General features: G+C 45.2%; 100 protein-coding genes and 1 other RNA gene (2 of these 101 only partly in view). 59 read left to right on the top strand and 42 right to left on the bottom strand.

Annotated elements, in window-relative coordinates; all coding sequences use genetic code 11:
- Nucleotides 1–47 carry the end of a VIT family protein gene (locus GWR56_RS12955; RefSeq protein ID WP_162431656.1) on the top strand. The gene continues 655 nt to the left of window position 1, outside the view, so the window shows 47 of its 702 coding nt (coding positions 656–702); the start codon falls outside the window, past its left edge; it ends in the stop codon at nt 45–47.
- Between the two features lie 10 nt (nt 48–57).
- Nucleotides 58–519 carry a heme-binding domain-containing protein gene (locus GWR56_RS12950; RefSeq protein WP_162431655.1) on the top strand — a complete coding sequence of 154 codons (462 nt, stop codon included), beginning with the start codon at nt 58–60 and terminating at the stop codon, nt 517–519.
- A gap of 12 nt (nt 520–531) precedes the next feature.
- Here the strand turns inward: GWR56_RS12950 and GWR56_RS12945 are convergent, their stop codons facing one another.
- From GWR56_RS12945 to GWR56_RS12865, 17 genes are all read right to left on the bottom strand, one after another.
- A complete protein-coding gene (locus GWR56_RS12945) occupies nt 532–1,176 on the bottom strand; it encodes a Crp/Fnr family transcriptional regulator (protein ID WP_162431654.1) in 645 nt (214 codons plus the stop codon).
- A 501-nt stretch (nt 1,177–1,677) separates the two neighbouring features.
- A complete protein-coding gene (locus tag GWR56_RS12940) occupies nt 1,678–2,205 on the bottom strand; it encodes a lipid-binding protein (protein ID WP_162431653.1) in 528 nt (175 codons plus the stop codon).
- 10 nt (nt 2,206–2,215) lie between these two features.
- Entirely contained in the window at nt 2,216–2,878 is a 663-nt protein-coding gene (locus GWR56_RS12935; RefSeq protein WP_162431652.1) for a DUF5011 domain-containing protein, read from the bottom strand.
- A 21-nt stretch (nt 2,879–2,899) separates the two neighbouring features.
- On the bottom strand, nt 2,900–4,390 hold the full coding sequence (locus tag GWR56_RS12930; RefSeq protein ID WP_162431651.1) for a SusD/RagB family nutrient-binding outer membrane lipoprotein: 1,491 nt from the start codon (nt 4,388–4,390) through the stop codon (nt 2,900–2,902).
- Nucleotides 4,391–4,401: 11 nt separating this feature from the next.
- Nucleotides 4,402–7,587, bottom strand: a complete 3,186-nt coding sequence (locus tag GWR56_RS12925) for a SusC/RagA family TonB-linked outer membrane protein (RefSeq protein ID WP_162431650.1) — start codon at nt 7,585–7,587, stop codon at nt 4,402–4,404.
- A 167-nt stretch (nt 7,588–7,754) separates the two neighbouring features.
- Entirely contained in the window at nt 7,755–8,615 is an 861-nt protein-coding gene (locus GWR56_RS12920) for a helix-turn-helix transcriptional regulator (RefSeq protein ID WP_162431649.1), read from the bottom strand.
- Between the two features lies 1 nt (nt 8,616).
- Nucleotides 8,617–8,985, bottom strand: coding sequence for a VOC family protein (locus GWR56_RS12915; RefSeq protein ID WP_162431648.1), 369 nt, complete (start codon nt 8,983–8,985; stop codon nt 8,617–8,619).
- A gap of 170 nt (nt 8,986–9,155) precedes the next feature.
- Nucleotides 9,156–9,782: a response regulator transcription factor gene (locus GWR56_RS12910; protein ID WP_162431647.1), complete on the bottom strand. Its 627-nt coding sequence runs from the start codon at nt 9,780–9,782 to the stop codon at nt 9,156–9,158.
- Between the two features lie 2 nt (nt 9,783–9,784).
- Nucleotides 9,785–12,730 (bottom strand): two-component regulator propeller domain-containing protein, encoded by a 2,946-nt coding sequence (locus tag GWR56_RS12905; protein ID WP_162431646.1) that lies wholly within the window; start codon nt 12,728–12,730, stop codon nt 9,785–9,787.
- A gap of 117 nt (nt 12,731–12,847) precedes the next feature.
- Nucleotides 12,848–13,312, bottom strand: coding sequence for a hypothetical protein (locus tag GWR56_RS12900; protein WP_162431645.1), 465 nt, complete (start codon nt 13,310–13,312; stop codon nt 12,848–12,850).
- A gap of 168 nt (nt 13,313–13,480) precedes the next feature.
- Complete coding sequence (locus GWR56_RS12895) at nt 13,481–14,608, bottom strand: glycoside hydrolase family 76 protein (RefSeq protein ID WP_162431644.1); 1,128 nt, start codon at nt 14,606–14,608, stop codon at nt 13,481–13,483.
- Between the two features lie 13 nt (nt 14,609–14,621).
- On the bottom strand, nt 14,622–16,898 hold the full coding sequence (locus GWR56_RS12890; protein WP_162431643.1) for a GH92 family glycosyl hydrolase: 2,277 nt from the start codon (nt 16,896–16,898) through the stop codon (nt 14,622–14,624).
- A 108-nt stretch (nt 16,899–17,006) separates the two neighbouring features.
- Nucleotides 17,007–19,187: a hypothetical protein gene (locus GWR56_RS12885; protein WP_162431642.1), complete on the bottom strand. Its 2,181-nt coding sequence runs from the start codon at nt 19,185–19,187 to the stop codon at nt 17,007–17,009.
- 57 nt (nt 19,188–19,244) lie between these two features.
- Complete coding sequence (locus GWR56_RS12880) at nt 19,245–20,003, bottom strand: DUF3823 domain-containing protein (RefSeq protein WP_162431641.1); 759 nt, start codon at nt 20,001–20,003, stop codon at nt 19,245–19,247.
- An 11-nt stretch (nt 20,004–20,014) separates the two neighbouring features.
- Complete coding sequence (locus tag GWR56_RS12875; protein ID WP_162431640.1) at nt 20,015–21,928, bottom strand: RagB/SusD family nutrient uptake outer membrane protein; 1,914 nt, start codon at nt 21,926–21,928, stop codon at nt 20,015–20,017.
- Between the two features lie 11 nt (nt 21,929–21,939).
- Complete coding sequence (locus GWR56_RS12870; RefSeq protein WP_162431639.1) at nt 21,940–25,086, bottom strand: TonB-dependent receptor; 3,147 nt, start codon at nt 25,084–25,086, stop codon at nt 21,940–21,942.
- Nucleotides 25,087–25,304: 218 nt separating this feature from the next.
- Entirely contained in the window at nt 25,305–27,860 is a 2,556-nt protein-coding gene (locus GWR56_RS12865) for a hypothetical protein (protein WP_162431638.1), read from the bottom strand.
- Between the two features lie 131 nt (nt 27,861–27,991).
- Here GWR56_RS12865 and GWR56_RS12860 point away from each other — a divergent pair, with 131 nt between their 5' ends.
- Nucleotides 27,992–28,624, top strand: coding sequence for an HAD family phosphatase (locus tag GWR56_RS12860; RefSeq protein ID WP_162431637.1), 633 nt, complete (start codon nt 27,992–27,994; stop codon nt 28,622–28,624).
- Nucleotides 28,625–28,643: 19 nt separating this feature from the next.
- Nucleotides 28,644–29,120, top strand: a complete 477-nt coding sequence (locus GWR56_RS12855) for a DinB family protein (RefSeq protein ID WP_162431636.1) — start codon at nt 28,644–28,646, stop codon at nt 29,118–29,120.
- Here GWR56_RS12855 and GWR56_RS12850 read toward each other — a convergent pair whose 3' ends face one another.
- Nucleotides 29,121–30,299 carry a proline dehydrogenase family protein gene (locus tag GWR56_RS12850; RefSeq protein ID WP_162431635.1) on the bottom strand — a complete coding sequence of 393 codons (1,179 nt, stop codon included), beginning with the start codon at nt 30,297–30,299 and terminating at the stop codon, nt 29,121–29,123.
- Between the two features lie 146 nt (nt 30,300–30,445).
- On the opposite strand from GWR56_RS12850, the gene GWR56_RS12845 reads away from it, so the two are divergent.
- The 8 genes from GWR56_RS12845 to GWR56_RS12810 all read left to right on the top strand — a co-directional run bounded on the left by GWR56_RS12845 (nt 30,446) and on the right by GWR56_RS12810 (nt 38,327).
- Nucleotides 30,446–30,652, top strand: a complete 207-nt coding sequence (locus GWR56_RS12845; RefSeq protein ID WP_162433197.1) for an RNA-binding S4 domain-containing protein — start codon at nt 30,446–30,448, stop codon at nt 30,650–30,652.
- 1 nt (nt 30,653) lies between these two features.
- Nucleotides 30,654–31,712, top strand: coding sequence for a 3-dehydroquinate synthase (gene aroB, locus GWR56_RS12840; RefSeq protein ID WP_162431634.1), 1,059 nt, complete (start codon nt 30,654–30,656; stop codon nt 31,710–31,712).
- Nucleotides 31,713–31,803: 91 nt separating this feature from the next.
- Entirely contained in the window at nt 31,804–32,469 is a 666-nt protein-coding gene (locus tag GWR56_RS12835; RefSeq protein ID WP_162431633.1) for a DUF6624 domain-containing protein, read from the top strand.
- A 254-nt stretch (nt 32,470–32,723) separates the two neighbouring features.
- Nucleotides 32,724–33,653, top strand: coding sequence for a prephenate dehydratase (locus tag GWR56_RS12830; RefSeq protein WP_162431632.1), 930 nt, complete (start codon nt 32,724–32,726; stop codon nt 33,651–33,653).
- Nucleotides 33,654–33,761: 108 nt separating this feature from the next.
- Nucleotides 33,762–34,892 (top strand): chorismate mutase, encoded by a 1,131-nt coding sequence (locus GWR56_RS12825; protein WP_162431631.1) that lies wholly within the window; start codon nt 33,762–33,764, stop codon nt 34,890–34,892.
- Between the two features lie 137 nt (nt 34,893–35,029).
- Nucleotides 35,030–36,313 carry a 3-phosphoshikimate 1-carboxyvinyltransferase gene (gene aroA, locus GWR56_RS12820; RefSeq protein ID WP_162431630.1) on the top strand — a complete coding sequence of 428 codons (1,284 nt, stop codon included), beginning with the start codon at nt 35,030–35,032 and terminating at the stop codon, nt 36,311–36,313.
- A 162-nt stretch (nt 36,314–36,475) separates the two neighbouring features.
- Nucleotides 36,476–37,567: a chorismate synthase gene (gene aroC, locus GWR56_RS12815; RefSeq protein WP_162431629.1), complete on the top strand. Its 1,092-nt coding sequence runs from the start codon at nt 36,476–36,478 to the stop codon at nt 37,565–37,567.
- Nucleotides 37,568–37,697: 130 nt separating this feature from the next.
- Entirely contained in the window at nt 37,698–38,327 is a 630-nt protein-coding gene (locus GWR56_RS12810; RefSeq protein ID WP_162431628.1) for an HAD family hydrolase, read from the top strand.
- A gap of 41 nt (nt 38,328–38,368) precedes the next feature.
- On the opposite strand, the gene GWR56_RS12805 is transcribed toward GWR56_RS12810, so the two are convergent.
- A complete protein-coding gene (locus GWR56_RS12805) occupies nt 38,369–38,884 on the bottom strand; it encodes a DinB family protein (protein WP_162431627.1) in 516 nt (171 codons plus the stop codon).
- A gap of 120 nt (nt 38,885–39,004) precedes the next feature.
- Here GWR56_RS12805 and GWR56_RS12800 point away from each other — a divergent pair, with 120 nt between their 5' ends.
- A complete protein-coding gene (locus tag GWR56_RS12800) occupies nt 39,005–40,564 on the top strand; it encodes a L,D-transpeptidase family protein (protein ID WP_162431626.1) in 1,560 nt (519 codons plus the stop codon).
- A gap of 85 nt (nt 40,565–40,649) precedes the next feature.
- Here GWR56_RS12800 and GWR56_RS12795 read toward each other — a convergent pair whose 3' ends face one another.
- From GWR56_RS12795 to GWR56_RS12785, 3 genes are all read right to left on the bottom strand, one after another.
- On the bottom strand, nt 40,650–41,435 hold the full coding sequence (locus GWR56_RS12795; RefSeq protein WP_162431625.1) for a murein L,D-transpeptidase catalytic domain family protein: 786 nt from the start codon (nt 41,433–41,435) through the stop codon (nt 40,650–40,652).
- Between the two features lie 182 nt (nt 41,436–41,617).
- On the bottom strand, nt 41,618–42,907 hold the full coding sequence (locus GWR56_RS12790) for a retropepsin-like aspartic protease (RefSeq protein ID WP_162431624.1): 1,290 nt from the start codon (nt 42,905–42,907) through the stop codon (nt 41,618–41,620).
- Between the two features lie 142 nt (nt 42,908–43,049).
- The gene (locus GWR56_RS12785) at nt 43,050–43,628 is read right to left on the bottom strand and encodes a nitroreductase (protein WP_162431623.1); all 579 of its coding nucleotides are present in this window, start codon (nt 43,626–43,628) and stop codon (nt 43,050–43,052) included.
- 125 nt (nt 43,629–43,753) lie between these two features.
- On the opposite strand from GWR56_RS12785, the gene GWR56_RS12780 reads away from it, so the two are divergent.
- A complete protein-coding gene (locus GWR56_RS12780; protein ID WP_162431622.1) occupies nt 43,754–44,959 on the top strand; it encodes a dicarboxylate/amino acid:cation symporter in 1,206 nt (401 codons plus the stop codon).
- An 82-nt stretch (nt 44,960–45,041) separates the two neighbouring features.
- Here the strand turns inward: GWR56_RS12780 and GWR56_RS12775 are convergent, their stop codons facing one another.
- The gene (locus GWR56_RS12775; protein ID WP_162431621.1) at nt 45,042–45,581 is read right to left on the bottom strand and encodes a hypothetical protein; all 540 of its coding nucleotides are present in this window, start codon (nt 45,579–45,581) and stop codon (nt 45,042–45,044) included.
- 15 nt (nt 45,582–45,596) lie between these two features.
- Entirely contained in the window at nt 45,597–48,029 is a 2,433-nt protein-coding gene (locus tag GWR56_RS12770) for a thiamine pyrophosphate-dependent enzyme (protein WP_162431620.1), read from the bottom strand.
- Nucleotides 48,030–48,166: 137 nt separating this feature from the next.
- Here GWR56_RS12770 and GWR56_RS12765 point away from each other — a divergent pair, with 137 nt between their 5' ends.
- The 6 genes from GWR56_RS12765 (at nt 48,167) to GWR56_RS12740 (ending at nt 53,871) form a co-directional block, all read left to right on the top strand.
- The gene (locus GWR56_RS12765) at nt 48,167–48,568 is read left to right on the top strand and encodes a DUF1573 domain-containing protein (protein ID WP_162431619.1); all 402 of its coding nucleotides are present in this window, start codon (nt 48,167–48,169) and stop codon (nt 48,566–48,568) included.
- A 181-nt stretch (nt 48,569–48,749) separates the two neighbouring features.
- Nucleotides 48,750–49,955: a pyridoxal phosphate-dependent aminotransferase gene (locus GWR56_RS12760; protein WP_162431618.1), complete on the top strand. Its 1,206-nt coding sequence runs from the start codon at nt 48,750–48,752 to the stop codon at nt 49,953–49,955.
- Between the two features lie 118 nt (nt 49,956–50,073).
- Nucleotides 50,074–50,443, top strand: a transfer-messenger RNA (tmRNA) gene (ssrA, locus tag GWR56_RS12755).
- Between the two features lie 259 nt (nt 50,444–50,702).
- Nucleotides 50,703–51,383, top strand: coding sequence for a hypothetical protein (locus GWR56_RS12750; RefSeq protein WP_162431617.1), 681 nt, complete (start codon nt 50,703–50,705; stop codon nt 51,381–51,383).
- A 248-nt stretch (nt 51,384–51,631) separates the two neighbouring features.
- Nucleotides 51,632–53,017 (top strand): DUF3696 domain-containing protein, encoded by a 1,386-nt coding sequence (locus GWR56_RS12745; RefSeq protein ID WP_162431616.1) that lies wholly within the window; start codon nt 51,632–51,634, stop codon nt 53,015–53,017.
- Nucleotides 53,017–53,871 carry a hypothetical protein gene (locus tag GWR56_RS12740; RefSeq protein ID WP_162431615.1) on the top strand — a complete coding sequence of 285 codons (855 nt, stop codon included), beginning with the start codon at nt 53,017–53,019 and terminating at the stop codon, nt 53,869–53,871. Before GWR56_RS12745 ends, GWR56_RS12740 begins: the two co-directional genes overlap by 1 nt.
- 93 nt (nt 53,872–53,964) lie before the next feature.
- Here GWR56_RS12740 and GWR56_RS12735 read toward each other — a convergent pair whose 3' ends face one another.
- The 3 genes from GWR56_RS12735 to GWR56_RS12725 are packed head-to-tail and all read right to left on the bottom strand — an operon-like array spanning nt 53,965 to nt 55,432.
- Nucleotides 53,965–54,324, bottom strand: coding sequence for a diacylglycerol kinase (locus tag GWR56_RS12735; RefSeq protein WP_162431614.1), 360 nt, complete (start codon nt 54,322–54,324; stop codon nt 53,965–53,967).
- Between the two features lie 17 nt (nt 54,325–54,341).
- The gene (locus tag GWR56_RS12730; RefSeq protein ID WP_238395231.1) at nt 54,342–54,845 is read right to left on the bottom strand and encodes a hypothetical protein; all 504 of its coding nucleotides are present in this window, start codon (nt 54,843–54,845) and stop codon (nt 54,342–54,344) included.
- On the bottom strand, nt 54,842–55,432 hold the full coding sequence (locus tag GWR56_RS12725) for a class I SAM-dependent methyltransferase (RefSeq protein WP_238395230.1): 591 nt from the start codon (nt 55,430–55,432) through the stop codon (nt 54,842–54,844). The genes GWR56_RS12730 and GWR56_RS12725 overlap by 4 nt, the downstream gene beginning before the upstream one ends.
- Nucleotides 55,433–55,955: 523 nt before the next feature.
- Between GWR56_RS12725 and GWR56_RS12720 the strand changes: the two genes are divergently transcribed.
- The 32 genes from GWR56_RS12720 to xrtY all read left to right on the top strand — a co-directional run bounded on the left by GWR56_RS12720 (nt 55,956) and on the right by xrtY (nt 89,767).
- Nucleotides 55,956–58,376 carry a tyrosine-protein kinase family protein gene (locus GWR56_RS12720; RefSeq protein WP_162431612.1) on the top strand — a complete coding sequence of 807 codons (2,421 nt, stop codon included), beginning with the start codon at nt 55,956–55,958 and terminating at the stop codon, nt 58,374–58,376.
- 17 nt (nt 58,377–58,393) lie between these two features.
- Complete coding sequence (locus GWR56_RS12715; RefSeq protein WP_162431611.1) at nt 58,394–58,909, top strand: UpxY family transcription antiterminator; 516 nt, start codon at nt 58,394–58,396, stop codon at nt 58,907–58,909.
- A gap of 117 nt (nt 58,910–59,026) precedes the next feature.
- Entirely contained in the window at nt 59,027–60,808 is a 1,782-nt protein-coding gene (asnB, locus tag GWR56_RS12710; protein WP_162431610.1) for an asparagine synthase (glutamine-hydrolyzing), read from the top strand.
- Nucleotides 60,801–61,922, top strand: coding sequence for a glycosyltransferase family 4 protein (locus GWR56_RS12705; RefSeq protein WP_162431609.1), 1,122 nt, complete (start codon nt 60,801–60,803; stop codon nt 61,920–61,922). Before asnB ends, GWR56_RS12705 begins: the two co-directional genes overlap by 8 nt.
- Nucleotides 61,915–62,775 carry an ABC transporter permease gene (locus GWR56_RS12700; RefSeq protein ID WP_162431608.1) on the top strand — a complete coding sequence of 287 codons (861 nt, stop codon included), beginning with the start codon at nt 61,915–61,917 and terminating at the stop codon, nt 62,773–62,775. Before GWR56_RS12705 ends, GWR56_RS12700 begins: the two co-directional genes overlap by 8 nt.
- A complete protein-coding gene (locus GWR56_RS12695) occupies nt 62,775–64,049 on the top strand; it encodes an ABC transporter ATP-binding protein (RefSeq protein WP_162431607.1) in 1,275 nt (424 codons plus the stop codon). Before GWR56_RS12700 ends, GWR56_RS12695 begins: the two co-directional genes overlap by 1 nt.
- The gene (locus GWR56_RS12690) at nt 64,046–65,389 is read left to right on the top strand and encodes a hypothetical protein (protein ID WP_162431606.1); all 1,344 of its coding nucleotides are present in this window, start codon (nt 64,046–64,048) and stop codon (nt 65,387–65,389) included. Before GWR56_RS12695 ends, GWR56_RS12690 begins: the two co-directional genes overlap by 4 nt.
- 1 nt (nt 65,390) lies before the next feature.
- Nucleotides 65,391–66,224 carry a TIGR04325 family methyltransferase gene (locus tag GWR56_RS12685; RefSeq protein ID WP_162431605.1) on the top strand — a complete coding sequence of 278 codons (834 nt, stop codon included), beginning with the start codon at nt 65,391–65,393 and terminating at the stop codon, nt 66,222–66,224.
- A complete protein-coding gene (locus tag GWR56_RS12680; RefSeq protein ID WP_162431604.1) occupies nt 66,225–67,265 on the top strand; it encodes a glycosyl transferase in 1,041 nt (346 codons plus the stop codon). It begins immediately after the preceding gene.
- A complete protein-coding gene (locus tag GWR56_RS12675; protein ID WP_162431603.1) occupies nt 67,249–67,614 on the top strand; it encodes an FdtA/QdtA family cupin domain-containing protein in 366 nt (121 codons plus the stop codon). Before GWR56_RS12680 ends, GWR56_RS12675 begins: the two co-directional genes overlap by 17 nt.
- On the top strand, nt 67,607–68,704 hold the full coding sequence (locus GWR56_RS12670; protein WP_162431602.1) for a DegT/DnrJ/EryC1/StrS aminotransferase family protein: 1,098 nt from the start codon (nt 67,607–67,609) through the stop codon (nt 68,702–68,704). Before GWR56_RS12675 ends, GWR56_RS12670 begins: the two co-directional genes overlap by 8 nt.
- A complete protein-coding gene (locus GWR56_RS12665; protein ID WP_162431601.1) occupies nt 68,697–69,458 on the top strand; it encodes a glycosyltransferase family 2 protein in 762 nt (253 codons plus the stop codon). The genes GWR56_RS12670 and GWR56_RS12665 overlap by 8 nt, the downstream gene beginning before the upstream one ends.
- Nucleotides 69,430–70,599: a glycosyltransferase family 4 protein gene (locus GWR56_RS12660; RefSeq protein ID WP_162431600.1), complete on the top strand. Its 1,170-nt coding sequence runs from the start codon at nt 69,430–69,432 to the stop codon at nt 70,597–70,599. Before GWR56_RS12665 ends, GWR56_RS12660 begins: the two co-directional genes overlap by 29 nt.
- Nucleotides 70,596–71,540, top strand: a complete 945-nt coding sequence (locus GWR56_RS12655) for a glycosyltransferase family A protein (RefSeq protein WP_162431599.1) — start codon at nt 70,596–70,598, stop codon at nt 71,538–71,540. The genes GWR56_RS12660 and GWR56_RS12655 overlap by 4 nt, the downstream gene beginning before the upstream one ends.
- Complete coding sequence (locus GWR56_RS12650; protein WP_162431598.1) at nt 71,525–72,589, top strand: glycosyltransferase family 4 protein; 1,065 nt, start codon at nt 71,525–71,527, stop codon at nt 72,587–72,589. The genes GWR56_RS12655 and GWR56_RS12650 overlap by 16 nt, the downstream gene beginning before the upstream one ends.
- Nucleotides 72,586–73,455: a hypothetical protein gene (locus GWR56_RS12645; RefSeq protein WP_162431597.1), complete on the top strand. Its 870-nt coding sequence runs from the start codon at nt 72,586–72,588 to the stop codon at nt 73,453–73,455. Before GWR56_RS12650 ends, GWR56_RS12645 begins: the two co-directional genes overlap by 4 nt.
- 1 nt (nt 73,456) lies before the next feature.
- Entirely contained in the window at nt 73,457–74,596 is a 1,140-nt protein-coding gene (locus GWR56_RS12640; protein WP_162431596.1) for a DUF563 domain-containing protein, read from the top strand.
- Nucleotides 74,586–75,560: a glycosyltransferase family 2 protein gene (locus GWR56_RS12635; protein WP_162431595.1), complete on the top strand. Its 975-nt coding sequence runs from the start codon at nt 74,586–74,588 to the stop codon at nt 75,558–75,560. The genes GWR56_RS12640 and GWR56_RS12635 overlap by 11 nt, the downstream gene beginning before the upstream one ends.
- Nucleotides 75,536–76,561 (top strand): glycosyltransferase family A protein, encoded by a 1,026-nt coding sequence (locus GWR56_RS12630; protein WP_162431594.1) that lies wholly within the window; start codon nt 75,536–75,538, stop codon nt 76,559–76,561. The genes GWR56_RS12635 and GWR56_RS12630 overlap by 25 nt, the downstream gene beginning before the upstream one ends.
- A 3-nt stretch (nt 76,562–76,564) precedes the next feature.
- Nucleotides 76,565–77,368, top strand: coding sequence for a hypothetical protein (locus GWR56_RS12625; RefSeq protein ID WP_162431593.1), 804 nt, complete (start codon nt 76,565–76,567; stop codon nt 77,366–77,368).
- Nucleotides 77,369–78,337 carry a hypothetical protein gene (locus tag GWR56_RS12620; protein ID WP_162431592.1) on the top strand — a complete coding sequence of 323 codons (969 nt, stop codon included), beginning with the start codon at nt 77,369–77,371 and terminating at the stop codon, nt 78,335–78,337.
- Complete coding sequence (locus tag GWR56_RS12615; protein WP_162431591.1) at nt 78,337–79,281, top strand: glycosyltransferase family 2 protein; 945 nt, start codon at nt 78,337–78,339, stop codon at nt 79,279–79,281. Before GWR56_RS12620 ends, GWR56_RS12615 begins: the two co-directional genes overlap by 1 nt.
- A complete protein-coding gene (locus tag GWR56_RS12610; protein WP_162431590.1) occupies nt 79,263–80,243 on the top strand; it encodes a glycosyltransferase in 981 nt (326 codons plus the stop codon). The genes GWR56_RS12615 and GWR56_RS12610 overlap by 19 nt, the downstream gene beginning before the upstream one ends.
- 14 nt (nt 80,244–80,257) lie before the next feature.
- A complete protein-coding gene (locus tag GWR56_RS12605; RefSeq protein WP_162431589.1) occupies nt 80,258–81,274 on the top strand; it encodes a glycosyltransferase in 1,017 nt (338 codons plus the stop codon).
- Nucleotides 81,264–82,472, top strand: a complete 1,209-nt coding sequence (locus tag GWR56_RS12600) for a glycosyltransferase family 4 protein (protein ID WP_162431588.1) — start codon at nt 81,264–81,266, stop codon at nt 82,470–82,472. Before GWR56_RS12605 ends, GWR56_RS12600 begins: the two co-directional genes overlap by 11 nt.
- A gap of 5 nt (nt 82,473–82,477) precedes the next feature.
- A complete protein-coding gene (locus GWR56_RS12595; RefSeq protein WP_238395361.1) occupies nt 82,478–83,752 on the top strand; it encodes a glycosyltransferase in 1,275 nt (424 codons plus the stop codon).
- On the top strand, nt 83,749–84,900 hold the full coding sequence (locus GWR56_RS12590) for a glycosyltransferase family 4 protein (protein WP_162431587.1): 1,152 nt from the start codon (nt 83,749–83,751) through the stop codon (nt 84,898–84,900). Before GWR56_RS12595 ends, GWR56_RS12590 begins: the two co-directional genes overlap by 4 nt.
- Nucleotides 84,897–85,751, top strand: a complete 855-nt coding sequence (locus GWR56_RS12585; protein WP_162431586.1) for an FkbM family methyltransferase — start codon at nt 84,897–84,899, stop codon at nt 85,749–85,751. Before GWR56_RS12590 ends, GWR56_RS12585 begins: the two co-directional genes overlap by 4 nt.
- Nucleotides 85,744–87,138, top strand: a complete 1,395-nt coding sequence (locus tag GWR56_RS12580) for an exosortase Y-associated Wzy-like protein (RefSeq protein ID WP_238395229.1) — start codon at nt 85,744–85,746, stop codon at nt 87,136–87,138. The genes GWR56_RS12585 and GWR56_RS12580 overlap by 8 nt, the downstream gene beginning before the upstream one ends.
- Nucleotides 87,135–88,286 (top strand): XrtY-associated glycosyltransferase XYAG1, encoded by a 1,152-nt coding sequence (locus tag GWR56_RS12575; RefSeq protein ID WP_162431585.1) that lies wholly within the window; start codon nt 87,135–87,137, stop codon nt 88,284–88,286. Before GWR56_RS12580 ends, GWR56_RS12575 begins: the two co-directional genes overlap by 4 nt.
- 61 nt (nt 88,287–88,347) lie before the next feature.
- On the top strand, nt 88,348–89,214 hold the full coding sequence (locus GWR56_RS12570; protein ID WP_162431584.1) for a glycosyltransferase family 2 protein: 867 nt from the start codon (nt 88,348–88,350) through the stop codon (nt 89,212–89,214).
- Nucleotides 89,201–89,767 (top strand): exosortase Y, encoded by a 567-nt coding sequence (xrtY, locus tag GWR56_RS12565; protein WP_162431583.1) that lies wholly within the window; start codon nt 89,201–89,203, stop codon nt 89,765–89,767. Before GWR56_RS12570 ends, xrtY begins: the two co-directional genes overlap by 14 nt.
- A gap of 68 nt (nt 89,768–89,835) precedes the next feature.
- Here the strand turns inward: xrtY and GWR56_RS12560 are convergent, their stop codons facing one another.
- From GWR56_RS12560 to msrA, 6 genes are all read right to left on the bottom strand, one after another.
- On the bottom strand, nt 89,836–91,755 hold the full coding sequence (locus GWR56_RS12560) for a SusD/RagB family nutrient-binding outer membrane lipoprotein (protein ID WP_162431582.1): 1,920 nt from the start codon (nt 91,753–91,755) through the stop codon (nt 89,836–89,838).
- A gap of 26 nt (nt 91,756–91,781) precedes the next feature.
- Nucleotides 91,782–94,898, bottom strand: coding sequence for a SusC/RagA family TonB-linked outer membrane protein (locus tag GWR56_RS12555; RefSeq protein ID WP_162431581.1), 3,117 nt, complete (start codon nt 94,896–94,898; stop codon nt 91,782–91,784).
- A 66-nt stretch (nt 94,899–94,964) separates the two neighbouring features.
- Entirely contained in the window at nt 94,965–96,152 is a 1,188-nt protein-coding gene (locus GWR56_RS12550) for an ROK family protein (RefSeq protein WP_162431580.1), read from the bottom strand.
- 198 nt (nt 96,153–96,350) lie between these two features.
- Nucleotides 96,351–96,926, bottom strand: coding sequence for a fasciclin domain-containing protein (locus GWR56_RS12545; protein ID WP_162431579.1), 576 nt, complete (start codon nt 96,924–96,926; stop codon nt 96,351–96,353).
- Between the two features lie 508 nt (nt 96,927–97,434).
- Complete coding sequence (gene msrB / locus GWR56_RS12540; RefSeq protein ID WP_162431578.1) at nt 97,435–97,947, bottom strand: peptide-methionine (R)-S-oxide reductase MsrB; 513 nt, start codon at nt 97,945–97,947, stop codon at nt 97,435–97,437.
- A gap of 1 nt (nt 97,948) precedes the next feature.
- A complete protein-coding gene (msrA, locus tag GWR56_RS12535; protein ID WP_162431577.1) occupies nt 97,949–98,578 on the bottom strand; it encodes a peptide-methionine (S)-S-oxide reductase MsrA in 630 nt (209 codons plus the stop codon).
- A 265-nt stretch (nt 98,579–98,843) separates the two neighbouring features.
- Between msrA and GWR56_RS12530 the strand changes: the two genes are divergently transcribed.
- From GWR56_RS12530 to GWR56_RS12515, 4 genes are all read left to right on the top strand, one after another.
- Entirely contained in the window at nt 98,844–99,035 is a 192-nt protein-coding gene (locus tag GWR56_RS12530; protein WP_162431576.1) for a cold-shock protein, read from the top strand.
- Nucleotides 99,036–99,180: 145 nt separating this feature from the next.
- On the top strand, nt 99,181–100,038 hold the full coding sequence (locus tag GWR56_RS12525) for an RNA polymerase sigma factor RpoD/SigA (protein WP_162431575.1): 858 nt from the start codon (nt 99,181–99,183) through the stop codon (nt 100,036–100,038).
- Nucleotides 100,039–100,294: 256 nt separating this feature from the next.
- Nucleotides 100,295–101,599, top strand: coding sequence for an NAD(P)/FAD-dependent oxidoreductase (locus GWR56_RS12520; protein WP_238395228.1), 1,305 nt, complete (start codon nt 100,295–100,297; stop codon nt 101,597–101,599).
- A gap of 109 nt (nt 101,600–101,708) precedes the next feature.
- On the top strand, nt 101,709–102,917 hold the full coding sequence (locus GWR56_RS12515) for an MFS transporter (protein ID WP_162431574.1): 1,209 nt from the start codon (nt 101,709–101,711) through the stop codon (nt 102,915–102,917).
- Nucleotides 102,918–102,969: 52 nt separating this feature from the next.
- Here GWR56_RS12515 and GWR56_RS12510 read toward each other — a convergent pair whose 3' ends face one another.
- The 6 genes from GWR56_RS12510 to GWR56_RS12485 all read right to left on the bottom strand — a co-directional run bounded on the left by GWR56_RS12510 (nt 102,970) and on the right by GWR56_RS12485 (nt 109,900).
- On the bottom strand, nt 102,970–104,505 hold the full coding sequence (locus GWR56_RS12510) for an FAD-dependent oxidoreductase (protein WP_162431573.1): 1,536 nt from the start codon (nt 104,503–104,505) through the stop codon (nt 102,970–102,972).
- A 6-nt stretch (nt 104,506–104,511) separates the two neighbouring features.
- On the bottom strand, nt 104,512–104,898 hold the full coding sequence (locus tag GWR56_RS12505) for a hypothetical protein (RefSeq protein WP_162431572.1): 387 nt from the start codon (nt 104,896–104,898) through the stop codon (nt 104,512–104,514).
- Between the two features lies 1 nt (nt 104,899).
- Complete coding sequence (locus GWR56_RS12500; RefSeq protein ID WP_162431571.1) at nt 104,900–105,823, bottom strand: ChbG/HpnK family deacetylase; 924 nt, start codon at nt 105,821–105,823, stop codon at nt 104,900–104,902.
- A gap of 6 nt (nt 105,824–105,829) precedes the next feature.
- Nucleotides 105,830–106,987 carry an acyltransferase family protein gene (locus GWR56_RS12495; RefSeq protein ID WP_162431570.1) on the bottom strand — a complete coding sequence of 386 codons (1,158 nt, stop codon included), beginning with the start codon at nt 106,985–106,987 and terminating at the stop codon, nt 105,830–105,832.
- 367 nt (nt 106,988–107,354) lie between these two features.
- Nucleotides 107,355–108,761, bottom strand: coding sequence for a glucuronate isomerase (gene uxaC, locus GWR56_RS12490; protein WP_162431569.1), 1,407 nt, complete (start codon nt 108,759–108,761; stop codon nt 107,355–107,357).
- An 89-nt stretch (nt 108,762–108,850) separates the two neighbouring features.
- Nucleotides 108,851–109,900 carry a glycoside hydrolase family 130 protein gene (locus tag GWR56_RS12485; protein ID WP_162431568.1) on the bottom strand — a complete coding sequence of 350 codons (1,050 nt, stop codon included), beginning with the start codon at nt 109,898–109,900 and terminating at the stop codon, nt 108,851–108,853.
- 214 nt (nt 109,901–110,114) lie between these two features.
- Between GWR56_RS12485 and GWR56_RS12480 the strand changes: the two genes are divergently transcribed.
- A complete protein-coding gene (locus GWR56_RS12480) occupies nt 110,115–112,097 on the top strand; it encodes a PAS domain S-box protein (RefSeq protein WP_162431567.1) in 1,983 nt (660 codons plus the stop codon).
- A 43-nt stretch (nt 112,098–112,140) separates the two neighbouring features.
- Here GWR56_RS12480 and GWR56_RS12475 read toward each other — a convergent pair whose 3' ends face one another.
- Nucleotides 112,141–113,076, bottom strand: a complete 936-nt coding sequence (locus GWR56_RS12475; RefSeq protein WP_162431566.1) for a DUF6624 domain-containing protein — start codon at nt 113,074–113,076, stop codon at nt 112,141–112,143.
- Nucleotides 113,077–113,218: 142 nt separating this feature from the next.
- On the opposite strand from GWR56_RS12475, the gene GWR56_RS12470 reads away from it, so the two are divergent.
- The gene (locus GWR56_RS12470) at nt 113,219–113,551 is read left to right on the top strand and encodes a helix-turn-helix transcriptional regulator (RefSeq protein WP_162431565.1); all 333 of its coding nucleotides are present in this window, start codon (nt 113,219–113,221) and stop codon (nt 113,549–113,551) included.
- A gap of 3 nt (nt 113,552–113,554) precedes the next feature.
- Nucleotides 113,555–113,992: an SRPBCC domain-containing protein gene (locus tag GWR56_RS12465; protein ID WP_162431564.1), complete on the top strand. Its 438-nt coding sequence runs from the start codon at nt 113,555–113,557 to the stop codon at nt 113,990–113,992.
- Between the two features lie 69 nt (nt 113,993–114,061).
- Here GWR56_RS12465 and GWR56_RS12460 read toward each other — a convergent pair whose 3' ends face one another.
- Nucleotides 114,062–114,622, bottom strand: coding sequence for a hypothetical protein (locus GWR56_RS12460; protein ID WP_162431563.1), 561 nt, complete (start codon nt 114,620–114,622; stop codon nt 114,062–114,064).
- Nucleotides 114,623–114,746: 124 nt separating this feature from the next.
- Nucleotides 114,747–115,343: the 3' portion of an ACR3 family arsenite efflux transporter gene (gene arsB, locus GWR56_RS12455; protein ID WP_162431562.1), read on the bottom strand. The gene runs 474 nt beyond the window's last position; 597 of the gene's 1,071 nt are visible here — the last part of the coding sequence; its start codon lies off the right edge, out of view — the gene reads right to left on this strand; the stop codon is at nt 114,747–114,749.

Genomic DNA, 115,343 nt, shown 5'->3' with positions numbered 1-115,343 from the left:
TGGGCTTATCCGCGCTGGTTGGTTATTTATTTGGAGTAAAAATTTAAACTGCTATCGATGACAATTTTAAAGAAAATACTTTTGGGCGTGTTGGTGCTGTTTATAGCTATACAACTGATAAGGCCTTCAAAAAACATATCGTCCGGGCCATCCGTAAACGGAATTGAAAAATTTTACAACGTTCCGGCAGATGTGCGTACCGTGCTTAAACGCAGCTGCTATGACTGCCATTCCAACAATACGTACTATCCGTGGTATAATACCATACAACCCGTGGCGTGGTTGCTGGCACACGATGTAAACGAGGGTAAGGAGCACCTCAACTTTGATGAATTTAATACATACAGCACCAACAGGAAACAGCACAAATTGAGCGACCTGGTAGACGAGATTAAGGAAGACGAAATGCCAATGGGCATCTATACGATGATCCATCGCGATGCAGTGCTTTCAGCAGCAGAAAAGCAAAGGTTGATTGGCTGGGCGGATAGCCTTAGCCGTTCCTTCGGCGTACGTTAACGGGGGCGCCGGCTATTTAAGCCATTCTATAGCGCTGCGATGCAGCCGCAGGTCGCCGCGTTGTTCCATTTTCTTGAGTAAACGGGAGATCACCTCGCGCGAGGAGTTCAGGTCGGCCGCTATTTCTTGATGGGTTATGCGCAATTCGCGCGTAGCCAGCTTTTTATACTGATCAGACAGGTAGAAATACAGGCGTTCATCCATGCTTTTAAACGCGATATGGTCAATAACCACCAACAACTCTTCGTAACGCGCGCGATAAGTTTCCAAAACAAAATAATACCAGGTTTTAAACTGCTTCATCATTTCGTCCATTAACATTATCGGTATGCTAAGCAACAGTGTATCTTCAACGGCTTTGGCCGTTACCTGGCTGGTTTGCTGTTTGGTTGCGCAGATCATCGAGAGCGCGCAGGCATCGCCCGGTTCCAGATAGTACATAAAAAACTCGCCGCCCTCATCCCCCTCCCGGTAAAGCTTTACGCGACCCTCGAGTACCATAACCGTTGCGCGGATGTATTGTCCCGTACGCATGATCTGCTCTCCGGCAGCAACCCTTACCAAATGCGCATTTTCCTGAAGAAATGTTTTCAATGCAGGCTCAAATTGCGGGAACAGGCTGTCAAGCGCCACGGTTGGTTGTGAGTAGTAGGCCATATGGATATTACTGTTAAAGCGGTTAACAAATATACCTAAACTTATTGCAACTGCAGTTGACTGCAACCGTTTGATATAGTCTATCCCCTTCCCTTGGTCTTTTACCGAGATGACAAATTCATCACCCTGCGCCCGGGTGTAAATAATGATCCTTGATTTTCCGGGCTGTAACGCAAAGCGTCAGAAAGAAAGTTCACCACTACCCCGCAGTTTTTTTCCATATCCACATAAACTTGTGATAATGCGCCTCTGTAACCACTCCCAATTCAATATTTTTTTTGCCGCGGGCGAAACGAACAGCGTTCAGCGCCGTGTATAATAAAAAAGTCACCCACCTCGCGTGACTGACTTTTCAATAACTATTAACCGACCATATTATTAACATCACGGTCAGTATTTCAAACTTAGGTAATGTTTAAAATTGCCAATAGGTGAAAATCACTATTCTAAAAAAAGCCGGGGTTTTTAAGCCCCGGCTACCCGTTATGGTCGATTAGTTAATTAATAATGATCGTCAGCATCAAAGCGGGTGCGGGCATAGCCGCTCACTTTGTGAACCGTGCCCGGAATAGGATCGTCGTCAAATTGCACCTCGAAGTATATCGAATCTGTTTTTAGTTTGGTGCCAGGCGCTGTGGCTGCCCCCCTTAATATTTTACCGTTGCTTATGGTAAACTTGCTCTCGTATATCTGGTTGGCTGCATCTTTGCCCGAAAACGCAAGGTTTTTAACATCGGCGCCAATTTTGCCCTTAATGGCCCAAAAGGGCTTTCCTGCGGGGCTGTCGTAGTCATCGTCTATCCACAGGCTGTCTGCCTTGTTTGATGCGGTGTTGTAGGTTGATAATGTATAATAGCTATCGTCAAAAGTACCCGTCGGGTCAGCGCCATTGTCAAGCTTCACCCAAAACTCGCCTGACAGGTTTTGTACGGCAGTACCGCCAATAACTTCATCCTTTTGGCACGAGGTAAATGTAGCCGCAACCAGCGCGGTTAGCAATAAATTTTTTATATTGATTATTTTTTTCATGGTTGCTTAATTATATTTTATTGAATATCCTTACCGCCGGCCCGTAAGTTGGGTTTACAATTGCCCATTTAAAACCCGCGAGTTTTCCGCCGGGTGCGCTTACCGATGACTCTTGCGACGAGCTGGTGGGCGACCCATCGCTGGCATTTTGCTGCGGGATGTAAAAATCATTGCCGGTATCATTAAACGCTATTACGGTAAGGTTGGTCCCGGGCGCGCCGCCGGGGTTAAAAACCGAGTAAACGCCCGGCGCGAGCTTTGTTACTTCGGCTACAGAGCCGTTTGTACTACGCGCATAATTACCCGAAAAATCGTTCGAGGCGGCACTTGCATCGGTATCGTAAACTACCACGTGGCGTGTAGCCGTCGCCGAAAAACCATCTGCGTTGGTTGCGGTATATGTTTGGGTATACACCCCGGCAGCATTTGTGGTTACAGCGGTGCTGGTTATTTCAACATCCTCGGTACCGGCTTTGGCTGTAGCGCCCGGGTCGTTATAGGTATCGCCTTTTTTAACCAGCACATAATCATCCCCTTTAACGGTGATAACGGGGTATATGGTTATTTTAGAGCGGCCCACATAACCTGGCTTGTAATTAAAATTATCCTTGTGGCACGAAACAAGTATTACCCCTGTTAACATTAGGGCGATGTAACTTATATATCTTTTCATAATATCTTTTTTTGCTGTTAATTAATTTGGCAATCCCCACCATACAGGGGTAGTAATAGGCACTTCGGGCGGTGTATTGCTGTTACGGCTTCTTTCAACATCGGGATATACCAGCCTTTTGGGGAACTTACCGCCGGTAACTCCGTTTTTAGAGTATACCCATTCGCCCGGCTTATAAGCAGGATCCAGCGAGTATACGGGGCTGATCTCGGGGTAGCCGGTACGTTCCTGGTCAAAAAATCCTTCAAGCGCATGCGAATTTGGGTACGACGCCCATTTTTGATAAATGATAGCCCGCAAATTGGTTTGGAAATTACCACTGTTGGGGTAAGCGTACACCCCGGTTGTAGGTGCCGGCAGGTCGTACTGCGCAAAAGCCGCGTTTACGCCATCGGTATAAAGCGACGAAGCGTTGCCTACATTATAGCGCGCCGCAGCCTCCGCCTGTAAAAAATAGGATTCGGCCTCGGTTAAAAAATAAACGGGGTCGCTTGGGCCAAAAGCAGGCGCTGTTGCAATGTAATACCCCGGCTGTGCCGTTTGCGGCGCATTAAAGTTACCCTGATCAATAGGGGTTGGCGCAGCGGTGCCAAAGTATTCTTTAATGCGCGCATCATCGTTAGCAACCAGCCAGCTGGTAAATGTTTTACTTGCGCGCAGATCGTTAGCACCCAGGTTCTTCACCGTATACTCATATATGGGGTTACGCTGATCTGTTTCGTCTTTAAACACATCTACTACCGCGCTTCTGTCTAAAAACTCGGCATTTGCAGCGTAAAGGGCGCGTACACCCGCTTCCGCTTCGGCCGCATGGGTATTTACCATGCGCAGGTACATTTTCAGTTTAAGCGTGTTGGCAAATTTACGCCAGTTAGCCATTTGATCGGCAGGGGTTGCAGTGCCGTCGCCGCCAAACAACAGGTCCACCTTTGAATCGGCTGCCGAAAGATCTACATCATAATCAGTAGCCAGGGCAGCGTCTATCTCTGCAATCAATGCCTTGTAAACATCGTAACCATCATCAAACTTTGGCTGCAGGTTTTTGGCACCCTGAAAAGCATCGGTGTAAGGTACTTTATCGTATAAGTCTACAAGTACCTCATAGGTGTAAGCTTTCATTACCGTACACATCAGTAAAAACTGGTTTTGGTTATTCGCTTTCGCCTTATCAATAGCCAGTTGGTAGTCGGCCAGCGCGCCCGAGAATAGTTCGTTGTAGCCCCGGTTGAAGTCCTGCCTCTGCAGGTTGTACGAGTCGATGGTTTTGAACTGGTTGGCCGCCGGCGACTGTGTCCAGTACTGCGACCAGATGCCACCAATAATATTTAGCTCGCCGCCCGTCATAGCAGCGGTAGATATTACCCCCGACGGGAACAGTACCTGCGGGGTGGCCTTATCTATCGAGGGGTTATTGGGGCTTACGTTAATTTCATTGATCTTACTGCAGCCCAGCGTTAAGCATGCAACGGCGGCAGTAAAAAGAATTTTTATATGGTTGTTTCTACTTTTCATGAATCAGAATATTAAAATGTAACTTTTAGTGCGGCGCCGAAATAACGCAAAGGCGGGGCCGTACGGAATTCGCCGTATTCGCTGGCCAGGTCTGTTCCGTAGTTTGATACTTCGGGGTCAACCACCTTATTACCGGCCGGAAGCCAGGTATATAAGTTACGGCCATACACCCCTATCGATGCCTTGGATACGCCCAACTTATTGGTTAAGCTTTTGGGCAGATTGTAATTAACAATAACCTCGCGCAGCTTAACAAAGCTCCTGTCAAGGATATCTCTTGACCATGCCAGCGCTTTGTTAGATGTGGTGTAATAATAATCGTCGTTATCGCTTTCGCTTATCGGGGTAGTGTTTTCAATATAGCCTGTAACATTGCCGTTTGCGTCTTTAACCTGCTGTACCGAGTTAGGCACAATAAATGGGTTACGGTCGTTATAGGTGGTGCGGGGATCGGCACCAACAAAGTTAAACAGGTCGGCCGTGCCCGAGTAGAACTTACCGCCTTTATCCCACTCGGCAGTAAAGCCCAGTGTAAAGTTCTGTACCCTTATATTGCTGTTAAAGCCCATTACAAAATCGTGCTGGAAGTTACCATAGCTGCCGTTTGCCGATGCGGCGATGGGGAAACCCTGGCTATCTACAACAATGTGGCCCTGCGGGTCGTAAGCAGGCACAGGTGCTTGTAAAATACCAAGGGGCTGATCTTTTATGGCTACAAACTCGCCGCCGTAACCGTCTTGCTGTAGTATTACTTTATCTAAGCCGTCGGGCAGCGCGGTAACAACACTCCTGCTCTTCGAGAAAGTGTAGTTGATATCCCAGTTAACCAGCGATGTTTTTACCGGAGTTGCGCTAAACGCCAGTTCGATACCACGGTTACGTACCGCGCCAAAGTTCACCAGCTCGAACGAGTAACCACCGCTTGGGGCGATCGGTACAGCTAATATCTGGTCCTGGCGGGTGCGTTGGTAGTAGGTAAGATCTATCCCTAAACGATCGTTCAAAAACCTGAACTCGCCGCCAAATTCATATTCTTTTACGCGCTCGGGCCTTAAGTTAGTATTAAGCAGCGTATTGTTGATGGTAAAACCCGGCACTCCCTGTAACGGGAACCTGATGCTGCCAAACCCAAGCCCCACACTGGTAGACGACAGCACATTGTTGATATTGTAAGGGTCGGTATCGCTACCGGTTTCGCCGTAGCTGCCTCTCAATTTTATATAACTAACCACCGAACTTTTCAGATCAAGCGCTTGCGATAGTATGTACGACGCGTTTGCGGCAGGGTAAAAATAGCTGTTGTTACCCGTTGCCAGCGTTGAGGTTATATCGTTACGGCCGGTAACGGTTAGGTATAAATAGTTTTTATAACCCACGGTAGCCTGGCCGTAAAAACCTACCAGGCGGCGATGGCTTTCAGATTCGGCGCTTGACGGTTTGTTTACGCTGTTAGACAGGTTGAAGAACCCCGGTATAGCTAAGCCCTGGATGGATGTTGCCACGCTGCGGCTGCCCCTGTCGTTATAGTTTACACCGGCTACTGCGTTTATATCAAAATCAGCTCCTATCTTGTTAACAAACAAGGCCTGCAATTTGGTATCATACTCGTAGTTCTGGTAATTATCTTCTTCAACACCGCCATCATCCGGCGCCCTTGACTGGCCTTCAGTATTGCCGCCGCCAACCCAGCTGCCCGGTGTAGGCGAATTGCTGTTGTACCAAATTTTTGTACCTGCGTTGCTTACATCGGCACCTTGCTGTAATTGCAGGGTAACCCATGGTGCCAGTTTGTAGTTCAGGTTAATGTTACCGTAAAGCCTATCGGTTTTAGTTCGGCTGCCGTTTTCGTATAAGGTATAATACGGGTTTTCGGCAAACGGAGTATAGTAGTTATCCGTATTGAAATAAAGGTTTTTGTAATCCCTCAGGTCTTTAATGGGGATATCGCCAGGTATTTGCAAAACACTTTCGTAAAACGTGTTGGCTACCCCCGTTGGGCCCTGGCCGGTGGCCACAAAGCTTCCGTTCTTGGCGACATAGTTCAGCGTAGCGTCGGCCGAAAAGTTTTTGTAATTGGTACCACCCTTTAAGGTAAAGTTGTTTCTCGAAAAGCCATCAACATTGCCGGGTAAAACCCCATCGCTGTGAATATTATTGTAAGATAACAAGTAGTTAGAGGCATCGGTACCACCGCTTATGGTAATGTTGTTGTTAAAATCAAGGCCGTTATCGTAGGTATCTCTTATGTTATTTTTAATGAACGAGAACGGCTTGATAAGTTGTGTATTGTTTACCACCGCGCCCCATGGCCTTAGCTGACCATCGTATTTAGGGCCCCAGTTACCGTTTTCGCCGGGTACAAAATGTCCGTCCCAGCCCTGGCCAAAAATTTCCTGCGGTTTGTAAACGTAGGCAACATTGGTAAGCGTTGCCGCCGACGAAAAGTCGACAGTGGGCTTACCGGTCTTACCCTTTTTGGTGGTAATAACAATTACCCCGTTTGATCCGCGCGAGCCATATATAGCGCTTGCCGCCGAACCTTTCAGGAAGCTGATGTTATCAATCAGGTTAGGGTCGATATCGTTTGCGTTGTTACCAAAGTCGAAATTATCATCAGACCCACTTCTGGAATTGTTCAATGGCACACCATCTACCACATATAAGGGCTGATTGGTACCCCCTATGGAAGTATAACCCCTTAATATTACCTTGGTAGAACCACCCGCTGCACCGGATACGTTAGAGATATTTACGCCGGATATTTTACCCTGCAGGCCACCCAGGAGGTTGATAGGCGCCGACTTGTTTATCTCCTCGTTTTTTACCGAGGTTTGTGCGTAACCCAGTGTTTTTTTGGCTTTGTTTATACCAAGGCCCGTTACAACCACCTCGCCAAGCTGGCGGCTGTTAACCGTAAGCACAATATTAATAATGTCCTTGTTTACCGTTACCTGCTGCTCGTTGTAGCCTAAAAACGAAAACGTTAAAACCGCCCCGTTTGCTGCTTTTATGGCGTATTTACCATCGGTGCCGGTTTGCATACCAATTGTTGTCCCCTTAATTTTCACGGTTACCCCGGGAATGGGCTGCCCATCTTCTTTTGCAGTAACCGTACCGCTAACGGTGCGCTCCTGCGCAAACAGTTGTGTTTTGAAGAGCAGTAAAAAACACATGCAGATCAGTAAAATTTTTTTCATTTAGTTGTTTTTAGAATAAGAAATCAGTTAAAACACCCCTGTGCACAGGTATGCATTTATGTGAGCAATAATAGCCGATGCGGAACAGTAAGGATGTGCGAGAATCACCATTCGTAACGGGATACACCTGTTTTGAGGCAGGTGTAACACGTCAGGAACAATGTGGACTACGCCGACTGACGGTAGATAAGCGGTGTTGTTTCGAACCGCTGTTTGAAAAGACGTATGAACGAGCTGGGGCACTCAAAACCGATAAGGGTTACCACCTCGTTAACCGAATAGTTGCTTTTGCGCAATAGCTGCTGCGCCCTTTTTAAGCGGATATCAGTCAAAAACTGATGTGGCGAACGGCCAAAGGCCTGTTTAAATGTGCGCAGCAAATGATTTACCGACAGGCAAGCGTAAGCGGCGAGTTCGTTCAGGTTAATATTTTTATCGTAATTACTGTATAGGTATTCTTTGGCAAGGTTTAGCCTGCGCAATATCTCCAGGCGCGTACCTGCATTCTGGATAGGCAACAGGCGTGCCTTTTCAAATATCTCTTTATTATAAACCGAATTGTAAGTTATCAGGCAGTGGTGCAGGTATTCGTTTATAAGTAATTCGTCGTTCAGGCCGCTGTCTAAATTGGCCTTAAGGTGCGACAAATTGAATTTTATGTCGCCGTTAAAGGGGTATAAAGTTTCGTTAAGCTTGTTTTCGGCGGTGTCTGTTATGCCGTTTAGTAACTTATAGTTCGATAACGTATAGCTGCTATAAAAATCGTTTACAAAATCTTTATCAAAGGTAACAGCGAAAGATTGCACGGGTGTTTCGGAACTGATACAGGTATTGTATTGTGTGCCCTTATTCAGCATAATAAACGAATCGGCATATATCAAAAGCTCCCGGCGGCCAATGCTGCACCGCTCGTTACCCGAAAAAACACAGCGCAGGGTAAGGTCGGCAGCAGTTTGAACATCCTCTTTACAGTAGGTTGTTTTACTGATTATCTTGTTATTATTCTTTAATACCTTCAGGTAGTCCATATTAGTCTTCGTTATACTCCCGTTCTTCTAAAAGCAGCCAGCGGTTTGCGGCAGGGTCGGTAAAAGCGGCGGCCAGGCCACCGGCAGTGTACTCGGGCGCGGACTGAAACTGAATGCCTTTTTGCTTCAATTCGTAATGATCTTTCAGGAAATCCTTTGAGTTAAGGATAACAGTACTGCTGTGCTTCGCCCCATCATTGCTCTTGATTACCACCAGGTTTATATTAAATTGCTGGCCGTTTAAAATGGTGCATGGCTGCCCGTCAAAAAAGCTGGTTTCCTTTTTTATTTTGCACCCCAGTTTATCCTGGCAAAATGCCGTCTGCTCGTTTATATCAGCTGCAAACAGTGTGATATATTTTATCTCCATAGCCGTAGTTGTTAATATTAAAACAGAAGCTTAATTATTTGTAACACAGTGGTTACCAATTACAAAAACTACTTTTTTAATTGTTAATCAAATTTAAGCTGTGCTTTTGCGCGGCGTATCCCCCAGTCGGGGTGATTTTTAGAATTTTCCTGAGCTTTTTGCCGGTAAATTCAAATAAATTTGTTCTTTTTCGCGGCTGTTATGGCCTCTGAGCGTGAGTTTACATCAAGCTTGATGTAAATTTTTTTGATATGGCTCCTGACGGTTTCCAGGTCAATGAAAAGTTCTTTGGCAACCATGCTCCGGCTTTTGCCGCTGGCTATCATTTCCAGTATCTGGGTTTCGCGTTTTGACAGTGGCGAGTCCTGGTTACGCCTGAAGGACGAGATAACCATGCGGGCAATATTAACGCTCATTGGTCCACCGCCCTCGCACACTTCGCGTATAGCCTCGATGATCTTTACCGAGGGGGTGCTTTTGGTAAGGTATCCCGACGCGCCGTTCATCAGCGCGTCGAATATTACCTGCTCTGATTCGTAAACTGTAATGATAAGTATCAAAACGTTGGGCAGCATCTTTTTTAGTTTTGGCAGCGCGGCAATACCGCCGGTGCCCGGCAGCTGTATATCAAGCAGAATAACATCGGGCCGGTCGGTACCAATGGTGTGCTGTGCAATATCAAATGAAGGATAGGTGTTTACAACCTTATAGCCGTTATTTGCGTTTATCAGAAATTCGTAACCGTTCCTGATGGTATCATCATCCTCTATGATAACTATTTTTGTTGGTGCGCCCATGGTTATACCTGTTTCAGGTTTATGATAAGTTTGGTTATGGTTCCGGCGCCCTTGCTGCTTTCAACACTCAGGTGGGCGTTAATGCGTTTTGCGCGGGCCTTTATATTGTTCATGCCGTAGCCGGTGGTAAGCATATCAGCCTCAAAGCCTACCCCATCGTCCCTGATGGCTAATAACAGCTTTTCGTTATCCTGCCGGCTGGCAATTATGCGTACACTTGTTGCATGGGCATGTTTAAGTACATTATTGATCAGCTCTTTAAATATCATCAGCAAATTGCGGCTGTGTTCCATATTTAGCCGGTATTGCTTCAGGTCGGTGTGTAAGCCGGTCATCTCAAAACTTATCGCCGTGTCAGCAAACTGCTCAATGCCAATTTCTTTGATATGCCTAAGTATCTCGTATAAATTATCGTTCCTGGGGTTCAGCGCCCAAAGGATATCTTTGGTACCGTTATAAAGCGACAGCGTGTTTGATTTTATCTGCTCCACCAGCTTTCTTTCTTCCTCTTTACCCTCGCCCATGCGCGACTGCAATATTTCTGACAGGATAGATATGCGTGTTAATTTGTTGCCCAGGTCATCGTGGAAATCTTCGGCGGTTTGCTGGCGTATCTTCACCACCTCTTCTTTTTTTATCGATTCTAAAAGCATTTTGCGCCGCTTTTTCTTTTGATGCCATAAGGTTTGTATAATAATGCCGCATATTAAAAAAGCAAGCAGCACAATTATTTTGAATATGGTACCCTGGTAAAACGCCGGAACAATCTCGAACCGGGCCAGTACCGAGTTGCCCGACTGCCTGCCATTTCCGTCGATAGATATTATTTCGAAACAATATTTGCCGGGAGGCAGCGAAAAATACTCAACGAAAGGGTTCTTAACGGGCTGGCTAAACTTATCATTCAAGCCGGTTAAACGGTACTGGTAAGTAACACTCTCGGGGTCTTTTAAATGAATACCCAAAAACGATATGGCTATATGGTTCTGATCGTGACTGAGCTTTAACGGAGCGGCAGCCGAATCGTCCATCAGCGAGCGGTATTTACCATTCTTACCATATATCCTCACTTCGTTCAACACGGTTTGCGGTGGGGTTGCGCGGGGGTTTACCTGTGCAGTTTTATATATTTTTAAGCCTTTGGTGGTCCCTAACAGCATTTCATCGCCGCTAAGCAACAACGACCCCTGGTTGGCTTCGGCTATCTCGCTTTTTGGATAGCTGTTGTTTAAAACCTTAAACATCAGCCGGCCCGACGATTTTTTTAAGCGATTAACACCCTTGCCGGTACCAACCCATATCTGCCCGTTGTTATCCGCAGCCATACAATATATGCTGCTTGACTTAAGGCCTTCGGCTACATCAATATTTACATATTTATTGGTGTTTACCTGCCATACAAATACGCCTTTATCATCGGTACCAAATAAAATGGCGTTACCAACACGCAGCATACTGTAAACTGATGAACGATCTAAGAACGACAATGCGGGTTCGAGCACTATTTTATTACCTATAGCCAACTGTACCCCGTTATGCGTACCTATAAGCACCGAATCGGCCCCGAGGGGTAACAACGTGGAAACAAAAGTGGGCGCGCGCGTAATGGCTTGTACACCATTTTTGGCTATACGGTAACATCCTAACGATGTACCAAACCAAATTGCGCCGTCGGCAGCCTGGCTGATGACATTAATGATGCTGCTGGTGGTCCAGGGGAACATCTTAAACCCGGCACCATCAGATCGCCACAATCCGCCGAAATTGGTACCTATCCATATATTTTGCTGCCTGTCGGTAAATAGGCAGCTTACCAGCGATGTATTCAGGTTATTGGTTGGCAATAAATAAGGCGACAAAACGCCCTGCTCGTATTTCATGATGCCGGTACCGCTCACATTGGCCAGCACCTCGCCGTTTTTTGTTTTGGCAAGGCCGATAATGATCTGACTGTTATTGGTTTGTACTTTAGGGTTTGCCGTTAAATAACCATCGCCTTCGTACTTATACGCGCCGCTGCCCGATGTGCCCAGCCACAAATTATTGTCAACATCGTTATAAATATCAATCACCGGGTTATCGGTAAAGCCGTTTTGCGAGTTAAACCCAATTATCCTGTTTGATTTGATGCAATATGCCCCTTTAACGCTGCCTATCCATAAATTGCCATCGGCATCCTGTTCAATGCAGCTAAAGGGCTTCGCAGCGCCGGCCAGCAAATTATCGGCATAAGGTTTTAGCTCACCGCCCGCAAGCTGAAATACGTTGTTAGTGGAACAAAGTAAAATATTCCCTTTTTTAAATTTATCGAAAAGGATTTTTCCGATAACCGCCGTTTGGCCGTTAAAAGCTGACGATGCCTGCAATGTCCATTTGTTATGGTCAAAACTGTACACCCCTTTATTATACACGGCGGCATAGATCACCCCGGCATCGCTGATGTTAAAACAGGTAAGCAACTCCTCGCTACCGGTTATTTGCATGGCCACCAGGCTTTTATCGCGTACCCGGTAAAGCTTATTGTTTACCAGGCAATATATGGTACCATCCTTACCGGCGGCAATGGCCGTAGTAGTGTTGTTTTTATGGCCCGGGGACACCGCAAAGCGCAGGTTTTTACCATTGGCGGTGCAAAGCAAGCCATCATCGGTACCTATCCATAACCTGTCGTGCTTATCAACAAAAACGGTGTAAACAAAATTGCTGCTTAACCCCTTTGATTTGGATATCTTAAGATAGTCCTTACCATCAAACCGGCATGCACCACCAAAGGTGGCGATCCATAAACGGTGTTTACTATCCTGGGCAAAATGTGTTACCTGCGACTGGATAAGGCCATCTTCGATATCGAGATGTGAAAAAGTGAATTTTTGACCAAAAGAAAATAACGGGGAAAATAATATAGCAATTAAAATTCTTTTAAAAATTTTACCCGTTTCCCAATTCATCAATTTAAGCTTATATACTATAAGATGCAAAACATCAAACTTTGTTAACAGCAAAATGCAATATCCCCCTAAAAGGGTGATATTGCATTTTGAGGTGGTTTATAATTTGGGTTACGGTTATTTACTTACCAGCGCCGGCGTGGGGGTTACATTCCCGTTAACGGGGAACATTTTATATACATTGGCTATTTTCCATTGCTTTTGTGCATCACGTTCAAGCATCAGGTAATTCTCCTGTACACCATCGGGATAAAAGAAACTCACTTTGGCAATAACAATGGCATCGCTTTCGGCCAAAATATTATAGGCATAATCGCAATTTTGGGTTACGGCCTTTTGCTGCTTCATCTGGTCGACTAACGCACCCTTATTTTGAACCAGCACTTGTTCGCCCCGCGAAAGCTTAAAAACGGCGTCGTCGGCCAAAATCGAATTAAGCTTCTGGTAAGCCGATGTCATGTGGCTTTCAATAAAGGTTTGTATCACCTTATCATATAACCGGGCCTCTCTTGGTGGGGTAGCATACGCTGCCGCGGCCCCTAATACCCATACTAAACAGGCTATTAATATCTTCCTTTTCATGACTTCTGTTTTTTTAATAAAAGTCGGGCAAAGAAAAACCACCGGATATGCTAAATACACCAAACGATATGCTAAACACACCAAACGCCAAAGCCATAACCTATTGATATAAAACAAACAAACCCCGCTTTTAGGCGGGGCTTAGTTTAATTGCTGATATAATCTGGACTATTTGGCTGTAAGGTACAGCTGCATAAAGGTTACTATGCTGCTGCTCTCGTATGATTGCATTACCCCCCTCGGGGCAGGCAAGGCGTAATTTCGCCAGGTAAGGTCGCGCGCCTTATCGCGGTTTTTCCAACCGGTGTTTATGTTGGTTTTAACCCAATCAAGGTATTGGGTTTGTTTACCGTCGGTTATCAGCTGGGTAATGTACTGGGCAAATATGGCCTTTAATACGCCCTGCTCGTTAAAATCGCCTTCGGCGGGTAAAATACCATTCGCACCCATTTTGGTTTTGGTGTAATCGGCGGCCAGTTTGGCATCTTCCAGGTAGGCGTTATCTTTTGTTTCATCATAAAGCGCTACGGCGGCCCCTATCGCTGTCCCCTGATTGTAGGTATAATCCTCATAACCCGGCGGGTTATCGCCTATTTTATGATCGGCCACGCGGCCGCTGTTAACATCAAACAGGTTGGCCTTTGCCCATCCGTATATCGATTTTGCCTTATCCAGGTAACTTGCATCGCCGGTGATCTTATACAGGCGCATGGCTGCAATTACGGTAGGATAATTAATGCAGGCATTTTTGCCGCTGTGCTGAAAATCCCAGAACATACCGCCCTTTACGCTATCGTACGATCCGTTCCAAACGCGGTTAAACCCGGCTATGGCCTTTTGCAGGTACTCCGGCTTACCGGTTAATTGGTTGGCGCGGGCAAGCGCCATAACCCACCACATCATATCATCGTAAATAAACCAGGTGGTGGTATTATCCCAGTTGTAACCGTCGTATTGGTTAAAGCCACCCTGGTACATATCGTTAACCATGGCAAGCTGCGCAGGGCTTTTGGTGCGCTCGTAAACGTTCATGGCCATATCCCAGTAAATAGCCTGGGTCCATATGGCGGCGAGGCCGTCCTGACTAGTGGTGCTGTAATAAAGCTTTTTTGATGGATTGTAATAGTATTTGTTAAATGCCGTGTATGCGGCGGCGGCATCTGCCGCGGTAAATTCAGGGTCGGCCGGCTGGCCGTCATCAGGCTTTACAACGGGTGGCTTGTTCTCGGTGCCTTTGCTGCAGCTTATTGCCGTAATAAACAAGCTTGCCAGCAGTACATAAATTAGCTTTTTCATAGGTAGATGGTAATTATTTTTCGGTAGATAATGAATAGGGTGCATCCGCAGTACGGATACCCTTCTGCTTATTAGGCCGCGGCGACATGCTAAAGTTTAATACAGCGCCTTTCAGCAATGCGGAGTGACTAAGCCAGTTATGGGTATATGGTTTACCGTTAATGGTTAAACTGTTCACATAACGGTTTGCCGGCCCGTTGTTTGCGGCATTAATAGTAATGGTTTTTCCATTCTGTAGCTTCACTGTTATTTTTTTGAACAGCGGGGCGCCTAAGGCGTATTGGTCGCTGGCAGGGGTTACCGGGTAAAAGCCCATTGCCGAAAACACATACCAGGCCGATGTTTGGCCGTTATCCTCGTCGCCGCAGTAGCCATCCGGGGTAGGCTTATACATCTTGTTCATCACATCGCGTACATGCAGCTGGGTTTTCCAGGGCTGGCCCGCGTAATTGTACAGGTAGGTCATGTGCTGTATGGGCTGGTTACCATGCGCGTACTGGCCCATACCGGCTATCTGCATTTCCCTTATCTCGTGGATAACGCTGTGGTAATAGCTGTCGTCAAAAACCGGCGGAAGGATAAACACTGAATCGAGCTTGTTGACAAACTTCCGGTTGCCGCCCATCAGGTTTATTAATCCCTGTACATCATGAAAAACGCTCCAGGTGTAGTGCCAGCTGTTGCCTTCGGTAAAGGCATCGCCCCATTTAAATGGGTTAAACGGACTTTGAAACTTACCATCCTTGTTCTTGCCGCGCATCAAACCGGTTTGCGGGTCAAAAAGGTTTTTGTAGTTCAGGCTGCGCTTGCGGTAGATCTCCGTTTCGGATGCCGGGCGGCCAAGGGCCTTGCCAAGCTTGTAAATGGCAAAATCGTCATAGGCATATTCTAAGGTGCGGGCAGCATTCTCGTTTATCTTCACATCGTAAGGCACATAACCCAGGCTGTTATAATAATCAACACCGTCCCGGCCGGTTGCTGCCGGCCCGTCGTTATTAGCGCCGTGTAACAAGGCCTGGTACAAAGTGCCGATATCATAGCCACGTCCGCCTTTTAAGTAAGCTTCGGATACCACCGACGCCGAGTTGTTGCCTACCATTACATTGGCATAACCGGGGCTGCTCCACTCGGGCAGCCAGCCACCCTCCTTATAATCGTTTATCAGGCCCTGCTGCATCTCTTTGTTGATGGAAGGGTAAACCAGGTTCAGGAAAGGATACAACGCCCTGAAGGTATCCCAAAAGCCTGTACCGGCAAACATATAGCCCGGCAGCACCTTGCCGGTATATGGACTGTAATGCACGATATTTTTATTGGCATCCAGCTCATACAACTTGTTTGGGAAGAACAGCATGCGGTACAGGCACGAGTAAAAGGTACGTGTTTGATCGACCGAGCCGCCCTCAGCAACCAGTTTGCTTAAGGTAGTATTCCAGGTGGTTTTTGCCCTTTGTTTGATGACTTCGAAATCATCTTTACCCACTTCCCTTTGCAGGTTAAGTTCGGCCTGCTCAATGCTGATGAATGACGATGCTACACGCAGGTTCACTACCTCGCCTTTTGTTGTGTTAAAGCTGATTACCGCGCCGGCATGGTCGCCGGTGTATTCCAGCTTACCATCGTCAATATCTTTACCATGCCAGACAGATGCGTTTTTAAATGGCTTATCTATATAAATAACAAAGTAGTTTTTAAAATTGGCAGGTACCGCACCGCTGTTGCGCGTACTATAGCCAATTATCTTGTTTTGACCGGGCATGATCTTCACGTACGACCCTTTGTCGAAAGCATCTATCACAATGTGCGCGCTGTCGCTCCTGGGGAAGGTAAATTTAAAACTTGCCGCGCGTTCGGTTGGCGCTATTTCGGTTGTCACGTCGTAATCTGCCAGGTAAACGCTGTAATAATAGGGTTTGGCTATCTCAGCTTTATGCGAAAACCAGCTGGCGCGCTCTGCTTCGTCAACCCTTATCTTACCTGTTTCGGGGAAGATAGAGAACTGGCCGTAATCGTTCATCCAGGGCGATGGCTGGTGCGTTTGCTTAAAGCCAACCAATTTATCTGAATTGTAGGTGTATTGCCAGCCGCTGCCCATTTTACCGGTTTGCGGTGTCCAGAAGTTCATGCCCCATGGCACCGCTATAGCGGGATAGGTGTTACCGTTTGAGAGCGACGGCTTAGAGTCGGTGCCCATCAGCGGGTTTACAAGGTCGGCAAGGTTTGCGTTATCAACCTGCGCCAAAGCCATCAGCGGTAAAAAGGAAAGGGCAACTAAGAATAATTTTTTCATTTTAATATTTTGATATGATAAACCGGACGCGGCAATCCAGCCACACTACGCATACACGGTACAAGCCCATGTATGGTAGTAGTAACTGTTCTTAAACCAACCCCATGTTTACCAACTTAAATCCACTTTTATCCCGGCAGGGTCGTTCGCGAAACCCAGGTACACGGTGTTTGACGACGCATCCCAGGAGGTTTTTACATCTGTAATTTGCTGCCCTTTGCTATCGGTAACTTTAGTTACCCTGGGTTTTGCCGGCAGTAATACCCGCATGCTGTTTTGCGTTTTTATAGGGCTTTTAACAACAAATGAATAACTTTTGCCTGCAACCTTTTCCTGGTAGGCGCGCGCGGCGGCGGCTAAAACCTGCGGCCTGTTTTTATTGACCGCCCTGTTTAAATTGTACAGCAAAGCCTGCTCGCCGGGGTTAACTACCTTTTGGGCCAATACCGGCAGTTGCGGGTTGAACAGGTCGATAACCGGGCCCTTGATGGTATAGGGCTTGGTATCGGGGTTTTCGTCCATAACCGATATCACATCATAAGGGCCGCGCTGCAGGTACAGGCTGTTTTTGAACACAAGCTTGCCTGCCTTCGCATCGGTTTCAAAGCCCTGCTTAACCAGGCTTATAAATTTGGTATCGGCATCAGCTTCTAAAACAAACTCTTTAGGATTTTGCCTGATGATATAAACTGCGCCTTTGCCTACGGTGTATTTCTCTTTTCCGGCAGAGGGGGTAATGCCCAGCAGCTTAAACAAGTGTTGTGATGGCGCTTTAAAGTTCATGCCTTTTGTATCCCACCAATCCATTACGGTTTGGTACGGGTCGTCGTCGCGGCCGGCGTATATCAATACCCCGCCCTGTTTAACCCAGGCAGCTAATGCCGTGTGTATTTGGGCCGATACAGGTTTCATATTTGAGTAGCTGACCACCAAAACCTTAATATTTTTTAAGGTGGCGCCGTAGCTAAGGTTTTCCATATGCACGGTTTGCACCGGCACACCGCGCTTTAACAAAGGCAGTGTTTGGCCGTAAAAGTTCGAGAATTGCGGATCTTCAAACCCGTTATGCGTTGGGAAGCGCTGAAACATCAGCGAGTTGCTCATTAACACGCCTATGCCGTTCACGCCTGTTACCTTATTGGCAGACCGGGGCATGCTGTTCAGCGCGTTTACCATCACCTGCATCTGGGTTGAATAGTATTGCGGTATCAGCACCTTCTCGTTGCTGTTGGCTACCTTATACGGGCGTGTGTAGATACGCTCGGGCCAAGGCATTACCTCGTAATCGGCTACCATGGGGTATAAAAGCTTGGCCGTAAAAGTTGCCTGGTAATTCTTTTTATAGTCGGCCCAGTCGCGCGGCCAATCCTCTATAGGGTCTGTAAGGAAGAACATTTTGCGGCCGGTTGGCGCCGTCATCGATACCATTGAGCCATACTCTAAAAACGCGTTCTCGAACACCCTTTCTTTTTTCTGCCCGTCAAAATAAGTAGGCTCGCGAGAAGTGCCTGTCCATACCTGCGCAATGTAGCCATCTATCCCCGGCAAGGACGCCAGGCTGGCCTCGGGGCTAACAATTTGCCACGATGAATAGTTAACCAGCGAGTGCGTAGCGATAAACACTTTTATGCTCTTACCCTTACTTTTACCGTAAGCTTTGGCATAGCTCGATACCTCTTTTATGGCTTCGTAATACAGGTGATATTTCAGCTTGTTCGACAGGTAAGTATTCTCTGCCGATTCGTGCTGAGGTTTCCAGGGGAAACCATAATACTTTTGCCACTCGTCCTTAAACGGCGCGCTGTAACCTGCCCTTGCCCAAAACTCGGGCTCTTCCATGAAAATATTGGTTATGCCCACGTCTATCACCCTTTTGATAACCGCCGTTTTCATGTATTCGATAAAAGATTTTACCGGTACCACGTAAGGCATATCCTTACCATGAAAAATGGTATCTCCCTTTGCGGTGACCTGGCCTACACCAAGGTGATTTATGCCATCCCACTTGCCTAAAAAGTAATCTTTATAGTCGCCCCAGGCTATGCCAGTCATAAAGTTGGTTTGGTAGCCATGGTCGCGCCATGATTGTACGCGCTGCTCAAAGGTCATGCCCTTGCGGTCGTTAACGCCGTAAACAATGGCGATGTCAGACCGTACATCGATCTCGGGCATCCAGGGGCTGCTGGTTTGAAAGGCGGTTTTTTCTTTTAACGGAGACGGTTTGGTTGCCTGCGCGTTTACGCTGGCAGACAGCGCAGACAGGCAGCAAAAAAATAGAAGTTTTTTCATAGATTTTGTATAAACCTGCTTAAGAATTTAACATTCTTAAGCAGGGTAGAATAGCAATTATGGAACACTTACAGTTTTAACATCTGTATAGTTGTAATACTTTAAGCCGTAATTAGTGCGGGCACCAATCCTTAAAAAGTAATCTCTGCCGGTAGGCAGCGGGCCGCCCTTGGTAGTGATGGTTATCGACTGCCCTAACTGCGCGTTAGCGTCTGACCCATTGTAGTTTATCTGCGTAGAATAGCGGTCGTCGAAATTGTTGTTGCCTGTAAACTTGTTGGAGTTAACAAATAACCTCACATCGGTTATGTCTTGCTGAAAGTTGGGATCATTGGTACCGCGGGTGATCTTAAACGTTACAGAGATAGTACCGTCGGCGTTTAACACCGGTTCGCCCTGCCACTCTATCCTTAAAAACGGATCGACGGAAAAGTTTACGGTTGTTGTACCCTTGATATCGACCGTCTGGCTTTTATCTACCGTAGTTGCCCCGGTGGCATCTGTTTGCACCAGCGGAACGAAGGCCCCTTCGGCGCTTATTTTATTTTTACCGGGGAACAGTTTGGTGTAATTAAAGGTACCGTCCTGCATAGAACTGATGTAGAAAGGTGTCGGGTTATCGCCCCAGCTTATTTCAAGCAGCTTTATACGCGTACCGCCGCCGCCAATTTCTGTCTGCAGGGTTTTACCCGTGCCGGCGTCTGTCACGCTGCCGTTTAAGGTTTCAGCCGGTGCGTCGTAATCGTCTAATTTGCTGCACGAACTGCCTGCTAAGGCTATCGCGCATACAGCTATCATATATAATATCTTTTTCATTTCTGTAATAATTAATAACCTGGGTTTTGTATTAATTTCTGGCTCTTTTGAATCTCGCCGTTTGGTATCTGCTCGTAATACCAGCGCACATCAAAGGTGTAGCGTATATTGCGCTCGTCGGTACGGGCATCAAAGAAGTACTTTTTATCATTAGCCGAATAAAAAGGCATCAATACGCGGTAGATAGTTGAGTTTTGCTCTTTATCAGCAGTTCTCCATCTCCTCATATCCCACCATATCTTATTTTCGAAGCCGAGTTCCTTCCTGCGCTCGTTGCGGATGATATCTATATCGTTCAGGTTAGCGGCGCTGGCCAAAAAATCGGCCCCGGCGCGCTCACGTATCTGATTGATGATCGTAAAGGCATCCTGCAGGTAGTTCTTGTCGTTTTGCCCAAGCGTGTTAAGCTCATAAGCGGCCTCGGCACGGTTCAGTAAAACTTCGGCGTAACGCATCTCTATCCAGGTTTGGTCAGACCGGTTTTCCAGCACTTCTGAGGTAGGTTTATCGGGCACCAGCCACTTACGAACCGAAAAGCCTGATATAGCGCAGGTACCATCACCGGTGAAAATACCGCTTAAACCCGCAGGGTTCATGGTGCTGCCATCAGGCAGGGTATACGGTGTTTGCGAGGCGTTTGATGATTGTACAATATTAGTGGTAGGATAATTTGCAGTTGAGCCTGCAGGCAGCAGCGGACTAATGCCCCCAGCCGAACTGCCGGTGTATATACCGCGGCGAATTTCGATACTTTGCCCTTTAAACTCATCGCCGGGAAGTATAACAGTTGCCCTTAGTCTGGGTTCGGCGTTGGCAAAAAGATCCATGGTGGTATTGTACAGATCATATTTTCCGGCTGTCATGGTTTTAATTGTACCATCTGCGTTCTTGGGCAGGCCGTCAAACAGTTCCACATAGTCGAGCGTAGGGTTAACCTCGGCCGAGTAACCGTTTGCACCCATTAACTGGCGAGGCACATTGTAGGCATCATAACCGTGAACAGATTCGGGGTAATGGTACTGCCGCACAAATACATTTTCGGGGCTGGTAGCGTCGAAAAACATATTCACAAAGTTTTGATACTGCGCTGTCTTATCGCCGGCAGCCCATGCTTTTTTGTAAAGGCTGTATTTGTTTTCTAACAATACGGCGGCATCATAAGACGCCTTGAAATAAGTAACTGCCTTTGCCGATGGTATTCCACAAACCCGGTTACCCGCAGCATCAACCAAAGTAATGTTATTGTACTTAGCTATTGAACCTGCATATAACATTGCCCGCGATTTAAAACCCGCTGCAACATATTTGTTGGCCCGGCCCACCTGGTTATTTTCGCTGATGTTTTGGTAAGCGTAATCAAGGTCTGTGGCGATGAAATCATAGATAGCCTCCTCTGACGAACGGGGGATGTTTAAACTTTCCAGATCAGGTGTGGGATATTCCAAAACCTTGTCTATCAAAGGCACGCCGCCGTAACGTTTTACCAAAGCAAAATAAGTTGCCGCCCTTACAAACCGGGCCTCGCCCAGCCAGGAGTTTACCTGTGCCTCGGTAAAACTGCTTGAATATTTCGGCAGATTCTCTATAAAATAGTTGGCATCCCTTATCAGCGAGTAACACTCGGCCCAGGGCGATTCGTCTACGTTTTCCTGCATAGCGCCGCGCTGGTCGCGGCTTAATGCCTCGCCGGTAACGGCCGGGAACGGACTGATGATCCAAAAGAAATTAAGACCGCGCTGCGGCGAGTACCTAAAATCTTCGATGGGTAACTGCGAGTATAAACGGGCCATGTAGGCCTGTACGCCACCAGCGTTGCTTAATGCGTCCTTATCCTGGATAATATTTATAGGTGGTATATCCATCTTTCTGCAGGCCGATGTCCAGCACACAAAAAAGCATATCAATATATATATCGTTTTTTTCATGATCTTAATGTTTAAAGCTTAACATTTACGCCTAATGAGAATGTTTTATTAAGCGGGTACAGATAACCGTACGTGGCCGAAGGGTGCTCAGGGTCGAGATATTTTACGCCGGTAAAAGTTAATATGTTATAACCGGTAACAAATATCCGTGCCCCCTTTATACCTATCTTTTTAGCCGCGTTGGGCGAAAGGCTGTACCCTAACTCTGCCGATTTCAGCCTTACATAAGAGGCATCCTGGATGTTGAACATAGAGTTTACATCGGCAGTAGTACCTGTTAAAGCATACTTACCAGGAATCCAAACGGTGTTGGGGTTGTACGGATCGGCGTTGGGGTCGGCCGGGTGGTACCTGTCCATAAACATCTCCAGCGCGCTGCCACCACCCCAAAGCGGTATGTTCAGCTGCTCGATGTATGATACGGTAACATTTGTGGCGCCCTGCCATAACATGTTAAAATCAAAGCCTTTGTATGAGCCGCCCAGTGTTAAACCAAAGTTGGTTAACGGCGCGCTGTTGTATGCAATGGGGTGCACATCGTCGCCGGTTATCTGGCCATCGCCGTTCCAGTCCTGGTACTGATAATCGCCTACCACGGCATTCCGCGATACAAACTGCTGGCTGTTCAGTATATCCTGGTAACTGGTAAACTGCCCGTCGGCGCCATATCCCCAGTAAATGTTGTTCCAGCGGTCGTTTTGATTATTGTGCCAGTTTAATTGCGAGTTGCCATAGGGCGAGTGCTCTACATACCTGTTTTTGGTGCGTGCAAAGGCTACATTACCCTTTATGTTATAATTGAACGCGCCGATGTGGCTGCGGTGCGTTAGCTCCACCTCGAAACCCTGGGTCCGGTCGCTGTTTAAGTTTTCCTGTGGTTGTCTCGCTCCCAAAACACTTGGCAAGCTTTGCGCCCTGGTCGCCAGCAGGCCGCTGCCATCGCGCCTGAACACGTTAAAGGTGGCTCCAAGCAAACCGTTCCATGCTTCTGCATCAAACCCAAGGTTATAGGTTTCGGCATTATACCAGGTAAGGTTGGCATTAGCAATACCGCGGCTGGCAATGGCGTTTACAAATGTACCGTCGAATACTGAACCACCCGGCAGCTGGTTGTTTGACCCGCCGGCGGGGTAATCGTAACCGGTAAGGAATTGGTAGAAAAGCGAATTGTCGGCTCCAACCCTGCCGTACGATGCCCTCAATTTAAAATCGTTGATGAACGACAGGGCATGAGAATCTTTCCAGAAACCCTCCTGTGATACGCGCCATCCTAACGACCCTGCGGGGAAGAAGCCCCATTTTTTTGAGTTAGGGAACCTTGACGAACCATCTTCCCTGAAACTAAACTCTGCGAGGTATTTGGATTTATAGTTGTAATTGATACGCCCTACAACTGATTTGTTCACATAGTCGTAAATGTCGCCCACGTTGGCCGATCCGATCTGATTTTGCGCGTTACCGGCAAATATCTGGTCTACCGGTAAAGAAAGTTCGCGCTGCGCGTAAAAGTTATCCTGCTGGCGGTGGTTTTCTTCATACAATAACAGGCCTGTGAAACTATGGTCGCCAAAATTGTGGTCGTAGTTTAACGAAAGCTGCATTAAGCTGCCCGGCCGCTCAAACGATTCGTTGCGAATGGTAGCAGGCGATTGATAAGCTGTTGGCCTGTAAGTATCGCTGTTTGCATCGTAGTTGTATTGGTTGTATGATTTTTGGTAGATCTTATTATTTGAATGATAATAATCATATGCATACAAGCCTTTAGCGCTTAACCCGGGTACAAACGGCAGCTGCCAGGTTGCCGACACCTGCGATTGCAGCCAGCGGTTAGTGTATTTTCTGTAACCGTTTACATCAGCATCGGCCAATGCAAGCGGGTTGGTGCCATCAACTTCGCCAATGTTAAAGTACGCGGGGTTGTTATTGGCATAAATAGGTTGGGTTGGTACCTGCCTCCAAAACGACCGGATGATCCACCAGGCATCCTGGTAAGGCTGGTCCTTTTGATCTAATGTACCGTTTATGTTTACATCAACCGTTAAATTTTTGGTGATGCGGGTGCTCAGGTTCGAGCGCAGGTTGTAGCGCTTGTAATTTAGGTCATCGCTTCGCAAAAAGCCATCCTGCTGGGTGATGCCCATACTCACAAAATAGGTGGTGTTATCGTTACCGCCCATGGCGTTTAAATTGTGCTGCTGCTGCGGCACGCTGTTTTTAATAACAGGTGTGTACCAGTCTGTACTGGTACGGGTACCAGTACGGAAGGCGTCAAAGTCTGATTCGGAATATTTAACCTGGCCGCCGTTAACGTTATGCAGTAATTGCTCGTTAACCAGCGTCATAAAATCGATTGCGCCAACGGCCTTTGGCAAACCCGAGGGCACCTGGACACCATAGCTACCCGAATAATTTAATTCAAGCGATCCTTTTTTACCCTTTTTGGTAGTCACCAAAATAACGCCGTTTGCGGCACGCACACCGTATATAGCTGCCGATGCGTCTTTTAGTACCGATACGCTCTCGATATCGTTCGGGTCGAGGCGGGTTATGTTATCGCGCGGCACACCGTCAATGATCACCAGCGGGTCTCCAAAGCCGCGAATGCTGAACGAACTGTTGAACGTTCCGGGCTCGGCAGAATTTTGCGTTACCCGCAAACCCGCCACCTTACCGGTTAACGAGTTAATAACGTTCTCGTTTTTTGTGGTTGTGATCTCGCTGCCCGAAACACTGGCGACTGAGCCTGTTACGGTAGCTTTCTTTTGCGTGCCGTAACCTACTACCACCACCTCATTTAAGGTAGATGAGTTTTGCGCCAGCGTAATGCTTACTGTTGATTGCGTATTAACCGCAACCTCCTGCGGTGCATACCCTAAAAAAGAAAACAAGAGTGTTTGGCCCGGGGATACGTTAAGCGAGTATCTACCGTTAACATCTGTAACCGTGCCGGCTGTGGTGCCCTTAATGGTTACCGATACACCTGGTAAAGGCCCTGCATTATCAGATACTACACCGGTAATGGTTCTGCTTTGCGCGAACGCCGCGCTGCACATCAGTAAAAACAAAAGAAACGTGATACAATGGCGTACCGTCCTTTTGATCTTTACACCATAATGAATGCCATGGCATTCACCATAATTGGTAAAAATTTCATCCATAGGTAAATTGGTTTAAACTGGTTTATAACTGCGCCGGTAACGCTGTTGCAGGGGTAAACCCAGTACAGCCGGCACACAAGTATAAAGGGGGATGTATTAAAAGCAGGGTTAAAAAAGGGGTTAATAGAGTTAAAATTTTGTTAACCGCAGATTATTAACCCCTTTTTTAAGAAATATCCCTGATATCGGTGAAGCATTTTTAAACCGGGAACCGATTTTTATTTGCAGATCTTATCGAAGTGAACAGGGTATTCGCTACCCAGTGATTTTTGATATTCGTTGATAAACTCGTCGTATAAACGTTTGGCATGATCGATGCCTTTTATTCTGCGGACTGATTTAAGTTTATATTTTAAAGCGGTATCGTTAAACGGATCGATGTTGAGCACCACGCGGGATATTTCGAACGCTTTTTTATGATCGCCGCTTTCATATATCTTTTTCACCTCAGGCAGTATAACCAGCATAAGCGACTCTTCAAAGCTCAGTTTTATATCGTCCAGCCAGGTCTCGGGCAGGTATTGCAGCAAGCCGCCGCGTGCAAAAAGCTCACAATTATCAGTTACAAACCGGCTTGCCGACAAATTGTGCTCTTGTATCTGGTGCAGCGCATCAATGATGACAAAATAATCGCAGAAAAAACTTTCGCTTAACTGAAAACTGTAAGTATCGTTCAGGAAAGTAAGTTCTATGCCTTCCAGATCGGCTATGATATTGCGCAGGTGATTAATTGTTACCCCTTTGATGTTTTTTGTACGGGTAACGTCTTTGTCCGGCCATAAAGTAGCTGATATTTTTTTTGAAACAACCCCTTGTCCGTCCTTACTGTTCAGTAAAATAAGAATGAATAATTGTTTTATTTTGGGACTGAACATATAGGTAATGTCCCTGCTATGCTTGTTAAACACCACAAATTCGCCTAACAGGTAAACGGCATTTGGTTTTTTATCGGCCTCTTTTTTGCGGGTGTAAAATTCGGGGGTTATTTCTTCGCCGGTATGTATCCCGCCCTGCGTCTTTCTGCGTTTGCGTACAAAATACCATGCAGCGGCGCATATTATTATAAGGCCGGTAAGGTAAATGTATAAGCTGTTGAACTTACTTGTGGCCGGCCGCTGCGAGTTTAAGTAAGCCTGCTGACTTACGGGCGGCGCGGTGAGGGAATAGATGCGTACGGTTGATTGTGCCGGGGATACAAACTCCTGGGCGGTGCAATAAAACTCGCCTTGTTGGGGGTTGAAAAATAAGTTAAAGTCGCTTTCTATCCGTTCGGAAGTAACGGGTATGGTACCGCTTACAATTTCGTACGACCCGTCCCTGATAGAAAATTTATAAAGCCGCAGGTTGGTCTTTGGTTTTTCGTGTGGGTAACACAAGGCGTAGAAATACTTTTTGTCTTTAGAGATAATGAGGTTATTGGCTGATACAAACGGCTCCTCTTCCGGGCTTATTTCCCAGCATTTTTTAATGGTACGGGTAGTTAAATTTACCCTATACAGGTCATAAAAATGTTTGCCCCCAACTATTTGATTGCCCGACTGGTTGCCGTACCCCCCGAATATATAAACGTCGTTATTCTCGTCGGCCTGGCTGCTTCCCGAAAAAAAGCGCGGCGAAATGGTGTCGCCCTTAAACGCCACCTTCTCCCACAGATCCTTATCGGGCAGATATTTAAAAAAGTCTTTGTGATACGAGAATGAACCGTATCCGCCAAAAAGGTAGAAGTTGGTTTGGTCCTTATCAAAAAACACGTTGTGATGATGGCGCTGTTCCTTGATCAGGGCTTTACCCGTTGCCTCCCACTTCAGTGTATTCAGGTTAAGCGCGGCTATGCTGTGTAACGAATCGGGGGGCTGCACTTCGTACACATAGCACTTACCTTCCCTTGTATTAATTACGCTTTTACCAAGTAAAAGCGTAAGCGGAAGCTTATTTTGGTAGGGCCGGCTTGTTATATTATCCTCCTGAACGTTGTAGGATATCAGCGAATCCTTTTTAAACATGAACAGCTGCTGCCGTTCCGCGTCAAAGTTCAGGCCCGCTACCTCATTAAAGGTCCGCCTGAACTTAGGTGTCCAGAAATATGATTCGTTGATCAGCCAGGCGGGATGATCAACATACCCGAGGGCATCGCCCCTATCCGTATGCACGCTGTTACCCTTCCATTCGTTGAGCGGGAAATAATAATCTTCGCTACCGTCAGAAATAGCAAGGTCTTTAACAGCCATGTTAGGAACATCAGAGTAATGCTTATTTTTACCGAAGGTTATCTCGGGTGTCATTTCGCCGTCGAAGCCGAAGCCCGTTGCTTTATACCATTTACCGTTGACCAAAAAGCTTACGGTATTGGCTTTCAGGTTAATATCGGCCCTAACCTTTATCCAGTTACGCTTTTTAAGTTGTGCCAAGTTGAGCGGTATCTCTATTTTATTGCTTTTGCTATCGATATTGAAATTCAGCGTAGGCGACCCGTTGTGATTATAAATGTAAGTAAGGCTATAGGAGTTGCTTTTGGTATCGGTAATGTTAAATACATAGCCCAGGTGATCGTTATCCCATAACGAAAGATCAAACTTTATAGATAACTTATCATGAAAGGTGGGCTTATCGCCTGCAAACACCATATAGGATGTGCGCCGGCTTAGCAGGCTGTCGTTAGAGTTAAACTGCAGCCCCTGCGCATTGCCTTGCAGTGTGCTAAGTAAAATAATTAAGGTACATATAATTTTATACACCGTTTGCGGCAGCAATAAAATCCTGTTATATACTTTCATTATAAAATGGGTGAATGTAGGTAGTAAAAACAATGCGACAAAATTATGTTTTTCGCCATTAAAAAGGGGTTTTGCAAAAATTATACTGCTTACTTATATGCTAAGCCTATATTTAGGCTTTAAATTAGCAAATGGATAACATCAAAAACATCATATTTGATTACGGGAATGTAATATTCAGCATTGATTTCAGGCGGGCGCAGCAGGCTTTTAAGGCGTTGGGAATCAGCGATGCCGAGGCATTTTTTGGTCACCGCCAGCAGGATGAGATATTTGACCGGTTCGACCGCGGCGAGGTATCGGCAGATGAGTTTCGTGCTTATATTAAAACTAAAACGGGCAACCCTGCTGTAACCGATCAGCAAATTACCGACGCGTGGAACAGTCTTTTACTGGGTATAGCTCCAGGCAATCACGACCTGCTGCTGAAGTTCAAAGAAAAATACCGCACCTTTTTGCTAAGCAACATTAACGATATCCATTATACTCATATCATGAATTACCTTAAAACGGATTTTGGTTTTGAGGATAATGAGCACTTGTTCGAAAAAACATATTATTCGCACCTGGTGGGCAAGCGTAAACCTCAAACAGATTTTTTTGAGCAGGTACTTGCCGAAAACAACTTAAACGCAAAAGAAACACTATTTATTGACGATAGCCCGCAACATTTAGAGGCCGCCAAAACCCTGGGCATACAAACTTTTTTAATGACCGCGCCTGATACGCTGGCAGCGTTTGCCGAGCGGGAGCGTTTGGTTTAATTAATGTGTGAGATATAGTATGTACGTAACACTGCTTCGTCAATACCAGTTAGTTATATCGGCCCGCGGGGCGTTATTTGATTATTGCGAAACCATTAAACCGGCGCATCTGCTAACGCCGCTTCCATCATTTAATAATGAGAGCATGGTTTCGCAACTGATGCATGTGGCCAATTGTTACCTGTTTTGGCTGGCTAACAGTGTACTGCAGCAACAACGGCCTTATTTTGGTGAAGAGGAACACCGTGACCTAAGGGCGGTACGTAACGCCTACCAACAGGTAGACCTGATAACGAACGATTTTTTGCACGCTTTTAAAGACTCGCCGGAGCAGCAGATGTTTATTACCCGCCCGGACGGGAACACCCTTACCCGTTCGCCTTTTGAAGTATTTACGCACGTTATTACACACGAATTTCACCATAAAGGACAGGTGATAAACATGAGCCGGCAACTTGGTTATACACCTGTAGACACCGACATTATAAGGGAATGATCAAGCGTTCCTTCTCTTCTTCTCTTTTACAATCAGGCTTAGTTCCCTGCTCATCTGACCGGCAATGGCGGTGTTCTCCTGCGCGCGACGGAAAAGATAAGGCAATACCGCTTTGATAGGCCCGTAAGGCACATATTTGGCTACATTATAATTGGCGTTGGCCAGGTTGAAACTCAGGTTATCGCTCATACCAAGCAGCTGCGAAAAATACACATGCGGGTTCTTGTGGTCTATCTTTTTCTCGTTCAGCAGGTCGGCCAGCAGGCGGCAGCTGTCTTCGTTATGGGTACCGGCCACAAACGCAACATTGGCAACGTTATCAACGCAGTATATCAGCGCGTCGTTGTAATCTCGGTCGGTAGCGGCCTTATCAGGTTGTATGGGCGATGGATAACCCCTTTCTTCAGCGCGTTTGCGTTCTTTTTCCATGTAAGCGCCGCGTACTATCTTGGCGCCCAAAATAAATCCCTCGCTTTCGGCAACCGTATGGTCGCCTACCAGCGATGCCAGCTTATCGTGGCGGTATAATTGATAAGTATTATATACAATGGCTTTTTCCTTATTAAAAAAGCGCATCATATTTAAAGCCAGGTTATCAATGGTTTTTTGTATCCAGCTTTCTTCGGCATCTATCATTACCGGCACACCTTCGGAGTGTGCCATTTCGCATATGGCCAGCACTCTATCCTGTACGGTTTGCCATTCTAATTGTTCATCAACACTTAGCTTTAACCCTTCGTCGAGTTTTTCCAGCAACCCAAAGCGGCCTACACCCGTAACCTTGAAAACAGTAAGTGGTATATTTTTGCTTTTTGAGGCCGTGATAATGGTGCGAATGATCTCGTCGCGGGTGGCATCAAACACCTTCTCATCGTCTTCACCCTCAACCGAGTAGTCCAATATGGTCCCAACGCCGCCGTCGGCCAGGTTTTGCGTAGTTTTAGCGCATTCCTGAATGGTTTCGCCGCCGCAAAAGTGCTTAAATATGGTGGCCTTTATGAGCCCTTTAACGGGCAGCCCTATCTTTACGGCAAAATTGGTTATCGGCGGGCCTATATTAACCAAAAAATTAACATTGATGACCTTGAACAGCCAGTAGGCACGGTTAAGGTCGGTGTTTGATGAATGACGGAAAGCGATCTCGGTATTTTCGAAGGATAATTTATCGTTTGGACTCATTTGTTTTCAGTTCATGGATCACAGTTCATAGTAGCCATCATGTGTTGCTATGAACCATGAACTAATAACTATCAACCCCTTAAAGTATTGTGCAAAATTATAAAATGATAACTCATTATTCCATGAATAGTTTATTTTTGCCACACATGACAGAATTTAAGGTAGAAGGCGACTATATCCCAATGATACAACTGCTTAAGGCAGCCGGCCTTGTGCAAACCGGGGGCGAAGCGCAGATAGTTGTAGAGCACGGTGAAGTGGTATACAACGGCACCGTTGACTACCGCAAACGCCTTAAGGTAAAGCCTGGGGATATTGTTGAATTCAGGGGCCAAAAGATAAAGGCTATATAACATGCAAACCATCCAAAGCGACAGCTACCCTATCTTTTTTGATAATAGCATAACTCAACTGGCAAACTTTGTAAAGCAGGGCAACTACTCCAGGGTGTTTATACTTACCGATGAAAATACAGGCGAACATTGCCTCCCCATAGTAAAGCAACAGCTTGATGCGTTTGATAACTTTGATATTATTGAAGTAAATGCGGGCGAGGAAAGCAAGAACATTGATTTTTGCGTGGGCATTTGGAAAATGCTGATCGACTTTGGGGCCGACCGCAAAGCCCTCATGATAAACCTGGGTGGCGGCGTTATTACCGATATGGGCGGTTTTGTTGCATCTACTTATAAAAGGGGGATAGATTTTGTGCAGGTACCCACTACCCTGCTATCGCAGGTTGATGCCTCGGTCGGAGGCAAAACGGGGGTTGATCTGGATGGCGTAAAAAATATCATCGGCACATTTACGCAGCCTAAGGCGGTGTTTATGCATGCGGATTTCCTGAAAACCCTTCCTGCCCGCCAGATATTATCGGGCCTTGCCGAAATGCTGAAGCATGGCCTTATTGTAGATGCGGCATATTGGGATCAACTAAAAACCAGCGACCTCAGCCAGCCATCGGCGCAACTGGTTCACCGCTCCGTCGAGATCAAAAACGAAGTGGTGATAGAGGACCCGCACGAAAAAGGCATCCGCAAGGCGCTGAATTTTGGCCATACCGTTGGCCACGCAGTTGAAACCTGGTCGCTGATGAACGATGAAGACCCGCTATCTCACGGCGAAGCTATTGCCATTGGCATGATCTGCGAGGCCTGGTTATCAAATAAAAAGATCGGCTTACCCGATAATGAACTGACCGAAATAGCGCAGGTGTTAAACGGCTTGTATCCAAAATATAAAATTGACGAAAGCATCTTCCCTACCCTGTTGGAACATATGCTTAAGGATAAAAAGAACCAGAACGGCCAGATCAATTGCACCCTGCTTAAGCATATTGGCCGGTATAGTATTGATAACATTTGCAATGCCGACGAGCTTTACGATAGTTTAAGGTATTACGCCACGGTTTAAAATACCACTGTTTTTAGAAGGCACTATTATAACACAGCGAAGCTTGTCTGCGTTTTATTAAACCAGGATATTATTCTTATCTTGCCTATACATGAAAAGTAAATTAACATTATTGCTGATGTGCATTACGCTGGTAAGCTTTGCCCAGCAAAAGAAATTTAACCAACCGCTGGCTGATAGCCTTGCCAAATGGGTAGTGGTAGACCAAATTGCAGCCAAAGTACCCGAAGGTGTTTACAAAGAGTGGCCACGCGAAAAATGGGACAAGTTTAAAGACAGCGTATTTGCCAGTCACCAGCAACTGTTAGAAACTATTTTTAAAAAGTACGGGTACCCGGGTTTTGATCAGGTGGGAAAAACAGGATCGAACAACTTTTGGCTTATGGTACAACACTGCGATAAATGGCCTGCTTTTCAACAACAAGTGCTGGAGGCTATGAAGCCGGAGGTGCTTAAAAAGAATGGTGACGCCAAAAATTTCGCTTATTTAACAGACCGGGTGAACCTGAACACAGGTAAAAAACAGGTATACGGCACACAAATGACCTATAATACCAAGTTATGCCAGGCTATACCGCGCCCGCTTGCCGATAGCGCCAATGTAAACCAGCGCCGCTACCAGGTGGGCTTAGAAGCCATAGAGGAGTATCAGAATCAAATGTCGGAGATGCATTTTGAGATGAATAAGGACGTGTATCAAAAACAAGGCATTACCCAACCCAAGCTTGTTCCGGTACCGGCAAAGCCTGCAACATAAGTTTAAGCAGCATTTTGGCAAATAAAATTCTGTTAGGGCTAATTATTTTACAAAAAATAAAATTATCTATTGACAAAACAATTTTTACTTGTACATTTACGGCATAACAAACAATGACAACACAACGTGCATATTTTTATGGTTACTACTTTTACTTTACCAGTAAGAGCCGGGACTGATATGTACTAACAAAACATACAAAACACTGAAAAGTCCCGGCCCAGAAAGCCGGGACTTTTTGCTTTATACGCATAATGAAAACAGAAAAACCAAGAGTTGCTATACAAGGTACACGCGCTTCGTTTCACGAAGAAGCGGCTTTTAAATACTTTGGCCAGGACATTGAAACCATTGAGTGTAACTCTTTTAAGCAAACGTTTGAAGCTTTGCAGAAAAAAGAAGCTGATTATGTGGTGATGGCTATTGAAAACAGCATTGCAGGCAGCATATTGCCAAACTATTCGCTCATGATGAGTTACAGCTTCCCGGTGGTTGGCGAGGTTTACATCCCGATACAACTGCACCTGATGGCTTTGCCGGGTGTAAGGTTCGAGCAAATTAAATACGTAACCTCCCATCCTATCGCTATTCGCCAGTGCATCGATTTTTTTGACGAATACCCTCATCTTAAAATAGTAGAAAGCAGCGATACGGCCGCTTGTGCCAAACGCATCCGCGAGGAAAATTTGACTGACACCGTAGCCATAGCCAACACGCTTGCGGCTCAATTATATGGTTTAGATGTTCTGGAGCGCCGGATAGAATCGAACAAAAAGAATTTTACGCGCTTTTTGATACTTACCACGCATGAAAATGCTAAAAAGAAAACCGGGGGTAACAAAGCTTCGCTATGTTTCCAGGTAAGTAACGAGGTTGGCTCGCTGGCAAAAGTGCTTAATATTTTCGCTCAGGAAAACGTGAACATGAGCAAAATTCAGAGCATGCCTGTTTTAGGCAAGCCAAACGACTATAATTTTTATGTGGATATAGAGTGGGAAGAAGGCAAACAATACGATGCCGCCATTAGGCAGATATTAAAATACACACACAATTTTAACATACTGGGCGAGTATCAGCGGTTTGAGGACGATACCACCCCTAAACCCTTGAAAGCCGAAAAAACAAAAAAATACATCAGTGTAAAAAAAGTCGGAAGTCCGCCGTCGGAAAGTCCGAAAGAATAGAAGAAGTCGGATTACCGAAAGTGACACATAACAAAAAAATAACAGAAACATAAACAATAATCTTCCGGACTTAACCGACTTTCGGACTTCCGGACTAAAAAAACGAACATGAAACATAACTTAAACATACAGCCCCTTAATTCGTGGATCAATAAATCGGGCAAAGAGCCTCTTGTAATTGCAGGCCCGTGCAGCGCCGAAACTGAAGATCAGTTGGTTGCGACCGCGCATTTATTAGCAAAAACCGGTAAAATCAGCGCCCTGCGTGCAGGTATCTGGAAACCCCGTACCCGCCCGGGCGAGTTTGAAGGCATTGGCAGCATTGGTTTAGAGTGGTTAAAACGCGCTAAAGAAGAGACCGGCCTGCCAACCGCTGTAGAGGTAGCTACCGCTAAACACGTTGAAGAGGCCTTAAACGCCGGTGTAGATATCCTTTGGGTTGGTGCACGCAGTACTGTTAACCCTTTCACCGTACAGGAAATTGCTGATGCTTTGCGCGGTGTTGATGTACCGGTTATGGTTAAAAACCCTGTTAACCCCGATCTTTCGTTATGGGTAGGCGCGTTAGAGCGTATTAACAATGCCGGCATCACTAAACTGGCGGCTATTCACCGCGGGTTCTCGTCATATGAAAAATCGGCTTTTCGTAACGAACCTATGTGGGACATCGCGATAGCTTTAAAAACGCTGGTACCAAACCTGCCTATCATCAACGACCCAAGCCACATTACCGGCAACCGCGACCTGATAGGTTACATTTCGCAGAAAGCGTTAGACCTTGATATGCAGGGCCTGATGATCGAGTCACACATTGACCCTACTGTTGCCTGGACAGATGCCGCACAACAGGTTACCCCTGCCGCGCTATCTGAAATTATAGATCACCTGGCCTTACGTAAACCGGAAGTTAAAGGTGCCGAGCTGAATGACAAACTTGCCGAACTACGCAACCAGATTGATAAAATTGATGACCTGGTTATTCAGAAGATGGCCGAGCGTATGAAAATTGTTGAGAAGATTGGTAACTACAAAAAGGATAATAATATCACTATTTTGCAGGTAAACCGTTGGGACGAAATATTACAGAAACGTACCGGTTATGCCAAAGCATTAAAATTGAGTACCGAATTTACCGAGAAATTGCTGGAACTGATGCACAGCGAATCTATCCGTAAGCAAACCGAGATCATGAACCAGGGACAGGAATCGGCCCCGGCAGAAAAATTGACACACGCGTAAATAGTGATTAGTGATTGGTTGATTAGAGATTAGTTTAGGATATTAAATCATTCCTAAGGCGGTAATTTTACCTAAGGCTGTCCTCACCGCCGCTAACTATCATCATAAATGTGACCAATAAACTAACCGGTGCAATAATGGCAAAACAAAATATCATTCTTACAAAAAAAGGCAATTCGGCGAAAGGCACGATACACCTGACAGGATCAAAAAGTGAGTGTAACCGAGCCCTCATCATCCAGGCATTAAGCGGTGGCAAGGTAAAGGTCGAAAACATGTCGGATGCCGCGGACGCGGTTACCTTGAAAGAAGTCTTAAGTCAGCAGTTTGAAGTCGAAAGTCAGGAAGACTCAGAACTTAATACTGAGGACTTGAGGCTTGTAAACATAGGTCCCGCAGGTACGGCTATGCGTTTTTTAACCGCATACCTGCCTTTGCAAGGCAACGAAGTAACACTTACCGGCTCAGAGCGGATGCAGCAGCGCCCTATCGGGATACTGGTAGATGCCATGCGTAAACTGGGCGCCAGGATTGATTATGTAAATAATGAGGGTTATCCGCCCATCAAAATTTACGGTGGATTTCAGCAGCAGGCAAACCGCATCAGCATAAAAGGAGATATAAGCAGTCAGTATATTACCGCGTTGCTGCTTATCGCATCGAGCCTGCCCAAAGGGCTATCCATGCAGATTGAGGGTGACCTAACATCCCGCCCGTACGTAGAAATGACCTTAGCCATGCTTAAGCAGGCGGGCATACAGCATACGTGGCAGGATAATGTTATTACTATAGAAAATCAGCCGTTTGCAGAAACAGCGCTGCATGTAGAACCCGATTGGAGCGCGGCTTCATATTGGTACGCTATAGCCGCTTTGAGCGATGAAGCCGAACTTTTCTTGCCAGGGTTAACATCTTATAGCCTGCAGGGTGATAGTGTGATCACCGAGCTGATGGCCAACTTTGGTATCACTTCGGTATTTAAGGATAGCGGCGTATACTTAACCAAAGAACCAAAGCCGATCTTCCGTAAGATATTCGACCTGAAGGAATGTCCGGACCTTGCGCAAACCGTTATAGTGGTGTGCGCGGCGCTTGGACACGAAGCTACTTTTACCGGGCTGGAAACTCTAAAAATTAAAGAAACCGACCGTATATTAGCCCTGCAAACCGAACTGGCAAAGATTGGCGTAAAACTGATCGAAAAAGGGCAGGTTTACAAACTGGATTGCAGCGAAAAACAAATTCCGCAACGTATGTTTGTAAACACTTACGACGATCACCGTATGGCAATGGCCTTTGCGCCGCTGGCCACGCTGATACCCGAACTGGAAGTGGAAGACGCCGACGTGGTCGAAAAATCGTATCCGGCGTTCTGGAAGGATCTGGAAAAGGTGTCGTTTGAAGTTAACCCGGCAAAATAAATACTCTGCGCGTCATTGCGAGCAAGGCGCGGCAATCTCTTTACGCCATTCCCTTATGAAGGGTGTATACTCGTCCTAAAGAGATTGCTTCGTACCTCGCAATGACGACGGGTGGAGAAATAATCTCATATCTTAAATCTAATATCTCACATCTAAAATAACATGGCAGGTAATTCATTTGGTCAATCATTCAGGATAACAACTTTCGGCGAATCACATGGCGAAGCTATCGGCGTAATAATCGATGGTTGCCCCGCCGGGCTTGATGTTGATTTGGATTATATACAGGCCGAACTGGATAAACGTAAACCGGGGCAATCCAAAATTACAACACAACGTAAAGAGAGTGATACTGTAAAGATACTATCCGGTATGTTTGAAGGTAAAACCACCGGTACCCCAATCGCCATGATCATCCCAAACGAAGATCAGCGCTCAAAAGATTACGGCCATAATGTGGATGTATTTCGCCCCAGTCATGCCGATTATACCTATGCCACTAAATATGGGATACGCGATCATCGCGGCGGCGGCCGGTCATCGGCACGCGAAACAGCGGCACGGGTGGCTGCAGGGGCCTTAGCCAAACTTTTATTAAAGACACAGGGGATAGAGGTACTGGCACACGTAAGCAGCGTAGGCACCATTAACGCACCGAATATTTTTATAGATACCGCAGCCGAATTTTTAGAAGTTAGGGAGGCAAACATCGTGCGCTGCGCTGACCCGGCCACTGCCGCCGAGATGGTAGAATATATAGACAGCATACGCAAACAGGGCGATACGGTTGGCGGCAAGGTGAGCTGTCACATCATCGGCGCCCCTGTTGGCCTGGGCGACCCGGTATTTGACAAACTGCACGCCGACCTGGGCAAAGCTATGCTCAGCATCAATGCGGTACACGGTTTCGAGTTTGGGTCAGGTTTTAGCGGCAGCGAAATGCGCGGCTCAGAGCATAACGATATTTTTATAAAAAACACCGATGGCAGCATCGGCACCCGTACTAACTTTTCGGGTGGCATACAGGGCGGTATAAGCAATGGTATGCCTATCGAATTTAAGGTTGCCTTTAAACCGGTTGCAACCATCATGCAAAGCCAGCAAACCATCGACGGGCACGGTAATGCCGCCCAAATATCGGGCAAAGGTCGCCACGACCCTTGTGTGGTGCCGCGTGCTGTACCTATTGTAGAGGCTATGGCTGCTTTGGTGCTGGCCGACCACTGGCTGCGAAACAGGAACTCGAAGCTGTAGATATGCTGATACTGATTTGATTTACACCCAAAAAGCACAGTTATTTGCCGTATATAATATAACAAAAAACGCTTTAAGCTGTTAAAATCGACGATATCGGCCTGCCCGCGACAACTATAACACTCACACAATGAAACGCGCTTTATTTTTAGACCTTGATAACACCATATATCCTGTAAGTTCGATAGCTCATCAGCTTTTCGACAAACTATTTAAACTTATAGATGAAGATCTGGGCAGGGACAACAAAGCCGCTGCCGACAAAGCTAAAGACGAGCTTACGCGCCGCCCCTACCAACACGTAGCAGATGAATTTGGCTTCAGCGCTGAATTGAAAGAGCAAGGGATGGAAATATTGCGCAATTGTACATTCGAAGAGCCGATGTATCCGTTTGAGCACTATAATGATCTGAGGGCAATACCAATTGATAAGTTTTTGGTGACTACTGGTTTTACCAAATTGCAAATGAGCAAGGTACACCGGCTAAACATCGCCGCTGATTTTAAAAATATTTACGTGGTAGATCCGGAGTTATCCAACCAAACTAAAAAAGATGTTTTCCAAAAAATAATTGAAGAGTATGGCTACGCTGAGCAGGAGATACTGGTTATTGGCGACGACCCCAATTCAGAAATAAAAGCCGCGATTGAACTGGGGATTGATACCTTCCTGTTCGACCCGGAAGACAAGCACACAAACGAGGGTGTGACCCACCGCGCCAAAGACTATTCGGATGTTGCAGAGATAGTGTTGAAATAAAACGTCAATTTGGTAGTACTATAAGCCAGCTGATGATATTCTTAAAGCGCTTTCAACACGGCAACCGTTACAAGCAATTGCCCTAAATGCCGCATGGTGTGCTCGGCGCTATGCGTATAAAGTCCTATTACTGTCGAAGGCAATTGCGCGCGCCCTACTCCCCTAAAATCACACAGACTGGCTTCATCTGCACTGCTCAATTGATCGATAGCCTGATTAACTTGATAGTTAAAATTTTCTACTAATTGTGCAACAGTGTATGTAAAAGTGGTCGTTTTACCTTCCGCGGATAAGTAATCGAGCTGTTGCCGGGTTAAATTTTCGCCCCGTGCGTAAGTAAATAGTCTGTCAAGTACACCGGTTAAATGCTGCAGATGAAAACCCGGAGACGCCATGCCTGCAACTTTTTCCCATAATAATTCCTCCGGGAAATTGCTCATTATCAGGCGTAATTCATCTCGCGCCTGTAGCAGCGCATGTGCAACGGGCTGTAGTAAAGCGGGTATTCCGGGCAATGGCCCGCGCAGCCAAACTTCGGGGAGATCATCATTTGCCATGCATCAAATATAAACAAACACGCGCCTTAACAATATCGCCAATTACAGCAAATACATGTTTGCACAGCTTTATGGTATGGCAATTGCGTACCAGTGCATATAACTGTAAATACATTTAAGATGATCCTTATAAATACTATCAAAAAATCGGCGGCGCCGCTGGTACTCGCACTACTTGTTCTATCAACTTTAACCCTGCAAAGCTGTAAAAAAAGCCGGTCGGACCTTGGTAAGGAGCTTTATAAAAAAACCCATAATAAGGTTTTTAAAGATGCCACACCGGAGGGACTTGCCCAGGTTTTTAAAAAAATGCTTGCCGACGAAAGGTCTAAAGTTGCCAACCCTAACCTGATAACAGCCTTTTACGAGGAAAACGGCTACGACCCGGTTTTTGTAATGGACCATATATTTAACGGCGACGTAGATATTACTGCAACCTATTTTGAAAAAGCAGGCCAGCACGGCCTTGACCCCAGTATGTTTAAGGCTAACCAGATAAAAGAACTGGTAGCAAAATTCAAAGATAAAAAGGCTATCAAAAATTTAGATGAAGCGTACCATGATATCGCCGAGTTAGAGATACTGACAGCAAATTCGCTTATCAATTACTCAAATGCGTTGGAATATGGTATGGTTAGCCCGCGTAAGATATATGCCCGGTACTTTACTGAAACCAAACGCCCGGACAGTGCATCGATGCTTAAAACGCTTCATGCAAATAACCTTAAAGCATACCTGGATAGCATACAGCCAAAGAATCCGCAGTACTTAATGATGCAAAAAGCGCTGATAGCCGGCGGTGCGGCCAAGGGAATGACCCAGGAAGAAACCAACCGGTACCTGGTGGTAAATATGGAACGCCTGAGGTGGAAGAACAAACCCACACAATCAAAATACGTTATTGTAAATATTCCGGATTACCGTTTAGACGTGATGGAAAACGGTCACTCTATCCTAAATATGAAGGTTGTTGTTGGCGAGGGCCGCAACGTGGATAACACCAACAGCTTGGTTGAGTATGATGAAAGTGATAAAATAGACCGTCCGTTCAGTCGCGAAACACCGCAGTTGAATAGCATGATACACAGCGTACAGGTTAACCCGGTATGGAACATCCCCCAAAGCATAGCCAGCAAAGAGATAATGGTAGAAGCCGCAAAAGACCCTTACTACCTTGATAATAAAGGTATAGATGTGTTTGAAGGCGGCAAAAAGATAGAAAACCCGGAAACTATCGACTGGGCAAACGCCCCAAAAGATAAATATGAATTTAAACAACGGCCCGGCGATGACAACTCATTGGGCAAAATCAAATTCCTGTTTAAAAATAATAGCAGCGTTTACCTGCACGATACACCCGCGAAAACTGCCTTCAGCCAAAACGTGCGTGCATTGAGCCATGGCTGTGTTAGGCTTGGCGACCCGCAAGCGTTGGCAAAAGCAGTGTTTGGAGATGGCCCTACTTATCAGAAAATTGTTAAAGACATGAGCGAAGACAAGCCAGACCCTACCACCATCGCGCTACCGAAGAAAATGCCGGTGTATATAACTTATGTTACCTGCTGGGTTGATGAAACAGGCACATTGCAGTACCGCCCGGATGTGTACGGACTGGATATCGTGTTGTACGGGCACCTTCAAAAGTTTTTAGCTAAACCAGAGCAGATAGCCGCGCTATAACAACTGTATCTGGCCGGTTGCCCGGACATAAAACACGAAGCCCGCGCGCATTTCTGCGGGCGGGCTTCGTTATATTTATTTTTGTTTATAGTTTAGCTATAGCTGCGGCATTATCCGGCCCAAAAAAATTGGCCGCCGCGTTTTCGTCTAATAACTTAGATGTATATTTAGTATCGTTACCGTTGATATATAAAACGCTGCCCCCTTTAATGGTGTTGATAACCTTATCAGATACCGCTGTTGATACGGCAGGACAACCAAAGCTGCGGCCTAAACGCCCTAACTGGTTAATAGTTCCCTGCGATACGTAGTCGGCAGCATGTACAACAATACCGCGTGCACGCGCCGCGCTGTTTATACCGGCATCAAGGCCATCAAGCTTTAACGAACGGCCGTGTTTACCAAAATAAACTTCGCTTGCCAGGTAAAATCCCAGGCTGCTTTGGTGCGACTCGTTACTGTTAGAAAAACGGCTGGCCATGTCATCGCCGCTGCCCTGACCGTGCGCAACCCATGTGTTTAATATCAACGATTTATTCAGGATATCAATGATCCACATACGCTTTTCGCGGCTTGATCTTGTAAAGTCAATTACAGTAATGATATTGCTGTTATCATGCAGCTTATTAGCAAGCTTAAGGTTAAGATACCCTGTAACTGCTTTTTGCAGCACAGCCATATTCATGCCTGTTTGCTGCAAGTTGGCTGTGTTGTATATATCAGCAACGTATTGTGCAAAAAGTTCTTTAGCACCTAATGTTTTAGCGTCACTAATTTTATTTGTCTTGATCGCGCTTGACGGTGTCCAACTGATAACCGTAATAGAAAATAACAATAAAGCGCCAATGATCCACCACAAGTGTTTTCTCATAAAATTGGGTTTTAATCTGTTAAATTAATTGGTATAATTTCCCTAATGATATATTATTAGTTGAAATTGTTATTACAAATATACGTCAAAATCGTAAAGATATTGTCACACCAGTCTAATGATATCTTTTAATGAAATTTAGTATCGACAAAGTTAAAAATCCAATGTCAAATCTTAAAAATTTATTTGTTAGTATTTATAAGCATTACATACATATGCTCAAAATTGATCAGTAATTCATCAAATTTACGAAACGCGTCCTGACCAAGGTTACCAAAATAATAATTGTCTTTTGGCAATGCAGCTAACGTTTTAACATTGATATTGACAAGATCTATAGCTTTATCATATAACCTGAGCGATATTGCCGGCATTTTGTATCCTTTTAAAGCATTTGCGCCCCCTGCACCGCCCACCTTAAAATCGGCGGCTATGCCCCGGGTTTGTATATCCTGCTGATATAGGTCGTAGAAGCTTTTGTTCAGATGGGTAACCTGAGCGCCGGTATCAAAGGTAAACGGCAGCATGGTACCATTATGTTCAACGTTCACCACAGGTGTAAGGCCATCCAGGCCAAAGTTGTGTACAGGCATGGCGGTGCTGTTGGCCGGGATATCCATATAGCCCGCTTTGTTAATACGCACCTCTTTCATCCCGGCGATAACCGGGAATCCTATAATGCCCTGAATAGTATATTTGCCATCGGCAAAGCTTAAGGCGCTGTCGGGGAATACCAGGAACACCGCGTTACGTACCGTAAGGTCGCCTATTTTAAATTCGGGGCATACACCGGTGCGCGCTTTAATTTTTATCCCTGTAATGGCATCTACCTGAAAGGTATCCCCTACAAATTGTATAGCGGCTTTTTCGGCATTGCTTTCGGTGATTACCGAAATGTTTGCCCCGGTATCAAATATGTAAGCGTCCTTGTAGCTGCCAAAGGTAACGGGCAGGGTCATCAATCCTGCTATATCACGGGTAGTGGCAACGCGGGTATCATGCCGGACGAGCACCTGCTGCTTTTGTACTGCCACCAGGTTCTTCCATATAATGATGGAATTTTCGGCATCTTCTTTATCGTATTGGTTTAATTGTGTACCGTAAAGATTTAATAATTGCCGGGTATGTTTGTAGGCGGCGGCATAATCAAAAAGTTTAACATCATTATCCTGCTGCAATTTCAACAGCTCTATTTGCTTTTTTACAGAAAGCTTACGGCCATATTTTGTTTGTAACAGCGCAATATCCCTATTTGATTGTACCGGTTTGTTAAAAAAGTTGTCGGTAAAGGCGGTAAAGTACGTTCGCTCTAAACCAGGTAATGCATTGCCTGGTTTATCGATTACATCCTTCAGGGTGAAAAATTGTTTATGCTGCAGCAACGTATCCGGAGAAAGTTGCTGGGCTTGTAAAATTTGAGTACTGCATATTAATGCCGTAAGTAACCAAAACCTTATAAAATAGTGTACCATAAGTTATAGTATTATCCATTAGACTAAGTAGCACCCGGTTTGTAACAGCTTTGCGGAATTTGTATAGCAAAGCCAAAACAAGCTAAACAAAAAAGGCTGCTATATAGTAGCAACCTTTTTATAAAGCAAATATGTAAATACCTTATTTATTCCAGGTAATCTTTTCTTCGATCGGCGTTTTGCGCTTGCCTTCGGGATGGTTATCGGTATAACCCAAAAACAATACGCCCAAAACGCTGTCTTCCGCACCTAAACCAAAGTGCTCGGCGTAAGCAGGTTTCAATACCATACCGCCGGTGCTCCAGAACGCACCGATGTTTAAGGCTGTAGCGCCCAATAACAGGTTTTGTACCGCACATGATGTAGCAATTATCTCCTCGAATTGCGGGATCTTGGGCAGATCGCCACGTTTTTGATAGGCAATAATAACGTGCGATGCATTGTTGGCCTGATTTTGAAAATTTGCATAAGCGGTTGGGTTAAAGCTTTCGCCCGGATTAGCCGCTTTATACAATTCGGCGTGCTGCGCGCAATAAACCGCAGGTTCTTCAAAAACAATAAAGCGCCATGGCTCGGTGTTGCCGTGCGTAGGTGCCCAGTCGGCAAGTTCCAGTATAGAAGCGATATGTCCGTTAGGGATCTTATTACCGTTCATGGTTGACGGTTTTATAGTACGGCGGGCCTTAATGTTATTTGCTATTGCAGAAAAAGTAGTATCCATAGTTTTTATATATAAGCCTGATGCAAGCGTCAGCAAAAATAGAGAAATAAGTTACATGAGTAAACATTTTAAGAGGGATATTATTTACCTTTCGAAGCGATTAACTTATCAAAACAACAGGAACAATGGGTAACTGGATAAAAAATTATAGCGGGATGATTTGGCTTATAGCCGGTATTATTGCAGGCAGCGTTGCAGGCAGTGTACTGGGCACCAGGGCCGAAGTATTAAAACCTATAGGCGATATATTCCTGAACCTGCTGTTTGTTGCCGTAATACCACTTGTATTTTTCGCCATTTCGTCGGCGATTGCCAATTTAGAAGGTTCGCAAAAAATAGGGCGAATAATGGGTGTAATGTCGGCGGTGTTTTTAGGTACGCTTATTATGGCCGCCCTGCTTACTATTGTTGCACTTTGGCTGTTCCCTATAGGGCAAACTTCATTTGCGGCGGCCGGTGCCGCGCCCGTAGAAACCAGCAAAAACCTATCTGGCGACCAGGTAACCCAATTATTTACCACCAGCGAATTTTTCAACCTCCTGTCGCGCAAGAACATGCTGGCCATGATAATTTTTGCCATACTGGTTGGTTTTGGCGCGCGCAGCGCCGGCGAAAAAGGTAAGGCCTTTGTTCAGGTTTTAAATGCAGGGAACGAGGTATTTCAACACGTTTTCGGCATTATCATGAAAGCCGGCCCGCTCGGGTTGGGCGCTTATTTTGCTTACCAGGTGGCTGTTTTCGGCCCATCGTTGTTTGGCACCTATGCCCATGTGCTGGGCATAGGTTATGGCGTAAGCTTGTTTTATTACGCGGTGTTTTACAGCCTGTATGCTTTTATAGCAGGTGGTGTAAAAGGCATTAAGCGATACTGGGAAAATAACATCATCCCATCGGCTACTGCTGTAGGGACCTGCAGCAGCATTGCCACCATACCTGCCAATTTATACGCTGCCAAAAAAATGGGTATTACCGATGCAGTTGCAGGCATAACTATACCCCTGTTGGGCACGTTGCATAAGGATGGTTCAAGCATATCTTCCATCCTTAAAATGTCGGCGGTTTTTGCCATGTTTGGCCGGGGCTTTGACAGCGCCGAAGTAATTATACTTGCGCTTGGCATGACGGTTTTGGTAAGTATTGTTGAAGGCGGGATCCCCAATGGCGGCTACATCGGCGAGCTACTGTTTATATCTGCTTACGGTTTCCCACCCGAGGCCCTGCCCCCGGCCATTATCATCGGCACATTAATAGACCCCGTGGCCACACTTTTAAACGCCACCGGCGATACCGCCGCCGCAATGGTTATTAATAGGTTCGCGGAAAAAAGGTGACATAACCCCACAGTGGCCGGAAGTGGTGCGGTGATATCACCGACCACAGGCTGTATTGGCTGGTAGTTTTTGGCGTAATAAGTCATTTCCAGCTTATATTTACACGAACACGGTACGTGCCGGCCCCTAAGATTATAAACTGTGTTATATAAATCTTATCTGTTTCCCAATACTGTTGTAGCCCAACCCAATCATCTTGTCCTGTATTAGTTTCCTTAAATTTCGGTTGCTGGTCCTGAATTTTTTCCGCTATCAACTGTTTGTTCTTAATAAATAGTTCTCGAAGTTCCTTCTCGTTCTCTTTTTCTCCGTCCCAATTATATTCTACGAGGCGTACAGTACTATCCGGTAAAGAAAAAAAGTAACTAACACTACCATTAAAAGGTTTAAAATCTCTGGTATATACTTTAGGATTAGCCAATTGAAAACTATCTACACCTAATACATAATCTTTAGCTAAACTTATTTTATAATTATAATTAAAGACTGCACCCCCCACTTTATTTTCTAACGAATCAATTACACTTAATGACCTTCTTTCTAACATAAAATCAATCTGTTGACCAAAACAAACAACAGACAAGATGTTTAGGAATAAGAAAACTAGAGCTTTATTAAGCATTAATTGCTAAACATTTTAAAATATCGCCGGATACTTAGCCGGGTTTGCTTCATTCATGATTTTGTAAACAGCTTCAATAACATCATCATGGGATGGTTTGCTAAAGTAGTCGCCGTCTGACCCGTACGGTGGCCTGTGCTCGGCGCCGCAAAGTGTTTTTGGCTGTGCATCAAGCAGGTAATACCCGTTTTGCGCCTCAATAACCTTTTGCAGGATATAAGCCGACCCACCGCCCGGCAGATCCTCATCAATCACCAACAGCTTATTGGTTTTTTGGAGAGATTTGCCGCAAGCATTATCGGTATCAAAAGGATATAAGGTTTGAGGGTCTATCACTTCGATATTGATACCCATTTTCTCCAGTTCCTCGGCCGCTTCCATCACAATACGCAGGGTTGAACCATAAGTGATAACCGTAACATCAGTGCCTTGTTTGATCACCTCGGCCTTGCCCAGCGGCACGGTAAATTCGCCGACGTTGGCGGGTAACCGTTCCTTAAGCCGGTAGCCGTTCAAACATTCTATAACCAAGGCAGGCTCGTCACCACGCAGCAAGGTATTATACATTCCCGCGGCCTGTGTCATATCGCGGGGCACGCAGATGTGCATGCCGCGCATAGCGTTTAAAATTAACCCAAGCGGCGAGCCGGAGTGCCAGATACCCTCTAAACGATGGCCGCGTGTGCGCACGATCAGCGGTGCGCGCTGCCCGCCGCGGGTGCGGTAGCTTAAGCTTGCCAGATCGTCGCTCAATACCGTGATAGAATAAAGCAGGTAATCAAGATATTGTATCTCGGCGATAGGCCTGAAACCACGCATGGCCAGGCCCATGCCCTGCCCTATAATTGTTGCTTCGCGGATACCGGTATCCGTAATGCGCAAATCGGTATATTTAGTTTGCAACCCGGCAAAACCCTGGTTAACGTCGCCGATAGAACCAACATCTTCGCCAAAGGCAACAATAGCTTTATCCCGTTCAAAATTTGCGTCGAAACAAGCATTTAATACCTCGCGGCCGTCAATGGCTTTTGCATCGTCAGCATACTGCGGCGCAACAACAGGCACATATAATGGCGACCTTGGCGTATCTGTAAACAACTTTGAATTGAAACGCTCAACGTTCTTCACGTTTTCGGCATTAAGCCAGTTTACCAGGTTTTGTCTTGCATCGCTGTTTTCTTTAACGGTTAACCGCAGCACTTTACGCACGCAGGCAATGGTATCCCTGCGGCCCGGATCGATACAGGTTTGCAGCGACGACATTAAATTGAGTAATTCGTCGCGTTGAGGGGATTGTTGGGCAATACGGTCTATCAGTTCAACAGCCTCGGCCATTTCTGCCTTTATCTCGCTTTCCAGCTCGCTCCATGCTTCGCGCTGGCAGTTACGTACATGCTTTTTGGCTTCTGCTTCCAGTTCATCAATTTCTTCGGCACTAATAATAGCCGATTGTATCATCCATTTGCGCATTTGCAAAAGGCAGTCGTGCTCTTCCTCCCAGCTCAGCCTGTCCTTTGATTTATAACGTTCGTGGCTGCCGGATGTAGAATGCCCCTGCGGCTGAGTCATCTCGACAACGTGTATTAAAACAGGCACGTGCTCTTCCCGGCACACTTTAACAGCGCGTTCGTAAGTTTCGCAAAGAGCAACGTAATCCCAGCCGCGCACTTTAAATATCTCGTACCCGTTGGTATTGTTATCCCGCTGGAAACCTTTTAATATCTCAGATATATCTTCTTTTGTGGTTTGCAGCTTTGCCGGCACAGATATAGCGTAGGCATCATCCCAAACAGAAATAGCCATTGGTACCTGTAACACGCCCGCCGCGTTAAAAGCTTCAAAAAACAAGCCTTCGGATGTAGAGCCGTTACCTATAGTGCCAAATGCCACCTCGTTACCATTTACAGAAAACTGTTTAAGGTATTCCAACTCTTTATTCTGGCGGTATAATTTTGAAGCGTATGCTAAACCTAATAAGCGCGGCATGTGGCCACCGGTGGTTGAAATATCGGCGGCGCAGTTCATGGTTTCGGCCTGGTTGGTCCAGCTGCCATCAGCGTTTACATAGCGGGTTGCATAATGACAGTTCATTTGGCGGCCTGCAGATGCAGGATCCTTTTCGATATCAGGATTGGCGTATAACTGGGCAAAAAACTCTTTAAGATTGCTCATGCCGGTGGCAAACATAAATGTCTGGTCGCGGTAATAGCCTGCGCGCCAGTCGCCCTTACGGAAAACCTTGGCCATAGCCAATTGGGCAACTTCTTTACCGTCGCCAAAAATACCAAACTTAGCCTTGCCGGTTAAAACCTCGCGCCGGCCAATAATACTGGCCTGGCGGCTCTCAAAACCAATGCGGTAATCATCAATAACAATTTTTCTAAAATCGTCAAAACTGAGTTCGGCAGCGTTAGTACTATTGCCTGTGTGTATTCCAGTTTCGGGCATATAAAATTTTGTTTAGGCGGTAAAATTAGGAAATTCTATTCTGTTATTTATATTGGTTTATGTAAAACATATAGTTTTTACAATAGTTTTGTATTAAGGTTAAACCTTTTATATTTGTAATTATCAAACAGATAACCATGAAAAAACTATTATTAATATGCGCAGTTGTTTTAGGCTTTGCCTTTAACGCCTCTGCCCAAACCGCATCGCAACCCGAGTTTAAATTTAACGAGGAAAAGCACGATTTTGGTAAGATACCACAGGGCACCCCCGTTACAACCGTATTTGAATTTACCAACGTTGGCAAAGCGCCATTGATCTTAACCGAAGTTAAACCAACCTGTGGCTGTACTATTGCCGACTATACAAAAACGCCTGTTATGTCGGGCGCTAAAGGCACTATTACGATCACCTATAATGCGGCAGCGCTTTCGGGCTTTAACAAAACTATTGTAGTAACGTCAAACGCTAAAACGCCAACCAAATACTTAAGCATTGTAGGCGAGGTTGTTGCTAAGCCGGCGGTAAGCAGCAGGTAAGAACATCGCCCCCCTCTTCGCTAATAAGAGGGACATAAAATTTAAAGGCACCGATAAATCGGTGCTTTTTTTTTTCCTCACGCCAAACATCTCCCTTGGAGAAGCAGATTAAAAAGATATTTACAAGGCTCCCTTATAGAGGGACATTTAGTGCGCGCGGTTTTTTTTATTAATTTTGCATATGCCAAAAATTTCGCAAAAAGGGCAGCGCATGCCTGCATCTCCAATACGTAAACTAACGCCATTTGCCGATAAAGCTAAACTTGACGGTAAAAAAGTATACCACCTTAACATCGGTCAGCCGGATATTGAAACCCCGGAAGGTATGCTTAACGCTATCAAAAACATCGACTTTAAAGTATGGGCTTATACCCCATCTGAGGGCACCTTAAGCTATCGTAAAAAGCTTACAGAATATTATAACAAGCTGGGATATAACATAACGCCCGAAAATATAATTGTTACCACAGGCGGCTCTGAGGCCATTACCATTGGCATGATGGCCTGCCTTGACCCCGGCGACGAGGTGATTATCCCCGAGCCGTTTTACGCCAATTACAATGGCTTTGCCAACCAAAGCGATGTGGTGGTAAAACCCATCCTATCGTACATTGATAATGGTTTTGCACTGCCCGCTATAAGCGAGTTTGAAAAATTGATAACCGATAAGACAAAAGCGATCATTATTTGCAACCCCAACAACCCTACCGGTTATTTATACTCGCAGCAGGAACTTGACGCGTTAAAAGAACTTGCCTTAAAATATGACCTTTACCTGTTTAGCGACGAGGCGTACCGTGAGTTTTGTTATGACGGACGCCGGTTTATATCGCCTATGCACCTGAGCGGTTTGGACGACAATGTGATAGTGATGGATACCGTAAGCAAGCGTTACAGCGCCTGCGGCGCACGTTTAGGGTGCCTGATCACCAAAAACAAAGCGGTGCTGGCAGCCGGATTAAAATTTGCCCAGGCAAGGCTATCGGCCGGTATGGTTGAACAAATTGCGGGCGAGGCAGCTGTTGATACCCCCGACGAATACTTTGCCGCTGTAAATAAGGAATACACCCAACGCCGCGATACATTAGTAAGCGCTCTTAATAAAATTGAAGGTGTTTACTGCCCCAACCCGGGCGGTGCGTTTTACGTGGTAGCAAAATTCCCGATAGATAACGCCGACAAATTTTGCCAGTGGATGCTGGAAAGCTTCAGTTACGACAATGCAACCGTGATGATGGCCCCTGCAACCGGCTTTTACAGCACTAAAGGCGCCGGTACAAACGAGGTAAGGATGGCTTATGTACTTAATAACGCCGATCTTAATAAAGCCATGGTTTGCTTGGCCGAGGGGTTAAAGTCCTATCCCGGAAGAACAGCGGGCAGTTAGCAGTTGGCACTTTTGACATTCGGCAAACGGTAGATCGTCCATCATAAACATATTTTAAGTATATTTGTACTTGATTCATCTGAAAACTGGCAACAGCCAACTGCGAACTCAAACAAATGGGGTCGACCGGAATTGACAGGATGGAGATAATGAAGTAAGCATGTAGCGCGTTGTGTGAATTAGCGCTTAAATCTGAACGCTCAAACTTACAAATGGCGAAAATAACTACGCCTTAGCTGCCTAATTTAGAATTAGCATAGCTTTTGTCCCGCCGGTTTTCCTTCTCATTGGATCGGCAAACGGGGCATCGAAAAATGAGAATAGCCTGCTTAAGGTGTGGTAAGCAAGCGAAACAAAGCACCTAAGGGTTACGGTACAGGTAAGCGATTAACCTTCCATAACCCCGACAATTAAATAACAGCTAAACATGTAGAAAGCTTTACTTATACCATGTTTGGACGAGGGTTCGAATCCCTCCGGCTCCACGAAATTAAACCCTGCCCGCGAATAGCGGACAGGGTTTTTTGCTTTACCGCACTACGGCCGGGTTCCGTAATGGGGTCTCCAACTGCTCACCGCAACCCAAATCATGGTTAACATGGTTAACACAATTTAGCTGTTTATGTAGTTAAAGTGTTGATTATAAGTAATTTAAATAAAAACCGTGTTAGCCATGATCAGCTGTTGTATTTTACTAAAAATATTAGTATATTTGTAAGTACACCTAAATCAATTTTCAATACCACTATGGATATTACCCCTAAATCCAAAACGCCGGCTGCGGCAAACTTTACCGGGGCCGCCCAAAAAATTGAAGACCTGTTAAAACAAGACACCATCACTAACCGGGATTTTGAATGTTTAACCGGGCCCGAGCGCCAATACCTTTCACAAGCCTGTACAGACATTTTAGCAAAACTAAAGGATGCCGAACGCGATAATTTTTTAGCGAAGATAGGCCCTGTTATCACGCCCGAAACAAAGAGCGACATCTGGGACTATAACCATACCATCATTAACAACGCTATAACTACGCTAATGCGCCAGTATGGTACCATTCCCGGTAAAAAAGCGATAGCCGAGAAAACCGGACTGAGCCGGCAAACCGTTGCCAAACATTTAAAGGAATACCAGCGCCACCCCGATTTTACCGCAGAGATGGAGCAGTTTAAATTTATGGCTCCCAACGTACTCACCAGTGTTTTTAACAGCGCGCTCAACGGCGATATGAAAGCCGCCAGGCTTTACCTGGAAGTGGTAGGCGCGGCAAGTAAGCAACGCACCGGCACCGTTATAAACGAGCAGAACAACTACTTGCAAATAAATAATACCATTTTAAGCCAGGAAAACTTAAAACACCTAACCGCAGCCCAACTGAACCAGATAGAAAGTATAATTACCAATAAAGAGTATAAAGTAATTGCGTAAGTTGTTTCAACTCTTAGGGTTGCCTGCGGAGATCCTGCGAATGCGAAAGTTAGTGGCATGTCAATCTTGATACGTGAATATGGTGTTTCTAAAAGCCTCAAATTTACGGGAGGTGACATTTTCAGTCACAAATAGCTAAACCTTATTTTAGGACTGTTCTTATATACACCTTGTAAGGCGATAACATATTGTTATATTTAAATTCTATTTACACCGAGAAAATATCCACTTTAAGCATATAGTAACAAATGTTCAACTTAAAAGTAAACAATTTTAGGAGTTTTTTAAATCAAGAGTTTAAGTTTTCACGAATCAATATTTTAATTGGTGAGAACAGTGGCGGAAAAAGTTCACTATTAAAACTGCTACTTGCCTTAAAGCAAACTTTAGATAATCCTTCGGAGAGCAACTTAAAGTTGTCTGGCGACTATGTGGATTTAGGTAACTTCCAAGAAGTAATATATTATAAAAAAAAGTCTAAAAAAATCACTATCGAGTTTGACTTCAAAGCAGAATACAATGATTTTTTTATTAAAGAATGGTTGGACGTGATAAGTCGAGCATCTAACCAAATAATTTCTAACCTAAAACTTATACAAACGTATAGGAATTTTTCAAATCAAATTAGATTTGAGTTTGACTCCCGACTTGATGAACATACATCAATAAAAACCACTATAAAAAATACGAAAATCGGCAAGCTCGAATTTATCATAAAACCCGCGACGGATGGGTTATCTACAAAAGAAGTATATGCCGACCTAAAATTTACTTTTAAAAAGCAATCCGTATTAATTGAAAATTGCACAGCTTATAAAGAAGGTTTTTTAACGATAATCGACCAAGACCTCAAAAAAAAATGCATTGATAACTTTGGAGAAAGTGACGGACGAACCATTTATTTTCAGTTAGCATATTTATTAGTAACTCAAAATTATATTAAAAAAGAATTTGAAAAAATAGAATTTGTTAATCCAATAGGTAGTTCCCCCAAAAGATTTTACTTCAAAGAAGACAAAAAAAATTCTTATAAGTTAATTGATATAGAGAAGCTTATAAACATCTTAAGCAACTCATCGCATAGCAAAAATAATTACAACAACGCTCTTTCACTGCTAAACAAAACTATCAAAGAATTTGGGATAGCAGAAGAAGTTGAAATTGCAGCTGAAAAGAATATACCAGTATTGGCACTGAACGTCAAAACTAAAGACTATTGGTCTAATATCACTGATGTAGGCTACGGTGTTTCCTTACAGCTTCCCATATTATTTCAAGCAATCCTTTCTGAAAACTATTCCGAAAATGGCGAAACATTGCTAATTGAACAGCCAGAAGTGCACTTACACCCAAATTTACAAGCCAAATTCATAGAAACTTTAATTGGTCTTGGTTCTAAAAATTCATATTTTATTGAGACTCACAGTGAACACATTATAAGGAAGCTTCAGGTATTGATAAAAAATAAGACATTTGGATTAAATCCTGAAGACGTAACAATTCATTACTTTAAACGTGATTCATTACAGTTTGCAATTACTTCACATAGCATAAACGATTACGGTAAATTAACTCCGAACCTTCCTTCCGGCTTTTACGATACATCGTATAACCTTGTAAAGGAGTTAATTTAATGATTGTACTGTTCGACAGCACCTGTTTGATAGAATGCTTAAGGATTAATCAAACTGAATCTCTTGTAAAGACCAAGGTTAAGAAGTTTTACGACATCATATATAATGATACTATTGAAGTCTTGTTTTCAGACCGCTACATCAAACATTTAGAACAGGTTATCCCCGATAGGCAAATTTTCGAAGCCTTAATAGTTGAACTTAGCGATAAAAGCAGGCTTAAAAAAGAGAATACTTCATCCGATGTGACCATAGAACAAGAGTTTTCTTCATTATATCAAAAGTGCAGCAGTCCTTATGTTTTTCCGGTGTCAATTGGTGATAACATAGTTTATTTACAATCAGATGAAAATGGTTTTAGCACGATTAAATCAACTAGTACTAAGTATAAAATAATTGATTCGTTGTTAACAAAAGGTACTTATCAAACAAGCTATCAAGACTTTAAGAACGATAACGAAATAAGTAACTTTTTTAAGGATGTATTCTCCCTTCCGCGGGTTATAAATAAAGTGGTAATAATCAACAGAGAAATTGACGTCAACTACATGATTAGTCTTAAAGGCAAACTCATCCATTACTACACTTTAAAAACTTCAGGAAGCTATTTTTTTGATGATGCCAAAGAAGAACTAAAAAAGTTAGGCGGGAAAGTCAAATTACACTACACAACAAACAAAAGGGACATCCATGAGAGAAAAATTATTATTGACGGCTTGATAATCACTACTGATAATTCTTTTCAAAATCTAACAGTTAAAGAACCTACTTGGGATATTAACATTGTATACAATCATGAAAAAGCAGATAAATGGTTGTCAAAGTGCTCTAAATTTAAGCCTGTTAAACAATGAGTACCACTGCCCCCAAAAAAAGCTATTTTTGAGGGGTTTTAGTGGTTTGCTGGGGCTCATAAATCAGGGTTACTTTTTACGAGTCCGCCGCAATCATCCCACCAAATAAGGCCAGTAAATTATCGCCGCGCAAACGGCTGCAAAGCAGCATACTATCAATACCGCGCCTGATGCGATATCTTTCACCTGGCCAATTAAGGGGTCTTGATCTTTGGTAACGCGGTCTGCCAGCTTTTCAATAGCGGTGTTAAAAAGCTCCGCCATCCACACTACGCCGATGAGTATCAGGGTTATCAGCCAGTCGGTTTTGGTAACGTTCAGCAAAGTATTTGTTATTACAACAGCAATGGCACCGGCCAGGTGAAAAAGCATGTTATGTTCGTACCTGAATGCCAGCCATATCCCGTTTACCGAATAGCTGTAGCTTTTTATATGTCGTTTAATCCTGTTCATGCCAATATCAATCCCTTTTATTTAAAAACATGTGCTAAATAAACAATGCCATAACTGGCCCAACAAATTATCATTTTTAAGTTGGGCCGGGTCATGATATCCTGTTTTTCATCACCGTCTTTCGATACGTAATTGCCTAATATCCAAAAAATAACGGAAACCCCGATATCCATGAAGTCGAACCTGCCGTTGGTGATATGAAAAAGCTGAAATACCTCCAGCACAATACAAATTAAAAGCGGCATAAACACCAGGTATACACGGCGGTTAATTAACGTTATATAATAAGGTTTGGAAGTAAGCGTAATGCAAAATACCCACAGCCCCTCGGGTAACGAGTATATCGCAACGTTATTAAGGGGAAACATCGTAACAATATATGCTTTTAAACCTGCGTATGTTTTAAACGAAATGAGCTTAATAACTATCTCGTTTACGGCCGTCCGGTCGGTTCTGTAAAACAAATAAATAAACAAGCTGATCAGCAACGCCAGGCAAATAAAAAGATATTTTTTCCTCACTTTTTCTGGTAAACTAATAGTTTAAAATAAAGCCCCGGGCCAAAACCAATTTCTTTTAAAAGCTTAAATTTTTTGATAGCGATTACCTCATCGATAGAAAAAACCGATTTAAAATGAAGCTTATGTGATAACTTTTTAAACAAATGATCTGCATGCCGCAGCCAGTTATCCGGCGTAAAATGATTAAGAATATACACTTGTCCGCCCGGCTTCAACACCCTCCATACTTCTTCCAGCAACCGGTCGGCATTACCCGTAACAGCTATCACATGCGAAAGCACCACATAATCGAAGGTCCTGTCGGCAAAAAGCAGCGCTTCGCCATCCATCTCCATTACCTTAATATTGGGGCGACTATTTTTTAAGGCTGCCTTCAGCATCGCCGCGGATGTGTCGATACCTGTTACCCGGTGTTTTGTGTAAAGCTTAAAATGCGAACCGTTGCCCACCCCTATCTCAAGCAGATCGCCTTCGGGCAAAGTATTGATAAGGTTAAATAAAACCCGCTTTTGCGGCTTTAGTACCATATCAACCAAGGGGTATAAAACCGAAAACTTATTGTAAAAAAAAGCAGATCGTGTATTCATCAATCGTAATTTGATATGCCGTTTAGCAACCAGGTTGGTATAGAACCAATCAAGATTTTGTACTATGCAAAACTATCAATTTACTTTAAATTTCAAAGTACTTTGATTTATTAAATAAAATTATATGCTTTGTAATTTGATATTGCGCCACCCCAAACGCTGTACAACTATCACCCCTTTTCAGGGAAATATTGCATCAGCCTATAAATAATAAAGCGGCCAGCCCGGGCATATCAGTTTGGCGTTAGTAAATGGCCGGCAATTTTTGGGCAGGATGTGGTGTGTGGTGCAGAAAGCCAACATTACCGGTTTTGGCGGCGCGGGCTGCACCATAACTTATTGACGCTAAGCGCCATTTGGCTGCACCTTTGTTTAAGCCTAAATATGTAATTTTGAATTGCCGAAGCAACAGGAAATTTATGAGTTGATGATTTGGCACCTAATTTAAACCAATAGCTAACGCGGCAGGCCTGTATTGCAATAAGGCACAATAAATGTATATTAGTAAGCCGCGATATTATTAATGGAAGAAAGCAATAAGATCATAAAAAAACTGCCAAACCAGGAAATTGACTATTTTAAGATAGGCAAGATACTGCTAAGCCGTTGGTACTGGATAGCAGGTTCCCTTATTCTGTTTATTCTCGGTTCGTATGTTTATTTGTGGTACACGCCAAAAACGTATGCCACATCGGGCACCATGAAGCTCGAGGAAAAGAAATCAGAAATATCCGATCTGGTGAATGTGATAGGCAGCTCAGACAGGGGGCCGTCAAAAATACAAAGCGAAACATCTGTTATACAAAGCCCCACGGTTATTTTAGCGGCTATTAAAGACCTTAACTACCCTATAAGCTTTTATATACAGGGCCGTGTTCGTACAAGCGAAATTTATCCGCAAAAGCCGCTTGAGATACAAACCCTGCAGTTTGACAGCTTAAACTTTTACCGGGGGCTCGTCAATTTCAGGGCTATCGATAAAACCAGCTTTAACTTATCGTACCAGGCAGGCGAAAAGGAAATTTCCAAAAACTATTCATATAACAGCCCTATAACTGTCGGGCCAACTACTTTTATCATCCGGCCACCTGCTGCGGGCATTGGTAAAAACACGGTGTACCTGTTTAAATTTAACATCCCCGAAGATTTTATTGGCCGGGTACGGGGCGGTTTGCGTACCAGCGAACTTGCCAAATATTCTAACGTTTTGCTGTTACAGCAAACAGATGCCAACCCGCAATTTGCCGCCGATGTGCTGAACGCGATTATGAAGGAGTATTTGATATACGACCGCGACCGCAAAACACAATCGGCTACACAAATGATAAACTTTATTGACGACCAGCTGCAATACCTGTCTGATAAAGTGAAGGGTTCCGAAAAGTCTATTTTAGAGTTTAAGCAAAAAAACAAGCTGATGGAAGTCAGCTCATCAGCCGAGGCCGCCTTAGGTAAAGCCAAGGAGATAGAATCGCAACAAGCGGTGTTAAAATTACAACTGATAGCTATTGACCAGCTAAAGGAACAAATTGACAAAGAAAAGAATAACGTTAACCTCAATTTTAACGCAGGCAACGGCGTAGACCCTGCATTAAACGGTTTAATAGATAAACTGGACAACTTGCTTAACCAGCGCTACGAGTTATTAAAAACGTATAACTACAACTCGCAGCCCATACAGGATATCAACCGGTCTATCCTGCAAATAAAAAACAACGCGTTAAACAGCATTAATGCTACCTATAAAAGCGTAAAAACAAATTTAGACTATTTAAATTCGCAGCTGGCAACGGTAAATAAGCAGATATCGGTATTCCCGGTTGCCGAACGCGACCTGATAGCCCTGAACCGCCCTTATGAAGTTAACGAAAAGGTTTTATCTTTTTTATCTGAGCGGAAGCTTTCGGCACAAATAAGCCGCGCGGGTATTTTACCGGGCGCAACCATTATAGAACAAGCCCAAACAAACTTTTCGCCCGTGTCGCCTGACGAACGCGGCATCCACCGCTCGGCTATAATTTTGGGTATAATTACCGGGCTGGGTTTAATAATACTCATCAGGCTGTTAAACCCTTATATCTATGATAAAGAAACCGTAGAGAGCCTTACATCGGTACCTATTTTGGGTGTGATCAGGAAATTCCCGGAGAAGATAGACGAAGACAATGCGCAGATACTGGCATTAAGCAAGCCTAAAACCATGTTTGCCGAATCGGTAAGGTCAGTACGAACCAACCTGAATTTCCTGGCATCAGAAAAAGAGAGCAAGGTAATTTGCATAACTTCTGAGGTAGCCGGCGAAGGAAAATCATTTGTAGCTGTAAACCTTTCCAGCACGCTGTCCCTCATCGATAAAAAAGTGGTGCTTGTTGGGGCTGATCTGCGTCGCTCCAAGCTTCATAAAACATTCAATGTACCAAACGATACCGGGTTAAGCACCTATCTTTCCCGCCAGTCGCAGTTAAGCGATATCATACTGCAAACCAGCCAAAAAAACCTGGATATTATCATATCAGGCCCCGTGCCCCCAAATCCGTCGGAGCTTTTGCATAGCCAGCGGATGAGCGAACTGATAACCGATCTGAAAAACAAATACGATGTGATCATGATAGACACCGCCCCTATAGGTCTGGTATCGGATGCTATCCCGCTGATACGTGTCAGCGATATCAACATTTTTGTTATACGGTCAGGCAAATCTAAATATTACGCGGCCACAATTCCGCAACGCATCGCGCAGGAATACCATTTGGATAATACCGTAATAGTACTGAACGCGTTTGCTGAGGACCTTTTACATTCAAGATATTACACAACCAGGTTCACTGGCGATAACTATGGTAAGTACTATTATTACTCTGATTATAGCGGATATGAAAGCTCCGGCTATTATGTCGAAAATGATAAAAAGAAGTGGTGGAATTTTAGCCGTTGGTTTAAATAATTAGTGTTGTTTACGATATGGCTTTACCGTTAACTAATAGCAGCCTTAAATGGTACCCTGTTTATACCCACCCACGCGCCGAAAAAAAAGCCTACAGCGCTTTAGTAAGTAAAGGTGTTGAAGCCTACCTGCCCCTGCACCGTCGTTTAAAGCAGTGGAGCGACAGAAAAAAATGGGTAGAAGAACCACTGATAAAATCATATTTATTTGTGCGGATCGCCGATAGCGCCCAGGCCGAGGTGTTGATGACCAAAGGGATAGCCCGTTTCATATATTTTTCGGGCAGGGTAACCTCCATGCCCGACAGGCAGATAGACGAGCTTAGATTGCTGATGGCCAGCGCCCTTGAACTTGAAATAACCGAAGAAAATTTGCTTCCCGGAGAAAAGATTAAAATAAAGGCGGGCCCCTTGAAGGGCATTACCGGCGAAATGATAGCGTATCGCTCTCAAAAACAGTTATTATTACGGTTAGAGAACCTGGGGTGCTCAATAATCGTAAACGTTGCAGCATCATTAATTAACAGGCTTTAGCTTTATACGAACAAGCTAAACGGCCCCAATAAACGGCATTTTATAAAATGCTGACAATTAATAAGTTACAAATTCATCCTGTAACTTACCGGGCGAAGCTATATAGATTGGGATAGAATGTGCAGGATTGCCGGACTGGTTACAAACCGTTTACAAGCCGAACAAGCGAAAGCAACAGTGGGCATAATATGCGATGCCTTACAACACGGCGGGCCGGATGACGCGGGCGTATATTGCAGCGAGGATGCAAGGGTAACCTTTGGTAACAGGCGGTTAGCCATCATTGACCTTAGCAGGGCCGGCCATCAGCCAATGGCCGATAACAGCCGCAAAGCCTGGATAACCTTTAATGGCGAAATATACAACTACCGCGAATTAAAGGCTGATCTGCAAAAGCTGGGGGCTGTATTTACTACCGGCACCGATACCGAAGTGATTATCCAGGCTTACCTTTACTGGGGGACAGGTTCGTTCAGCAAGTTAAGGGGTATGTTCGCTTTCGCGCTGTATGATGTTGCGGGGGGTGATGTTTATTTGGTGCGGGATACAACCGGCATTAAGCCATTATATTACTATGCCGAAGATGGCCGGATAGCTTTCGCATCAGAAATAAGGGCATTAAAGGCCGCTGGTATAGCAACGGCATCTGATAACCGATGGCCGGTTTGGCTGTTGGCATTTGGCCATATACCGGAACCTTACACCACATTAAAAAATGTGTTGAGCCTGCCCCCGGGGCATTTTTTATGCTGCGATAAACGGGGTAGGCATACGCTTACAAGCTACCAGCAAACGGCGCGGGGAAATTATATAACCGATGCGCAGACGGCGCGGGAAGGTATAAGCCGGCATCTTACAAAAGCCGTAAAAAGGCAGCTGATAGCCGATGCACCCATAGGTGTTTTTTTAAGCGGGGGTATCGATTCAAGTTTGCTGACGCTGTTGGCTAACCACGAGCGCGGGCAACTGAAAACCGTATCGATATATTTTAACGAGGCCGATTACGATGAGCGAAAGTATCAAAACGCTGTTTTAGATAAGATAAGCGGCGATAACTTCACACACCTTGTAAAGCAAGCCGATTTTGAAGCGAATTTACCTTGCATACTTAACGCTATGGATATGCCAACAACCGATGGCATTAATAGTTGGTTCATCAGCAAATACGCTCACGAGGATGGCTTGAAAACTGTTTTGTCGGGCATAGGCGCCGATGAGTTATTTGGGGGGTACCCTTCCTTCAACAGAATGGCATACCTGCGCTACCTGAAAATGTTGCCGCCGTCAGTTTTCCGCACATCGGCGAAACTCAATAAAGACAACTACCGGAAACTGGCTTACCTGGCCTTTAACAATCCGGTAGCCGATTACTTATTTTTACGCGGGTTGTTTGCGCCTTTGGATATTGCCAAACTAACCGGCATGCACGAGGCCGGTGTTAACAGTATATTGTTTAACACCCTGAAACTGCCCGAACTTGAAACTCATCACAAACTGCAAGCCGCCTGGTTTGAGACCAACCTTTACATGCAAAACCAGTTACTGCACGACACTGATGTAATGAGCATGTGCCACGGCCTGGAGGTAAGGGTACCTTATTTAAATGAAGATCTTCAGCAGCATGTATCGCAAATAAAACCATCTGTACGGTTTCAAAAACATCCCGCAAAAAAAATATTAATAGATAGCTTTGGGGGGCTTATACCAAAAATGATATGGGACAGGCCAAAAATGGGGTTCACTTTCCCCCTGCAGCAATGGATGAAAGATACCGCGCAAATTAATGATATTAGCATATACAAAGGCGAAGCAGCAAAATCTGTGATACATAAGTTTGGCAGGGGCCAAATGCATTGGTCAAGGGCTTATGCGCTATACCAGGTACAAGGGCATGTTTAAAAACATCACGCTATTTTCATTGCAAACTTTCAGTACCACGGGGGGCATTCAAAAAATGACCCGCACCCTGGCGCATTCGCTTTATAATATTTGCTTAAGTAACGGCTGGCAGTTTAAGCTATCGTCGTTATATGATGCAGATGCCGACCTGATGCCGCAGTATCTGCCGAAACAAAATTTTAGCGGGTTTAGCAACAGGCGTTTGCGATTTATATTCGCGGCCCTGTTCAACGCAAAAAAAAACCATACCATTATATTAAGCCATATTAACCTGGCGGTTATTGGTTTACTTATAAAAGCCATCCGTCCCAAAACAAAAATGTGGGTTATAGCACATGGTATTGAAGTTTGGAGGCCATTACCGTTCCACAAAGCCCTGCTGCTTACCAAGTGTGACAATATTATCTGCGTAAGTGCTTTTACCAAAAGCCAGATGCAGCATTGGCATAAAATAAGCGCCGCCAAATGTGTTGTGATAAACAATGTACTGGATCCGTTTATGGAGCTGCCCCTTAATTTTGACAAACCCGAAACACTGCTTAAAAGGTATGGCCTTGTAAATAAAGGGCCGGTAGTTTTTACGTTGACAAGGCTTGCATCAACAGAGCACTACAAAGGGCACGACCGGGTTATCAGGGCTATTGCAGGGCTTAAAAATACGTTTCCGGAAATCAGATATGTACTGGCCGGAAAATACGACAACGAAGAGGGCGTGCGTGTTAAACAACTTATTAACCGTTTAGGTGTAGCAGAACACGTAATATTACCCGGATTTATAAAAGAAGATGAACTGGCCGCTCATTTTTTAATGGCCGATTTATTTGTACTGCCAAGTAAAAAAGAAGGCTTTGGAATTGTTTTTATAGAGGCCCTGGCCTGCGGCCTTCCGGTTATTTGCGGCAATGCCGACGGAAGCATTGATGCCATACGCAATGGCGAACTGGGCACTGCAATAAATCCCGATAACGATGCTGAACTTGAAAAAAGCATTGCCGAACATTTAGCGCAACCTTTAACGTTAGCCAGGCGAAAGCACTTAAAAAGCGTGTGCTTACACTATTTTACCGAACAAACTTATATCAGCGCGCTGCAAAAAATGTTAATTAATGACTGAACCGGAAGAACACTGGGACCTGGAAATTACCCCCACCAGCAGTTTGTTTGATTTAAAGCTGCGGGATGTATGGCAGTATCGCGATCTGCTGCTGCTATTTGTACGGCGCGATTTTGTATCGTTTTACAAGCAAACCATACTTGGCCCCCTGTGGTTTTTTGTGCAGCCTATTATTACCATCATTTTTTATTCATTTGTTTTTGGCAACCTGGCCGGGATACCTACTGACGGCGTCCCCAAACCGTTATTTTACCTGGCCGGTACCATATTATGGAATTACTTTTCAGACTGCCTTGTTAAAACATCAACCGTGTTCAGGGACCATGGCGGCATCATGAGCAAGGTGTACTTTCCGCGCCTGATTATGCCTTTGAGTATCATCGCCTCAAACCTTATCCGGTTTGGGGTGCAGATAACCCTGTTTTTTGCATTGCTTTTATTTTATTCCCTCAAAGGCACACCTGTAGGTTTAAATGCTTATGCGCTGCTGCTGCCGGTCCTTATTGCGCTGATAGCGGCACAAGGCCTGGGTTTGGGTATGCTTATATCTGCAGTTACCACCAAATACCGCGACTTTGCATTCGTAGTAGGTTTTGGCGTTCCGCTGCTCATGTATGCCACAACGGTTATCTATCCGCTTTCGCAGGCCGAAGCAAAATTTCACCAGTACAGCTGGATCATAAAGTTAAACCCTATTACAGGCATCATAGAAACTTTCAGATATGGCTTTTTTGGCAAAGGCAGCTTTAGCTACGAATTACTGGGTTATTGTACAGCAGTTACCTTTATTTTGCTTATTGTAGGAATAGTGACTTTTAATAAGGTTGAAAAAACGTTTGTCGACACGGTATAATGGCTAAAGTGATCAAAGTAGAGAACCTGTCGAAAGCTTACCAGTTGGGCGACTTTGGTACCGGCACCATAACGCGCGACTTTGAACGTTTTTGGGCCAGGTTTCGCGGTAAGGAAGATCCGTTCCTGAAAATTGGTCAAGCAAACGACCGTACGGTAAAAAGTAACAGCGATGTGGTTTGGAGCCTTAAGGATATAAACTTTGACATAGAGCAGGGCGAGGCGGTAGGCATTATTGGGCGCAACGGGGCGGGGAAAAGCACATTGCTAAAATTATTAAGCCGGGTAACCTCACCCACCACGGGCTCAATAAAAATAAAAGGCCGTATTGCCAGTTTGCTTGAAGTAGGCACCGGTTTTCATCCCGAACTAACCGGCAAGGAAAACATATACCTTAATGGCGCCATATTGGGTATGCGCAAGGCCGAGATCAAGCGCAAGTTTGACGAAATAGTAAATTTTTCGGGCGTCGAGCGATATATCGATACTCCTGTGAAGCGCTACTCGTCTGGTATGTATGTGCGCCTGGCATTTGCAGTTGCCGCACACCTGGAAAGTGAAATACTGATAGTTGATGAAGTATTGGCCGTAGGCGATGCCGAGTTCCAGAAAAAATGCCTCGGTAAAATGGACGAGGTAAGCAAAGGCGAAGGCCGTACGGTTTTATTTGTAAGCCATAACATGACCACCATCAGCTCGCTTTGCGAAAAAAGCATCTTCCTGAGTAATGGCGAACTGATGGTAAAAGGGAATACAAATGCTGTAATAAGGCAATACCATCAAAGTATTGTAAGCAGCAGCGTAAGCCATATCAACGAACGGACGGACAGATCTGGCAGCGGCGAAATAAGGGTTACAGATATCGATATCAATGATAATTTGTCGGGTTGCAATATTGGTAATACCGAGGGTTTATGCATTACCTTAACCTATACTTCATTATTACCTGTCTATTACGGCAAAATATACATCGGCATATATAATGAGCTGGGCGCGGCCGTTATGTTTTTAGACAGCGACACCATTCCCGATTTCCCGTCAAAGTTGCCCGGAAAGGGGAAGGTAACGATAGATATACCAAACTATCAGGCCTTAACCGCAGGTACGTATATGATCAACATTGCCTTGTTTAATCATGCCGCAATAAGCGATTATGTTCAAAACGCTTATCATTTCACCATAGTGGAGGATGATTTTTTAGGAAACGGCAAGCTACCGGCCGGTCAGTATATGTTTATCCCTAAACAATTTTGGCAGATCACTGACAGTATATGAGCTTCATCCCCGAAAATGAAATAAAATACTCGGATTATTCGATCTTAGACCCCTACGGCCGGGTGTTTTTTTGGCAGGACAGGGTTTACCGCGGCCTTTCACAAACGGCACATGCCGAGCTGCACAAACTGAGAGAAACAGGATTACTTACTGAGCTTGAAGAAAGGGCGCTTTTCCCAAAAACTACGTTAACTCCTTTAAGCTCGCAGTATTTCGATGTCATTATCGAGCATGAAAAGATAAGTCCCGCCAGTTTTGTGTATGAGTGGCCGTTTGATATGATAAAGGCCGCAGGCAACTGCATTTTAGATGTAAATATTATAGCCGCGAAATATGGCTACCATACGATTGACGCGCACCCGTACAATGTTTTGTTTAAAGGTTGTAACCCGGTGTTTATTGACCTGGGCAGCCTTAAGCCCGCAGATAGCCCTGACCACTGGCACCCTATTGAAGAATTTTGGGGTTATTTTAAATACCCGCTCGAACTTTGGAACAACGTGAGCCATAAAATGGCACGGCGCATTTACAGCGAAGACCTGAGCAGCATTACATCGGCCGAGTACCACAAACTACTACAGCTTTCAAAGTCTAAATACGAGGTAAAGGCCCGTTCGCTGATAGAAAGGATAAAAAACAAACTAAGGCTGCGCGAAGCCAAAGCCAAAACCCTGAACGAAAAATTAGCCCTGTATAAAACAGAACTGGCCGAATTGACGCGAAATAAAGTTGCCACGCAGTGGGGCAATTACCATGATGACTATATAACAGATAATGACATTGCCTGTACCGACAGGTTCAAATTCGTAATCGATAAGATAAACGAACTACAAATAGATACGATAACAGAACTGGCTGGTAACTGGGGACTGCTGTCGTTTTTGATCCTGGAAAACACGGGTGTAAAGCACGTTAACTGCACCGACTATGACGAAAACGCGGTAAATAAAATGTACAACTATTTTAAGCGGTCCGGACATGCTGAACGGCTTTCGCCGGCGCTGCTTGATTTCATAAAACCTATAGAACTGTACAACTCGGGGCGGCCATCCGCCAGGTTCCGGTCACAGGCGGTTTTAGCGCTCGCCGTTACCCATCACCTGATATTAACCTATAAGTACGATGTGAATGTTATTTTCAAAAAGATAGCCGAATATTCATCCGAGTATGTGTTCATAGAATTCATGCCCCTGGGTTTATGGGATGGATATGCCGCGCCGCCTATACCCGATTTTTATACGCAGGATTGGTTTACAGCGGCTTTTGAAAAACATTTTTCAATTGTCGACATCAGCCATATCGAAGAAAACAGGGTATTATACATTGGCACGAAGAAATAATATGCCATCATTAAAAGATCTGATCAGAAGTATAACCCCACCCGCTATCTTAAAAATATATCGCGGCCGCAAAAACAGCCCGCATACGGGCATGTGGCATGGCAATTACCCGTCGTGGCAGCAGGCGGCGGCTTTATGTGATGGTTACGACGATAAATTAATTTTAGAAAAGTGCAAAAATGCACTGCTCCAGGTTAAAAATGGCGAAGCGGCTTATGAGCGCGACAGCGTTGTTTTTGATGAGGTGCAATACAGTGAGCCGCTGATTGCAGCTTTACAAAACATTGCCTCAGCAAATGGCAAGCTATGCGTGCTGGACTTCGGCGGCAGCTTAGGCAGCACATACTTTCAAAATGCAGGGCATCTTAAACATGCTGAAAACCTGCAATGGTGTATTGTAGAGCAAGGCCATTTTGTGGAATGCGGAAAAGAATATTTTGCAAGCGGGCAGTTAAAGTTCTATGCCTCTGTTGAAGAATGTATGCAAGAGCAAAAGCCAGATGCATTATTATTGAGCAGCGTGCTGCAATATTTACCAGAACCCTACCTATGGATAAAAAAGCTGATCGCTTTAAATATCCCCGATATTATAATTGACAGGACAAGCTTTATACAATCACCCGCTGTAAGCCGGATAACAGTACAGAACGTTCCGCCTGAAATTTATGAGGCCAGTTATCCCTGCTGGTTTTTTAACGAGCAGGAATTTTTAGATGCATTTTCGGGAACCTACCGTATTGAAGTTGATTTTGACAGCTTTGCCGACCCCGCCCAAACGAGCGACGATGGGCTGAAGATGTACTGGAAAGGGTATGTATTGAAACACCGCAACTAAGTGCTTCATTTCGCTACTTATTTCGACATTAATTATTTATCAAGAGGCTTAGCCTTATTTGATTCGCTAAAAAGGCATTCGTCGCGGCCATTTATCCTGCACATTTTGGCGCTTGATGAAATCGTTGTCGGTTACTTTAATGAAAATAAAACCGATGGTATTTCGGTTATCCCGCTTGCCGCGATCGAAGCTTACTTCCCCGAGTTGCAGCAGGCCAAGAGTAACCGGTCAATAATTGAATATTACTTTACTCTTAGCCCCTATTTGCCCTTGTATATCCTTAACAAAGTGGCAAACGTTAGCCAGGTAACCACGGTAGATGCCGATATCTATTTTTTTGACGACCCGGCCATTATTTTTGAGCAGTACAGCGAGGCGTCTATACTGATAACGCCGCATAATTTCAGCAAAAACCTGCAGCATCTGGCCATACATGGGAAATATAATGTAAGCTTTCAATCCTTTAAAAAAGACGAAGCCGGCCTAAGCTGCCTAAACCATTGGCGGCAACAATGCTTTAACTGGTGTTATGATACTTACGACGAAGCGAACAACCGCTTTGCAGACCAGAAATACCTGGACACCTGGCCGGCGGAATTTGACAAGGTTGCCGAAATTAAAACCCCGGGTGCGGGCCTTGCGCCCTGGAATATCGACAATCACGATTTCAAAATAGTTGACGGTGAAATAACGGTTGATCAACAGCCGCTGATTTATTATCACTTTCACCATTTAAGGGTGTTCAATAAAAACTTCGCCTTTAACGGGTTAGAGCATTATGGGGTAAAAAACAACACCAGGGGCTTAAAACGTATCTACCATATCTACCTTAAAGCGCTAAAGTCATTTACCGACAAGGCAAATACCGATTTTAATACGCTTAGATATAACAACCATTTAAACAGCAGTTTTTCACAAAAGTTAAAGAGCCCGCAAGGTTATTGGTTTTATAACAACTATGTTATTGTGCATGTAAACCCGCATCGTAGATTTACAAAAATTAAACGTGCGCTAAGATCACTATATGGCCCAACTGATTGACCTGGTAACCCATACCGATACAAGGGGCAACCTTACTGTTCTGGAACGGGTTATCCCTTTTGATATTAAACGGATATTTTACATATACGGGGTGGACGAATCTGTAAGGGGCGGGCACAGGCACCATACCACTGTGCAAGCGGCCGTTTGCCTGCAGGGCACCTGCACCATTTATAATAATGATAGTGTCAAAGAGGAAGAGTTCGTGCTGAATTCGCCTTCCAAATGCCTGATACTACATCCCGAAGACTGGCATAAGATGTATAATTTTTCGGCTGATGCCATTTTAATGGTATTCGCATCAACGTTTTTTGATCCGCAGGACTACATTTATCAACCCTATGAATAACCTCATCGAGTACGAATCTTTAAGCAAGGTAAATTCATTTTTTGAAGATGATTACCGGGATGCGTATAACGAGGTATTAAAGGCTGGCTGGTATATTTTAGGCGAACAGGTATCCTGTTTCGAAAAGGAGTTTGCTGACTACTGCGGCACAAAGCATTGCATTGGCCTTGCCTCGGGACTTGATGCCATCACCTTATCTCTTAGAGTTTTGGACCTCCCTGCCGGCGCCGAGGTTATTGTACCTTCAAATGCATATATCGCCTGCATATTGGGTATTATAAATGCAGGCTGTAAACCGGTTTTGGTTGAACCGGATATCAGCAGCTATAACATCGATCCGCATAAAATAGAAGCCGCAATTACCGGCAAAACCAAGGCCATACTGGCGGTACACTTATACGGCAAAATGTGTAATATGACCGCCATAACCCGTATTGCACAAAACTATGGGTTGCAGGTAATTGAAGATTGCGCCCAGGCCCATGGCGCTGAACACTTTGGAAAGAAAGCCGGTAACTGGGGTATTACGGGTGCCTTTAGCTTTTACCCCACAAAAAATCTGGGCGCGCTGGGCGATGGCGGCGCCATAACTACCAGTGATGATGAACTGGCCGAAAAACTACGGAGCCTGAGAAATTACGGCTCAAAAGTAAAATACCATAACGACCATATTGGCTATAACTCGAGGCTGGACGAGTTACAGGCGGCATTTTTACGCAAAAAGCTGGTTAAGCTGAACGATATTAACAGGCACAAGAACGAGCTTGCAAGTATCTATTTCGATAAGTTAAAGGACAGGTTTATAAAACCAATTATTGAAGCGGAGAACAAAGATGTGTTCCATATATATAACATACGCTGCGATATGCGCGACCGGCTCAGCGCTTTTTTAAAGGATAAAGGGATACTTACGGAGATACATTACCCCATACCCCCGCATAAACAGCAGGCGTACAAGCATCTTTTTAAGGGTCAGGACTTCCCCTTATCCGAACAGATCCACGCCACAACCTTAAGCCTGCCCATATCTTACTGCCATACGCCGCAGCAGATAAGTTATGTGGCCGACTGCATAAACAGCTTTGCATAATCTGAAGTTTTCGATACTCACGCCATCATACAACAGCGGTAAATATATCGGCCGTGCCATCAACAGCGTGCTGACACAAGACTATAAGAACTGGGAACACATTATAGTGGACGGCGCTTCGCAGGATGGTACGATTGATATATTGAAACAATACCCTCATTTAAAATGGGTATCCGCCCCGGATAAAGGGCAATCTGATGCCATGAATAAAGCTTTTAAGTTATCGTGTGGCGACATTATCATGTACCTGAATGCCGATGACGAGTTAAAACCCCATGCCTTACAAACTATAGCAGAAGCTTTTGCAAGCAATCCCGATGCAGATATGGTTATTTGCGACCTTGAGATTGACCACTCGGGCGTTAAAACGGTTAACAGCCCGGCAACAACCCTTAAGCAGGTGTTAAATTACTGGCCGCCCGTTTTTCCGCTTAACCCTGTTTCGTACGCGTATAAAAAAAGTTTGCAGCTCAAGGCAGGCCTGTTTCCGGTAAAAAACCATTACAGTATGGATTATTGGTTTTTACTGCGGGCGTTTTTGAAGGCGAAAGTTTTAAAGATAAATTTTGTTTCGGGCATCTTTTATTTTGATGGGCGTAATAAATCGGCAGATGCAGGTAATGCCAAGAAATGGCTAAAAAAGGTTCAGCGGGGTTTTTTATACAGCTATTTTTATCAGCCACAGGTGTTAAAATACCTGGGCAGAAAAATTTATAACCGATCATTTGAAAAAAAACATCCTTTTTGTTTCTAACGATGCCGCCCTGATGGGAGCGCCAATGGTGCTGCTGCATCTTGTAAAATGGCTTAAAAATAATACCGACGTAAACGTCTACGTATTGCTTAAGGATGGCGGCCCTTTACAGCCCGGCTTTGAAAACCTGGGCCAAACCAACGTATGGCAACCGGGCCGGCTCTCCTCATCTGTTGGCAGGCGTTTTGTTTCCATGTTATTAAAACTAAGCGGTAAGCGCGGCTTGTTCATCCCGTTCCCAAAAAGGTTAAAGCAACAAAAGTTCGATCTTGTTTATCTCAACACTGCCGATACCATGCACATGGCGCCTTTGTTGAAAAACTTATACAAGTGCCCGGTGATTGCACATATTCATGAGCTTTCGTATTCTATAAACGCTTATTTTCCGGATGCCTTCAATAAAGTTAATACAGCCGTAACAGATCATTATATAGCAGCCAGCAAAAGCGTTTACGATAATATGGTTAATAACATCCAGGTGCCGGCGCAAAAGGTATCGGTGTTAAACGAATTTATCGCTATCGACGAGATATCGCGCCCTGCCCTTACCCCTGCAGAGGCAAAAGCCGAACTTGCTTTAAATGATGAATTTGTTGTAGGGGCATCGGGCATTGCCGGCTGGCGCAAAGGCACTGATATTTTTTTGCAGCTTGCGCGGCTGGTAAACAAAAAGCTGCCTGATGGCAATATAAAATTTGTTTGGGTTGGCCATCAGTCAAAGGAAGCAAGGGCGCAGGCTGTCTACGAAACGGATAAGCTTGGCCTGAAAAACAAGATCATCTTTACAGGCCGCAAGGCGGTCCCGCAAAACTATTACCAACTGTTTAACCTGTTTGTGCTTACCTCGCGCGAGGACCCTTTCCCGCTGGTTTGCCTGGAAGCGGCGGCATTACAAAAACCCATTTTTTGTTTTAAGGGCACCGGCGGAATCCCCGAAATTGTTACGCCCGATACAGGCCAAACCTTTGATTACGGTGATATTGATGCCATGGCAAATGCCATTATTGAAACATACCGGCAACCTGAAAAAGCTGCGCAGGCCGGCAAAAACGCGGCCGATATGGTGAAAAAATACGATGTGAATATTATAGCGCCGCAAATATTTACTTTGATAAGCGATGTTATAGCAGGCAGCAAATGAATACCCGGCTTGCCATAGTTATACCTGCATATAAGATCAAGTTTTTTGACGCGGCGCTGGCGTCTGTAACCAATCAAAGCAATAAGAATTTTAAAGTTTATATCAGCGACGATGGCAGCAAGGAAGACATTAAAGCGGTGGCCGAAAAGTACGTCGGGCGGCTGGATATTGAATACCATCGCTTTGAGGACAATGCCGGCAGTTACGACCTGGTTAAACACTGGAACCGCAGCGTTGAACTGGCGACCGAAGAATGGATATGGCTCTTTTCGGATGATGATATCATGTCGCCCGGGTGTGTTCAGGCGTTTTTTGATGCTTTAAAGGCCACTAATGAACGCCATAACATATACCGTTTTAATATAGAAATGATCGATGCTGATGGCCGGGTAATTTGCGTTAAAGACCCTCACCCCGAATTGGAAAGCGGTTTCGACTTTTTACAAAGGAGGCTTCAATCCAGGTCGTTAAGCGCTGCGGTTGAATATATCTTCAGGAAAGACGCTTTCAAATTAAACAACGGTTTTGTGAATTTCCCGAAAGCCTATTGCTCAGACGATGCTTCGTGGATAACATTTACCGGCGAAATACCAATTTATACCATCCGCCACGAAACTGTATCATGGCGGGCAAGCGGTGTTAACATCAGTTCGGCAAAAGAATTTGCCTGCTCAAAGGCATTGGCTTTGCTGCTTTTCGTAAAATATATTGTTAAAAAGTACCCCTCGCAAAAAATGGCGCTTTTACAATTAGCCCGGCCCTGGTTTTTTGAAAACCTGGGTTATATAAATGGCAGACTAAGCTTCGCCGAGATCAGGCGCATATCAAAACAGTTTAACGACACTTTTGAAACGAAAGGCGGTTCGTTGAAAGAGATAACATTATTTCATTTGCGCCGCACCCGTTTAGGCGGCGTGCTTTACAGATGGTTAAAATTTTAGCCCTGCGCGAAAAATTTGAGCACATGAGTGTGTACAGCGGCTATGATGCCCTTTATCATCATATGTCACCTATGGCCACTGTCGATTCTGTATACTGCAATTTTAAAAAAATGTATCCGCGCGGTGTGGGCCGGCTGCTGGCTGCTACCGCAAAGCTTATCGGCAAGTCGGGTTTTTACAACGCTCAATCGGTAGAAGTCGAGTCTAAACTGCTGCTAAAGTCTGTCAGCAAAAACTATGATATTATTCATTATACGTATGGCGAGCCTTACTTTGGGTTGGGTGCGTCGGTCAAAAAATTGATCAGTTCTCCTGTTGTGGTCACCAATCACCAGCCTGTATCCTGGTGGGAAACTAATAAAGTGCTCTATAACAGGCATGCGTGTGCCGATAAGGTTATTACCCTATCTGAATATGACCGGGACCACTTTAACAGCGTTAATACCGGCAAGGCTGTTTGCATCCCGCATGGTGTTGATACGGTCTTTTACAAACCATTAAAAACGATTGATAAAGACAGGCCATTCAAAGTAATATTTGCCGGCCGTTACTTACGCGATACAGTTACCCTGGCCACTGTAGTTAAAAAGCTTTCGGCATCGTCACTAAACATCCGGTTTGATATTGTGTACCTGGATAAGGCAAGCGTAACAGAGCGGCATCTTATCGAAATGATGGCCCTGCCTAATGTGGACTGGTACTCCGGGATATCAGAACATCAGCTTTTAAGTTTGTATCAGCAGGCCGATTGCTGCCTTATCCCCCTGCTTGATTGTACGGCAAATAACGCGGTTCTGGAGGCGCTTGCCTGCGGGTTACCGGTTATAGCTACAGATCTGCCGGCCATACACACGTATCTTGACAGCGCTGTATCAGTACTGTGCCGCAGCCAAAACGCCGACGATATGTGCGACGCCATAAACACCTTGTACAATAACCCTACCCTATTACAACGCATGGCCTTAAAAGCGCGTGAAAAAGCAGTGGATAACTTTAGCTGGCAACTTATTGCCCATAAAACAACGGGGCTTTTTAACACTTTACGATGAAAAACCTTATCCTTACTGTTCTTCATCAATACAGTTACCCGGTGGTGGAGCCGTTCATCAGGTCGTTAAAAGCAACCCGGTACGATGGCGACCTGGTGATATTTGTATCTGCAAGTACTTCAAAAGCCACAAAAAGATCGTTGGCAAAACAAGGGGCAATATTAATTGAATTTGATACTACCTATCCTTTCAATGACAGTTATACAGCAGTTTTTGAGGATATTTCGCCCGAAATAACCCTCAACAACTACCGTTTCCTTTTTTACTTAAAATACCTGCAGGATAACCCCGGTAAATATGGAAATATAATGCTGACTGACATCCGGGACGTAGTGTTTCAAAAAAACATTTTCGACGGCATAGCTCCTGACAAGATATACTTCTTCCTTGAAGACGCCTCAGAGATATTCCGTACATCAAAGCTAAATTACAACTGGAGCTTGCTTGCCAACGGGCCGGATGTTACCAATAAAATGATCAACGAGAATGTAAGTTGCGCCGGTGTTGTTGCAGGCAGTGGCATACACATTATAAGTTATTTAAAATATATACAAACCCGGTTAAAGTTCCGGGCGGACCTGCATTGGGGAATTGACCAGGGCATACACAACGCGTACATATACACACAGGCCAATTCAAATGCAATGGTAATACCCAATACACAGGCGTTGGTTTTAACACTTGGGGCTTGCAGCACGTTTAAACAGCTTGCCAACGGCGACATAGTGAACAACCGGGGCGAAACCTACCATGTAATTCATCAGTACGACAGGTTTGGCGATCTGCTTATGTATTTTAAAGAAAAGTATGTTGGCAGCAGGCTGATGCAAAAATTCAAAAAAGTGTTATTCGCTATCCTCCCATAACGTGACGGCGCTGAAACTATTTATTAAAAGACTGCTGATAGGGATTGCAAAGTTGCTTAACAGCAACAGCGGTTCCTCGTATTTGCCAGCAGGCAGGATAAGCTTCGACAGGTTAAAACTGGATCACGAGGTTTTATATAAGGATACAGTAGAAGGTTATACGCGCAAACCGCCGGTAACCATTGGCGGGCTTCATAAAGCCTTCAAAAGAAACCTGCATGAGCCGCCCCGGCAAACTTTTGTTATGCAAGGCATCGGCTGGTATGTGTGGGGTAACCAGGGCGCGGTGATCACCGACGATCATTATTTATTTGAAGATGTATCGCGTGAGTTCGATAACCGTACTCATTCTATTTTTAACCAGTTTAAACTGACACCTCCGAGCCAGGTTGATGAGTATTGCGCAGTATTAGCAACCTCGGGCAGCTTTGTTTACTACCATTGGATGTTTGATATTTTGCCAAGGATAGCCATTTTAAAAAAAGCTGTCAATCTGAGCGCCATCGATAAATTTATTATCAATTACCTTCCAAATAACTACCAAAACGAAACTTTGGCCCGCGCGGGTATTGACGATTCAAAGGTCATCGCGTCAAACGATCACTGGGGTTTTCATGTGCGGGCAAAAAAGCTGTTGGTGCCGTCGCTGGCATCGGCCAATAACAGGCCGTCGTTGCGGGCATGCGTATACCTGAGAGAATTGTATGCAAAAGAGATGAATAATGGCGGGGCACCATTAACCCTTTACATACAAAGACCGCACGGCAGAAAGATAGTGAACGAGGACGAAGTCCTCGCCTTTTTGACCCCGTTTAAAGTGGAAATTATACACCCCGAAAAACTTTCGGTGGCACAACAGGCGGCGCTTTTTGCCCGCGCAAATATGGTAATAGGTGCGCACGGCGCAGGTTTAACAAACATTGTATTTTGCAAGCCGGGCACAACCATCATTGACCTTTTCTCGGCCGAGTGGGTAAACCCCTGCTACTGGATAATTGCGGAGCATCTTGATCTGAGATACGGCTACCTTGAAGGCGAGCGCATAAAGAGAGGCGGTAAAGGTAAAAGGGCAGATATCAGGGTAAACGTAACCAGGTTAAAAAATCTGTTTGCAAAATTGGAAATAGCACATGCAGGATAGCCATTACAAGTTAAAAATAGAAAAAGAGCTGGCAGCGGTACTACCGGCCCACCGCGAAAGGTTGGTGGCTAAAGGCGTAAAACTGCCCTTGGCCACGGTACCCAATCCGCACGAAGGACTGCTGGCCGTATTACCGCGGATAGACGATAAAACGGGCTGGCCCTGGCAAACCGAGGTAGATAGCGGCATATATAGTACCCAGGTACGCTGGCCGAAGCTCACCATCGTCATCCCATCGTATAATCAGGGTATATATATCGAGGAAGCCATACGCTCTGTGCTGCTGCAAAACTATCCCAACCTTGAACTTATAGTAATGGATGGCGGCAGTAACGATGATACCAAGGCCATATTAGAAACTTATTCGCCGTGGATAAGTCATTGGCAAAGCCATCCCGATGGCGGCCAGGGGCAAGCCATAAACATGGGTTTTAGCATTGCCGGCGGCGATTATTACGGATGGTTAAACAGCGATGATTTTTACAACTTTAAGGGCCTGTTTGTATTAGCGACAGCTATCATACGTTCGGGCAGGTCGTTCTATTATGGCGATGCGCTGCAGGTGAATAAAAACAGCGTGGTTCAGCGTTACTGGAAGGCTTATATGGTGAAAGATGCATTTTTAAGATTTGGCGGCCTCATTGCCTCCCATTCCGCGTTTTGGAAGGCATCTGCAAATAAACCCATTTGGGAAGCTATGAACTGCAATGTTGATGGAGAGTTATGGATAAGGCTGGTAAAAGGGCAGAGCAAAAAGCATGTACGTTACCCTATTGGTACTGTGCGGCTTTATGGCGATTCAAAGTCGGGCGATGCAAAGTGGAAAGACAAATGGCGTGAAGACGATATGAACATAGAGAAGCTACATGGTAAGCCGCCGGCAGCCCGCTCGGTCATATACTATTTTAACCGCTACATACAGATGCTTTATAAAAGCCTTTGGAAACCGGCGACTGTAAGGTGAACTTAAAAGACCCGTTAAATAAGGCCGCAGCACCATTAGTATCGATAATTACCCCGGTTTATAATGCCGAAAGGCACATTGCGGACACCATTCAATCGGCATTAAACCAATCGTGGCAAAATATCGAGGTAATTATTGTGGATGACGGTTCTACAGATAGCAGTGTGGGCATTGCAAAAACATTTACGGATACCCGTATCAAAATTTATCAGCAAGCCAACAAGGGGGCAAGCGCGGCGCGTAACTTTGGCCTTAAACAGGCGGGCGGAAAATACATCCAGTTTCTGGACGCCGACGACCTTTTAAGCAGCGATAAGATTGCTGCGCAGGTAGCCTTAATGAACAGTAGCGATGAATTTATAGCAGTTTGCAATACCGTTCATTTTATGGATGGTACAGACCCTTACCGTTCACATCCAACCAGGGAGTGGTATAATGCCAATTGGGATGACCCTGTCGACTTTTTATTGAAGCTTTATACGGGCCCCGAAGTAATGCCCGGCTACGGCGGGATGATTCAGCCAAATGCCTGGTTAACGGCTGCTGCCCTTATCAAAAAAGCCGGTTACTGGAACGAATTTAAATGCCCCGACGATGACGGTGAATTTTTTTGCAGGGTTATTTTAGCTTCGCAGGGCGTAAAGTACAGCCCTGCGGGTATAAATTACTATCGTAAATATATCAAAGGCACCTCATTATCTGCGCAAAAAACTGCGGAGGCTTTTGAAAATACATTTTTAGCTATCGACCTGAAGTATAGCTATTTAAAAGCACGCTTCGATAACGAACTGCTGGACAGGATTTTTGCAAGACATTATTGGGAATTGGGCGTGGCCAGTTACCCTGCGCACATGGCCATCTCAAATAAAGCCATCAAACGGGCAAAGAAATTTGGCTACACGGGCCCAAAATATGTTTCAGGAAAATTCAGCATGTTACTGAGCAAAGTGTTAGGCTGGCGCTTTGCCAAGCTTATAAGTTACATCAGGCACCGCGGCTAAGCAATGTTCACCATTAAACGATACGCTAAGGCAGTTACACGAAGGGTTAATAACTTCTTTTCGAGCCTGGTGTCCAACTTTACTTTATTTAAAATAGATAGTGTTTACGGGTATCAAGATCATCCGAAAAACGTTATCTCCTTCTGCTTATTTGGCAGCAATGCTAACTACCTGAATAATGTAGATGCCTGTTTAGCGAGTTATATACAGCACTTCGACAATTGGGTGCTGCGGGTTTATGCGGCGTATGACATTCCTGCGGATATCCTCGAAAAAATAAAGCGGTACAACTGCGAGCTGTTTGTGATGCAAAGCGGTGGTTTTGATTTCCGGCATACCTTTTGGCGCTTTTTGGTATTAGATGATCCGAATGTATCACGAGCGCTGATCAGGGATATAGATTCAGTAGCCTCGGACCGGGAAAAGCAAATGACCGGCGACTGGATCTCGTCCGGGAAAAAAATGCATATCATCAGGGACCATCCTTTTCACACGGAATTGATAATGGCCGGTATGTGGGCGTTAGAAACAAAAAACATCAGTCAAAACTTCAAAAGCAAAATGCTACGCTTTACAAAAAGCAACAGGTACGCGATAGATCAGGAGTTTTTGAAAAAAATATATCACAAGCACTTCCCTGATATTTTAGTGCACGATGTATACAAAAGGTTCGATCAGGAAGAGCCGGTGATCATACCGCATAACAGCTCCGGCTTTTACGTCGGTGAGATCAGTTTTGATCATCCGGCAAAACAAGCCTATCGTGACCAGGTAAAAGCGTTATATAAGATAGATGCAAGCTTGTAAGTGAATAAAAACGTTTTAACCATAGCCACCGGTAAGCCCCTTTTTGTAGATATGGCTGTAAATCTCGCGCGCTCGTTTTTACACTGGCACCCGGCGTCTGATATAAAATTTCACCTTGTTACAGACCTGCCCGATTTAATTCCGGGAGACGTAAAAAACAAGATCAACCGGATACAGGTAACTCCCGGCGAACTGGGGCCGGCCTTTTCGGCAAAGCTGCATCTGGACAAGTTAGCGCCCGAAGGCCAAACCCTATTTGTAGACAGCGACTGCCTCATATTTGAGGAGTTGACGCCATTGTTCAGTCGTTTTGAAGGGCGTGCGGTATCTGTAGCAGGTTCATACATATCACATGGAGAGTGGTTTGGCGATATAGAGGACATTTGCAGGCAGTTTAACGTACCGCATATACCGAAGTTTAACGGCGGCTTATACTATATCGAAAAAGGCGACAAAGCAACGACAGTTTACACCGAAGCCCGCAAATTGGAGAAGGCGTATGACGAGATTGGCTTTGTAAGATTACGAAACAGCCCTAATGACGAGGTTATTATGGCCCTTGCCATGCAACTGCACGGACAAATGCCCCTAACCGACGATGGAACGATCATGAGCGACCCGCAGGCCTGCCCCGGCGGATACCAGATAGATGTGATTAGCGGAAGCCGCGAGCTTGTAAATCCGCAACTGCCAAACCCGTTGCACCAAAGCTGGTATCCGTTTGAAAAAGTTTCGCCGGCAATTGTGCATTTTCTGGGATATTATACCCAGCATTATCCTTATAAACGGGAAGCTTACCGTTTGGCTAAAGCGTCGTTAAATAAGCTAAACCTTATATCGGAGATGGTTGCATTAATAGGCATCCAATATCCTGCTCAATTAAAAAATAGTATTAAAGATCTATTCAGACCGGTTTACAGGGCACTGTTTGGCACCCGCGGGGTTAAACCCTCGGATAGGATAGTTTAATGGACGTAAGCGTAATTATACCCGCATATAACAGGCTATGGTGCCTGCCGCGCGCTATTAACAGTTGCCGGCATACAAAATGCCAAACAGAAATCATTGTGGTAGACGACGGCAGTACCGATGGTACCTGGGAATGGTTAAAAGATCAAACAGATATAGTGGCCATAAGGCAGGAAAACCAGGGGCAAACCAGGGCAATAAATAATGGTTTCCGGGTTGCGAAAGGCGAGTATATACGTTTTTTAGACAGCGATGACTTTCTTTGCGCGGATACAATTGACAGGCAGTTTAATAAAGCGGTAACCACAAAGGCCCAGTTAATTTGTTCGCGGGTTGATTACTACGATGAATCGTTAAAAGCGATTACCCAGGCACCCGAAATTACTGATTGGGAAGATTTCTTAGAGATACAATTAGGAAACGGCTACGGCAGCCATTTCTTAGGAATGTTATTTCATCGCAGCCTGGTCGAAAAAGTGCCGCGCCGGCCCGATTTTGCCTATCGTGAAGACCGGATGTTTTTATTGGAAGTTGCTTTACTGAAGCCTGAAATGGCTGTTTTGGAAGGATGCGCGGGCTATTGGGTACAACATCAACAACAAATGCAGGGTAATTATAACCACACGCGCATGCAGGCAGTAAACGCGCAGCATTTAGGTATCTATCAAAAAATATTAGCGGAACTGGATAGCAAAGGCCAATTAAAACCGGAGTATAAGAAAGCAGCGTGCACAGTGCTATGGCCTTTGGCACACTGGATAGCTAAATACGATATAGCTGCGGCTAACCGTGTGATAAAATGGTTGTATGAGCTTGATCCTGAATTTAACATTCCTGAGCGCGGCCTTCTCGGAATGATGTACAGCAAACTTGGGTTCAACATCACCGAAGGGCTTTTGCGCGTTAGGCGCATCATAAAATACGGATGGAAACAAAGCCCCTGAATATTTTTTATGAAGAACCAGACCCGGACCGCTGGGTACCGTTTGACCGTTACCCACGCAGGGCCATTCGCAGGCTTATACGCGGTAAGCAACGCCCCGGCGGGGTAGCGATGGTTGCCATAAACCTGATGGAAGGGCTTAAACGCCTGGGTATCCCCTACCGTTTTAACGATTATGGGTACATTAAAAAGCACCCCGAAGAGATTGCCTGTATTATTGGGAAGCCGCATATATTATTCGAAAAAAAGTGGCTTAACCCCATCATATTCGGCGCCGGTATTTACTCGCACCCCATAGAGTGCCCCGATCTGTTTGGGCGATATCCAAACGTCAGGTACGTGCTGGTACCGGGTGAGTGGATGCGGAAAATGTTTGAGCCGTACTATCAACAAAAGGTATTGGCCTGGCCGGCAGGAATAGACACCGAATTATGGAAGCCCTCTTCCGGCGAAAAACGAACCGACTTTTTAATTTACGATAAAACTCATGGGCGGCATAATACCGCCATTCTTGAGCCAACATTAGCCCTGCTCCGTAAAAATAATTTAAGCTTTACCATTATCCGCTACGGCGGTTATACGCAGCAACAGCTTCTTCAGGGCCTGAACAATTGCAAAGCAGTTATATTTATGTCAGAGAGCGAAACCCAGGGACTGGGCTATCAGCAAATACTGGCCACCAACACCCCGATATTAGCCTGGGACCGGGCCGGTTACTGGCTGGACCCTTATTACTATCCGCATAAGGTAAAATTTGCGCCCGTAAGTTCCGTACCTTATTGGGACGAACGATGCGGTGTAAAATTCACCTCCGCAGCCGATATTGAGGAAAAGCTGGGCATTTTTCTCGGCAGCCTATCAAACTTTAAACCACGGGATTATATTCTGGAAAATTTAACGCTTGAGCGATGTGCACGGAAGTATTTGGACATTTATAACACTGTGGCCGCCGAACTGAAATGAGGATATTGCTGATCATGAATCCCGGAATACCTGTGCCCCCGCTTTTATATGGAGGGATCGAGCGTATTGTTTACCTGTTGGCCGAAGAGTATCATAAACAGGGGCACCAGGTTACCCTACTTGCCGGAACAGGCTCGCATTGCAGCGGCACTACAATTACTTTTGGGGCCGATAATACAAAACGCTCTAAAGTTGCCGGCTATAAGGAAATTTTATTTGTTTGGAAGTTTTTGTGGCGCAACCACCAAAAATTCGATCTTATCCACAATTTTGGCCGGCTGATATATCTTTTGCCGGTAATTAACAAACCGGCACATAAGATCATGTCGTACCAGCGCGAGGTATCGGTGAAGGGGATAAAACTGATAACTTCGCTGCCGGCCAAAAATTTAGTGTTCACCGGGTGCAGCAACTATTGCGTATCAACAGGTAACGTAAGCGGTAAATGGGCCACCGTTTATAACGCCGTCAATTTTTCGGAATACAAATTAACCGAAGAATTTGATGAACACGCCCCCCTTATGTTTTTGGGGCGGCTGGACAAAATTAAAGGCCTGCATACCGCTATCGAGGTTGCTAAGGCCACGTCGTCAAAACTATGGATAGGTGGCAACATCCCAGCTACCGCTGATAATTATGCCTATTACAAAGAAATAATTGAACCGCAGATAGATAATATACAGATAATATACCTTGGCGAACTAAATGACCGGCAAAAAGACAATTACCTGGGAAAAGCGAAGGCGCTTTTATTCCCCATTGAGTGGGACGAGCCATTTGGTATTGTAATGATAGAAGCAATGGCCTGCGGTACGCCCGTTATCGGATTCGATCGCGGCGCCGTGCCCGAGGTTGTAGACGAGGAGGTTACCGGTAATGTGGGAACTACCAAAAATCAAATGATCGAAGCTGTTGGTAAACTCAGCACAATAAATCGCACGGCATGCCGTGAACACGCCAGGGATAAGTTCAATATCGGCAGGATAGCCAAAACTTATCTTGAATTAACTGCAAATAATATTGGCCGCTAAGATAGTTATCATAACATCGGGACAGCCCTCGTTAAACCCCCGGCTGGTTAAAGAAGCTGATACACTCACCCAACACGGGTATGATGTGCTGGTAATTTATGCTTACTGGAACCACTGGGCTACCAAAACAGATGAGCAGTTGCTTGCTTCAAAAAAATGGAAAGCCGTAAGGGCCGCCGGGCATCCCGACCAAAATGCTGTCACTTATTTTATAAGTCGCGTTATATTCAGGGTGGCCGCCGCGCTGGCAAAAAAATTCAGGTTAAGGTACTTTGCCGATGCCGCCGTTGCGCGCGCAAGTTATTTTTTGCAGGCCGAGGCCAAAAAGCACCACGCCGATCTATATATCGGGCATAACCTGGGCGCTTTGCCCGCTACAGTAAAGGCAGCTAAAAAACATCAAAAGCCCTGCGGGTTTGATGCAGAGGATTTTCATCGTAAAGAAGTTACCGATGACGAGACCGATGCGGATGTTATTTTAAAAACCTGGGTAGAAGATAGGTACATCCCCCAGGTAAATTATTTAACCGCGGGCAGCCCGCAGATCGCCGCTGCTTACCGGCAGCTTTATCCTTTATCCAAGCCCCAAACGTTGTTAAATGTGTTCAATAAAATGACTTTAACAGCAGGCAATGATAAAAATGATGCCACCCCGATCAAGCTATTTTGGTTTTCGCAAACGGTTGGCCCCGGCCGTGGTTTAGAAAATGTTATAGAATCGTTATCTATGCTTGATGGCGGTTTCGAGCTGCATCTGTTAGGTTATTGCGATAACCGGTTTAAACAGCAATTGCGCGATCCCGGCTATTTGCATTTTCATGCGCCCGTTCACCCGGATGAACTGCCTTTTTTTGCATCGCAATTTGACATAGGGCTGGCAACCGAAACCAGCACGCCATACAACCGCGATATTTGTCTAACTAACAAAATATTTACCTATATGCAGGCGGGGCTTGCAGTGGTTGCCAGTGATACTACTGCCCAAACCGCGTTATTGAGCACCTATCCTGCTGTTGGTAAACTGTATCAAAATACCGCCCCCCGATCTTTGGCCGATGTGCTTTTATTTTATCAACAAAACCGGCAAGCGCTTAAAGAGGCAAAAAAAGCTTCGATAGGGGCTGCCCATGAATACCTTAACTGGGAAACGGAAAGCAAAAAATTTTTAACGATCATAAAAAAAACCATAACCGCTTGAAACGGGTGCTTATTATTTCGCCTTATTTCCCCCCGGTAAACGCCGCGGATATGCAGCGCGTGCGCATGAGCCTGCCCTATTTTGCTGCGTTTGGCTGGGACGCTGAGGTGGTAACGGTTGATGAGCGATATGTGGATATGGCAAAAGATGATCTGTTGCTGCAAAGTGTCCCTCAGGAAATAAAGATCCACAAAGTAAAGGCGCTGAAAAAAAAATGGACGTCGAAATTAGGCTTAGGGAGTATAGCTTTGCGTTCGCTTTGGTTTTACCGCAAAAAAGTTGACCAGTTGCTTAAAACATCGCGGTTTGACCTTATCTATTTCTCGACCACACAGTTCCCTGTTTGTATTTTAGGGCCGCACTGGAAAAAGCGGTTTGGCATCCCCTATGTTATTGATATGCAAGACCCATGGCATTCTGATTATTACCGGGATAAGCCTGCGGCGCAAAGGCCGCCGAAATACTGGTTTTCGTATCGCCTGAACAAATACCTTGAGCCGATGGCGATAAAACACGCGGATGGATTGATAAGTGTTTCGGATGCCTATATCTCCACCCTTAAAGGACGTTACCCATCAATCAGGTACCTGCCTGCCGAAACCATTACATTTGGCGCGTTCGATAAAGATCTGGACATCGCCCGGGATCATCAACATAAATTCAGCAACCTTTTACAAGATGGCTGCATCAATATAGTTTACGCAGGCCGGGGCGGTGCAGATATGCACGAGGCCATTGCGCCGGTTTTTAAGGTTTTGCGGCAAGGCGTCGGCAAAAATCCTGAGCTTTACGGCAAGCTGAGGCTATATTTCATAGGCACAAGCTACGCCTCGGCAGGTAAAGGCAAGGCAACCATAATGCCCCTTGCAGAACAGTATGATGTACAAAGCCAGGTAGTAGAAATAACCGACAGGATAAGTTATTATCACACCCTCGCTACCCTGCAAAGTGCCGATGGCCTGTTTATCCCGGGCTCTGACGATCCGCATTACACGGCATCAAAAATATACCCGTATCTGTTAACTCAAAAGCCTTTGCTGGCCATTTTTAACCCGTTTAGCCCGGCCATTACAGTATTGCGGGAGTACGGAGTGCACAATGTTTATGATTACCAAAACATCCGCGATGAAGACATCGACGGTTTTTTTTTAAACCTGATCGGTCATCAGCCTTTGTTGCAGCACTACAATACAAATGCCATCAAAAAATATTCGGCGGAGCAAATGACCTTAAACCAATGCCGTGTGTTTGACAGCGTGATAAGCAAGCACTTAACATGAAACGCTTAGCCATTATAACCACTCACCCCATACAATACTATGCGCCGGTTTTCAGGCTGTTGCATCAGCGTGGCAATATAAGCGTCAAGGTGTTTTATACCTGGGGCGATGGAGCCATGCAAAAGCACGACCCCGGTTTTAACCGAATAATTGAGTGGGATATCCCGTTATTGGATGGTTACCCTTATGAGTGGGTCGTAAATACGTCAACCGATCCCGGTTCGCACCATTTTAAGGGTATTATAAACCCCGCGCTTAACAGCCAGGTAGCTGCATGGCAACCCGATGCCCTATTAGTTTTCGGATGGGCTTATAGCAGCCACCTCGGGGTTATGCGGCATTTCAAAAATAAACTACCGGTTTATTTCAGGGGCGACTCTACCCTGCTTGATGAGCGTAGCGGTTTAAAATCCGCTATCAGGTCGCTTTTTTTGAAATGGGTTTACAAACATGCCGACCATGCCTTCTACGTTGGTACTAACAACAGGCGATATTTTGAGGCGTATGGCTTTGAATTAAGCAGGCTTACTTTTGCGCCGCATGCCGTTGATAACGAACGATTTGCCGATAACCGAACGGCCGGGGCCCTAAAGTTAAGGCATGACCTTGGGATCGATGCCGATGATATACTGGTGCTTTTTGCCGGTAAGCTGGAAGAAAAAAAGTCGCCGGGGTTATTGTTAAACGCTTTTTTAAACTTACCCCCTGGTAATGTACATTTGCTATTTGCCGGCAGCGGAAACCTGAAGCAGTATCTGGAGGATAAAGCCTTTGGAAACAAGCACGTTCATTTTATTGATTTTCAAAACCAGCAGCAAATGCCCGTTATTTACCAGGCGTGCAACCTATTTTGCCTGCCATCAAAAGGGCCGGGCGAAACCTGGGGACTTGCAGTGAACGAGGCGATGGCCGGCGGAAAGGCAGTTTTAGTAGCTGATAAAGTTGGCTGCGCCATTGATTTGGTAAAGCCGGGCTACAACGGATACATATTTAAAAGCGGCGATGAAAACAGTTTGCTGACTTGTTTAACCGAACTTACAAGATCAAAGAAAATTCTTGAAAAATTTGGAGAAAATTCCGGTAAAATTATAGCAGATTGGAACTTTAAAAAGATTGCCGAAGCCATCGAAAATAAATTAACCGAATGAAAAGAAGCGACCGCATTAAACTGAGTTTTATACGCAACTGGAACCTGCCCGGTAAAGAACGCCTGTCGCATTTATTGAATCCTTCAAACGATCTCAAACAAAATATAAAGGATGGTATTATTTGGTTGAACACCGAAGACATAGCCATTTATACCACCGCCGATAATTATATTGAGTGGACCATTTTAAGCACGGGCACTTACGAAGCCGAAACAGGCAAACTGATACGGATATCGTTAAAGCCCGGCGATACCGCAATTGATATAGGCGCCAACATTGGGTTGCAAAGCGTCCGCATGTCGCAATGTGTGGGCGCTGAAGGCACAGTGTATGCGTTTGAACCGCTGGAATACCTGCAGCATAAATTAAAGAAAAACCTGGCCCTAAATAAAGCCGGTAATGTAACGGTTTTCCCTTATGCGTTATCTGATACCGCAAGCGAGACCGAATTCAGCATAGATGACCGCGCCTGGAACCAGGGCACCTTTAGTTTGAACAACACCTTTGGCAATACCAAACAAGCTGTAACCGTAAAAGTTGGCGATAACATCCCCGAGGTTATGGGCCTGCAAAACGTTAGCCTGATAAAAATTGATGTAGAGGGCTTTGAATATCACGTTCTGCGTGGATTAACCAATACCCTGAAAAAGCACAGGCCCCGCATTATTTTTGAATACGACAGCAACTACTGGCCCGGCACCGGGCAAAGCATTCATGATTGCTATAACTTTTTACAGTCGCTTAATTATAAATTGTATCAAATAACACCTGTAGGCTGCGAGCCGGTGATCAATTCAGCCGCCATAGTAAGCGGCAATTTATTTTGCATACCCGGTTTATCTGATGAATAAAAAAGGGCTTGAAAGGTATCTGGTGTTGTATTTACCCTGGTTACTGGCTTTGTTATTCCAGTCGGACCCGGTGTTATCATACCTGATAGCCTGGTCAGGTTCGTTTTTGATATTTTTCATCACCTTAACCGGCTGGGTAAAGCCAATCCCCGACGACAGGCGCTTTGGCGAGCAGCTTATGCGCCCGCTGTTTATTCAGCAAATTATATTTGCCGGGTTTATGTGCTGTACCTCCATATTTTACTTTATGGATGTGTTGGGTTATACAGATTTCCAAAAAACAAATACCCATTTGCTCATCGATCAGGACAGGCTAATGTTAACGGCGCAATGCCAGCGGTACTACAGCCTGGGCCATGCCGCTTTCGTTACAGGCATCCTCAGTTTCATGAAATATCCCGATGAAAACAGGTATTACATTGAAAAAAACACGCTGGCTAACTTACTGCTTAAAATCGCTTTGGTAAGTTTTCCGGTTTCCATCATCTTTACTAAGGTGCCGGGCTTATCTCAGTTTTATTTTCAATTCAGCTCGTTAAGTTTTATTGCAGGCACACTGGCATTGGCCTTTGCCATCCCGTTAAAAAAATCGCTGAACACCATCATTTGTTCGGTGCTATACCTCTTTAACCTTTATCAGGCGTTTCTTTCGGGTTTCAAAGAACCTATTATTATCAGCATCCTGGTGCTGGCTATCTTTTTATACCCCAACTATAAAAAAATTGTCATCGCGGTGTTTGTCCCGGCGTTATTTATTTCTTTCATTTTTTTGCCGGCCTATGTAAATAACTTTCGCGAAAATGCCTGGTCGGGCGAGGCCGATGCCGAAGAGTCGTCGCAAATAGCAATTGATGCGGCCTTGAATAATACCGACAACTCCAATTGGTCGTTCTTTGCATTCCGCTTAAGCGAAATTGACATGTTCACCACCTTTGTACAGTCCACTCCCAAAAATATCGACTTTTACGGCACAAAACTGTTAAAGCAATCCGCTATTGTGATCGTTCCGCGTGTGTTTTGGCCGGGCAAACCAATTACCGAAGAACTGGTGATGGAACGGGTATATGCTGCCGGCGTGGTTAACCCCCTTTCCACTGTATCTGCCAAGCCCGCTTTTATTGTCGACGCGTATTTATCAGGCGGGGCAACTGGTATATTTTTGTTTTTATTTGCCTACGGGGCAATATCGCAGCTAATTTCTATAAAAGCCGAGCGGCTTTTTGGCGGGTATATTTTAGGTACGGCATTAATATTCAGCGGGCTGTTTCAAATATTATGGCGCGGGTTAAGCTTCGAGTTTTTAATAAACTCGGTATTCTGGAGTTATGTAACCATGTTCATCATTCAAAAAGTTTTATTGCGCATCAATATTTTAAAACGGTTTTGAAAGTACTGCACATTATTGCCGCGTATAAACCAGCCTATATTTACGGGGGCCCTACCATGTCGGTGGCTATGCTGTGCGAGGCCCTGGTTAAATCGGGTGTAAATGCCGAGGTATTTGCTACTACTGCAAACGGGCCTGCCGAATTGCCCGTTGAAGCTAACAAGCCAGCCGCTGTTGACGGAGTACCCGTAACCTATTTTACACGCCTTACCAAAGACCATACGCATTTTTCGCCGGCATTATTAAAAGCCGTGTGGAAACGTGCCGACGAGTTTGATGTGATACATATACACGCCTGGTGGAACCTGGTATCGATATTTTCGTGTCTTATCGCTTTAAAAAAAGGCGTACCGGTTGTATTGTCGCCCAGGGGTACCTTAAGTAATTATGCTTTCACCAATAAAAACTCCGGCAAAAAAAAGCTTATTCATGATCTGTTAGGCAAACGGCTTTTATCTAAATGCCATATCCACGTTACCTCGGCAAACGAAAGCACGGCCATACTTAAACTCGCGAAGCCTTTAACCATCACCACCATACCCAATTACGTAAAGCTGGATGCCGCTATTGCCGCGGATCACCGCGATAGCCCCGAGGTTTTGAAGCTGCTGTTTTTTTCGCGCATCGAGGAAAAAAAAGGGCTCGATATTTTACTTGAAGCACTTAACAACGTTAAAGTGCCTTTTAGCCTTACCATTGCGGGTACCGGCGAAGAAGCTTATATCGCGCGGTTAAAGGCATCGGTAACCAACCCCGAGATAGCCGCTAAAATAACATGGGCTGGTTTTTACGGCGACAACAAATTTGACCTGCTGCAGAGGCACGACCTGCTGGTTCTGCCCTCGCACGACGAGAACTTTGGAAATGTGGTAATTGAAAGCCTGAGTGTTGGTACAGCAGTGCTGATAAGCGGGCAAGTGGGCCTTGCAGATTACGTTGCGGACAATAAGCTGGGCTGGATATGTAAAACAAGCGCGGACTCGGTAAGCGCGATGATAAATATAATAGCCACCAATTACGGCGCCGATTTAGCCAGGATACGGGAAACCGCGCCGCGGAGCGTTCGGACTGACTTTACCGGTAACGAGCTGCTGCAGCAATACATCCGGCTGTACCAAAATATCAAAACCCATAAGCCGCAATCATAAAACTTTTTTAACAGGCTAATAACTTATACTTTCAAATATATTTTACTAAAGCGATATTAAATTGGACCCGCGGTATTCATTCATCATACTTACCTATAACGAAGAGATGCACCTGCCCAGGCTGCTGGCCTCGATAGCGGGGTTAAATGCCGAAACGTTTATACTTGATTCGGGCAGTACTGATGCAACTCTTTGTATTGCCGAAGCAGCGGGGGCAACTATATTGTACCACTCGTTTGAAAACCATCCCAAACAGTGGGATTTCGCCCTGACGACCTTCGAGGTAAAAACCCCATGGGTGATTTGCCTGGATGCCGACCAGATAGTAACACCTGAACTGTTTACGCTATTGAAAAACTTTAGCGAGGATGAACACAAGGATATTAACGGGATATATTTTAACCGGAAAAATTTTTTTAAGGGCCGGTGGATAAAACATGGCGGTTACTACCCGTTCTACCTGTTAAAAATGATACGATACGGCACCGGATTTTCGGACACTAACGAGAATATGGACCACCGTTTAGTTGTTCCGGGCAAAACCATTACCTGGAAGAACGGCCATATACTGGAAGAAAACCTAAAGGAAAACAAGATAAGTTTTTGGATAGAGAAGCATAATAAATACAGCGACCTGCTGGCTTTTGAAGAAATGGAACGCCTGCTTAGTTTAAGGCAACAAACGGTTAAGGCATATTTTTGGGGTCCGCCAAATGAACGTACCGCCTGGCTTAAGCAACGCTGGTGGAAACTGCCCCGCTACTTACGGCCGGCGCTATACTTCGGCTATCGCCTTATTTTTAAGCTTGGCATCCTTGATGGCCGTACGGGTATCATTTTCCATTTTATGCAAGGCTTTTGGTTTAGGCTGGTAGTTGATATCAAAATAGACGAACTTTTAAAACAACGAAAAAATGAAGCCGAATAAGGCCGGAATAAACCCCGCGTTAAAGTTTGCTGTTACGCTGCCGGTTGCGTTTGGCTTACTTTATGGCTTTTACTTTGCATACCTCGGCATTACATCGCACACGGGGAAATTGTATTCCCCGTTTTTAGATAAGCACCTGAATTTCATCGACTGGCTGCGGTACGTACTGATACAAAGCAGCTCGGCTATTTTGAATTTGCTTGGCTATCAAACCAAAACCAATGCCGACCAAATGCTGGTAGTTGGCCATAACCTTATACATGTGGGATATGATTGTTTAGGTTTTGGGGTGATGTGTTTTTTCACCGCGTTTGTAATTGCTTACCCCGGGCAGTTAAGGGTTAAGTTTTACTTTCTTATAGCGGGTTTAATAGGCATCCAGTTGATTAACCTGGCGCGATTTATATTGCTATCGCTTTACTGGCGGTATACAACCGTGTATATATCAGACCATCACACCATCTTCAATATTGTAATTTATATACTGATTGCCATAAGCCTTTATTTTTACACCCGGTACCAGGATAAGGCGCTGCTGCGTCGCAAAGCATAAAATCATAAAAATACTTACAAAAAAAGAGAGGCGCCAAGCGCCTCTCTTTTTTATTCAGAACAAAACTGTTAGTGCTTTGCCCACCAAAGTGGTGTTAACACGGCATCGGGCCCACCCAAAGCTGCTACAGCCTGGTTGTAACCGTTAACATTACTGTTGCTTAGGTTTGAAGGATATTTCATACGCTGAGCAAAGAATTTTATGTTGCTTGTGTTATAATTAGTGTTATTCAGCGCGGGTAGGTCGGGCATTACATCCTCAACCGCAGGCGTTTCATAAAATGGCAAACCTAACCTGCGGTGATCGTTCCATGTTTCTAAAGGCAACCACGGGGTTTGCGCTATAAATTTCTGGGTAATGATCTTTGTTAACAGGTCGTTTCTTACGGTACCCGCTTTATACAGGTCGTTTTTAGGATAGGCCACTTCCTGGGTGCCTGCTGTGCCGGTAATACCGTCTTCATACTTCATGGTATGCGTTGCACCGGGCTCGGTGGTGTGGTCCCAGTTTACAGATGTACCTACACGGTTATACTCGGTAGATGCCAGGTAAGTGCTCAAAGACGCTGTGGTGCCAAAGTATTCAAAGCTTTTGGCGATACCGGTTTCGTAAGCAGTTTTGCCGCTAACCGGGGTAGCCCAGCCGCGTACCGAAGCTTCCGCTAAAAGGAAATAGGTTTCCCACGGGCCAAAAAATACCCTTCTGTTGTTTCCGTTACGGTAGTTAAGGTTTAACAACGGCTTAAACCCGTTAGTTGTAATAGCCTGGTTCAAGGCTGATTTTGCCCCCCAGTTGCCATCTGCTTTAGCGTTCCAGGTATATTTTGAGGTCAATGTTTTCGCTACACCACCGCCTGGTTTCTTCAGGTCGCGCTCGGCAGCTTTAAATGTATCCCCTATTCCCGGATAAACGGGGTTAGTAAGATCGCCGGGGATGCTGAATATTTTATATGCGCGCGGATCTATGGTATAAGGCAAACCGTTAAACCAATATCCCGCCGCCGGATCGTTTGTTTTTGTGGCAAACTGCTCAGGGAATTTCTGGCCCAGCCAATCAGCTGGTTTAATGGCCGACTGAAAATCAGCACCTAACTGATCAGCAGATTTTACGCTGCCTAAACCTACCGAAAGGTTGTTATAAGTTGCAGATATCGGCAACCCCATCCATGACGACTCCTTACGGAACACGCTGCTAAGCGGATTGTAGCTGTTAGGGGTTTCCTGTACGCTAAAGGTTTCGGTAGCAACATCTGTAATAAAATCGCTTCCTGCTGCTGCAGCCTCAAACTCGCTTTTTGCTTTTTCAGGGTCAACCTCTGATAGCCTCATGGCCAAACGCATACGCATCGAGTTTGCGTATTTGCGCCACTTGGCGTAGTTGTATCCGTAAGCCGGGTCTTCTTTAGCAAGGTCAGATGGGTTTACAACGCTCAGGTCTAATTTAGAAGATGCATCTTTCAACTCATCCAGCAAATAATAGTAAACTGTTTTTACGTCCTTAAAATCGGGGTTTTTACCCTGGAAACCATCAATAGGCATAGGCCCGAAGCTATCCGAAAACTCGCTCATTAAATACGCCCTCCATATCCTGGCCACCTGTATAAGGTTATTGGTGTATGCTTTTGAGGTGCCTTTTTTAATTTGGTCTGTACCTACCTCAATAGCACTGTTGGCTGCATTCAGCCATTGTGATGACTGCCTGTAGTATTCCGAGGTCCAGCCGTCGTCGTAGCTGCCGCGAGAAAAGGTTTCGCCATCCTCGTCCTGCAGGGTATGCCCGCCAACAACCCAGTAAAGGATAAATACCCTTTCAGATAATCCCGGGTCTTGCTGCGCGCCAACTATCGCGTTATTGATAAAGTACTCCGTTTGTACCTGGTCTCCGTTCGCTTTAAGCGGATCGTTATTGATCTCGTCGAATTTTTTGCACGATGCTACCAGCAAAACACCGGTAAGCAGCAGGCATGATTTTTTAAATATCGTTTTCATATTCTTATGAATTAGTCTTTTTATAATTAGAAGCCTATAGTTAAGTTTAGTAAAAATGTACGTGTGGTAGGCGAGCTTCCGCTTTCAAAACCGGTTGCATTGGTACCGGTTGCGTAAACAGATTCAGGGTCCATACCGTTCATGTGGCTTGATATTAACCATAAGTTATTTGCCGACACCCCTATTTTTGCCCTTTGGATACCTGAGCCTGATAGCAGGCTTTTTGGCAGGTTATAACCTAACTGTACGTTTCTAACACGTACGTTAGAAGCATCGTAAAGGTTTGCCTCTGTTATACCTATGTTACCATGGCCGGCTACTACGCCCCAGTAATTTTGCGCGCTGGTTTCTACTTTGTTTGGTTCGTATTTGTTGGTTGTTGTATTTAATACTACACCGTCAACCAACATATTATCCCTCGACCCATTTACAACGGTTTTGTTTGATGTACCGTATTGCTCCATATTAGCTATGGTACCAGAAAACACCTGCCCGCCAAAACGTGCGTCGATCAGGAACGAGAAGTCGAAGTTTTTGTACGAGAACGAGTTGGTAACACCCAGTAAGCTGGTAGCCTGCTGGTTACCCAAGCGGGCTTTTTCAGGATCTACCTGCGGTAAACCGGTAGCATCTAAAATTAATTTTCCATTATATTCGCTGCTTGCATCTTTTACCCGCAGGAAACGTGATCCATAGATCTCACCAAAAAGCTGGCCTGTTTCGGCAATAACCGATACATCGTCGAAGCCACCGAGTCCGTAACGGGTTACTTCATCGGTAAGGTACTTAACCCTGTTCCTGTTGATAGAAAAGTTAACCATGGCATTCCAGTTAAAGCCGGTGCTGCTTTGCAGTATCTTGCCATCAACCATCAGCTCCAAACCTTTATTTTCGATATCGCCCGCGTTGATCTTTTTAAACGAATAACCGCTTAAGTTATCCATTGGTAAGTTCAGCAGCTGCCTGGTGGCGTTTGATTTATATACCGCGAAATCGAATCCAAGGCGGCTGTTAAAGAAACGCATTTCTAAACCGGCCTCGTACGATTTGATCAGCTCGCTTTTCACGTACGGGTCATATAGCACATCGCCACGGCTTGCTGTGGTGTTACCCAGCGGGTCTTTACCAATAGTGTAAGTGTTATATAACTGGTATGGCTCCATATCGTTACCTACTGCCGCGAACGACCCTCTTAACTTACCATAAGTTAACCATGATGGCAGGCCGTTAGCGCTTTTGCTCATCAGTTCGGTAAACACAAATGCACCGCTTAACGATGGGTAAAAATAAGAACGGTTTGCAGCGATCAACGCCGATGACCAGTCGTTACGGAAGGTACCGTCTAAGAACAGGTAGCCATCGTAGTTTAAGCCAACCGAGCCGTAAACCGAATAAATGTTATGACGGTTGATGCCTTCGTTAATGCTTGCGCTGGAAGTACCGTTGTTCAACGAGAACAGGTCAGGCACTTGCAGCGTTCCTACGTTAGCGCTCAGGTACGATGATTTGCGGTTCATTAAGTTGCCACCCGCGGTTATAACACCACCTAATTTGCCAAAAATATTATCCTTTTTAGCAGTTAACAAGGTGCTGTAGTTGGTTTCGGTAAAGGTGCTTTTACCGGTACCGTACGATCCGGTAGAGGTTGGCGTAGCGCCCGAATAGGTCATGTTGGTGGTATTGGTGGTGTAGGTATCTGCCCCACCTTTTGCCTCGGCGCTCAACCAGCTGTTAAACTGGTACCTAACCGATCCGTTCAATAAAAACCTGTTCCTGATGTCTTCGTTCAAATTGTATTTGGAGGCCCAGTAAGGGTTAAGTTCGTTTTCCTGGCGCCACCAAAGCATTTTACCTGCCTCATTGGTACGCGCGCTAAAATCGCGGATATTAATAGAGGTTGGCAGTAACGATAAAGCATAAAAGTTGTTGCTCACGTTCGAGCCACCCTGCGGGCGGTTAAAGGCAGCCGAGTTAATATACTGAACCTTGGTATCTACCGTCCATTTGTCTTCAGCGCCAAACTTGCTTACCGTTCTGGCCATTAGGTTGTTACGGGTAAGCTTAGCGCCGGGGATGATGCTTTTATCATCAAGGCGGTTGTAAGAGGTATAAACCGATGTAGATTTATATTGCTGCTGGAAAGATATGCCCTGGTTTGAGGTTAACCCGTTACCAAAGTAAGAACCGATATTATCGTAAGTAGCCAAAGGCGCTTCTGTGCCATCCCATTTGGTTACGTTTTGCCCGGTTGCTTTTGGTCCCCAGCTGCTGGATGATGTAGCATCGTATATGCCATTTGTACCCTGGCCAAATACGTTCTGCGTTTTAGCCCGTGCAAAAATGCTTTCGATACCAACCGAAGATGTCAGTGTGATACCAAGGCCGTTTTGTGTTTTACCGGTTTTTGTGGTGATCAGGATGGCACCGTTACCGGCCCTTGAACCATATAACGCTGCCGCTGCCGCGCCTTTCAAAACGCTCATGCTTTCAATATCCTCAGCATTGATATCCGACAGACCGTTACCCATATCTAACGACGGGTTGTAATAATCGTTGTTGGCAGCGCCGATAAAGTTATCCAATGGTATACCATCAACAACAATTAAAGGCTGGTTTGACCCGGTTAGCGAGTTATTACCCCTTAAAGTGATCCTTGATGAACCACCCGGGCCGTTACCCGACCGGGTAATTTGCAAACCGGCAACCTTACCCGATAACGCGTTTACAACGTTAGGTTCTTTGGTATCAGATAAAGTTTGTCCTTTAACCTCCTGTACCGCGTAACCTAATGATTTTTTCTCCCTTTTTATGCCAAGGGCCGTTACAACCACCTCATTAAGGGCGTTATCACCGCTCTCTAACACCACATTGATGGTGTTTTCGGCCCCAACGGTAACTTCTTTGGTTTTGTAACCTATAAAAGAAAAGCTTAACACCGCACCCTGCTTAACAGATATGCTGAACTTTCCGTCTACTGTTGTCGACATGCCGTTGGCTGTGCCTTTTTCGGCCACTGTAACACCCGGTAGCGGCTCCCCGGATTTTTCAGTTACCCTACCGGTAACTGTTTTTTGTGCATATGCCGCCATTGATACTATGCTAAACAGCAACAGCGCGATACACCTCAAGTACATTTGTTTCATTTTTTAGGTTTTAATGGTAAATACTAAGGTTGGTTGTTTATATAATAGGGTTGATTAATATGCTTGTTAATTAAAGTTGCAATTCTCCATAACCAGGGTTGCCGCGCCCAGAAGCTCTGAGTCTGACGCCAGGGTTGACACCTGTATCTCGGTTTGCTCTGCAAGCCAGGGGATACAAAACTCGTTGATGGCCTGCTGTATGGGGGCCATTAATATTTTGCCTGCTATAGCGCCCCTGCCGCTTAAAACGATCAGCTTGGGGTTCATGATGTGGATAAGGGTTGACATCCCCTTACCTATTAAAAATGCCGCGTCAGACAATATGGATACCGCGAGCGGGTCGCCTGATCTGGCTGCGTTCAGGAAATGGTCGCCTGACAGGGTGCCCGTTTTTTTGTAAACCTGCTCCATGCTTGAACTGGCGCCCGAATCCATTTCAGATTTTGCGCGCTCGAGCAAAACCAACAACGACGTATCTACCTCCAGGCAGCCCCGCTTACCGCACGAACAGATCTTATTGCTTTGCGACAAAGGGATATGGCTAAACTCGCCCGCGTACCCGCTGTGGCCCCTGAAAAGGCTGCCGTTTACGATCATACCCAGGCCGGTTCCCCACCCTACGTTTACTACCAGCACATCCTTTAGATTTTTTCCGGCGCCAAACTTTAGTTCGGCCAGCGCTATCAAACTTGAATCGTTATCGATAAACACCGGCATACCAAGCTGTTCCGATAGGTGTTTCGCCAGGTTCTCGCCGCCTTTTGTTTTAAAAAAGGTATGGTTAACCCCTTGTTCGGCGTTTACAAAGCCGGGCATGCCAATACCCATGCCCAGTATCTGGTGGATAGAAATACCCGAGCGCGAGATGTAATCTTGCAAAAATTCGGTGAAGGTGTCAATTAATGAAGGCGTATCGCTAAGCACGAGCTCTTTTTTCTCGGGCTCCATCTTAATATTGTTTAGCAGATCGTAGATAACTACCTGGGTTACCATTTGGTCTACCGCTACAGCAACTATGTAACGCTGCTTTTGGCCGTTTAGCAGAAAAGCCAAACCCCGCCGGCCGCCGGTTGAGGGTGCAAGGCCATGTTCAAGCACGTAACCTTCGTCTATCAGGTTACTAACCGTATTGGTCACTAAGGGCAGGCTTTTGTGTGTGAGCTTGCTCAGTTCGGTCAAAGAAAGACTTTTATTATAGTAAAAGTGCTTAATCAGATCCTTCCTTAATAAGTGATGCTTCTTAATTACGGTCATATTATCAATAGTTTGTCAAACTTAAAATAATATTTCAATAATCAGCAAAACTTTTTAATTTTTTTAAAAACTAAAATTAGGTTTAGAAATTTTCAGGTTAGTTCCACAACCATTACTAAATTTTGAAAATCATTTGAACGAGTGATAAAATAAAAAAGCCCGGTAAACCGGGCTTTCTCGTTATCTGGAAGTATGGTATTATTTCGTTGGCATAAGTACGCCGTTAACACCATTTACAATACCGTTGGCTCCTATCAGGTCAAAAAGGATCACCTGAGCCGTGTTACCGGCAGCATTTGCCAGCTGCAGCTTTTTATCAGAAGTTACTGAAAGGGTAAGCGTTTGCCCGTCAATAGTGGTCAGTGTAGCTTTGCCTTTACCTGCGTTTAAAGCTTTAATAATTTCGGCCTTGCCGTATTTGCCGGTAACAACATGGCCTTTTAATATGGTAGCCAGTTTAGCCGGATCTTTCATCAGGCTATCCAGTTTGCCGGCGGGCAGGTTGCTTAGCGTAATATTGTTAGGTGCGAAAATCGTATACGGACCACCTGTTTTCAAAACAGAATCTAACCCTGCAGCTTTAACCGCACTCAACGCTGTTGTGTAATCGGCGTTGCTGGCTAAAGCCCCTACTACATCACTTGCCCCTTCGGTAGTTGTTGTGGTAGTGGTGGTGGTGGTTTTTTGGGTGGTGTCTTGAGTTTGTGCGGATACACGTGTAGCTGTAACAGTTAAAAAGGCTAATACGCCAACCGCTAAAATGGATCTTTTCATGTTAATCATGTTTGTAATTCAATTTATTAATTTGGTTAATAAGTAGATTTTTCCTCAATAAAATGATTTTTTTAGATGAAAGTCCCCAATTATAACTCTCAAATTTTACAAATTGTTCATAGCAACTGTAATTTCCTTATTACAATTAAGTAGCGGAAACCCTCAAAATCCCCCTTTATTTGCTCATTTTCAGCTGGAAAGGCCCATCCAACGGGGTTGTGCTGATGCTTTGCACACGTACATAAACTAAGCGTATTAAAATATCCATGCAGCTCTTAAAAGGCAGCTATCAAAGGCTGAACCGCAGCCACAATGGTTGTTACCATAACGCAGCATAAACGCGGGGTGGGGCCTGCTGATTAAAGCAGCGTCCTTTAAATAACGGCATAAAGCCCGATTTATTGGCTAAAGGCCAGTAAATCGGGCTTTATGCTTGCCGGCAAGATGGCGCAATAGCAATGCGGGAACGTATGGTACGCTTTAAACCCTTAACAGGAGGCGCCTACTTTTACAGCTTATCGGGCTGAAAATCCAATGAAACGGAGTTCATGCAAAACCTTTTGTACGTTGGCGCCGGGCCATCGTCAAATATATGCCCCAGGTGGCTTTGGCAGCGTGCGCACAACACTTCGGTTCGCTCCATACCTAATGAGTTGTCGGCTTTATAAATAACGCTGTTCTTCCTTACCGGCTGGTAAAAGCTTGGCCAGCCACAGTCGCTGGCAAATTTGGCATCCGAACGGAACAGCTTATTGCCACAAACAGCGCAGTAATAGGTTCCCCTGGCGCTTTTGTTCCAAAACTGGCCGGTAAACGGGCGTTCGGTAGCCTGCTCGCGGGCGGTGGCATATAATGCCGGCGGCAATATCTTTTTCCATTCCGCATCCGACACCTTTATCGGGCGGGTATCGGTATTAGAATAGTACGGGTTATTTTGGTGCCCCTTATCGGTTTTTAAATGCTGTGCAAACGTGCAGGTAAAGCACAGGAGTAGTATCGCGGTGATGTATATCGGCCTCATCTTAGTTCTTCAGTTTATTTTTAAACACCTTCCTAAACTTTTCAAGTTCGGGCTGTATCACATATTTACAATACGGGTTGCTGCCTTTATTCAGGTTATAATAATTCTGATGGTAGTCTTCGGCTTTGTAAAAAGCTTTGTACGGCGCTACCTGAGTAACAATTTTATTTTTGTAGGCATGCTCAGCATTAAGTTTACCAATGTAATAGTTGGCCTTTTGCTTTTGTGCCGCGTTATGATAAAATATGGCCGAGCGGTACTGTGTACCCACATCATTACCCTGGCGGTTTAGCTGGGTTGGATCGTGTGCTACAAAAAAGGCAGCCAGCAGTTCATCGTATGTAATTTGCGCAGGATCGTAAATAATGTTACAGGCTTCGGCGTGCCCTGTGGTGCCTGTACAAACCTGGTTATAGGTAGGGTTGGCAACCGTGCCCCCGCTAAAGCCCGATATTACCTTTTTAACGCCCTTTAATTGTTGAAACTTTGCTTCGGTACACCAGAAACAGCCCGTGGCAAAAGTAGCGGTATCTAACCTGGCCTTGCCATCGGTACTTGTATTCGGTGCAGCCGCCATAGCAGTATACCCGGTAATTAATAACAGAATAATTTGAATGCTTATCTTTTTCATAAATCTCCTAACGTGTTTAACGTACTTATAACTAACGTAAAAAATGATGGTATGTATTGCGGGTTTGTCGTAAAACTTAGCTCTAACTTACGTGCGGCCTACAATTGTGATGTTTGGCTGACAAAAACAAAAATTCACGCCCAACACAATATTGTCATTTTATAGGGAAATATAGCTTTAACCATAACTAAAAGTATATCAATTACATATTTATGCCAATTAATCAATAATTAAAGGTACATTTGTAACTATTTAAATAAATATAATGCAACAAGGAACAGTAAAATTTTTTAATGAAGAAAAGGGTTTTGGATTCATCACCCCAAGTAACGGTGGCAAAGAAGTGTTTGTTCACTCATCAGGTTTAGTTGATCGCATCCGCGAGAACGATACCGTACAGTATGAAGTGGAAGAAGGCAAGAAAGGCCCTAACGCGGTAAGAGTTAAAGTAGCTTAATAACTATAATAATATCGTGAAGCATTCCCTGAAAATGGGAATGCTTTTATTTTTTTTACGGGTCATTAAAAACACCCGGACCCCGCTCTTTTAAAGTTTAGTAAATTGTTTAATCGCCGGCTTCAGGCCGCTTTATCCCCATTAAATGAGACAACTTAAAATAAGTCAATCCATCACCAACCGCGAGACCCAATCGCTTGATAAATACTTAACAGAGATCGGTAAAGTAGACCTTATAACAGCCCAGGAAGAAGTTATACTGGCACAAAAAATACGCGAAGGCGACCAGGCAGCATTAGAGCGCCTTACCAAAGCCAACTTAAGGTTTGTGGTATCGGTGGCCAAACAATATCAAAACCAGGGCATAACCCTTGGCGACTTAATCAACGAAGGTAATTTAGGCCTGATAAAAGCCGCCCGCCGGTTTGACGAGACCAAAGGTTTTAAATTTATATCATACGCCGTTTGGTGGATACGCCAATCCATAATATCTGCCATATCAGATCAGTCGCGCTCGGTGCGTTTGCCCCTGAACCAGATAGGTACGCTGAGCAAGATCCGCAAAACGCAATCTTCGCTTGAGCAGGAACTTGAACGCGAAGCCACCCCTGAAGAACTGGCCGAGTGCCTGGAAACAACGGTCGAAAAAATTGCCGATTCGTTACGAAATTCAGGCAGGCAGGTGTCCATCGACGCGCCTTTTCAGCAGGGCGAAGAAGGCACTTTGCTGGATGTAATGCAAAACGACGACCCATCTACTGACAGTAGCCTGATCCACGATTCGCTGGCTACCGAACTGGGGCGTTCCCTGTCAAAATTAGGCGAACGCGACCGCGAGGTACTGATACTGTTTTACGGCCTGGGCAATAACCACACCCACACCTTAGAAGAAATAGGCGAAAAGTTTGTGCTAACCCGCGAACGGGTACGCCAGATCAAGGACAAGGCGCTTCAGCGTATAAAACAGTCATCGCGCAGCGGTACGCTGCAATCGTATTTGTAATATATTCTGCATCATAAATAAAAAAACCGCTTTAAAATAGTTAAAGCGGTTTTTTTATTGAGTACTATTACCAAAGAATTGGCCGGTGCAATCCCCCGTTTACCGGGAGGGTGCAGGGAGTGAATTTAAGCTGTCGGATAGTTGGTACAGCTTATCAACCCTGTGTAAAATTAGATTATTTTAATAGTGTATTATGTACACTTAACGTATATTTACATTGTCATTTATAACGGTGACAAACATACACATACCAGAAATGAGCGATCTTTCTAACCCCGCAGATGCCACAGGCCATATGCCTGTGCCTGCTAAAAAAATTGTGGTTATTGGGGGAGGTTTTGCCGGTGTAAACTTTGCACAAGATGTGGCAAAAAATAAAAGCTACCAGGTTACCCTGGTAGATAAAAACAACTACAATTATTTTCCTCCGCTGCTTTACCAGGTATCAACAAGTTTCCTGGAACCGTCAAGCATCAGTTATCCTTTCCGCAAATTATTCCGCAAGGATAACATCCGTTTTCGGATGGGCGAACCCGTAAAAGTTGACCCTGATACCAAAACCGTATATTTAAAAGACGGTGAACTGACCTACGATTACCTGGTATTTGCAGCGGGCGCCAAAACAAACTTTTTTGGTAACCAAAACATTGCGCAGAATGCTATTCCGATGAAAACCATTGACGATGGCTTGCGTATGCGTAACGCTTTACTGCAAACGCTGGAACGCGCAACCATTACCAAAGACGCGGCCGAACGCAAACGCCTGCTTACCATAGTAGTTGCCGGCGGCGGCCCAACAGGTGTTGAAGTATCGGGTATGCTTGCCGAAATGCGCAAATATATTTTCGCGAAGGACTACCCCGAACTTATTAACCAGCCCGGAGGCATTTACATAGTAGACGGCGGCACTGCCCTGCTTGGCGCCATGAGCGAGAAAACCCATCAGGATGCCTACAAGGTGCTAACCAGGCTTGGGGTGCGGGTAAAATTGAATTTGCACGTTAACGACTACCTTGACGGCAAAATTACTTTATCAAACGGCGAGGTTATTGAAGCCGGCACGCTTATTTGGGCAGCAGGTATTACAGCCAATACGTTTGATGGCATCCCGGCAAACAGCCTGGGTGTGGGCAAACGGATGATAACCGATGAATACAACCAGGTTACAGGGCTGCGGGATGTTTACGCCATAGGCGATGCATCTATCCAAACAACCGACGAGGCCTACCCAAAAGGCCACCCGCAGATTGCGCAGGTTGCTATACAACAGGGCCGTACCCTTGCAGCCAACTTTATTGCCATAGCCAAGGGTAAACCCTTAAAAGCCTTTAAATATTTCGACAAAGGCGATATGGCCATTATTGGCCGTAACAAGGCGGTGGTAGACCTGTTTAAACACAAGGTGCACTTCAATGGTATCATAGCGCTGTTTATGTGGTTGTTCATTCACCTGATATCATTAGTTAACTATCGTAATAAACTGCGCACGCTTTACAATTGGGCGGTTGCTTACATCAGCCGCGACCAGTCGTTCCGGATGATATTTAAATCGGGCGATTAAGCGGCGCCTTTGTCAACATACTTTCACAAAAGCACCTTGCCGTATATGCAAGGTGCTTTTACGTTTGATACCAAGGCACATTTGCTTACGTTTGCGGGCTGTAAAAACTATGGAGGCTACACAAACTAACAGGTTACATCCGGCTATTATCCCTTTAATGGCAGTTGCCGCGGGTGTTACGGTAGCAAATATTTATTATAACCAGCCAATCCTGAAAGATATAGGCGTATCGGTACATGCGTCCGGCTCCGAAATTGGTAAAGTGGCCATGTTTGCACAGCTGGGCTATGGTTTGGGTATGTTCTTTTTGATCCCCCTGGGCGATAAGGTAAACCGTAAACGGCTTATCCTGTTACTAAGTACCTTACTGATGTTAACCCTTACCGGCTTTAGCTTTGCCACGCGGCTTTACCAGGTTTACGCATTGAGTTTGTTTGTTGGCCTTTTTGCCACATCTGCTCAAATATTAATGCCAATGGCTGCCACGCTTGATAGCGTTAATCGCGGCAAAACGGTTGGCAAGGTTTTTAGCGGCATACTGGTCGGAATTTTAGGCGCAAGAGTAATTTCCGGCTTAATAGCCGGCTGGCTGGGCTGGCGCTTTGTTTACGGCATATCGGCCGGTATGGTATTGCTCACAGCCGTATTGCTTAAGCTTTACTTACCCAATGTACCGCCGAAGTTTAAAGGCAATTATCTGGGGCTGCTCAGGTCGGCACTATCCCTGGTAGGCGAGTTTAAGATATTAAGGCAGGCAGCTTTGCTTGGCTTTTTTACATTCGGCATCTTTTGCTCGTTTTGGACCACTTTGACCTTCCATTTGAGCAATGCACCCCTCCGTTTTTCGGCCAGCACTATTGGCTTGTTCGGCCTTATTGCCATTGGCGGTGCGCTGGTAGCGCCGTGGTTTGGGAAACTGGCCGATAAGGGGAACACGCACCGGTCCCTGCTCATCTCTGTAGCAATGATCATTGGCAGTGTTGTTTTGCTTAAACTTTTTCCATACTCCGTTGCGGCGCTGGTTGTGGCTATCTTTTTTTTGGATATAGGCGTGCAGGCCACGCAAATAACAAATTTTGCACGCATATACGCCCTTGCTGAGCACGCGCACAGCAGGCTCAACACTATTTACATGACCATGTATTTTATCGGCGGCTCGGCAGGTACATATTTTGGTTTGCTATGCTGGAAGATTGGCGAATGGAACCTGAGCACCTGGCAAATGCTGCTTTGGGGCATTATAGCGATAGGTATTGTAATGATAAGCAGGCCCGGCCCGCTTAAGGAAGGGCAAAAGAATAGCAACAACACCATTTAGCAATTAGGATTCACTTCCACCCCGGGGAGGGGGAAACGGGCTGATATCTTAATTAAACGTTTCCCTTTACCTTCTGCTTTAAGTGGTCGGCAAGCCTGATGGTTAATGCTACCAGCGTTAACGTAGGGTTGGGCGCGGCGGCCGTAGCATAGCACGATGCACCCGCCATGTATAAATTACTGATACCATGCACTTTGCAATTGGCATCCACCACGCCTTTTTTAGGGTCGGCGGCCATGCGGGTTGTGCCCATGTGATGCCATCCGCCACCGGTGAACGATGGCCAGCTGTTGTCTTCCTCGTTCTGCAGGTAATCCATCAGCCGTACGCGCCCTTCGGCACTTATGCCTACTTGCCGGCCAATAATTTGGTATATACCACGCAGGCTATGCTTTTCAAGCGGTGTAAGTTCCCAGTGCAGCATAGCGCGCGGAACCCCGAGGGCATCCTTTTCAGTGTCTAACGTTACACGGCTGTTGGGGTTTGGCGCCTGCTCTACCCGGGTGAACAGCTGGAACGAACTATACCCCTCTTTTTTTACATCATCTTTGCCCACCTCGTCAAACTTATGCATGTTCTTTTTGGTTTCAGCGGTATCGGCCGTCCATATGTCGATAAACGCGGGCTGCTTGCGTGCGATATCCAACGGGGTAAACGATGCGGTACCATTTAATATGCGGTGCTCGCGCTGCATTTCTTCGCTAATGGCCAGTTCGGCGCGGGCTTTGGTAAGTCCCCACTCCCAATGGTACAATTTTAAAGCATCGGGTTTGGTTAGCCATATCTCTGCCGATTTTATTTCCAGGTGCTCCATAAAATACCGGCCCACATTATCGTTTTGGTTGCCCAGGCCTTTGGGTGCCTGTTTGTTTGATGCAAGCAGCAAACGCGCGTTCTGGATAGAGCAGCAGGCAATGATAAATTGCTTCGCCCTAACCGTATGCTGCTTACCCGCCAGGTTTTTCACGGTTACCTGTTTTATAGCCGATGCATTTTCGTTGGCGGTGATATCGGTTACATTGGCGTAGGTGTACAGGTGTATATTTGGCGCTTTTACAATGGTATCGCGGTATTTGGTACCAAAGCGCGTTGGCGGACTAAACTGCCACATTTTATTATAAACCGCTTTTTCGTCGAGTGTTAAGCCTTTTAGTTCCGGGTCTTTATCCTGCCAGTATTTGGCGCTGTATTCGTACGGGCCAAGGTCGAGGTTTTTGTGGGCGCGGGCGTAATATTCATCCAGGTCTTCGCGCTTTATGGGCCAGCCGCTATGCGGCACCCAGTCTCGTTCCTTAAAATCTATCGGGTCGAACGTAGAGCAAAAGCCTGACCAGTGCCCGGTTGTACCCCCAAAGTAATGCAGCCTTGCCGATTGTAGCGGGTAATACCGTTGCCCTGTGGTTTTGCCTTTGTACAGTTCCTGCATCTGCGCTTCGTACTCAAAGCCGCCGCCCTCAAGCAAAATAACTTTAAAGGGCGTGTTCAGCCACTCCAGCGCCATACTTATACCCGCGGCGCCCGAGCCTACAATACATATATCGCCTTCTATCAGGCTGTTGTCATCAATATTTCTGGCATCGATATGCATGGGTGCTTAAGGTTTAATGATTGAAAAAAGAGCACATTGCCTGGCTTCGGTTATAGACATTACCCAGCCTTTAACCACCAATATATTACCGGCTTTAAAATCTTCGTTTACCTGCTTATCCAATTTAGCCCGGATCTCATCTTTACCAAGCGATGCCTTATCTTTATCGCTCAAAAGCAACTGCGATAGCTTTTGCCGGTCGTCTTCAGTCTTGTGGTTTTTGCGATACTCCGTTCCCGCCTCGCGGATGGCCTTTGCATCCGCCAGATGCGAAAACACCAGGGGCTGCGCAACTGCCTGCTCCTTTGAACCTGTGCTGCAGCGTTCGGCAAAGGGCAAGGTAAGCGCCAATGCGGTAAATGCCGATAGCTTTACAAATAACCTGCGTTCCATATCAGTTTTTTACGGTTTCCAGTTTCATCGCGGCCAGCCCTTTTTGTTTCACCAGGTCGCTGTAATTTATCAGCCTGAACTTTTTATTTACCAAAGCCTTAAACTCGGGCGATAGCAGCATGTTCAGCTCCGTTTGGCGGTGCAGGCTGGTTAACGGCTTGCCCTCCTTGGTATTCATCATGCTGCTGTTCATATCAAACAGGGCGTTCATCTCGGGGTTCATTAAAGCAACGTGTATAACAACCAGGTTTGGCCGTGCGAGGTTCAGCTTATTGGTAACGTACGACAGGAACGCCGATTTTTTTGTAGCCACCGGCTCGCCCCACATTTCTTTGTAAGTTTCACCCAGGTAAACCACTTCACTTAAGGTAGATATGGCCAGCTTGTATTTATGCGCCAGTTTCTCGGTAAGCGCACGCAGTGCCGGCGTTGATAACGCAACACCCATGTGCGGATCGATATAAGTGATCTTTAAACCCGACGCCAAAGCCCTTTCTATCTGCGCAGTTAGTTCCTTCTCTACCTCAGCTATTTGATATCCGCTTTTGGCAAAAGCGCCTGTCGACTGGTGGAAATATCCATTGGCATCAACCAGGCTTGGCACGGCTTCGCGGCCCGTTACAGCGCCCCAACGGTAGTTTTTCCATTCGGAGGTCAGCGTTAAATGCACACCAACGCTTACCTGCGGATTTTTCTTTAATATCTCTACAGCTTCCTGGTACCAGGGGCAGGCAAACTGCACCGACGCCGAAAAAGGCATCCCGGTATCAGCCATTTTTTGCATGGCCATGTTTACAGAATGGTTCATGCCAATATCATCAAGCCGTAACATCAGTGCGGGCAACCCGGGGTTTTGCTGCGCGGATGCAGGTTGTAATAAAAACAGACTTAGTACTAAAAAGCAAAGTATTTTTATATTTTTCATATTTTGTTAAACCTTTAAGAAGGCTTTTTTGCGGTACATAAAATAAAGGAACATCCATTTAACCATAATAAAGCAAATAGCCATTACTACAATGTTGTAGGGGTCGCCAACCCACTCGCCAAGCCACCCGAAAAAGCCGGTGGTGGCATAATGCCAGTTAATAAATTTACTGGAAATGTATATGAGGATGGAGTTCATGCCTATTACTTTGAAAAAGAACGCCCACGACTTGTAGCCAAGCACATCTATCACATAGTAAAACAATGCTAACAATAATAAACTCATCCCTCCTGCCTGCAGCACGAACGAGCTTGTCCACAGGTTTTTGTTGATCGGGAAATCAAGGTTCCAAACTTGTGCAAGCACCAAAAATATGGCGCCCGCAGCGGCTATAATAAATGCCTTACGGCCTTTATGCTGATGCCCGGTTTTTAGCAGTATACCCGCCAGTATGCCTAACAGCCCGGTGCTTATAGCCGGGATGGTAGAGAACAAGCCTTCCGGATCGTGTATGCCGAGGTAAAGTTTGCCGGGTAGTATGAGCCTGTCCATATACGAGGCGAAATTGCCCTCCATGGTCAGGTCGCCGGGATGAAAACCGGGGGCCGATGTAAATTTAAGCAACAGCCAGTAACCGATGATAAATATCCAAAACCAGGCCATCTGCCATTTACGACTGGCGTATAGGTATATAATATTAGCAAACATGTAGGCAATACCAATACGCCCCAATACCGATGCAAACCGTATCTCGTCAAATGATTTTAAGGTTTTGAGGCCGTTATTAACCAGCAAGCCCAGCAATATCAATATCGCTGCGCGTTTTATTACCCTTAACACCAGTTGCGGGCGCGTGGCGCCCTTTTCCAGTTCGCGCCCTATAGAGTATGGCGTGGCTACGCCTGCCAGGAACAGGAACAAGGGGAATATCAGGTCATACAAGTGAAAGCCGTTCCAGTCCGGATGCGTAAACTGGTTGGCTATGGTGCCCCAGAATGGCGAACCCGTAGCCTTCGCGAGCGAATGAAATATCTCTTCGCCCCCAAGTATCCAAAACATATCAAACCCCCTAAGGGCATCTAAGGAGTAAAGGCGCTCGTAGGTAAACGGCGATGTATTAACATCAGTTACACCGGTAGTACCGGAATCTCTTTTTGCGGTCATGATCTGATTAATAAAAGGTTTAAAAACCGGCACTGGCCACCGGTATGTGGTTTTAGGAATGCACTTCTAAAGATAAAATACTTTTTAAATAATTTGAAAAAGTTTTATTCCACAATGCGCTATTGTATTAAGTATGTTACCTAATCCCGATTTTAATAAGGTGTACAACCAGCCGGGACTTAGGATCAAAGTCTTGATCGCATACATTGATGTGGTTTGCACCGCCGCGATCTATATTTCACAGTATCACGCAGGTTATCGCCCAATTTATCGCGAAAAATCATTTCACACGGGTAACCTACCTTAAAAGTACGATCATAGACCGTCCGCAGCATAAGCAAGGCGCAACTGCAGCTGGTTATCCCATTTACGGTTTAAATTTAAAGTAGCTTTGGGCGTTATAATAACATATATCCCCAATGATCTTGCCTGTCCATTCCATGTCGTTCGGCAATTCACCGTTCTCAATATCTTCAGCAAACAGGTTACAAAGTATGCGCCTGAAGTACTCATGGCGGGGGAACGAAAGAAAGCTGCGCGAATCGGTAAGCATGCCTACAAAACGACTTAGCAGCCCCATGTTCGAGAGGGCGTTCAACTGTTTGGTCATGCCGTCTTTTTGATCAAGGAACCACCAGGCCGAGCCATACTGCACCTTACCGGCTACCGATCCGTCGTTAAAATTACCTGTCATGGCGGCCACCATTTCGTTATCAGCGGGGTTTAGGTTATATATAATAGTTTTTGCGAGGCGGTCGTCCTTATCCAGCCTGTTAAAAAATTTTGATAGCGGCCTGGCCTGACTAAAATCGCCGATGGAATCGAAACCCGTATCGGGCCCCAACTGGCCAAGCAGGCGGCTGTTGTTATTGCGCAAAGCTCCTAAATGAAATTGCTGCACCCAATCCTTCTCCTGGTTCCAAATGGCGAAATTGTACAGCATGGCCGATTTAAACTTTATTTTTTCGGTATTGGTAACGGGTTTTTCGGCGCGCACCTTTTCAAATATCCCGCGTAATTCTTCTTCGGTATATTCCTCGGCATACACATGCTCTAAACCATGGTCTGCTACGGTGCAGCCATTCGCCGCGAAGTAGTGGTGGCGGTTCTTAAGCGCGTACAAGTAATCGTCGAAGGTATTGATGGTACTGTTTGATACCGCTTCCAGTTTGTAGACATAGGCGTTTAGGGCGGCCACATCCTCGATATACATGGCTTTATCCGGCCTGAATGCCGGGTACACTTTTACCTCTGCCCCATCCCTTTTTATTTGTTCGTGATGGCTCAGGTCGTCCAGCGGGTCGTCGGTAGTACAAATTACTTCCACGTTCATTTTCTTGATAAGGCTTTGTACCGAGTATCCCGGGCTTTGCAATTTCTCGGTGCAGTCATCGTAGATAAAATCGGCGGTACCGTGCATTAACCGCGATGTGATGCCAAAATATCGCTGCAATTCAAGATGCGTCCAATGGTAGAGCGGGTTGCGCAGGGTATAGGGTACAGTTGCGGCCCATTGCTCAAATTTTTCGTTATCGGGTTTGTTGCCGGTGATATAAGCCTCATTAACACCGTTTGCACGCATTGCGCGCCATTTGTAATGGTCGCCGTTTAGCCAGGCGTGGGTTATGTTATTGAAATTGATATTGCCCGCAATTTGATCGGGCGGCAAATGGCAGTGGTAATCTATTATGGGCAGGTGTTTTGCATGGTCGTGATACAACTCCCGGGCCGTATCTGATCGCAGCAAAAAATCCTCATCTAAAAAGCTCTTCATAACCGGTTATTATAAAGGCCAATGTATTAAAGTTTTTTGATACCTTTCAAACCAAATTGCGCAAACGTTTTAGTGAAACAGCTGCTAATTTACACCCCCAAAGCGGCAAAGATATCCTTTATAGAAAACTTCGCGCCACACACAAATTCATCGGCTGCGCCATAGTAAATGGTGATGGTATCGCCATCAACCACATGCCCGTTGGTGAAAACCACATGGCCAAAAAAGCCTGTTATCTCATACGGCGCGGTAGGTTCCATTATAGGCTCGGTAGTGCGCGCCAATACTATCGACGGATCGTTAAGGTCAAGCAACACCGCGCCTAAACAATATCGATGCTCCTTGGTAGCCCCGTGATAAATCTCGAGCCAGCCCTTTTCGGTTTTAATGGGCGAGGCCCCGCCCCCAACGCGTGCGCTGTCCCACATGCCTTCGCGAGTTTTAAGTATACATTTATGATTGCCCCAATGCACCCCATCCGGCGATTGGGCTATCCAGATAAAATTCCCCCCTATATCCACGCTGCTGGGGCGGTGCAGGGCATAATACAGACCGTTTATTTTTTCTTCAAAAATGGCCACATCCTTATTATGCGGCGGCAGGATCATACCGTGCGTTTCAAAATTTTTCCAATCGGTGGTGGTACGCAGACCAACACCTACCCCGCTATCAGATACCGCTGTAAAGGTTAGATAATACCTGCCCTCTAAAAAGGTAACCCGGCAATCTTCTATCCCAAAGGTTTGCAGCGGTCCGCTGCCAAACAATCTGCTGTAATCTGCAGGTTCGGTAAAGTGCACGCCATCATCGCTGCAAAGCAGCCGCAGGTGCGATAAGGTAGTCAGATAATCAACCCCTTTGTACCTTACCACCCGGGCATCGGTAGCAATAAGGTCCGCATCGTTCAGCGCTATTTCCATGATCTGGGTTTCGCCGGTTACGGTCAATATCGGAAAAGACACGTGCACCTCGCTTTGCTGCGGCCGCTCAGCCACCCTTACCAGCAGCCATATTTTGCCATTAAACCTGAATACGCCGGGGTTTAGCAAACATGCTATATGCAGGCCTTCGGATGTGGCTTTAAGATCCTTTGGGGCCAGTAACGGGTTTTGAGGGAAACGCTGTGCAATGTCTGCCATAAACTTTATTATTATATAGGCGTAACATTTTTGCTTTGTAATAGTTTATAGCCTATACAACTTTGATTTTTTATTTGCCGATACACCTACTCTTGCGGGCCATATTACGTGTATTGCCTGATGTTCTACCATTAAAAAATTTGTATTTACACAAAATAAGAATATTTTCATATTCTGTTTAGTTGACAATGCCAAGCCCATACACTGCTCAGAAATGATAAACACGATAGCGAACACACCACTATCTTATACACTTTTAAATGCCCTGCCGGTGGCCGTTTACACCTGCGACAAAGATGGGCGGATTACCTGGTTCAACGATGCCGCGGTAGGACTATGGGGCCGTGCTCCCGAAAAAAACCAGGAGTTGTGGACCGGCGCTTTGAAAATATTAAAACCCGACGGGCAGCCCCTGCCCTTACACAATTGCCCGATGGCGCGCGCCATAAAAGAGGGTGTTGCTATTGATGGCCAGGAAATAATTATAGAACAGCCCGATGGTAAGCAAGTTAACGTGTTGACGCACCCGGTGCCTTTGTTTGACGACGACGGCGTACTTACCGGTGCCATTAACACCCTTTTAGATGTTACCGAACAAAGAAACAGCGAGCGAAAACAAGCTATGCTGGCCGCGATAGTCACCACATCTGATGATGCGATAGTAAGCAAAACCCTTGAAGGCATTATTACCAGCTGGAACGGGGGCGCGCAGCAATTGTTCGGATATACCGAAGAAGAGGTAATAGGCCGCCATATAACCATATTGATACCCCATGAACGGCTGCAGGAAGAAACTGAAATATTAACTAAGATAAGAAAGGGCGAAAGGGTTGAACACTATAAAACCTACCGCCGGCATAAAAATGGAACGGAAATACCGGTTTCGCTGGCCATATCGCCCATCAAGGATCGTAAAGGCAATGTTATAGGCGCATCAAAAATTGCGCGGAACGTTTATAAACAGCAGCTCGCCGAGAACACCTTACAGCAATACGCTGAAAACCTGGAACTGCTTAACACTATAGGTAAAACGATATCCGAGAACCTGGATGTACAGGAGATATTGCAAAAAGTTACCGATGCCACTACCACCCTTACCGGTGCAGCTTTTGGCGCGTTCTTTTACAACAAGCTTGACGAGCAGGGCGAATCGTACATGTTATACACCTTATCAGGCGCGCCAAGGGAAGCCTTTGAAAAGTTTGGGATGCCCCGTAATACTGATGTTTTTGCGCATACTTTTAACGGCCTGGGCATTGTTAGGGTTGATGACATTACAAAAGACCCCCGGTATGGCCATAACCATCCGCATTATGGTATGCCAAAGGGCCATTTGCCTGTAGTAAGTTATCTTGCGGTACCGGTTGTGTCAAAAAGCGGCGAGGTTATCGGCGGCCTGTTTTTGGGCCATCCGGAAGCCGGCAGGTTTACCCGCGAACATGAGATGCTGGTATCGGGTGTATCATCACAAGCCAGCGTAGCGCTTGATAACGCTCAAATGTATGAGGAGATCCAAAAGCTCAACTCAAAAAAAGACGAATTTATAGGGTTGGCCAGTCACGAGTTAAAAACACCCATGACCAGCCTTAACGGCTACCTGCAAATCATCGACCGCAGTCTGGGCGAAAACGACAGGAACAAAGTGTTTATACAAAAAGCCTTATCACAGATAAATAAACTGTCGGACCTTATATCAGACCTGCTCGATGTATCGAAGATTGAAGCCGGAAAGCTCCCTTTCTCGTTGAGTACGTTCAACCTGCCCGAACTGGTTGATGAAGTGGCCGACCTGATGCAATATTCAACCAAAACACACCGTATTATTATCTGCTCTGATATTCATGACCTGGTAGTTCATGCCGATAAACAACGTATCGAACAGGTGATGATCAACCTCATTTCAAACGCTATCAAATACTCGCCACAAGCCGATATGATCAATATTTCGGTATCCGCATCCCACGATAAGGCCGCTGTAACGGTGCAGGACTTTGGCATGGGTATAAGCAAAGAACAGCAGGAGCGCATTTTTTCGCGCTTTTACCGTGTGGACGACCTTGCCTCGCATATTTCAGGACTGGGAATAGGGCTGTATATCAGCAAGGATATCATTACGCGCCACGGTGGCAGGCTATACGTAGAAAGCGAGCCCGGTAAAGGATCTACCTTTGGTTTTGAGATACCACTTAAACAGTGATATTTACAGCATTGCGCCGCAAAGCAATGCTGTGATCAATATATTATTGTTCGGGTACTGTATAATCCAAACCAAAGCGTTTGGCGTAATCTTTAAGCGGCTCCAAACCAACTTCGGCCCGGCGTTTATCTACGTTAGGCTCATCTTCAATGGGTTCAAATTTCATTTTACCGTCGGCGTCTGATCTTAACTGGCTGCCATAAACCTGCTTTTTGCCTTCGCGTATGTTTATACGGTCTTCAAGCAAAGCAAGGTTGGCAGCCCTTAGCTTCTTATCCTTCACGGCCTGGCGCATTGCGGGCAAATAATGCTTTTGCGTGGCCAGGTCGGCATGTTGTATAACCAAAAACAAAGTGATACTGCCTAACGTCCCCACTTCATCGGGGCCTACCCAGCCATGTTTGTCAAGTATCTTTTTAACCTTCACCAGGTTAATGGAGTCCTGAACATTTATCGTTTTAAAAAGCTGCTTTACCTGTGCCGACTGCAGCCCGTATATTTTAGCCAGGCTGTCTATTTTTTTTCGCCCGCCCTGGTCGTCGGCATAAATGGTTTCCAGCTCCCTAACAAGCGGCTTGTTCAGGTTGGCTTCGGCTTTCTCTTTATTTTTGCTTATAACGGCAAGCAATGCGGACCAGCGCTTATCGTTGTGCAGGCTGTTAAGGTCGGTGTCGGTTGTTATATGCGCATAATTGCTGTATGCCAATAAGTTTGCCACACGCTCCAATTGGTAAAACGCGCTATCGGCATTGCCCGCCAACGCCCATGAACAAGCTGCATTATAGCGGTCGTCGCTAAAGCCCTTCCAGCTATTAACCTTAAATGCATTGCTGTACGCCCGGGCAGATGCCGGGTAGTTTTTTGACTCATATAGCGAAAATGCTTTTTTTATCGAATCGGGGTAGCTCCCGGTACTTTGCGCTTTTGCCATTCCAAACAGCATTAAGTTAACGCCAATAATTGCGATTAAAGATTTCATGTGATTTTAAATTAAAGATAATTACGAAGTTTTCGTAATTATACGAATTATTCGTAAGTGAACAAAAAAATTTATTTTTTATTTTGCGTAACCGAATGGTAACATATATATATTTGTAACCAAACGGTAACATATTTTAATAATGAGACGAGATGTTTTCCAGGCTATTGCCGACCCTACCCGGCGCCAGATTATAAACCTGCTGGCCGGCCAGCAAATGAACCTGAACGCTATCGCCGATAGCTTTGATATCAGCCGCCCTGCAGTATCAAAGCATATCAAGATACTTACCCAATGCGGGCTTATCACCATAAAACAGCAGGGTCGCGAACGCTATTGCCGAGCGGAGCTAAAAAACCTTGAACAGGTAGCCAAATGGACCGACCAGTACCGCGCCTTTTGGACAAGTAAACTGAACGCTTTAGAGAATTTTCTGGAGCAGGAAGAAATAGAACAAAAAACAAAACTTAAATAATTTATGGAAACGAAACCACTGATAGTTGAGCGTACGCTTAATGCCCCTGCAGGCCGCATATGGCAGGCTTTAACCGATAACGATAAAATGAAGAAATGGTATTTTCAGCTGGAAAATTTTGAACCCCGCGTGGGGTTTGAGTTCAGCTTTACAGGCCAGGGCAGCAAAGGCGAAAAATATGTACACAATTGCCGGGTTACCGCTGTTGAGCCCGAACGGAAATTAAGTTATACCTGGGCATACGAAGGCTTTAGCGGCAGTTCGGAGGTTAGCTTTGAACTTTTTGCCGAGGGTGATAAAACACTGGTGCGCATTACCCACACCGGTTTGGAAACCTTCCCGCAGAACGGGCCGGATTTTGCTATAGAAAGCTTCACCAAAGGCTGGAACCACATACTGGGCATTAGCCTTAAAGAGTTTGTGGAAACAGAAACTGACTGATGCGAAAAAGAGACCGGCGAAAGCTTAAGCTTTGCACCGGTCTCGCATTTACACATGTAAGCTATTATTTTATTTACCTGCAGGCCGGGTTGCCGGGGCCGGCGACGGGCTTGTTGTTGGTGTTGTGCCCGGGCTTGTAGCGGGTGTTCCGGCGGGCCGGGTTGTTGGTGTTGTAGTGGGCGTAGCAGGCGGCATTGCAGGGCTTGTAGGCGTCATTGGCGTAGCAGGTGGTACAGCAGGACTTGTAGGCGTCATTGGTGTAGCAGGCGGTACAGTAGGGCTTGCAGGCACCGTTGGGTTAGTAGGGCTGGTTGGCGCCGTAGGATTTGTTGGTGTGGTTGGGTAACTTGGATTTGTTGGATTTGTTGGATTATTTGGTATAGTAGGCGTTGCCGGGCTTGTTGGGCTCTGCGGGTTAGTAGGGGTCGGTACGATAGGGCTTTGCGGTGTAGCTGGGTTTGTTGTTTTTGGCGCCTTCCGCTTTTTGGGTACCGTGTCCTGGTTAACGGTTAAGTTTCCGGTAGATAATACCGCCCTGTCTGTAGCAAATGTTTTATGATCTTTGGCTGCGGCATAGTTAATGGCGCAGGCAGTAACAGCCGCAGCCATTATTAAACTTAACTTTTTCATGCTGTATATTATTTAATGGTTTATATTTATTAACTATTGAATAACATTTTTTATGCCAAACAGTCTAAACCCAATAAAAAAGAGCATGAATAATTGCATCAACGTTACGAAAGACCCTATCTGCTTACATTGTTCTTGTATAATACTTATCCCGCAGCCACAACGATACCTTTACTAATAATATTAAAGCGGGTACTTCAACAAGCGGGCCAATAACCCCGGCAAATGCTTCGCCGGAATTTATACCGAAAACGCCAATAGCCACCGCTATGGCCAGCTCAAAGTTGTTGCCCGCTGCGGTAAAGGCAATAGATGCATTTTTAGAATAATCGGCTCCTATAGATTTGCCGGCAAAAAAACTAACCAAAAACATGATAGCAAAATATATAGCCAAGGGGATGGCAATACGTACCACGTCAAATGGGATCTGAATTATCAACTGTCCTTTTAAGCTGAACATTACCACTATGGTAAACAGCAGCGCAATGAGTGTTATGGGTGATACTGCAGGCAAAAACTTCGTGCGGAACCATTCTTCGCCTTTAAGCCTTACTAACCCGTAACGGCTTATAACACCCGCCGCGAAAGGTATGCCCAGGTATACCCCTACCGACTTTGCTATCTGCGTCATTGTGATACTCACTACCTCGCTTTTCATACCTACCATTGGCAGCAGCAAAGTAATAAACACGTAGGCATAAACGCTGTATAACAACACCTG

The sequence above is a fragment of the Mucilaginibacter sp. 14171R-50 genome (assembly GCF_010093045.1).
Lineage (GTDB): Bacteria > Bacteroidota > Bacteroidia > Sphingobacteriales > Sphingobacteriaceae > Mucilaginibacter.
This window is presented reverse-complemented; position numbering and strand designations above follow the sequence as displayed.

Bases quoted from the DNA above. Each gene is read 5' to 3' on its own strand.
- GWR56_RS12950 (WP_162431655.1), top strand. From the start codon at position 58: ATGACAATTTTAAAGAAAATACTTTTGGGCGTGTTGGTGCTGTTTATA.
- GWR56_RS12460 (WP_162431563.1), bottom strand. From the start codon at position 114,622: ATGAAAAAGTTAAGTTTAATAATGGCTGCGGCTGTTACTGCCTGCGCC.
- GWR56_RS12880 (WP_162431641.1), bottom strand. From the start codon at position 20,003: ATGAAAAAGATATTATATATGATAGCTGTATGCGCGATAGCCTTAGCA.
- GWR56_RS12545 (WP_162431579.1), bottom strand. From the start codon at position 96,926: ATGAAAAGATCCATTTTAGCGGTTGGCGTATTAGCCTTTTTAACTGTT.
- GWR56_RS12845 (WP_162433197.1), top strand. From the start codon at position 30,446: ATGACAGAATTTAAGGTAGAAGGCGACTATATCCCAATGATACAACTG.
- GWR56_RS12920 (WP_162431649.1), bottom strand. From the start codon at position 8,615: ATGGACTACCTGAAGGTATTAAAGAATAATAACAAGATAATCAGTAAA.
- GWR56_RS12605 (WP_162431589.1), top strand. From the start codon at position 80,258: ATGAATCCCGGAATACCTGTGCCCCCGCTTTTATATGGAGGGATCGAG.
- GWR56_RS12655 (WP_162431599.1), top strand. From the start codon at position 70,596: ATGAATACCCGGCTTGCCATAGTTATACCTGCATATAAGATCAAGTTT.
- GWR56_RS12865 (WP_162431638.1), bottom strand. From the start codon at position 27,860: ATGAAAGTATATAACAGGATTTTATTGCTGCCGCAAACGGTGTATAAA.
- GWR56_RS12720 (WP_162431612.1), top strand. From the start codon at position 55,956: ATGGAAGAAAGCAATAAGATCATAAAAAAACTGCCAAACCAGGAAATT.
- GWR56_RS12530 (WP_162431576.1), top strand. From the start codon at position 98,844: ATGCAACAAGGAACAGTAAAATTTTTTAATGAAGAAAAGGGTTTTGGA.
- GWR56_RS12935 (WP_162431652.1), bottom strand. From the start codon at position 2,878: ATGAAAAGATATATAAGTTACATCGCCCTAATGTTAACAGGGGTAATA.
- GWR56_RS12740 (WP_162431615.1), top strand. From the start codon at position 53,017: ATGATTGTACTGTTCGACAGCACCTGTTTGATAGAATGCTTAAGGATT.
- GWR56_RS12805 (WP_162431627.1), bottom strand. From the start codon at position 38,884: ATGGCAAATGATGATCTCCCCGAAGTTTGGCTGCGCGGGCCATTGCCC.
- GWR56_RS12870 (WP_162431639.1), bottom strand. From the start codon at position 25,086: ATGGATGAAATTTTTACCAATTATGGTGAATGCCATGGCATTCATTAT.
- GWR56_RS12725 (WP_238395230.1), bottom strand. From the start codon at position 55,432: ATGAATACACGATCTGCTTTTTTTTACAATAAGTTTTCGGTTTTATAC.
- aroA (WP_162431630.1), top strand. From the start codon at position 35,030: ATGGCAAAACAAAATATCATTCTTACAAAAAAAGGCAATTCGGCGAAA.
- GWR56_RS12945 (WP_162431654.1), bottom strand. From the start codon at position 1,176: ATGGCCTACTACTCACAACCAACCGTGGCGCTTGACAGCCTGTTCCCG.
- GWR56_RS12650 (WP_162431598.1), top strand. From the start codon at position 71,525: ATGGTTAAAATTTTAGCCCTGCGCGAAAAATTTGAGCACATGAGTGTG.
- GWR56_RS12515 (WP_162431574.1), top strand. From the start codon at position 101,709: ATGGAGGCTACACAAACTAACAGGTTACATCCGGCTATTATCCCTTTA.
- GWR56_RS12770 (WP_162431620.1), bottom strand. From the start codon at position 48,029: ATGCCCGAAACTGGAATACACACAGGCAATAGTACTAACGCTGCCGAA.
- GWR56_RS12940 (WP_162431653.1), bottom strand. From the start codon at position 2,205: ATGAAAAAAATAATCAATATAAAAAATTTATTGCTAACCGCGCTGGTT.
- GWR56_RS12855 (WP_162431636.1), top strand. From the start codon at position 28,644: ATGTACGTAACACTGCTTCGTCAATACCAGTTAGTTATATCGGCCCGC.
- GWR56_RS12465 (WP_162431564.1), top strand. From the start codon at position 113,555: ATGGAAACGAAACCACTGATAGTTGAGCGTACGCTTAATGCCCCTGCA.
- GWR56_RS12850 (WP_162431635.1), bottom strand. From the start codon at position 30,299: ATGAGTCCAAACGATAAATTATCCTTCGAAAATACCGAGATCGCTTTC.
- GWR56_RS12735 (WP_162431614.1), bottom strand. From the start codon at position 54,324: ATGAACAGGATTAAACGACATATAAAAAGCTACAGCTATTCGGTAAAC.
- GWR56_RS12885 (WP_162431642.1), bottom strand. From the start codon at position 19,187: ATGAAAAAACTTCTATTTTTTTGCTGCCTGTCTGCGCTGTCTGCCAGC.
- GWR56_RS12505 (WP_162431572.1), bottom strand. From the start codon at position 104,898: ATGGAACGCAGGTTATTTGTAAAGCTATCGGCATTTACCGCATTGGCG.
- GWR56_RS12800 (WP_162431626.1), top strand. From the start codon at position 39,005: ATGATCCTTATAAATACTATCAAAAAATCGGCGGCGCCGCTGGTACTC.
- GWR56_RS12795 (WP_162431625.1), bottom strand. From the start codon at position 41,435: ATGAGAAAACACTTGTGGTGGATCATTGGCGCTTTATTGTTATTTTCT.
- GWR56_RS12510 (WP_162431573.1), bottom strand. From the start codon at position 104,505: ATGCATATCGATGCCAGAAATATTGATGACAACAGCCTGATAGAAGGC.
- GWR56_RS12675 (WP_162431603.1), top strand. From the start codon at position 67,249: ATGGCCCAACTGATTGACCTGGTAACCCATACCGATACAAGGGGCAAC.
- GWR56_RS12470 (WP_162431565.1), top strand. From the start codon at position 113,219: ATGAGACGAGATGTTTTCCAGGCTATTGCCGACCCTACCCGGCGCCAG.
- GWR56_RS12495 (WP_162431570.1), bottom strand. From the start codon at position 106,987: ATGACCGCAAAAAGAGATTCCGGTACTACCGGTGTAACTGATGTTAAT.
- GWR56_RS12905 (WP_162431646.1), bottom strand. From the start codon at position 12,730: ATGAATTGGGAAACGGGTAAAATTTTTAAAAGAATTTTAATTGCTATA.
- GWR56_RS12810 (WP_162431628.1), top strand. From the start codon at position 37,698: ATGAAACGCGCTTTATTTTTAGACCTTGATAACACCATATATCCTGTA.
- GWR56_RS12825 (WP_162431631.1), top strand. From the start codon at position 33,762: ATGAAACATAACTTAAACATACAGCCCCTTAATTCGTGGATCAATAAA.
- GWR56_RS12550 (WP_162431580.1), bottom strand. From the start codon at position 96,152: ATGACCGTAATTAAGAAGCATCACTTATTAAGGAAGGATCTGATTAAG.
- GWR56_RS12890 (WP_162431643.1), bottom strand. From the start codon at position 16,898: ATGAAAAAATTATTCTTAGTTGCCCTTTCCTTTTTACCGCTGATGGCT.
- GWR56_RS12480 (WP_162431567.1), top strand. From the start codon at position 110,115: ATGATAAACACGATAGCGAACACACCACTATCTTATACACTTTTAAAT.
- GWR56_RS12645 (WP_162431597.1), top strand. From the start codon at position 72,586: ATGAAAAACCTTATCCTTACTGTTCTTCATCAATACAGTTACCCGGTG.
- GWR56_RS12715 (WP_162431611.1), top strand. From the start codon at position 58,394: ATGGCTTTACCGTTAACTAATAGCAGCCTTAAATGGTACCCTGTTTAT.
- GWR56_RS12835 (WP_162431633.1), top strand. From the start codon at position 31,804: ATGAAAAGTAAATTAACATTATTGCTGATGTGCATTACGCTGGTAAGC.
- GWR56_RS12760 (WP_162431618.1), top strand. From the start codon at position 48,750: ATGCCAAAAATTTCGCAAAAAGGGCAGCGCATGCCTGCATCTCCAATA.
- GWR56_RS12615 (WP_162431591.1), top strand. From the start codon at position 78,337: ATGGACGTAAGCGTAATTATACCCGCATATAACAGGCTATGGTGCCTG.
- GWR56_RS12590 (WP_162431587.1), top strand. From the start codon at position 83,749: ATGAAACGCTTAGCCATTATAACCACTCACCCCATACAATACTATGCG.
- GWR56_RS12500 (WP_162431571.1), bottom strand. From the start codon at position 105,823: ATGAAAAATATAAAAATACTTTGCTTTTTAGTACTAAGTCTGTTTTTA.
- GWR56_RS12485 (WP_162431568.1), bottom strand. From the start codon at position 109,900: ATGGCAGACATTGCACAGCGTTTCCCTCAAAACCCGTTACTGGCCCCA.
- GWR56_RS12560 (WP_162431582.1), bottom strand. From the start codon at position 91,755: ATGAAAACGATATTTAAAAAATCATGCCTGCTGCTTACCGGTGTTTTG.
- GWR56_RS12745 (WP_162431616.1), top strand. From the start codon at position 51,632: ATGTTCAACTTAAAAGTAAACAATTTTAGGAGTTTTTTAAATCAAGAG.
- GWR56_RS12670 (WP_162431602.1), top strand. From the start codon at position 67,607: ATGAATAACCTCATCGAGTACGAATCTTTAAGCAAGGTAAATTCATTT.
- xrtY (WP_162431583.1), top strand. From the start codon at position 89,201: ATGAAGCCGAATAAGGCCGGAATAAACCCCGCGTTAAAGTTTGCTGTT.
- GWR56_RS12830 (WP_162431632.1), top strand. From the start codon at position 32,724: ATGAAAACAGAAAAACCAAGAGTTGCTATACAAGGTACACGCGCTTCG.
- GWR56_RS12475 (WP_162431566.1), bottom strand. From the start codon at position 113,076: ATGAAATCTTTAATCGCAATTATTGGCGTTAACTTAATGCTGTTTGGA.
- GWR56_RS12780 (WP_162431622.1), top strand. From the start codon at position 43,754: ATGGGTAACTGGATAAAAAATTATAGCGGGATGATTTGGCTTATAGCC.
- GWR56_RS12525 (WP_162431575.1), top strand. From the start codon at position 99,181: ATGAGACAACTTAAAATAAGTCAATCCATCACCAACCGCGAGACCCAA.
- GWR56_RS12580 (WP_238395229.1), top strand. From the start codon at position 85,744: ATGAATAAAAAAGGGCTTGAAAGGTATCTGGTGTTGTATTTACCCTGG.
- GWR56_RS12695 (WP_162431607.1), top strand. From the start codon at position 62,775: ATGGCTAAAGTGATCAAAGTAGAGAACCTGTCGAAAGCTTACCAGTTG.
- GWR56_RS12625 (WP_162431593.1), top strand. From the start codon at position 76,565: ATGTTCACCATTAAACGATACGCTAAGGCAGTTACACGAAGGGTTAAT.
- GWR56_RS12555 (WP_162431581.1), bottom strand. From the start codon at position 94,898: ATGAAACAAATGTACTTGAGGTGTATCGCGCTGTTGCTGTTTAGCATA.
- GWR56_RS12635 (WP_162431595.1), top strand. From the start codon at position 74,586: ATGCAGGATAGCCATTACAAGTTAAAAATAGAAAAAGAGCTGGCAGCG.
- msrA (WP_162431577.1), bottom strand. From the start codon at position 98,578: ATGAAAAAGATAAGCATTCAAATTATTCTGTTATTAATTACCGGGTAT.
- GWR56_RS12585 (WP_162431586.1), top strand. From the start codon at position 84,897: ATGAAAAGAAGCGACCGCATTAAACTGAGTTTTATACGCAACTGGAAC.
- GWR56_RS12910 (WP_162431647.1), bottom strand. From the start codon at position 9,782: ATGGGCGCACCAACAAAAATAGTTATCATAGAGGATGATGATACCATC.
- uxaC (WP_162431569.1), bottom strand. From the start codon at position 108,761: ATGAAGAGCTTTTTAGATGAGGATTTTTTGCTGCGATCAGATACGGCC.
- GWR56_RS12875 (WP_162431640.1), bottom strand. From the start codon at position 21,928: ATGAAAAAAACGATATATATATTGATATGCTTTTTTGTGTGCTGGACA.
- GWR56_RS12790 (WP_162431624.1), bottom strand. From the start codon at position 42,907: ATGGTACACTATTTTATAAGGTTTTGGTTACTTACGGCATTAATATGC.
- GWR56_RS12915 (WP_162431648.1), bottom strand. From the start codon at position 8,985: ATGGAGATAAAATATATCACACTGTTTGCAGCTGATATAAACGAGCAG.
- aroB (WP_162431634.1), top strand. From the start codon at position 30,654: ATGCAAACCATCCAAAGCGACAGCTACCCTATCTTTTTTGATAATAGC.
- GWR56_RS12765 (WP_162431619.1), top strand. From the start codon at position 48,167: ATGAAAAAACTATTATTAATATGCGCAGTTGTTTTAGGCTTTGCCTTT.
- msrB (WP_162431578.1), bottom strand. From the start codon at position 97,947: ATGAGGCCGATATACATCACCGCGATACTACTCCTGTGCTTTACCTGC.
- GWR56_RS12785 (WP_162431623.1), bottom strand. From the start codon at position 43,628: ATGGATACTACTTTTTCTGCAATAGCAAATAACATTAAGGCCCGCCGT.
- GWR56_RS12750 (WP_162431617.1), top strand. From the start codon at position 50,703: ATGGATATTACCCCTAAATCCAAAACGCCGGCTGCGGCAAACTTTACC.
- GWR56_RS12775 (WP_162431621.1), bottom strand. From the start codon at position 45,581: ATGCTTAATAAAGCTCTAGTTTTCTTATTCCTAAACATCTTGTCTGTT.
- asnB (WP_162431610.1), top strand. From the start codon at position 59,027: ATGTGCAGGATTGCCGGACTGGTTACAAACCGTTTACAAGCCGAACAA.
- aroC (WP_162431629.1), top strand. From the start codon at position 36,476: ATGGCAGGTAATTCATTTGGTCAATCATTCAGGATAACAACTTTCGGC.
- GWR56_RS12925 (WP_162431650.1), bottom strand. From the start codon at position 7,587: ATGAAAAAAATTTTACTGATCTGCATGTGTTTTTTACTGCTCTTCAAA.
- GWR56_RS12690 (WP_162431606.1), top strand. From the start codon at position 64,046: ATGAGCTTCATCCCCGAAAATGAAATAAAATACTCGGATTATTCGATC.
- GWR56_RS12700 (WP_162431608.1), top strand. From the start codon at position 61,915: ATGACTGAACCGGAAGAACACTGGGACCTGGAAATTACCCCCACCAGC.
- GWR56_RS12900 (WP_162431645.1), bottom strand. From the start codon at position 13,312: ATGAAAAGGAAGATATTAATAGCCTGTTTAGTATGGGTATTAGGGGCC.
- GWR56_RS12685 (WP_162431605.1), top strand. From the start codon at position 65,391: ATGCCATCATTAAAAGATCTGATCAGAAGTATAACCCCACCCGCTATC.
- GWR56_RS12930 (WP_162431651.1), bottom strand. From the start codon at position 4,390: ATGAAAAGTAGAAACAACCATATAAAAATTCTTTTTACTGCCGCCGTT.
- GWR56_RS12705 (WP_162431609.1), top strand. From the start codon at position 60,801: ATGTTTAAAAACATCACGCTATTTTCATTGCAAACTTTCAGTACCACG.
- GWR56_RS12610 (WP_162431590.1), top strand. From the start codon at position 79,263: ATGGAAACAAAGCCCCTGAATATTTTTTATGAAGAACCAGACCCGGAC.
- GWR56_RS12860 (WP_162431637.1), top strand. From the start codon at position 27,992: ATGGATAACATCAAAAACATCATATTTGATTACGGGAATGTAATATTC.
- GWR56_RS12895 (WP_162431644.1), bottom strand. From the start codon at position 14,608: ATGAAAAAGCTAATTTATGTACTGCTGGCAAGCTTGTTTATTACGGCA.
- GWR56_RS12520 (WP_238395228.1), top strand. From the start codon at position 100,295: ATGAGCGATCTTTCTAACCCCGCAGATGCCACAGGCCATATGCCTGTG.